This is a genomic window from Halalkalicoccus jeotgali B3 (assembly GCF_000196895.1).
Taxonomy (GTDB): Archaea; Halobacteriota; Halobacteria; order Halobacteriales; family Halalkalicoccaceae; genus Halalkalicoccus; species Halalkalicoccus jeotgali.
On the sequence record NC_014297.1, the window covers coordinates 166,817 to 277,112 of the forward strand.

Consider the following 110,296-nt stretch of genomic DNA (forward strand, 5'->3'; position numbering starts at 1 on the left):
CTCGACACCCGCGTGGCGCGCTAGCGCGGCGGCCGTTGCGAGTTGGGTCCCGCCCGCGAGCGTCACGCTGATCCCGGCGTCGGTCGCGCCGACGATCAGGCCCGCGACGGTAGCCAGCACGGGGTCGCCGACGGCCCGAACCGCTTCTATTGGCGTTCCTGCCGCACTGCCGGGTTCGAGCCCGCTCGACGCGAGCGCCTCCTCGACTACCCGTCGTTTGAGTCCAAGCGGATTGTCGGGGAGCGACGAGGAGACGGCCGGCCGCTCGCCGAGCGCCCGCAGGACCGCCATCGAAGTGGTCGTCCCGCCCGGGATCGTCTCGCCGATAGCCAGTTCGGAATCGGGCAGCGCCCGACCGAACGCTGCCCCGGCCTCGAACAGTTCGCTGGCGTTTCCGACCGGCTCCTCGTGTCGGATATCGCCGCCCGCGTTTCCCCCCAGCGAGACGGTCGGCGCGCCGCTTTTCCGCGTCAGCCCGGCGTCGATGCAGGTCACGTCGAAGCCCAGGAGCTCGCGGACCGCGCGGGTGTGGACCGCCGGCGTCGGACAGCCCGAGGGACTAACTGGAACGGTCGGTGCGTGGGTCACGTCGCCGTAGTCGAGGATTTCGAGATCCGCACCCGGCGTATCGTACAGCGCCTCCTTATCGGCCCCCGCGGCGCTGATCGGACCCGCGCCGGAGTCGATCGCCCCCGTCCGAGTGCTCCCGGCGACGACCACCAGCCTCGGCGTTCCGCGCTCGTCCGGCGTACGCTCCGGTTCGTCGACCATTCCTGCACCGTCTCGACCCCAACCGGACTTTAATCGGTCGGTGGCAGCGTCGGGATCGGGGCCCGCTTGCGCTGGCCGTCCTGGACGTCCGGTGGCGGCTCCGAGCCCGAACCGTGACCCGGCGCACCGCTGTCGCCGCGTTGGACAAGTTAATTTGTTCTACAAAAAGCAAGGTTGGGAACCTTTATGCCGATCCCGTCGGACAGACGAATACGGTCCGACCGACCGCCCTGAGCGGCGTACCTCGGTAGTGGCGACGCTGTCGGGCCATCCATCATGAGCCATACGACGACACGACCCGACGGAATCGAAGCGATACTCGAGCAGGCGTGGGACGACCGTGCCGAGGGCTCTCCCGACGACATCGCCCGTGCTGCCCGCCGTGACTGCTATGAGGGCGCGAGCCGCGAGGAAGTCTACGAGGCGATCATCGGCGCGCTCACCGCCCGGATCGACCGCGTACCGGAGTACCGGACCGTCGCCGCACGCGTCTTTCGACGGCGGTACTTCGAGGAGCGTGTAGGTGTGGCCCCGGACGACCACGAGGCTGCCTACCGCGACTCGTTCGTCGCCTCGATCGAGCGCGGCGTCGAGGCCGACCTGCTCGACGAGCGTATGGGCGAGTACGACCTGTCGAGGCTCGCCGAGGCGCTCGAACCGACTCGTGACGACCGACTCGATTACATGGCGATGGAGACTCTCTCCCAGCGCTACTTCCTGCGTGAGGGCGACGAGCCCATCGAACTGCCCCAGACGTTCTGGATGCGCGTGGCGATGGGGATCGCGCTCCGGGAAGCGCCCGAGGAGCGCGAGAAGTATGCAAAGGAGTTCTACGACCTGCTCTCGACGCTGCGATTCGTCCATTCGACGCCGACGCTGTTTCACGCCGGGACGACCCACCCGCAGCTCTCCTCGTGTTATCTCACCACCGTTCCCGATGACCTGGAGGGGATCTTCGACGCGTACAAGGAACACGCGAAGCTCTCGAAGTGGTCGGGCGGGCTCGGCAACGACTGGACCCCGCTTCGGGCCAGCGGCGCACGGATCTCCTCGACGGGCGTCGAGTCCACGGGGACGGTCCCGTTCCTGAAGATCGCAAACGACGTGACCGGCGCGATCAACAGGAGCGGGAAACGCCGCGGGGCGGCCTGTGCCTACCTCGAAGCATGGCACATGGACTTCCCCGCCTTCCTCGACCTGCGGCGAAACACCGGCGACGAGCGCCGGCGCACCCATGACATGAACACCGCGGCGTGGGTGCCCGACCTGTTCATGAAGCGCGTCCAGAACGACGAGAAGTGGATGCTCTTTTCACCCGAGGAGGTTCCCGACCTGCACGGGACCTATGGACGCGAGTTCGAGGAGCGCTACGAGGAGTATGAGCGGCGGGCCGAAGCGGGCGAACTCGACCAGTACGAGCGGTGCGAGGCCGCCGAGCTGTGGCGCAGGACCCTCACTCGGCTGTTCGAGACGGGCCACCCGTGGATCACGTTCAAGGACCCCTGTAACGTCCGCTCGCCGCAGGATCATGCGGGTGTCATCAACTCCTCGAACCTCTGTACGGAGATCACGCTCAACACGAGCGAGGAGGAGACCGCCGTCTGTAACCTCGGTTCGGTGAACCTCTCGCGCCACGTGATCGAGGACGGGCTCGACCGCGAGGCGCTCGCCGAGACGGTCAACACGGCGATGCGGATGCTCGACAACGTCGTCGACCTCAACTTCTACCCCACGGAGAAGGCCGAACGCTCGAACATGCGCCACCGGCCAGTTGGCTTAGGTACCATGGGCTTTCACGACGCCCTGCTGGAACAGGACATCCCGATGAACTCCGAGAAAGCCGTCGAGTTCGCCGACCGAACCCAGGAGCTCGTCTCCTATCACGCGATCCTCGGCTCCTCAGAGCTGGCCGCCGAGCGCGGGGCCTACGGGAGCTACGAGGGCTCGAAGTGGGACCGTGACCTGTTCCCCCAGGACACCGTTTCGATCCTCGAGGAGGAACGGGGGCGCGAGATCCCGATCGACGTCGAGGAGCGCCTCGACTGGGGACGGGTGCGAGAACACGTCTCCGAGCACGGGATGCGAAACTCCAACACGATGGCGGTCGCGCCGACGGCGACCATCTCGACGATCGCGGGGACGACCCCCTCGATCGAGCCGATCTACTCGAACCTCTACGTGAAGTCGAACATGTCGGGCGACTTCACGGTGATCAACGACCACCTCGTTTCCGATCTCAGGGAGCGGGGGCTGTGGACCGACGAGATCCGCGACCGGATCACGTACCACGACGGCTCGATCCAGGAGATCGACGCGATACCGGAGGACGTCACGGAGCTCCACCGGGGCGCCTTCGAGATCGACCCGCGCCACCAGCTTCGCCTCTCGGCGGAGCGTGCGACCTGGATCGACCAGGGCCAGTCGCACAACGTCTTCTTCCCCTCCACGGACGGCTCGCTGCTCGCGGGCGTCTACGAGACCGCCTGGGAGCTCGGCCTGAAGACGACCTACTACCTCCGGACGCTGGGCGCGAGCCAGGTCGAGAAGACCACGCTCGACATGCGCGAGTACGACGACACCCAGTTCCGCGACTCGGACGACGATGACGACGAGGACGAGGGGAACGGCCTGCCGAGCGTCGAGGACCCGACCTGCGAGGCCTGCCAGTAATGCCGCTGATCAACACCGAGAGCCACCACGACCCCAACAAGATCCTGCCGATCGACTACGACTGGGCCCGCGAGTACTACAAGGCCGGCGTCGCCAACAACTGGACGCCCGAGGAGGTGCCGATGGCCGACGACGTCCACCAGTGGGAGAACGACGAGCTGAGTAGCGAGGAACGCCAGCTCGTCGAGTGGAACCTCGGCTTCTTCTCGACTGCCGAATCGCTGACCGCGAACAACATCGTCCTCGCGGTCTACGACCACGTCACCGCCCCCGAGTGTCGCCAGTATCTCCTCAGACAGGCCTACGAGGAGGCGATCCATACCGATACGTTCATCTACTGCTGTGACTCGCTGGGGTTCGACCCCGAGTACCTCTACGGGATGTACGACCGCATCCCCGCTATCGAGGCCAAGGACGAGTTCGTCGTCGACCTCACGCAGGTGATCGACGATCCGGACTTCGAGATCAGTAGCGACGAGGACGTCCGGGAGTTCCTCCGGGACCTCGTCGGGTTCTACGTCATCATGGAGGGAATCTTCTTCTACGCGGGCTTTGCGATGATGCTCGGGCTCAAGCGCCAGGGGAAGATGGTCGGCGTCGGCGAGCAGTTCGAGTACATCATGCGCGACGAGTCACTCCATCTGAACTTCGGGGTCGATCTGATCAACACTGTCCGCGAGGAGAATTCAGGGATCTGGACCGACGTGTTCGAAGCCGAGATCGAGGGACTGCTCCGCGAGGCCGTTGAGCTCGAACGCACGTATGCCCGCGAGGCCTGCCCCGAAGAGGTGCTCGGCATGGGACCGGCGCAGTTCGCCGAGTACGTCGAGTACGTCGCCGACAGACGCCTCGATCAGTTGGGAATGGAGCCGGTCTACGACACCGACAACCCGTTCCCGTGGATGGCAGAACAGGTCGACCTGAACAAGGAGAAGAACTTCTTCGAGACCAACGTCGCGGAGTACCAGTCGGGCGGCTCGCTCGAGTGGTGAGGACAGGTGGTCGGAGCGAGCCGGATCGCGTCGCAGTCCGACGCCGCTCTAGCACAACCCAGATGGATCGAAATCCGCTATCTCCCGACTGAAGCACAAAACTACTTGTCCTCGCTGGCCGGAGGGGGACCAATGTCCGACACCGAGAGGGGATCGAGCGTGCTGCAAAGCAAGCGCGACGCCACGCGCTATCAGATCCTCGTCGAGATCGCCGAGCGCCAGCCCGCGGTCAGCCAACAGGAGGTCGCCGACGCCATCGGCGTCACCGCCCAGGCCGTCAGCGACTACCTTGGTGGGCTGGTCGAGGAGGGGTTCGTCGAGAAGGGTGGGCGCGGGCGCTACGAGGTGAGCAAGGAGGGCGTCGACTGGCTGATCGGCCGGACCGACGAACTCCGGGCGTTCACCGACCACGTCGCAGAAGACGTCATCGAACAGGTCGAGATCGAGACCGCGCTCGCGACCGACGCCATCGAGGAGGACCAGTCGGTGACGCTCTCGATGGCCGACGGGGTGCTCAGAGCGACCCCCGGCGAGGCCGGTGCGGCGACCGCGGTCGCGATCACGGGTTCCGAGGCCGGCGCGGACGTCGGGATCACCGACGTCGAGGGCGTCCTCGACTACGAACTGGGTCGGGTCACGGTCGTCTCGCTGCCCCGGGTCCACGAGGGCGGCAGCTCGGTCGCCGATCCCGACACCCTCGGCGAGTACGCCGCTTCCCACGATCTGGTGGCGACGGCGGGCACCGAGGCGGTCGCCGCGGCCTGCACGGCCGGCCTCGACCCCGAGATCCGGTTCGGGACGCCCGAAGCAGTTCGAGAGGCGGCGACGAAGGGTCTGGACGTGCTCCTGTTGGCGACCGACGACCGGCTGGCGGCCCACACCGAGACGCTGCGCGAGGGGACCGTCGGCTACGAGATGGTCGAAGCGGAAAAGCGGTAGCTACAGTCGTTCGGTGATCGTTCTCGCCGTTTTCTCCCCGATCCCCTCGACGCTTCGCAGGTCCTCGACGGACGCCGTGCGGATCCCCTCGACGCTCCCGAAGCGCCGCAACAGGCTCGTCCTCGTTTTGGGGCCGATCCCCGGCACGTCATCGAGGACGGTCGAAACGTCGTCCCGAAGCGTCTGGTGGTACTGCAGCGCAAAGCGGTGTGATTCGTCGCGCACCCGCTGGAGGAGATGCAGGTGTGTGGCGTCGGAGGACCAATCGAGGGGCCCGTCGGGCGTGATCACCAGCTCCTCGGCTTTGGCCAGTGCGATCGCCGGAACGTCCCAGCCCGTCTCCGAGAGCGCCTCGCGTGCGGCGTCGAGCTGGCCATCCCCGCCGTCGATGAGCAGGAGGTCGGGGTCGGGGCGGTCGTCGCGACCCTCGACCGCCCGCAGCGCACGCCAGCGCACGAGCGCGCGCATGTTCGCGTAGTCGTCGTTTCGCTCCTCGAGTTTCTTCCGGCGGTAGCCCGACGTCTCGGCCTCGCCACCCACGAAGAGAACGTTGCTTCCCACGGCGGCCTTGCCGTGGGCGTGGCTCACGTCGAAGCCCTCGATGCGCTCGGGCCGAGGGATCGAAAGCGCCTCCGCGAGCGCGCTCACGGGGTCGTCGCTGTAGTCGCCCCGGCGGGCGTTCTTGATCGCCAGGTCGACCAGCGTGGCCTCCCGGCCCGCCCCGGGCACCCGGAGGTCGATGCCCTCGCTTTCGAGCCAGCCCCGTAACTCGGCGTCGGCGGGGTCTTCCGGTACCAGCAAGCTGTCGGGAAGCTCACGCTCGGCGTAGTACTGGGCGATGAACGCGGCGAGGACGCCCGCATGACCGTCCCCGGCGTCGGGAATCGAGAGGTGGTGGCGCTCGCGGTCGACCAGCTGCCCGCCCTCGCTCTGGAGCCGGGCGACGATCGCGCGATCGCCCTCGGTCGACACGCCGAGTACGTCGACGTGGCGCGCGTCGGCGGCGTCGTGGACGGCCTCGCCGCGCCCCTCGTGAAAGCCCTCGACGGCCTCCAGCCGATCGCGCAGGCTCGCCGCCCGCTCGAAGGACTGCTCCTGGGCCGCCCGCTCCATGCGTCGCCTCAGGGGGTCGGCGAGGGCGCCCGTCTCGCCCGCGAAGAAGCGTTCCACCGACTCGACGTCCTCGACGTAGGCCTCCCGCCCGATCTCGCCCGTGCAGGGGGCGGTACAGAGCCCGATGTCGTGGTCGAGACAGGGGCGCGCTCTACCGGAGAACTTGTGGTCCGAACAGCCCCGCACGCCGTAGACCTCCCTGAGGGCCTTCACCACGACCTCGACGATCCCCTTGTTCGTGAACGGGCCGAAGGCGGTCGCGGCGGCATCGGGATCCCGCGTGATCTCGATGCGGGGGAACTCGTGGTCAGTTAGTTGCACCAGCGGGTAGGACTTGTCGTCCTTCAGCCGGACGTTGTAGCGGGGTTGGTGGCGCTTGATCAGGTTCGCTTCGAGCAACAACGCTTGCGTCTCGGTGTCCGTGACGGCGAAATCGATCGACTCCGCACCCTGCACCATTCGGCGAATCCGCGCGCTTCGGGGGTCGGCGTACGACCGGACCCGCCCCCGGAGATCGACCGCCTTTCCGACATAGAGGGTCGTCCCGTCCGCGAGGAACTGATAGACCCCCGGTTCGCGCGGCAGCGTCGCTGCGTGCTCCTTGAGTTCCGCCCCGTCCATTCATCCGTCCTAGTCGCCCGATTCGTTTGAACCTGCCGCCCGCGGACGGCGCTCAGGACCGTTCCGGGGCCGATTCGGGCCGTTCTCGTGCGCTCGATTCGTCCGGGATGTCGGACTCATCGAACGCACACGCGAGGCAGTAGTGATTGACGCCCTCCGTGCGGGTCGAGATCGGGATCCCAGCGAGCGCGTACTCCTCGCGGTAGCGCGTTGCCATCCCGCCCTCGACGTCGGCGCCACACTCGACACAGGACTCCCCACGGGTCTCCCCGGGCCGGACGACCCGTCGGTCGGTGCTTCGCACCCGTCCGAACCGGGTTATCGAATGTCGGCGGTCGAGCCGGCGGCGGAGGCGGGGGTTGACCAGCACGCCCGATACGACGAACACCAGCCCGAACACCACGAGAAGGGCTACTCCCATCGCGGAGCCGACGCCCCCGCCCGCGACGAGTCCGCTGACGGCGGCGACCAGCGCGAGCGCCCCGAGCCCGACCAGCAGCCAGCCGGCGATGGCGTAAAACAGCTCGGAGACGGCGTCCGCCAGCGCAACGATACCGCCCTCATCACCCATGGGGAACGGTCCCCGAGCGCCACTATACGTTTTCCGGCCGCCGGTCGCTTCCCGGCTCAGGGGTAAGCGCCGCATACAAACCCGGCGCGTGCGAACCCCGAGTATGAGCGATACCGTCCAGTGTTGGCTGGTCGAGCGCACGTACGACGACAAGGGCCTGATCCGGCTGGTCTACGCCCCGACCAACGGCTCGGGACAGTTCGTCACCGAGCGTGCGGCCGCGACCGGCGTCGACGCGACCGCCGCGATGGAGGTCGATCCCGAGAAACTCGACTCGATCGCCGAGGAGAACGCCGAGCGCTACGAGGGCGAGGCAGAACGGATGGCCGGACGCCACGACCCCGACGAGTCGGTCTGAGTCGACCTAAAGACCTATATCGGGGCTGGATCTAGCGCGGGCAATGACCGCGATCGAACTGCACGGCGTGAGCAAGCGCTACGGTGACGTCCTCGCGGTCGACGACCTCGCGCTCGATGTGCGAGAGGGGGAGGTCTTCGGCTTTCTCGGGCCCAACGGGGCGGGCAAATCGACGACGATCAACATGCTGTTGGATTTCGTCCAGCCCACCTCGGGGACCGTCGAGGTACTGGGACACGACGCCCACGAGGAGAGCGTCCGGGTCCGCGAGCGAACCGGCGTCCTTCCGGAGGGATTCGACGTCTACGACCGCCTCACCGGCCGGAAACACGTCGAACTCGCCGTCGACTCGAAAGGGGCGAGCGACGACCCCGACGCGCTATTGGAGCGCGTGGGGATCGAAGAGGCCGCCGACCGCAAGGCCGGCACGTACTCGAAGGGAATGTGCCAGCGGCTCGCGCTCGCGATGGCGCTTGCGGGCCGGCCTGACCTCCTGATCCTGGACGAGCCATCGACGGGACTGGATCCCAACGGCGCGCTCGAAATGCGCGAGATCGTCCGGGAGGAGGTCGAGCGCGGTGCAAGCGTCTTCTTTTCGAGTCACATCCTCGGACAGGTCGAGGCCGTCTGTGATCGGGTCGGCATCCTGCGCGAGGGCCGACTCGTCGCCGAGGACAGCGTCTCGGGGCTCCGCGAAACCGTCGGGGCCGACACGACGCTCAGAATCACGGTCGGTGAACTCCCCACGGGGGCGCTTGATCGCGTGCGCGCCCTCGATGGCGTGATGGGGGTCGAACGCGAGGGATCGACCCTGCTGGTCGCGGCCGAAGACGGCTCGAAAACGGCCGTGTTGAGTACCCTCGAATCGGAGGGCGCGGAGGTCCGTGACTTCGAGACCGAGGAGGCATCACTGGAGGACCTCTTTCGGGCCTACACGGAGGGGACGGCATGAGTTGGCGAGTCGTCGCGCGCAAGGACTTCGAGGACTCGATCCGCTCGCGGGGGCTGTGGGTCGCCTCGGCGCTCTTTTTCGTCCTGTTCGTCGTCCCCGCGTATCTCGTCGCCGACGGCGTCGGCGGGGCGGTCGTCTCCCAGACCGGCCAGCAGATCTCCTCGGACGCCTTCATCAGCCTGCTGGCGTCCTTTGTCGCCTTCCTCATCCCCTTCGTCGCCATCGTGCTCGCGTACGCTTCCGTGGCGGGTGAACGCGATTCGGGCACGCTGAAACTGCTGCTGGCGTTGCCCCACTCCCGACGGGACGTCGTGCTGGGGAAGATCGTCGGACGAAGCGCCGTGATCGTCCTGCCGATCCTGGTAGGCTTTCTCGCCGCTGCGGTCGTCTTCCTCGCGACGCCTGTCTCGCTCGCACTCGGCAACTACGTCGCCTTCGCGCTGCTGTCGGCGCTTCTGGGCGTGGTGTTCGTCTCGCTTTCGGTCGGGATCAGCGCGGCGGCCGCGAGCCGACGACAGGCCATGCTCGGGAACGTCGGCGTCTACGTGATCTTCTCGCTGTTCTGGGGGAGTTTCGCCGAAGGTGTGGTCAACCTGCTCAACGAGTACACCGACATGGCCTTCGAGACGCTCGTGCGGATCCAACTCGCCGTTCGACTCCTGAACCCGGTCGACGCCTACCAGTCGCTGGCGGCGATCCTCTGGACGCAGGACGCGCTCGGGGCACGCCTCTCGCTGTTCGGCGGCGGCATCGCCGGACAAGTCTACGGACAGGCGCTCGACCCGCTGCCGGCGTACTTCTCGAACCCCGTCGTCGCGCTCGTCTTCCTCGCGTGGCTGGTCGTCCCGCCCGTACTGGGATATCTCGCCTTCCGCGACGCGGATCTGTAGCTACTGGAACGTATCCTCTAGAGTGCGTTGGTTCGATGATTCCTGCTGCTCCTGTCGATCGGCTTCCTCGCTCTCGTCCACCAGCGCCTCGAACTCCTCGGGCGTGAGTTCGGGTACGCCCTCGTCGGCAGCGTCCTCGCGCTTTGAACTTCCGGGGTTCTCGCCGACGACGAGGTAATCGGTGTTGCCTGAGACGCTGCCCGTGACCGAGCCGCCCGCCCCCTCGATCAGTCCCTGGGCCTCGCTTCTCGTCCGGTCGGGAAGCGACCCCGTGAAGACGACGGTGAGCCCCGACAGGGTATCGCCCGACTCCCGGTCCTCGGCCCGTTCGGGTTCGACGCCAGCCTCGCGGAGCTCGCGAAGCACCCGCCGGTTGCCCTCACTGTCGAAAAAGTCACGTATCTCGCGGGCGACGACCTCGCCGATCTCGTCGACCTCTCGGAGTTCGTCCTCGCTCGCGTCCATGAGGCCGTCCAGATCGCCGAAGGCGCCGGCGAGTTCGCGGGCGGTCGCCCGCCCGACGTGGGGAATACCGATCGCGGCGAGAAAGGCAAAGAGCGGCGGCGACTTCGAGGCTTCGAGTTCGGCGAGCAGGTTCTCGGCGCTCTTTTGGCCCCACCCTTCGAGCTCGACGAGATCTGCTCGCTCCAGGCGATAGAGGTCGGCGACGCTCTCTTCGACGAGGCCAGCCTCAAGCAGCTGATCGACGCGCTCGCCACCCAGCCCCTCGATGTCCAGACCGGAGTCGCTCGCGTAGTACTCCACCGACCGGCGAAGCTGGGCCGGACAGGCCAGCCCGCCGGTACAGAACGCGATCGGCCCGTCGCGCTCGATCGCGCTGTCACAGACCGGGCAGGTTGCGGGGAACTCGAAGTACCCCGAAGAACGCTTCTCGACCACCTCGTCGACGTAGGGAATCACGTCGCCCGCGCGCTCGACACGCACGACGTCGCCGACGTTGACCTCCTTCTCTTCGATCTCCGCGGGGTTGTGCAGGCTTGCGCGCGAGACGGTGACCCCGCCGACGTCGACGGGATCGAGCAGCGCCACAGGGGTTAGCCGTCCGGTGCGCCCGACCTGCAGGGCGACGTCCTGGATCGCCGTCTCGCCGGCCCGTGCGGGGAACTTGTATGCGAAGGCCCACCGGTAGTGCCGCGAAGTCGTACCCAGTTCCTCGCAGGCGGCCTTCTCGTCGACCTTGATGACGACGCCGTCGATCTCGTAGTTCAGCCCCTCGCGGTCCTCGACCAGCCGATCGCGGTAGGCGATCGCTTCGTCGATGTCGGCGGCGAGTTCGGCACGGTCGTTGGTCTGCAGGCCGTACGATTCGAGCGCGTCGAGTTCCTCCCAGTGGGTGGCGATCCCCTCGCTCGCGTCCAGTATGTCGTAGAAGAAACAATCGAGCGGGCGTTCGGCGGTCACGGTAGGATCGAGCTGGCGGATCGTCCCCGCGGTGGCGTTTCGCGGGTTGGCGAACGGTTCGTCGCCGCGCTCGACGCGCTCGCGGTTGTACGCCTGAAACGCGTCCCGTGGCATGAAGATCTCGCCGCGAACGGCAAGGAAGTCGGGGTACTCCCCCCGGAGACGCTGGGGGATCGAGCGGATCGTCCGGACGTTCGCGCTCACGTCGTCGCCTTCCCGCCCGTTGCCGCGGGTCACCGCGCGCTCGAAGACACCCTCGTCGTAGACGACCTCGATGGAGACGCCGTCGAACTTCGGCTCGCAAGTGTACGTGACCTCGCCGATCTCGCGGTCCATCCGTTCCGCGAACTCCCGGACGTCCGCCGCGTCGCCGCTTTGCTGGATCGAGAGCATTGGCGCGACGTGCTCGACGGTTTCGAGCTCCTCTACGGGCTCGCCGCCCACACGCCGTGTCGGGCTATCGGGGATTTGGAGGCCGAAGGACTCCTCGATGTCGACCAGTCGTTGAAAGAGGGTGTCGTAGGTCCGATCCGCGATCTCGGGGTCGTTCTCGACGTAGTACCGTCGATCGTGATGTCGAATCGCCTCCCTCAGCCGGCGGGCCTCGCGTTCGGCCTCGTCGAGCTCGTCGATGGGGGTGAGATCCTCCGGTGGGTCCCGGAGATAGGGGTTCTGGTCGCTCTCGTTCATTGCCCGTGCTTTCGCCCCGGCGGGCAAAAACGCCCCCGTCTCGACCGACCGGTCAGTCCATGTACCCCTCGCCCATCCGCACTCCCTCCCGGACCAGCCGTCGGCCGGCCGCGAGTCGGCGTCCCTCCCACGTTTCGAGCGCTGACTCGACCTCGCTCCGGTCGCGTCCGTCGAGCGCCGCGCCGAGCTCGATCGCGTCGGCGGCCGCCTTCGCGGTGCCCGCGGCGGTGTGTGGGCGCGCGACGAACGCCGCGTCGCCCACCAGACAGACCCGACCGGCGGTCATCCTCGGGACCGTGAGGTCGTAGACCGTCTGGACGAACGGTTTTTCAGTTTTTCCGACCAGTCGGGAGAAGACGTCGGGGAGTTCCTCGGCGCTCGCCCGCAGTTCGCGCTCGACCCCCTCCCGGAGGCCGCCGGGTGCGACCGAGAAGTCGTGTTCGACCCCTCGTGAGTCCGTCAACAGCCCTTCCAACCGATCCCCGTCGCGCACGTTGTCGTACCAGACCCAGTTGAGTCGGCGTTCGCCCGCCCACGTGCCGCCGTCGGGACCGGGAATGAGGTAGCCCAGAACAAGCTGGCGCTCGCCCTCGAAGAAGAGGAAGGTGTCCTCGAAGCGCTCGACGAGTTCACGCGAAACGTCTCGCTCGTCGATCAACCCCCGCCAGGCGACGTAACCGGCGTATTCGGGGCCGACGTCCGGGAGTAGCTGTTCACGCGTTTCGGAACGGCCGCCCTCGGCGACGACCAGCAGGTCCGCCCGACGCTCGGCGCCGTTCTCGAACCGGACCGCTACGGCCTCGCCGTCGCGCTCGAACCCGACCACTCGGCCCGCGTGGTACCGGTCGTCCTCCACGGTTCCCCGAAGCCGCCGATAGAGGGTGTCCCACCCGGTGAACGTCATCGAATCGGCCCGCCCCTCGCGAACGCTCCCGTCGCGGTTCAGATACTCCCGGCGATTGGTCGAGAGGGTGAACTCGTCGGGACGCGCGATCCCCCGATTTTCGAGGTACTCGAGCATCCGGGGCTGGACGACGATGCCCGCCCCGCGCTCGGCCAGTTCGCCCGCCGCGCGCTCGAAGACCTCGACGTCGTGGCCGCCCTCCAAAAGCGCGAGCGCGGTGAACATCCCACCCATCGACCCGCCCGAGACGATCACGCGAAGTCCATCGGTCATTTCCCGTTTTTCGGACGCGACGCTCATAGGACTGAGGTCGGCGAAAAAAGCGTGCGAAACGAGAGGGTGGACGCGCTATTCGGTCGGGTCGTTGTACGCCCGCGGGTCCGGCGAGGGGAGGTTGGGCTTGCCGCCGCCGGGCTGGCGCCCGAAGGAGAACTCGCTCTTGCCGTCGACCGACTCGCCCGTCGTCCATGCCGTCTCGGGGTTGTCGGTCGGCTCCTTGGTGGTCGAGAAGAACTCGTAGTTGAACTCCTGGTTCTCCTCCTCCTGCGGGAAGCTGTCGGGCACGGGCAGGTGATCGAACGCGTCCTCGGGGTCGCCCAGATCCTGCAGCGCCGCGAGCCACTGGTTCTGGTGCATGGTGTCCCGGGCGATGAGGTACGACAGCATGTCCTTCATGCCCGGATCGTCCGTCATCTCCCAGAGCCGGGTCGCGAGCGTTCGTCCCGTCGCTTCGGCGGTCACGTTCGCGTAGAGGTCACCGGCGGGGTTGCCGCTCGCGTAGACGTGATCCGTGCTGAAGGGGTTGCCCTGGCTGTCCTCGGGCATCGCGCCGAAACCCGCAGAGAGGAACTGCCGGGGCAGGTAGCCCTGCATCGCGGCGTTGACCGCGCCGTCCTGGGCGAACTCCTCGCGCATCCCGACGGGCGCACCCTCGAGGTTCTTCGCGACTGCCGTCGCGAGCATCTCGACGTGGCCGAGTTCCTCCATGGCCGTCTCGTAGAGCAGCATACGCATCTGCTCGTTATCCGGCGGCTGGTTCATCCCTTGGAACAGGTACTGCATGAACACGCGGATCTCGCCCTCGACGCCCCCGATGGCCTGCTGGAGCATCCGCGCGAACGCCGGGTTCGGTTCCTCTACCTCGACCGGATACTGGAGTTCGTCGTCGTGGAAAAACATCACCTGTCGATAGGATAGCGCGTTGGTAAGTCGTGGTGCTTGCGTGGGCGTCGGTATCATGAACCCTCCGCTGGCGCCATTTGCGTCGATCCCCGGGGCTTATCCCCTCGCGCGCGAACCGCGAGATACGGACGGGTCGATGGCCCCCCGAGACGTTCGAGGCGCTCGATGAGGCGTGGGGACAGCATCGACTCCGCTAGGTGATTCACGTGACCGAGAAACGCGAATACAGAGACGACTACACGGACAAGACGCTGTACATCCCCGGCCCGACGGAGGTCCGCGAGGACGTCATCGAGGCGATGGCCCAGCCGATGTTCGGCCATCGGATGGACCGGATGACCGACCTCTACACCACGATCGTCGAGGACACGAAGGATTTTCTCGATACCGACAACGACGTCGTGATCCTCACCGCCTCCGGCACGGAGTTCTGGGAGGCCTCGACGCTCAACCTCGTCGACGAAAACATCCTCGTCGCGACCTGCGGGAGCTTCAGCGAACGCCACGCCAACGTGGCCGAGCGCCTGGGCAAGGACGTCGACCGACTCGAATACGAGTGGGGGCAGGCGGTCAAACCCGAGGACGTCCGCGAGGCGCTCGAAACGAGCGAGAAACAGTACGACGTCGTCGCCTGCGTGATGAACGAGTCCTCGACCGGGGTTCGCAACCCGATCGAGGAGATCGGCGACGTCATCGCCGAGTACCCTGACACCTACTTCGTCGTCGACGCCGTCTCCGCGCTCGGCGGGGATGCCGTCGACATCGACGAACACGGGATCGACGTGCTCTTTGCGTCCTCGCAGAAGGCCTTCGCCATGCCGCCGGGGCTGGCGATCTGTACCGTCAGCGAGGACGCCTACGAGCGCGAGGTAGGGAAGGAGTCGGCCTCCTGGTACGGCGGCTTCCAGCGCACTATCGACTACTATGACCGCAAGGGCCAGACCCACTCGACGCCCGCGATCCCGATCATGCTCGCATATCGAACGCAGATGAAACACATGCTCGATGAGGGTCACAAGAATAGGGATAAACGCCACCGCGAGATGGCCGAATACACCCGCGAGTGGGCCCGTGAGAACTTCGGCACCTTCCCCGAGGCGGGCTACGAGTCCCAGACGGTGAGCTGTATCGAGAATACACGAGGAATCGACGTCGCCGGGACGATCGACGCCGTCAGCGAAGAGTACGACATGGTCTTCTCGAACGGCTACGGCTCACAGCTCGGCGAGAAGACGTTCCGCATCGGGCACATGGGCGAACACGACGTCGAGAGCATTCGTGCGCTCACGGACGCCATCGAGGACGTCGCGGGGCTATAGAGCCAGCTTTTCGTATGTTCTAAAGATTGAGGGGTTCAGTCTTACAATACAGGAATACTACTCTTCAAGTATTCTGTAATATAGTGCTCTGTTCGAATCTATTGACACTTCTTTTTGCTCCCGAATCATAGCATAAACGCGTGTATCTAAATCTATGTACACCCCGACGGATACCTCGAATACGCCACTTGTCGCCATTTCATATTCAATATTTGGCGCAAGTTTATTATTAGTAGATACTTTTCGCAGCGTCAAATTATCGTCTTTAGGATAGATACGGACTGCATCACTACCTATGAACACCACAATATACCAAGAGCAATCATTTATATCTCTATTCGTTATTCTCTCAAATTCTACTCTATTGATGGATATCTCTCCGGTTACTTGTATGTGGTTTCCGGATGCTAAAATTCTATATTCCTCTGTTTCAAATAGATTAACTCCTCCCCCAACGCGACTAACATAATAGTATCCACTCGGAGAGTATACAAATGATCCGATTTCATAGGCATTTTCTGGATCGTATCCTCTTTCTCTGATATGTTCTTCCAGATACTCTATCATTTTTTCTCGCAATTCTACAAACCCACCCTCCTCAGCTACGGTAGACTCTAATTCAGTGTGTATGTCCGAGTATGTACTCACCAACTGCGCAGTTGGCCACTTTTCGACATTAGAGGTAGTTGGGGTAGTAAAACAAGGTTTGAGACGGCTGATTATTTCATCTAACGATGCCCCATACAAATTCTCAACTAGAAACGATATGACTTTTCTTGAATCACTTATATACCGATTCAGATCATCATAATGTTCGAACTCATATCTATGATCTTGGCTATGAGCCATCTCATTCCGAGTCTTTCTTACCTTCTTGAATTCTCCTTTCAAATCTTCATTGTCTATAATACTGCAATTCCCTAAAATACCTTCACGTTGGTATTGTGATTTTCTTTCTAGCTCATTTATTAGTACTTTTTCATTAGCTTGAGGAGATAGCGACTCGAATATACAATAAATAGATAGGTATTCTATAATAGATGAACCGTATAATGAATACCGAACTATCCGCTTATCTGATTCTCTCTCTTTCTCCTTCTCACTCTCATCAAATTCAGTATGACGATAGAATGGCAATGAATAATCTATCGTACAAATCCCCACCTCCGCATTAGAATACTCCTCGTTATAATTAACTAAAATTTTAGTTCAGCGACTCCGCTGCTATATTCATATAGGTTTTCAGTTTCCTCATTCAACCAACTGCGTGCAGCCTCAATCCTTTCTTTTGACATTATTACTGCTTTTTCATATATCGTGGTCTATCTTTACTCTTCCTCAGATTATCTAACTCGGTCATATATTTCTATCTTCAATCAATTTTCGCTGGTTTTCTATTGGGCCCGCATTTTATCCCGTGGCCGCTGTAGATGAGGGCATGTCTCTTCTCATCGATACGGACCCCGGCTGTGACGACGCACTCGCCCTGCTGCTCGCGCTCGAAAGCGACCTTGACGTGGTCGGCCTCACGACGGTCGCCGGGAATTCCACTATCACGAACACCACCCGGAACACCCTCGCGCTGCTCGACTTCTTCGACAGCGACCTCCCCGTCGCCCGTGGAGCCGGCCGACCCCTCGTCAAACGCCAGGACACCGCGGAGTTCATCCACGGTGAGGGCGGGCTGAAGGGCGACCTACCCGCTCCCACCCGCGAGCCCGTCGACATCTCAGGTGCCGAGTTCATCGTCGAAAAAGCATGCGAGGACGGCGATCTCACGATCGCCGCGATCGGCCCGCTGACCAACCTCGCGCTGGCTCTGGGGATCGAGCCCGACCTGCCCGAACTCCTCGACGACGTGCTCGTCATGGGCGGAGCGGTCTACGCGCCGGGCAACCGCACCCCCGCCGCGGAGGCGAACCTCCATGCCGATCCCGACGCCGCCAGCCGCGTGCTTCAGTCGCTCGACCCCACCTTCGTCGGGTTGGGCGTCACCATGCGCGCGACGCTCGATCCCGCCACCCTCGATCGCTCGGGCCGACGCGGCGCGATCGTCGAGGAGTGGCTCACCTACTACCCCGACGACGTGAGAGAGCGCTACGGGATCGACCGTTCGCCGATCCACGACGCGGCGGTGATCGCCCATCTCACCGACGGCGTCCTCACCCTCGAAGATCGCGCGCTCGAAATCGACACGCGCGAGGGGCCCTGCCGCGGGGCGCTCCTCAGTGACGAGTACGGCGTCACCGAGGAGCCCGAAAACGGCCGGGTCGCGACCGATATCGACGCCGAGCGCTTTCGCGAGACGATGGGCGAGGCGATCGAGTCGGTGCTGTGAGTCGCTGCTGATCCGCTATTCGTACTCCCGGCCGCCGAGTGCGCGCGATTCGATGTACTCCCAGTCGTACTCGACGCCGAGGCCGGGTCCGTCGGGAACGCCGACCGTTCCGTCCGGATCGACCGCATCGAGCTGATCGGAGTAGCCGCCGAGATAGACCGGCGGCTGGGTGTTGTCGCATTTCGGGTGGACCAACGCGAGCTCGTAGTAGTTCGCGTTCCTCGTCGCGGCGATACAGTGGCGCTGGGCCGGTCCGGGCGCGTGAAACTCCACGTCGAGGCCGAACCCTTCCGCGATCTTCGCGCGTTTCATCGCGCCGGTGATCCCGCCGTCGTACTCGGGGTCCGCGCGGACGAAATCCGTTGCCCCGCTCGCGATGAAGTCGGTAAAGGGTTCGAGCCCCCGGACGTGTTCGGTCTGCAAAATTGGGGTGTCTATGTGCTCGCCCAGTTTGCGGTGAGCGTGCTGGCTGCTCCCGCCGTCGCGATACGGGTCCTCGTACCAGTAGAAGTCCTGTTTGTCACACGCCTTCCCGACCTGAAGGGCGTCGGCGAACGTCTCGTACTCGCAGGCCGGATCGAGCATCAGGTCCATCCCGCTGCCGACGCGCTCGCCGACGGCATGAACCGTGGCGATCTCCCTGTCTATCTGTCGGGCGTCGTCGCCGCCACCCCAGCCGTGGATCTTGAAACCCGGAAACCCCCGTTCGCGACACTCCTCCGCGAAGTCGGCGTACGCCGCCGGGGAGTTGAGCCCGCCGCTGTCGTCGGCATGATACGTCGAGGCATACGTGGGCAGGCGCTCACGATACGTCCCCAATAGCTCGTGGATCGGGGCGTCGTGGTACTTGCCCGCAAAATCCCACAGCGCGATGTCGAGCGGCCCGATCCCCATGCGGTCGTACTTCCGCAAGGCGCGCTTGAGTTCGCTCCAGTGGCGCTCTCGGTGCAGGGGGTTCTTCCCGATCAGGTAGTCCGCCACCGTGTTGATCTGGGCGAACGCCGGCGAATTGCCGCCGATATACTCGCCGGTGATCCCCTCGGTGGTCTCGATCTGGAGGGCGAAGAGCTTCCGCTCGGTGACCGCCCCGGGTTCGTAGGTCAGGTTGAAGCCGTTCTCGTCGGTGCCGACGTCTTCGATCGGGTAGGAGAACTCCGTCGACTGGATCCGGGTGATCCGTGGTTCCATACCGGGCACTCTCCGTCTATAGGAAAAAGGTTGGGGCTATTCGTCGGGACCGTGCGACTCCCCGTCGTCGAGTCCGGCGTCGTCCTCGTCGAGCCCCTCCAGCCCGTCGCCGCCGAGGTCACCCAGCCCGTCCACGTCCTCCCCGTCCAGATCGTGGATATCGTCGCTCTCTTCGACTTCCTCCTCGTCGAGCACGTCGATTTCGACCTCGACGGGATCGCCACGCTGGTCTTCGACCAGTTGGAGGACGAGCCGCCCGCCTTCGCGGCCGATCGCGCCGCCGACCGCATAGCCCACCGTCTGTTCGGCGAACTGGCCGGGCGTGTAGCGCCCGACCGTCTGTTTGACGACGAGTCGGCCGGTCATCTGCCCGACCAGCTCGCCCATGCGCTCGAAGTCCATCGCCTCGGGATCGCCCTGTTCGAGCGCCTCTAGATCGACCGCCTCGACGAGTTGTGTGATCGAGTCGGCGGTAAAGGCCGCCTCCAATCCTCGATCGAATCCCCGCCCCAGCAGGTCCGGTAGGTTCGGTGCCATACCCGTTTCTGTCGCTCCAAGGGGACAAAAAGCCTCCCTGCACCTGCCGGTCCCTTCAGAGACGGAACCCGAGCAGGTTCCAGTAGCGAAGCACCGCGAGGAATACTACGCACGTCAGCGCCACCAACGTGTAGTGGAGCCGCGAGAGCACTCCCCAGTCGCCGTCGTGCCACGCGAGCACACAGCACGCGAGCGTTCCGAGCGTCGCCACCACCCCCAGCACCGGGAGCGCAAGCAACCCCAGCAACGCCGGTGGTGCCTCGAACAGTATCGCGTTGGGGTCGACGGCCACGAGGGTGCCGAGCCCGACGGCGAACCCGACGAACAGCGCGCTTGCGAGTCCCGCCGTCCACCGCGCGATCCGCGGCCGTTCGGGCCCCGGCGGGCGGTCCCTCATTCGGTGCCAGAGCCCGAGTGCGGACCAGCCCACGACCGCAGAGAGGAACACGAGAAGCGAGAGCCCGACCACCGCGAGCTGCGCCGTCGTCGCCTCGTACCACGCGAGACGCTCGAACGCCATCACCGGAACGCTCCCCAGAAAGAGGTGGGTGATCTCGCCGTCGTCCTCCTCGAAAACCAGGGTATCCCCGCCGTCCTCGCGGCGAAAGACCAACGGCTCGACCTCGATCCACCGCTCGACGCCGGCCCCGGGGAGCTCCGTCACGAGCGCGTCGTCATCGATCCGGACCTCCATCGCCCCGCCCAGCGCGCCGATCTTCTCGTAGGTGGTGTGTGGATAACGGATCGCTCGGTAGGACCCCGTGAGCGCCTCGCCGCGGGTCACCCCGTCGGCCACAGCCGGCGGGTCGGGCTCCCCGAGGTAGCGGTCGAGAAAGGCCCCGATGAACTCCTCGCGGGCCTGCGTCCCGCCGGGGCTGTTGTACGAGACGAACAGCCCGAGGTCCTGTTCGGGTGCGAGCAACAGCTGGCTGTGAAAGAGTTCCGTATCGCCGCCGTGGCCGATGGCCCGTTCCCCGCCGTGGCTCATCTCGTAGAAGCCATAACAGATCCCGTCGACCCGCTCGTCGTGGGCGAACCGCCGGCGGTGCATCGCCTCGACTGTCCCCGCTTCGAGGATCCGTGTTCCCTTCAGCTCTCCGCCCGCCAGGTGCGCGCGCATGAATCGCGCCATGTCCGTGGCGGTCGCGCTCATCGAGCCTGCGGGCGCGATTCCGACGTACTCGAACTCGCCCTCGACGAACTCCCCATCTTGATACCGGTAGCCCTTCGAGACCTCACCGACCCCCTCCGGCACCGGCTGGGCGAACGTGCTGTGATCCATCCCCAGCGGCTCGAAGACGTTCGCCTGCACGTAGCCCCCGAAGCTCGTTCCGGCTTGCTCGGCGACGATATGGCCCGCGAGCGCGGCCCCGTAGTTCGAGTAGGCGGCAAGCTCCCCCGGTGGGCGAACCCGTGTCGGCTGTTCGCCGGCCAACGTCTCACCGAGCGGGCGGAGGTCTTCGGGATCCTCGACGAACGTCCCCCGGTAGCGCTCCTCGAAGCCCGGCGTGTGGGTGCCGAGGTGGTCGAGCGTGACCGGTTCGCTGTAGGCCCCGGGGATCGTCACGTCCTCTAAATACTCGTTGACGTCCGTATCGAGGTCGAACTCGCCCCGCTCGACCCCCTGCATCACGCCCGTCCAGCCGAACAGCTTCGAGACCGAGCCGATCCGAAAGAGGGTCTCCTCGGCGTCGACGGGTTCGTCGTTCTCGACGTCGGCCCGCCCGTAGCCCTTCGCGAGCAGCGTCTCACCCCCGCCGACGACCGCGACCGTCGCGCCCGCGACGTCGTGTTCGGCGAGCCCTTCGGCCATCAGCCCGTCGACGAACGTCTCCAGGCCATCGGGGTCGGGCGAGTCGGGGTCGGACTGGGCGCCGGCCGGCCGCCCGGCCACCGCCCCGGCGGCGGCCGCTCCTGCGCCCTTGAGGACGGTTCGACGGGAGATGTCGGTGGAGGGACTCATTCCGCGTTGCTCGCATCCACTCGCGGATCGTATATATATCTTCAGCGGACGGTGGGTGGCCCGAACCGGGCGTCGGAGGCGGGAGTCGCTCTCACTCCGGGCGAAACGTTCCCTCGACGGGGATCTCGATCCGCAAGAACAGCGGCAGACAGACAGCGGCGATCAGGACCTCGAGGCCACCGACGACGAGGAAGGCCGCGAGATACCCATACGCATCGGCGACGGTGCCACCGACGAGAAAGCCCGCGAGAAAGCCCATGCTGCCGGCGATGTTGAACCCGGCCATCGACGCGCCGCGCTCGCTCTCGTTCGCCAGATCGGTCACGAGCGCCATCGTCGCCGGCGAGACGAGCGCGCCCAGCACCCCCACTAGCACCATGCCGGCCTGCGCGAGCGAAAGCGTCGGAGCCAGCCCGACGAGGACGATCGCGCCGCCGAAACACGCCGAGCCGACCACGATGGGGAGCGTCCGACCGATCCGATCGGAGAGCACGCCCATCGGATACTGCAACAGCGCGAAGGGGACGAAGAACATCCCGAGGACGATCCCGGTTTCTGCGGGCCCGATCCCGAAGGTCTCCTGGAAGTAAAAGGTGCCCACGAGCGCGAAGAACCCAGCGGTCATCCGGTCGATGAAGCCGAAGGCGAAGGGCAACCCGAGCGCCGGGGTTTCCGTGAGTCCCCCGAGGATCTCCCGCAGCGATCCCCGCCCCTCCCCGGGGGCCCGATCGCCGAGAAGCCCGACCAGCGGGACGACCGCGAGCAACAACACCCCGGCGACCCAGAGGGGTGCGAGCGGGTCCAGCGTGGCGAGTTGGCCGCCAAGCGGCGCGCCGGTCGCGGTACCCCCGCCGATGGCGATGCCCGCCGCACCCATGTTCTTGCCGTGCCCGCCCGGCAGGTCCATCAACATCGTCATCGACAGCGAGAAGGCCGCGATGGTCATCGCGCCCTGCAGGACGCGGATCAATAGCACGTGGGCGAAGGCGAGATCCACGACTGCGGGGAGGGCCGCCAGCCCGAGATAACCCGCCGCACCGCCGGTCGCCCCGAGGGCGATGAAGGGTACTCGTCGCCCCGCTCGGTCGCTGGCGGCCCCCCAGAGGCTCGCACAGACGACGAACGCCGAGAACTCCGCGACGAGAAACCACATGCTCGCGTCCAGGTCGGTACTCGCGCCCAGCGCCGCCACGAGGTCGGCGATCCCCGGATAGAGGAGTACTTGCGCCAGCAACACGACGAAGACCACCGCCGCGAGCACGACCCGGTCGCGCCTCGGAGAGCTCACGCTCGCCCCTACGGGGGCGATCACCTAACCTCCTATGGATCGACGGGCGCCACGACGACGACTGCCGGACTCGCGGGGATCGCCGCCTCGATCCATCCACTCGCTTTTCCTCCGAGACGATGGACGGTTCCGACGGCCGTCGTCGAGAGGCTGCGAATCTTGCCGTTATTGCTGGTTATAAAACTCTAGGAGGATATGCATCACGTACATGAATCGATGGGGACCCGCGACGCGGAGCGTCCACGCCGGCACGCGTGCGGACCCGGCGACGGGCGCTCGCGCGCCGCCGATCTATCAGACGACCTCCTACGAGTTCGAGAGCGCCGACCACGCCGCCGACCTCTACGCGCTCTCGGCGGAGGGCGACGTCTACTCGCGGATCAGCAACCCGACGACGCGGGCGCTCGAGGAGCGTCTGGCCGCCCTCGAAGGCGGTGCCGGGGCGGTCGCCACCGCCTCGGGAATGGCCGCCCTCGACGCCGCGACCTTCCTGCTTGCTGCCCCCGGCGACTCGATCGTTTCTTCCTCCGCTATCTACGGCGGCACTACCGCCTACTTCGAGCACGTCGCCGGTCGCCGGGGGATCGAAACCCGGTTCGTCGACACGCTCGATTACGAGGCCTACGAGAACGCGATCGACGAGGGGACGGCGTACGTCCACTGCGAGACCATCGGCAATCCGTCGCTCGTCACGCCCGACATCGAACGCCTCGGGGAGATCGCACACGATCACGACGTGCCGCTCGTGGTCGACAACACGTTCGCCACTCCCTACCTCTGTCGGCCCGTAGAGCGTGGCGCGGATCTCGTCTGGGAGTCGACCACGAAGTGGCTCCACGGTTCGGGCTCGACGGTCGGCGGCGTGCTCGTCGACGGCGGGGAGTTCGACTGGTCGGGCTACGAGGAACTGGCGGGCGAGAACCCCGCCTACGAGGGCATCGATTTCAGTCGCGACTTTTCGGATGCTCCCTTCGCGGCCGCCACCCGGTTTCGGTCGCTGCGGGCATTGGGCGCCCAGCAGGCGCCCTTCGACGCCTGGGCCACCCTCCAGGGGCTCGAATCGTTCCCCCTCCGGATGGAACGCCACTGCGAGAACGCGCGGATCGTCGCGGAGTTCCTCGCGGATCACGAGGCCGTCGCGTGGGTCACGTATCCCGGCCTCGAGTCGCACCCGACCCACGACAACGCCCGCGAGTACCTCGAAGGGGGCTTCGGCGGGATGATCGCCTTCGGGCTCGAAAACGGCTTCGAGGGTGGGAAACGCGTCTGTGAGGCCGTCGACCTGGTGAGCTTCGTCGCCAACATCGGCGACGCGAAATCGCTGATCATCCACCCCGCCTCGACGACCCACGGCCAGCTCACGCCCGAGCAGCGCGCGAAAAGCGGCGTCACCGAGGATCTGGTCCGACTGTCGGTGGGCATCGAGGACCCCGAGGACATCCTGGCCGATCTCGACCGGGCGATCGAGCGCGCGACGGGCGGGGAGCCATGAGCGACAACCGAGAACTCGCCTCGCTCGGGGAGTTTCGCTTCGAGTGTGGCGAGTCCATTCCCGACCTCCAGATCGCCTACGAGACCTACGGCGAGTTCACCGGCGAGAACTGCGTGCTGGTCTGTCACGCCCTGACCGGCAGCGCCCACGTCGCGGGCTCGTTTCGCGACACGACGACGGATCAGGCCTCGGCGTGGTGGGAGGACATCGTCGGGCCGGGCAAAGCCGTCGACACCGCCGAGTACTACGTCGTCTGTGCGAATATCCCCGGATCGTGTTACGGCTCTTCGGGGCCCGCCAGCGAGAACCCCGAAACGGGTGAGCCCTACGGCACCGACTTTCCGCCCGTCACGGTCGGGGACTGGACGCGTTCACAGCGGAAACTGCTGGACCATCTGGGCGTGGGACGCCTGCACGCCGTCGTCGGGGGCTCGGTCGGCGGGATGAACGCGCTCGATTGGGCAGTCAGGTACCCCGACGACGTTCGGCGGGTCGCGCCGGTCGCCACCGCCGCCCGCCTCGACGCCCAGTGTCTGGGCATGGACGCCATCGCCCGGCGGGCGATCACGACCGATCCCAACTGGCGGGGTGGCGAGTATTACGGGGGGCCAGCGCCCGACGACGGGCTGGCGCTCGCTCGGCAGTTGGGGCATATGATGTACCTCTCGAAGGCCTCGATGGAGCGCAAGTTCGACCGCCGTTCGGCGGGTCGGGACGCCCACCGCGAGGCGTTTCCCGCCGACCCCGCCGCCGACTTCTTCCCGTATCGGGACGTCGAGTCGTACCTCGACTACCAGTCGACGAAGTTCGTCGAGCGCTTCGACGCCAACAGCTATCTCTATCTCACGCGGGCGATGGACGACTACGACCTGTCCTCGGGATACGAGTCCGACGCCGACGCGCTCGCGGCCTTTACTGGCGAGGCGCTTCTGATGAGTTTTACCGGCGACTGGCACTTCACCGTCGCCCAGTCCGAGCGCGTCGCTGAGGCGTTTCGCGCGACCGACGGGGACGTCGCTCACCACGTCATCGAGTCCGACCACGGCCACGACGCGTTTCTCGTCGAACCCGGGAAGGTGGGGCCACCGCTCGCGGACTTCATCGACGACGGCCTCGCGGGCAAGGCGATAACCGACACGAAGACGGACCAGAGTAGCGACTTCGCGCCGGTCCACGCGAGCCTCTTCTCGCGGTGAGGTCAGTTCTCGGCGGTTTCCCCGAGTAGGCTCGCGACCTTCCCGCGGAGCGCCGCGTACGCACCCAGCCCGGTGCCGGCGGCAAACGAGAGGATACCTGTCAACACGAGCAGCGTCAGGTCGGGGTGTTCGGCCCCGGTGTGCAGCAGTGTCGGATCCATACCCTCACGGATTCACGCGGCTGACATCAATGTGGCGGTCTTCCCAAACGTTACGTCAGAGAACGCCTCGATTTTCGAACAACCGGCGAAGCTGCGACATCTCCGAAATCACTTCCTCACAGTGGGGCTCGACGGCGGGTTTCGGGTCGAACCCGACCGCGAGTCCGGCGACTCGCAACATCGGCAGGTCGTTGGCGCCGTCCCCGACGGCGACCGTCGCCCCGGGATCGACGCCCTGTGCGCTCGCCAGTCTGCGCAGGGCGTTGTCCTTGGTCCCCTCGATCAGGGGGCCCTCGACCTCGCCCGTCAATTCCCCGTCTTCCATGGGCAGGCGGTTGGCGACGATCGAGTCCACCGTGATGCCCTCGCGGGAGAGTGCGCGCTCGACCCCGCGCTCGAACCCCCCCGTCAGGATGGCGGTGTGGACGCCCGCCGCGTTGAGCGCCTCGATCAGTGCCGCCGCGTCCGGCCTGAGACGAACTTCGCCGTAGGCCGCCTCCGCCTCCTCGCGCGACAGTCCGTCCAACAGCGCGGCGCGCTGGCGCAGGCTGTCGGCGTAGCTCATCTCGTCGTTCATCGCGCGCTCGGTGATCTCGGCCATCTCGTCGGCGACGCCACAGCGCTCGCCGAGCAGGACGGTCATCTCCGAGTCCGAGAGGGTGCCGTCGAAGTCGAAGGCCACCAGTGTCATTGTCCGGCGTTCGTCCGCACGGGGTTTCAACCCTCCCATCCCCGTCGAGCCGTTCGACGCCGGTTTGCTATAGATCAACCGTGTTCTGGGGCCCAATAGACGAACGGCAGGTACTTCCCGGAAACCGGCCCATCTCCACCGGGTGAGCCGTCAGAGGCACCCACCACTGACCCGCGACCACGCCGCCCGCTGGCGATCGCGCCCTTCCACTTCCGTCGCCGTTATCGACCCAGTACGACGCCGTAGGCCGCCGACTCGGTTTCGAGGAGGCGCTCGACCGTCCACGGCGTCCCGGCGATGACCCCGGCAAGCGCGTCGGGAGTGGCCATCAGCAGATCGATCCACGGCCCCGCCAGCTCGTCGTACTCGACGCGAAACCGACGGTACGCGAGGCCGTCTCCGACCGCGTGGCGATCGAGGTACTCCGATTCGGCCCACGCCTCGGGACCCGTCGGATCGCTCAGATCGGCGACGAGCCGTTCGCCCGGCTTTGTGACCCGGGCGAGCTCCGAAAGCGTCCCGTCGAGCGCCGCTCGCGAGCGCCCGAGTCCGAGCTGCTGGCCGACGACGAGCACCGTATCGAACGCGCGGTCTACCGGTAGGTGGGTCAGATCGCCCACTAGCGCGCGTTTGAGCCCTCGTTTGCGGGCGACCCGGATCGCGCCGGGGCTCCGGTCGACTCCGAAAACGGCGTGACCGCGTTCCCGTGCCCACAGCGCCGTCCGGCCGACCCCACAACCGGCATCGAGGATCGATCCCGAAGCGTGCTCGACCATCCGTTTTCGAAGTCGCTCCACTCCCCGTAGTCGGCGAAATACCCCGCGAGATGCGCCTCGCTGACGTGTCCGTCGTCGCGCCGGTAGACGGGCTGCTCGACCAGCCGTCCATGGTGGAAGTCCGCGACCATGCGTCCGAACGCGTCGCTCATACCTCGACCTCGCGAGCCACCCAGATAGTGTTAGTCCGACACACGGTATCGCTTCCCCTGGAAGGCCAGCGCTGCCGATGACACAAGGGTTAACCCCGACGCGGGGGAGTTCTCTCGCATGAGGATTCTCGTTACGGACCCCATCGACGACGCGGGGTTGGAAACGTTGCGCGAAGCCGGCCACGAGGTCGAAATCGACTACGATCTCGACGGCGGGCCCGCCCTCGTAGAGGCCCTCGCCGGCGTCCACGGGCTGATCGTCCGTTCTGGCACCGAGGTAACTCGCGAGGTGCTCGACGGCGCCGCCGACCTGATGATCGTCGGCCGCGCGGGCATCGGCGTCGACAACATCGATATCGACGCGGCGACCGAACACGGCGTGATCGTCGCCAACGCACCCGAGGGTAACGTCCGGGCGGCCGCAGAACACACCGTCGCGATGACCTTCGCCGCCGCCCGCTCGATCCCGCAGGCTCATACCAGATTGAAGGCCGGCGACTGGGCCAAAAGCGACTTCTTGGGGACCGAGGTCAACAACAAGACGCTCGGAATCGTCGGGCTCGGACGCGTCGGCCAGGAGGTCGCGAAACGGCTGAATAACCTTGGGATGGACCTCGTCGCGTACGATCCGTACATCTCCGAGGACCGCGCCGAGCAGATCGGCGCCGACCTCGTCGAGTTCGAGGCCTGTATCGAACGGGCGGACTTCCTGACCGTCCACACCCCGCTGACCCCCGAGACGGAGGACCTGATCAGTCACGACGAACTCGAACTGCTCGGCGAGGGCTACCTGATCAACTGTGCCCGTGGCGGCGTCGTCGACGAGGCGGCGCTCGCGGAAGCCGTCGAGACCGGCCCGCTGAAGGGGGCGGCGCTCGACGTCTTCGCCGAGGAACCGATCTCGCCCGAGAACCCCCTTCTCGATGTCGAGGACGTTATCGTCACGCCCCATCTCGGCGCTTCGACGGAAGCCGCCCAGGAGAACGTCGCGACCAGCACGGCCGAACAGGTGCTCGCCGCTTTCAACGACGAACCCGTCCTCAACGCGCTGAACGCCCCCTCGATCGACAAGAGCGCGTTCCCCCGCGTGCGCCCGTACATCGAACTCGCCGAGACGGCGGGCCGGATCGCCGCCCAACTGCTCGATAAGCGCGTCGAGAGCGTCGACATCCGCTATGCCGGCGAAATCGCAGAGGAGGAGGTCGATCTGGTGACCGCAAGCGCGCTGAAAGGCGTGTTCTCTCCCTTGGAGTGGCAGGTCAACGCCGTCAACGCCCCGCAGGTCGCGGAGGACCGCGGCGTCGACGTCACCGAGACCAAGAGTCATCAGGCCGAGAACTTCCGTAGCGTGGTCACCGTAACGGTCGGCAACGGCGACGGCGAGACCGAACTCGGCGTTTCAGGCACCCTCTTTGCCGACGACGATCCCCGGATCGTCCGGATCGACGACTACCGGGTCGACGCCATTCCCCACGGCCATATGCTCGTCGCGCGTAACTACGACGAGCCCGGCACCATCGGCTTTATCGGCACCGTTCTGGGGGAGAACGGCATCAACATCGCGGGGATGTTCAACGCCCGCGAGGCCATCGGCGGCGAGGCGATCACCGTCTACGACTTAGACGAGGAGGTGGGCGAGGAGCTGCTCGCCCAGCTGGAGGACGACGAGCGGATCATCGAGGCGCGCTACATCACGCTGGACGGCGCGGATACGGTGCGGACCTCGTTGTAGTCGACCGTTGTCTTTTATTAAACATCGAGGAATATCCACATCTAATTTATGCCATACGATAAAATATACATAAGGAATATTGATAAAATATCTTGATATCACATCTTGATTCCATTATAAATATAAAATCTGATATTTAATTAAAATAGTTAACTATATAAAATAAAATATTAGAAATATTATGTGGAATAAAAACTACAACCGGCGCTCAGTATTCACGACTATCAGCAGTTCTGTAGCTTTCTTTGGTGCTACTGGAATCGTCGGTGCAGCAAGTGGAAAGGGTGACACACATGCTTCTGATGAGTCTGTGGCGTCGGAAGGCCACTCCCTTGAATTATTTGAATCAAACGCGATTCGCTCTCCGTTTTACTTCGACACAGAATTTCTCCCCGGTCTTACGTGGAGAACGCGCGTTGTCGGAAACCCGTAGGCGTTTCCCGGTGATGCTGGAGAACAACGACGACAGAATACAAAAATTGAAAAATCAAGTGATACGTAATGGTTACTCGTAGACAACTTCTCGGCGCTGGATTGGCTACCATTGGTAGCAGCTCCACGGCTTATGTGCTCCTGAACAGACCATCTGAAGCGACCGGTGGTTCGACAGAGGGGACGATATGCAGAGCACCAATACAGCGCTCTCCCGGTGAGACGTTGAGCATTCTGACCGTCTTGGTCGACGAAATGTCTGTGACCGTCAAGTTCGACGTCGAAACTGACCAGTCCGCCGATTCGATAGCGATCATTATTGACGGCGAGCAGGTGATGAGTCAACCGTGGACCGGCGAGCAGGGGTCACTTACGTTTGACTACGATGGCCCGGTGGTATTCGAACTCCATGCACGTTCGGAGGATGGGGCCGTTATCGACAGTGCGAAATTTCTCGCCGAATGCGGTCCCGCTGAGGAACTGTCCGCGAACACGGCGTGATCTCCCTGCGCTCGCTGCCTGACGATTCCAATGGTATGATCGATCGGAACCGCCTCTAACTTCTGAGATGCTCCAGCACGCCCGCCGTCTCACCCGGCACCGACTCGGGTTCCACGCCGGCTTCGGCCGCCGCGTCGGGGTCTTTTAGTAGATGACCGGTCGTCAGACAGACCACGCGCTCCTCGCTCCCCACGACGCCCTCCTCCCGAAGCTTCCGCAGGCCCGCGACGCTCGCCGCCGAGGCGGGCTCGACGCCGACGCCCTCGCCCGCCAAGGCCCGCTGGGCGTTCGTGATCTCCTCGTCCGAGACCGCGACGGCCGTCCCGCCTGTCGCCCGGATGCCCGGCAGCGCTTTGGGCGCGTTCACCGGGTTGCCGATCCGAATCGCGGTTGCGCGCGTCTCGACTTCCTCCCAGCGCTCGACTTCTTCTCTCCCTTCCTCGACGGCCTCGACCATCGGTGCCGCGCCCTCGGCCTGCACGCCGGTGAGCTTGGGGACCTCCTCTTCGTCGAGCGCGCCGCTCGCGACGAGCTCCCTGAAGGCCTTATACAGCGCCGCGGTGTTGCCCGCGTTGCCGACGGGGAGGACGATCCGATCGGGGAACTCGCCGTACTCCTCGCGGTGGCGTTCGAGGATCTCGAAGCCGATCGTCTTCTGGCCTTCGAGCCTGAAGGGGTTCAGCGAGTTGAGCAGGTAGGCCTCGCCTTGGTTCGCCAACTCCTGGACGATGTCGAGACAGGTGTCGAAGTTACCATCGACTTCGAGGATACGTGCGCCGTGCAGGCTCGCCTGGGCGATCTTGCCCGCGGCGACCTTGCCCGCCGGGAGCAAGACCACGGTTTCCATGCCCGCACGCCCGCCGTACGCGGCGAGCGCGGCGCTCGTGTTTCCAGTGGAAGCACAGGCCAGCCGGTCGACGCCGAGCCGTTGGGCGACGCCGACGCCGACGGTCATGCCCCGGTCCTTGAAGCTCCCCGTCGGGTTCATTCCCTCGTGTTTGATCCGGAGTGATTCGACGCCGACCTCGTCTTCCAGCCGGGGCACTTCGTACAGCGGGGTCGCGCCCTCCTCGATGGTGACCTCCCGCTCCACTGGAAGCGCGTCGGCGTAGCGCCAGACGCCGGTTCCCGAAAAGGTGTCGAACGTCGGGTGTTCGGCGTAGCGCACTTCGAGCAGCGCGCCCGCGTCGCTGCGATACCTGACTCCCTCGAAGGGGGCGTACTGCTCGCCGGTTTCGATGCATTCGAGCCAGACACCGTCGTCGGCGACGTCGGGGACGGCTTCGGTCCCGATCGTGAGGTTCGGACTCATTATCGGATGGTGGGGTCGGGAGGTGAAAAGCGCCTAGTTACTCGCCGTTCCGAACCCGTCGATCCGCTCGTGAACCCGCTCGTTCCACTCTTCGAGCGCCTCGTGCATCCGTTCTTTCGCCTCGGGCAACGCTACCGCGGTGTACTGATAGACGTAGCCACCCGAATCGAGCAGGCCGATCAACTCCTCGGTGGTCAGCTCACCCGCACTCACGCGGAGCGGTGCGGCCATTCGTTCGCAGAGAGACGCCCGCGCGCAATCAGCGTTCGCCCTCCCCTATATGAACGTCACCCGTTCGTGCGTCGCCGGAACTATACCGAACAATCGTTACTATCTCCGCGACCCTCTCCGAACTCGTGAGCACTGAAACACCGATTGAAACGGGATCGTCGACCGAAACGTGCTTCGAGCCGTGGCAGGCCGGGTTGATCGGCGGGATCGCCGGCGGGCTGGTCTTCGGCGCGATGATGAGCCTGCTGATGCCGTCCATCATCGAGGTGGGAATCCCCGCCCTGTACGGGATCGAGGGGTCTGCCGGCCTCGCCGGCTGGCTCATCCACATGGTAAACAGCGCGGTGCTGGGCGTCGTCTTCGGGGTGATCGTCGGCGCGGCCGGGCTGACCGGGACCGGCCGTACCGTAGGCATGGGACTCGTCTATGGAATCGTCCTCTGGATCGCGCTCGCGGTGCTCGTCATGCCGGTCTGGCTCGGCGCGGTCGGTTTCCCGATGACCCCGCCACTGCCGAACGTCGACCCGATGAGCATGATGGGCCACGCAGTCTACGGCGTGGTGCTGGGCGCGGTCTACGCCGCGATCCGGTAAACGTGCGCCCCCGACCGAGCCTCTCACTCCTCGAGCAGCCACGACAACAGTCCCTTCTGGGCGTGGAGCCTGTTTTCGGCCTGCTCGAAGACCAGCGAGCGCTCGCCTTCGACGACCTCGTCGGTGATCTCCTCGCCACGGTGGGCCGGCAGGCAGTGCATCACGCGGGCGTCGGTGTCCGCGAGCAAGTCCTCGTTAACCTGAAACCCCTCGAACGCCGCCAAGCGGTAATCGCGCTGGTCCTCCTGGCCCATACTGATCCAGACGTCGGTGTAGACGACGTCAGCGCCCGCAACCGCCTCGGCAGGGTCGTCGGTGACGGTCGGTACCGCCCCGAACGAGTCGGCCCGTTCGACGTGATCGGCGTCGAGGGCGTACTCCGGGGGCGTCGCGACGGTCAGATCGACGCCCGCGATCGCACAGCCTAGCGCGAACGAGCGTGCGACGTTATTCGCGTCACCGACCCACGCCACCGACGTCCCTTCGAGTTCGCCGACCGCCTCCCGAATCGTCAGCAGGTCCGCGAGCGTTTGGCAGGGGTGGGCGTCGTCGGTCAGGCCGTTGATTACGGGGACGGTCGCGTAGCGCGCCAGCTCCTCGATGTTTGCGTGCTCGAAGACACGGGCCATGATCGCATCGACGTAGCCCGACAGCGCCCGCGCGGTGTCCTTCAGTGGCTCGCCGTGACCCAGTTGGATGTCGCGCTCGCCGAGGAAGACGGCGTGCCCGCCCAGCTGGGTCATTCCCGTCTCGAAGGACACCCGGGTGCGGGTGCTCGGCTTTTGAAAGAGCATTCCCAACGTCTGGCGTTCGAGGTCAGGGTGCGAGACCCCTTCGTGCTGTTTTTCCTTGTACGCTACCGCACGATCGAGCACCTCCTCTAGCTCCTCGGCGCTCAGGTCGTCGATATCGATGAAGTGTCGTGTCATAGGCGGTCTGCTACCTCCGTCAGTACCGCGATCGAGCGGTCGTACTCGGACAGATCGAGGCGTTCGTCGGGTGCGTGATCCAGATCCGAGTCGCCGGGGCCGTAGGTCACCATCGGGCAGTCCCAGGCCGAGGCGTAGATGTTCATGTCGCTGGTGCCGGTCTTGCGCAGCAGGCGTGGATCCCCGTCCTCGCCCCGGATGGCGACCCGAAAGGCACGCGCGAGTTCGGTTCGGGGGCTCTCCATCACCGGCGGGATGGGCTTGCTCCAGTTGACGGTGCCCGCGGCGTCCGTGTCCGTCCGGAGTTCGCCCTCGGCGATCTCGCGGACCTCCCCGGTCGTCATCGACGGGGGAACCCGGAACTGACCGTCGAGCGTCGCCGAAACCGAGAGCCCGTCCTCGTCGGTGCCGCCCTCGATCGAGACCGGCTTGGTCGTCACGCGCTCGAAGACGGGGCCCCACTCTTCGTCCTCGCTCGGCGAGAAACGCTCCTCGATACGGCCCCACCAGCCGATTGCGTGCTGGATCGCGTTTGGCTCGGGCCGGGAGGTATGACCCGACTCGCTGGTCGCGACGTAGGTGCCCGCGAGCATCCCTCGATAGCCAAGCGTGATGCCGTCCCACCCGCTCGGCTCGCCGTTGATCAGCGCGTCCGGTGGCTCCCTGTCCTGTAACAGGTACCACGCGCCCCGCGAGTCGGTCTCCTCGCCGACGACGCCGGCGAAGCTGGTTCCAGAGTCGACGGCGGCGACCGCCATCGCACACAGCGGGCCGGTCGCGTCGACGCTGCCCCGCCCCCAGAGCACTTCAGCGGTTTCACCGCTTCCGTCTCGTTGCCCCTCCGGCGCAACGCCCTCCTCCGTCCGGACGGGGATGTCGCCCGGGACCGTATCGATGTGGGAGGTGAGCAGCACGCGGTCGTCCGCGGGGGCGCGAACGTTGCCGACCGCGTCGATCCGCGCCTCGCGGTCGTGAGCCTCGAAGAAGTCAACTAACCGCTCGGCGGCCGCCCGCTCCTCGCCCGAGGGCGAGGGTGTCGAAACCATCCCGATCAGCAGGTCGCGCGCCGAGTCGCTCGAAACGCTCATCTCACGACTCCGTACTCGCGCTCATCGTTTCGGCGAGCGCCCCGACGACGCTCTCGACGTGCTCCTCGTCGATGACGAGCGGCGGGAGGAGTCTGAGAACCGACCGACCGGCCGGCAGCGCGAGCACCTGGTGGTTCAACGCGAGATCCCGCAGGAGGCGATTGGAGCCCCGCTTGACCTCGATACCGGTCATCAGCCCGCGCCCGCGGACGTCGCGGATCGGCAGGTCGGCGGCCTCGATTTCCTCGTGAAGGTACTCGCCCATCTCGGCGGCATGAGTGGGGACGTCCTCCTCGACGAGGACGTCGAGGGTCGCCGCGGCGGCCGCACAGACCACGGGGTTCCCGCTGAACGTCGAGCCGTGCGGGCCGGCGTCCTCGGCGATCCAGTCCTTACAGAGGGTCGCGCCCAGTGGCAGGCCACTCGCGAGGCCCTTCGCGCTCGTCAGGATGTCGGGGGTAACGCCCTCGCCCTCGCACGCCCAGAACTCGCCGGTGCGCCCGAGCCCGGTCTGGATCTCGTCGAAGACCAACGCCGCGCCCGTCTCGTCGCAGGTCTCGCGGGCGGCCTGTAGATACCCCTCGGGTGCGGCGTTGATCCCGCCCTCACCCTGGATGGGTTCGACGATCACCGCGGCGGTCTCCTCGTCGACGGCCTCCGCGAGCGCTTCGCCGTCGCCGTAGGGCACCGTCTCGAAGCCCGCCGCCAGCGGCTCGAACGGTTTTTTGTACTTCTGTTTCCAGGTCGCCGCGAGCGAGCCCATCGTCCGGCCGTGAAACGCGCGCTGGGTGGCGACGATCTTCTTCCGTCCCGTGGCGCTGCGGGCGAATTTCAACGCCGCCTCGTTGGCCTCGGTGCCCGAGTTACAGAGCCAGACGTTCTCGATGTCGCCGGGCGCCACGCTCGCCAGCTTCGAGTAGCAGGCGTCGCGTGCGTCGTTGGGATACGACGCCTGAACGAACATCAGCTCCTCCAGTTGGTCCTTTGCGGCCGAAACCACCTCGGGATGGCAGTGGCCGACCGGCGTGACCGCGTAGCTCGCGCCGAAATCGAGGTATTCGGTCCCCGAGTCGTCGTAGAGGTACGTTCCCTCGCCGCGTTCGATTCTGATCGGCTTCTCGGAGAAGACGAACCCGCTCATTCGTCCGCACCTCCGAGCGCGCCGGGAGTAAAGCGTGTTCCATGTCCGTCGAGCGCGGCCAGAATGGGGTCGTTGAAGTTCGCATCCGAGACGATCACCTCGCTGGCGCCGCCGTCGAGCGCTTCGGTCGCGGCCATCACCTTCTTGGTCATGAATCCTTCGGCGGCCGCCTCGACGCGCTCCATCTGTGCGGGCGTCTCGGCGCTCTCGATCAGCGTCTCGGGGTCCTCGGGGTCCTCGTAGACGCCCGCGACGTCCGTCAGCACGACGAGCGACGCGCCGAGCGCGCCGGCCACGGCCGCAGCCGCCCGGTCCGCATCGGCGTTTACGGGGGTCCCGTCCTCGGCGAGCATCGGAACGCTCACGACGGGCGTATAGCCCGATTCGAGCAGCTCTTTGAGGAGCTCGCTGTTGACCGACTCGATCCTCCCCGAGTGATCGCCGCGCTTGATCTTCTTCCTGCCGTCCTCGATCACTCTGACCGCGGACTTGCGCGCCCCGGTCAGCAGGCCGCCATCGACACCCGAGAGCCCGAGCGCGTTGACGCCCTCGTTTCTCAGCGCCGCCGTCAGGTCGGTGTTGACCTGCCCGGCCATCGCCATCGTAAACGCCTCCATCGTCTCCGCGTCGGTAAAGCGGCCCGTGACGCCGCCCGGCGTGGTGACGTATTCGGGCTCGGTCCCGAGATCGGCAAGCAGCTCGTCGACCGCGGTCGAGCCGCCGTGGACCACGACGACCCGCTCGCCGTTGGCCGTCAGGTGTGCGATGTCCGCCAGCGCGCCTTCGGGCTCGACGGCGCGGGCGCCGCCGATCTTGACGACGATAACCATTAGGGAGCCCCCACGGGATGCAGGCCCTGGAACTCCAACCCGGCCGTCTCCTCCAGTCCGAGCGCGACGTTCGCGGCGTGGACCGCCTGGCCCGCCGACCCTTTCATCATGTTGTCGATCGCCGAGAAGACGACGATTCGCTTGTTGGCCGGATCGAGCTCGAAGCCCACGTCGCCGTAGTTCGTGCCGGCGACGGCCTTGGGTTCGGGGTAGCGATAGACGCCACCGCCGCCGGAGGCGATCCGCATGAACGGCTCCTCGGCGTAGCTGTCGCGATACGCGCCCCAGAGATCCTTTTTCGAGACCGGCCCGTTCGGAAAGACGTGACAGGTCGCGCTGGCACCGCGGATCATATCGACCGCGTGAACGGTGAACGACACCGAGATCCCGAACTCCTGTTCGATCTCCGCCTCGTGGCGGTGGCTCGTCGGCGCGTAGGGCCGGACGATCCCCGAGCGCTCGGGGTGCGAGGAGGCCGCGCCGCCGCCGGCACCCCCCTCCGAGGAGCCGACTTTCACGTCGACGACGATCTGCTCGTCGCCCGAAAGCAGCTCCGAATCGAACAGCGGGCCCAGTCCGAGGATCGTCGCGGTGGCGTTACAGCCCCCCGAGGCGATCAGGTCAGCGCCGGGTAGTTCCTCACGATAGCGTTCTGGCAGCGCATACACCGACTTCTCGAGGTACTCGGACGCACTGTGCCCGTCGTACCACTGCTCGTACTGTTCTTTGGTGTTCAACCGGAAATCAGCCGAGAGGTCGACGACCGTATCGGCGGCGTCCTCGAAGGCGTCGATGCGCTCCATCGACACGCCGTGGGGTGTCGCCGCGAACAGCACGTCCACCGACTCCAGATCGGTGGGATCGGAAAACCGCAGGGTCCGGCCCCGGAGGTTCGGGTGGACCGAGCCGATGGTCTTGTTCTCCGCCGAGCGGCTCGTCGCCTGTGCGATCTCGAAGTTCGGGTGGCCGTCCAGAAGCCTGAGCAACTCGCCGCCGGTAAAGCCGCTTCCCCCGACGACGCTCGCGCTGAGCGGTTCGGTCGAGCCGTTCTCCCCCCCGACCGCCATCAAGCGGTCACCTCGGTTTCGGCGGGCACCTGCGCTTCGAGCCAGTCGACGACTCTCGCCGGGACGTCGACGTCGACGACCTCGTTGAGCGCCTTGAACTCGACCGTGTGGTTGACCTCGTGGACGGTGTAGCCCTCCTCGGTTTCCATCAGGTCGATCCCGAGCAGACCACCGCCGACGGCGTCGCTCGCGCGCTCGACGAGATCGAGCGCTTCGGCGTCGGGCTCGAAGACCTCGGTCGTCGCACCCTTCGCGGCGTTGGTCAGCCAGTGCTCCGAGGCGCGCGCCATCGCGGCGATGGGCTCGCCGTCGACGGCCACCACTCGGATGTCGCGGTCGGGTTTGGCGACGAACTCCTGGATGTAGAACACCTTGTGCTCGTAGTGGCCCAAGGTCTCCTTGTGTTCGAGGATCGCCTCGGCGGCCGAGCGCGATTCGAGCTTCGCCATCAGGCGACCCCACGAACCCATGACGGGTTTGAGGACACAGGGATAGCCGAAGTTCTCGATGCTTTCGAGGGCGGCCTCGGTCGTGAAGGCCACGTCCGTATCGGGTGTCGGCACGCCCGCGCTCGCGAGCGCGAGGCTGTTTTTCACCTTGTCCGCACAGGTCTCTGCGGTGTCGGGCCCGTTGACCACGGGGATCCCGTAGGCCTCACAGAAGCGCGTGACGTAGAGGCTCCGGCTCGTCGAGAGACACCGGTCGAGCACGACGTCGACGCCCTCGAAGATTTCGGGGGGATTGTGGACGTTGAACTGGTGTTTTCGCACGTCGATCTTGGTGATCTCGTGGTCGCGCTCGCGAAGCTCGTTCAGAAGGAGCTTCTCGTCTCTGCGGATCCGGGAGTAAAGGATGCCTACGTTCATTCTATCGGGTCCACCTCGTCTGCCGGGTGGAAAAACTAACCGCTGTCTCGGTGTTCATTGCTGGTCGATCTCGTTCGCCTTCTCGCCGATCGCCATCACTCGCCCCAGTCTTCCTCGAGCTCGGGCGCTTCCTCGAGCTCGACGGGATCCGTCGAGACGACCTCGAGCTCCGCGCCGCTGACGGGGCTGTCGATGATCTCGCCGACTTCGACGTCGGCCGGTACCTCGATCTCGTCGCCGGTCAGGGGGTCCTCCGCCGTGATGGTGCTGTCGTCTGCCATTGTACTTCCCCGTATCGCACGGCTCACCTTAAACCCGTCGAATCTATCGCTTAATTAACATGACTGCAGTATCCGCTACGCGTGCACAAAAGCCCTCTGAGCGCGAATCGCGCTTCGAATATCAGCGACGAAGTGTGTGTGTGTGCCCCGGACGGGGCGGTCGCTCACTCATACGAACGCACCTCCTCGTCTAGTGCCGTGGCGGCGGCCCCGAGCGCCTCGGCGAGGTCGTCGACTGCTCGCTCGTCGGCGCCGATCCCGTCCCAGGCCGCCGCCAGCGTCTCCTCGACCGCCTCGGGTGCGGGCCCGCCTTGCGAGTCCCGGCTCGCGACGCTCGCTTCGGGGTCGAGCGCCGCCTCGACCGCCTCGCGGGGGACGTACTCGGCGAGGGGATCGCCGAGGACTGCCTCGCTCGCCGCATCGAGCGCCGCGTAGTCGCTGGCGTCCTCCGAAGCGAGCGCTACCAGTTCGTGAGCAGTCCGGAAGGGCAACCCGGCCATCGCGAGCGCGTCCGCGACGCCCGTCGCGGTCGAGAACCCCTCGCCTGCGGCCGCCTCCAACTGGTGTTCGTTCCACTCGGCGGTCGCGACCGCGCCGGCCGCGACGTCTGTCGCCTCGCGCACGGCGTCGACCGTCTCCCAGGCGTGGGGCGTCGCGCGCTGGAGGTCACGGTTGTACGCTCTCGGCAGTCCTTTGAGCGTCGTCAGGAGGCCGTTCAGCCCCGAAGAGGCGTCGCCCGCCGTGGCGCGAACCAGCTCCAGGGTATCGGGGTTCTTCTTCTGGGGCATGATCGAGGACGTCGAGGAGTACTCGTCCGAGAGTTCGACATAGCCCTTGTTCGAAAAGAGGATCAGGTCTTCGGCCATTCCGGAGAGCGTCGTCGACAGCGTCGCGAGCGCGCTCACCGTTTCGAGCAGGAAGTCCCGCGTCGAGGAGGCGTCCATCGAGTTTTCGAGCACGGACTCGAAGCCCAGCAGCTCCGCGGTTCGCTCGCGGTCGATATCGAAGGGCGTGCCCGCGAAGGCCGCCGCCCCCAGCGGGCAGCGGTTCGTTCTGCTATAAGCGTCGAGCAGGCGTTCGGTGTCGCGCGCCACCGCTCCCTCGTACGAGAGCAGCCAGTGAGCCACGGTGGTCGGCTGGGCCGGCTGGAGGTGGGTGTAGCCGGGCAACAGCGTTTCAGTCTGCCCCTCGGCGGCCCCGACGAGTGCCTCGCGGAAGGCAACCGTCGCTTCCAGGACCTCCAGGAGGTCCTCGCGCAGTCGGTGGCGGATGCAGGTCGCGACCTCGTCGTTGCGCGAGCGGGCGGTGTGCATCTTCCCGCCGACCGGTCCGATGGAGTCGATCACCGCCGTCTCGATGGCGGCGTGGACGTCCTCGCCGTCGGGCAGCGCGTCGTGGCCCGTGGCCTCCACCTCCGAAAGCGTCGCGAGGATCTCGCCGGCCTCCTCCTCGGGAACGATCCCCTGTTCTGCGAGCATCACGACGTGTGCGCGATCCACCGCGAGGTCGGCTTCGAAGATCCGTTCGTCGGCCGCCATCGAGGAGAGGAATCCGCGAGCGGGCCCACCACTGAACCGCTCGCGGCGCACCACGTCCCCGGACTCCCCGCTCATCTACTGCTCACCCTCGCTCGCGTCCCCGCCGTCGGTCACTGCGGGCGTGCGCTCGCCGACGTCGGCCTCGACGGCGTTCGCGAGGCGCTCTTGCAGGCCGTGATACTTCGCGACGCCGGTGGCGTCCTCCTGGGCGATCCCGTCGACGGTCTCGGTGTTGAACGACGCCGCGCTCGCCGAGTAGACCGCGAACTCGCTGTCCCTGCCTACGGGACGGGCTTTTCCGCCCTCGAGCTTGATCGTCACCGTGCCCGTCACCTTTGTCTGGGTCTCGTCGATGAAGCCGTTCAGCGCCTCCACGAGTGGTGCGAACAGCAGCCCCTCGTAGGCCTTCTCGGACCACTCGTGGTCGACGCCGACCTTGAACGACCGCTCGCCCTTCGTCAGGACGAGGTCCTCGAGCGCCCGGTGGGCGTTGAGCAACACGCTCGCCGCGGGGTGCTCGTAGTTCTCGCGGACTTTGAGCCCGAGCATGCGGTCCTCCATCAGGTCGGTCCGGCCGACGCCGTGGGCGCCCGCGAGTTCGTTCAGGTGCTCGATCAACTCGACGCCGTCCATCGCCTCGCCGTCGACCGCGACGGGAACCCCTTCGTCGAACTCGATCTCGATCTGCTCGGTTTCATCGGTTGGCTCGGCGGTCCAGTCGTAGATCTCTTCGGGGGGTACGTAGCTCGGCTCTTCCAACTGACCGCCCTCGACCGAGCGACTCCAGAGGTTCGTGTCGATCGACCAGACGCCGTCATTCCCTGCCTCGACGGGGAGGTCCTTCTCGTCGGCGTACTCGATCTCCCATTCCCGAGTGAGCCCGAGTTCGCGCACGGGCGCGATGACCTCCATGTCCGAGCCGCGCCAGACCGCCTCGAAGCGCAATTGGTCGTTGCCCTTGCCCGTACAGCCGTGGGCCAGCGCCGAGCAGTCCTGCTCCTCTGCGACTTCCAGAATCGCTTGTGCGATCACCGGGCGGGCAAGCGCGGTCCCGAGGGGATAGCCCTGATAGGTCGCGTTCGCTTTCACGCCGTCGAAGCAGGTCTCCGCGAACTCGGATTTGGCGTCGACGATGTGGTTCTCGAGCCCCAGTGCCTCGGCGGTCTCTTCGGCCTCCTCGAACTCCTCTTCGGGTTGGCCGACGTCGACGGTCACCCCGATCACTTCGTCGTAGCCGTACTCCTCTTCCAGTAGCGGTACACAGACGGTCGTATCCAGTCCACCCGAAAACGCGAGTGCCACACGTTCCATCGTTGCTCGAACGAACCTCCTATGGGGACATAAATTCTTCCTTTTTGATTATGAAAAATAAGGATAGAGGCTACGCTAACCGGGGAAATAGACGAATCGACGATTAGTCGAAATTTCGGAAGGTCGGGGATGAAGATAGTAGTGGGCCTAGCGGAGGCCCGGTCGCGGTCGTCGGGGACGCGGGGCTCCGGCCCGCGTGCGTGGCGCTACGGGCCACGAGCGTGGGGCCACGGCCTGTGGACGCGATACGACGGCGTCGCTCGTGGAAACGGGCGCATCCGCGAGCGGGTGCCGACTCATTGAGGAATGAAAATAGGCTCTGACTATTAAACGCTTCCGGCCCGGCAGTCCTTGACGAGAAGTTCGATCCGTACCATGGCCCCCGTGTGACCCGTCGATCACCGCGCTTATCCGGTCGTACGCCGTCGAAACGCGGGTGGCGATCAGTCTGAACGTTCCCGTACCGGGGCAGGTAAAGCGACTCGCCGGCGATCTCGAACCCGACCTCTATCGCTTCGAGCGCGTCCGGCGAACCCACACCCTCGGGGTCAAGCGCTTCGGCGAGCGCACACCGACGGAGTACGCCCGTCTCGCCCCGCAGGTCCGCCAAACCATCGCTGGAACACCGCCGTTCGAGGCCCGTATTACGGGGATCGAGTCCTTCGACGCCCCAACCAAAGGCGACTCCCCGGTCGTCTACCTCGCGGTCGAAAGCCCCCTGCTGGGCGAGCTCAACGCACGCCTCTCGGAGACGTTCGGCGCGATCGAGGGGATCGACGCCGAGGACTACGTCCCGCATATCACCCTCGCGCGCGGTGGGACCGAAACAATACGCGAACGCCTCCGCGAGCGGGCGATAGACCCGATCACGTGGACGGTCAACGAACTCGTGTTGTGGGACGCGACTCACGAGGAGGTCGCCACCCGGTTTTCCCTACCCGTCTAACCGCGGTTCGGGTGCCTCCTCGTAGGCATCGTGATCGCCGTAGAAGTTCAGCATCGAGAACTGGAGTTTCTCCGGGGAGATGTCGATCAGCTCGGCGCGCTCTTCGGGCGGGAACGCCCCTCGAACGCTGTATTTGCCCATCTCGCGCTCTGCGGTCTGCGTATAGCGCTTGTCGATGAGCGCGCGCACCCCGACCTCCTCTGGCGAGCGAAGCACCCGTCCGAGGGCCTGTCGAGTCTTCCTGATGGTCGGGATCTCGACGGCGTACTCCCAGCCTGCGTCGGGGTTCGCGTCGCCGTAGATCGATTGGTAGGCGTCTTGGACCGCGTCCATGCGCTCGTCGAGATGAGGATAGGGAACCCCGACCACGAGGACGGTGTGGGCGTCGTCGCCGTCGAAGCTCACCCCTTCCGTTAGCGTGCCCCACAGCGAGGTAAAGAGGACCGCATCGTCGCTTTCGGTGAACTCCTGTCTGAGTTCTTCGGCACCCACGCCGGGCCGGTCGAGATACGGCCCCGCGCTCGTCTCGACGAGCCCGTAGTAGCGCTCGGCCTCGTAGTAGCTCGGGAAGAATATCAGGGAGTTGCCCGGCGTCATCCGGATCGCGTCCTCGATCACGCGCGCGATCGTCCGCTGGGTATCCGGGTTCTCGCGCTCGCTCGCGAAGAGCGCGGGCGTCTCGACCGCGAACGTTCGCCGGTTTTCCTCGGGGAATTCAAGGCCGTAGGCTATCTCGATGGGCTCTTCGAGGCCCAGTACGTCCTCCAGGACGTCGAAGGGACGCAGCGTCGCGCTCATCAGCACGCTCGCGTGGACGCTCGAAAAGAGGCTCTCTGCGACCTCGCGGGGGATACACGTATAGAGCTCCGCCCGGCCGTACACCTCCTCGGTGCCCTCGTCCCGGCGCACCCCAAGGACGGGGTATTGACCCAGTGCGGCCCCGTCGTCGAGCCAGCCCTCGATGAACGCGGCGGCCTGGAGGGTCTGACACTCCGCTCGCGTCTGAGCCTGCCCGTTGCGATAGGCCTCCTCGTACTGCTCGTCGAGTTCCTCGCCGAACTCCAGTGCGCTCTTGAGGTCCCGATCGATCCCTTGGCCCGTGTACTCCTCCAGAAAGGCGAGCGTGAGCTCGTCGCGACCCGACTCGTTGGCGATGGCGACGTCCTCCCAGTTCTCGTCGACCTTTCCCCGGTCGCCGAAGCCAAACGAGTCCTCGTAGGTCGAAACGAGCGCCCGGCGAAAGGCCGCGAACACGGCGAACGCGTCCTCGCTTCGCGGGTCGTCTGCGTCCTCACACTCGTCGAGGGCGCTGTCGACGGTGTTCTCCGTCAGCGTCCGGGTCGCGTGGTCCCGGGCAGCGTCCTCGATGTTGTGGGCCTCGTCGAAGACGCAGATCACGTCCTCGGGGTCGCGATCCAGCCACCGGAAGAACTGCTCTCTGATCATCGGATCGAGCAGGTGGTGGTAGTTACAGACCACGAGGTCGACGCCCTCCATTCCGTCTTTGAGCAGTTCGTAGCCACACAAGCCCTCGCGTTCGGCGTACTCGTAGACCTCCTCGGGGGTGCGCACGTCGCTGAAGAGCCACTGGTAGAACGCGTCGGTGTTCTCGACGAGATTGTTGTAGTAGTGCTCGCAGGTGGGCTCTTCTTCGAGGTCCGAGACCTCCTCGTCGACGGATTCGAGCTCGTCCATCACCGCGCTGCGGGCTTCGGCGGCCCCCTGATCGCCCGCCTGACTCTCCTCTAAGAGTTCCTCCTGTTTGCGTTCGAGCTGGGCCTTATCGATCTCGGAGTCGGCCAGGTCGCGGGTCGTATCGCGAAGCACCTGACACTCCTCGTAGCTCACGTCGATATGGCACATCGAGGCCTTCCCCTTGAAGACGACCGCGCGGATCGCCTCCTCTCGCGTGATCGCGCGGGCCTCCTCGACGAACTGGCGCATCTGCTGGTGGACGTTCGTCGTGATCACCACCGTCTTGTCGGTCTCGCGGGCGTGTGAGAGCGCGGGTACGAGCGCCGAGAGGGTCTTTCCCGTGCCACAGGCACCCTCGAAGAGCACGTCCTGGCCGCGAGCGAGACCGTTTTCGATCCGCTCGATCGCCTCGCGCTGGTTCTCGTAGGGGGCGTCGTACGGGAAAAACCGCTCGGAGTCGGTCGTCGCCACACGAGACGTGGGTCCCGATCGGATAAAAACGCTCGGATCAGGCCGTCTGGGGTTCGATGTAGACGCTTTTGACGCTCTCGTCGGCCTCCCGCAGCGCCCGTTCGATCCCGCCGATGCGTTCGTCGATCTCCTCGCCGTCGAGGGCCGGGTCGAACCCGACGTCGGCGGCCACGAGCAGGTAGTCCGGACCGAAATGGACGCTACGGAACCCGGTGATCTCGGTGACGCCGTTCCAACCGGCGACGATCTCCCGTAGCCCCCGCTCGTCGGTCTTCGGGAGGCTCTCGCCGATCAGCAGGCGCTTGTTCTCCCAGGCCAGCGCGAGGGCAAAGCCCATCAGCATCAGCCCGATCAACAGCGCCGCCGTCCCGTCGTAGACGGGGTTGCCGGTGACGCGGGTGAGGTAGATGCCCGCGAGCGCGATCCCGAGCCCGGCGAGCGCGACCGTGTCCTCGGTCAACGCGGTCAACACGGTGGTCCGGCTGGTCTTTTTGAACGCCTCGCGGTAGCCGCTCCAACCCCGCTCGTCGATCTCCGCGCGCATCGCCGCGCGGGCCTTGATGAGTGCGTAGGTCTCGAAGACGATCGCGCCGAGCAACACAGCGTAGTTGACGTAGATCCCCGGAACGGTCGTCCCCAGCAGGGTGACCGAGCCTTCGGTCAGGTGTGCCTCGCCGTGGACGAGTGCCTCGTAGCCACCCTTCGCGCTCTCCCAGCCCGCGATCCCGAACAGCAGGACGCTTACGAGGAAGCTGTAGAAGAACTCCGCCTTGCCGTAGCCGAAGGGATGCGAGCGATCGCGCTCCTGTCGGCCGTAGTAGATCCCAACCAGCAGGAAGACCTGATTGCCCGTATCCGAGACGGAGTGGTACGTCTCGGCGAGCATCGCCGGGCTCCCGGTCAGCAGGAACCCGCCGAATTTCAGTACCGCGATCGCCCCGTTGGCCACCAACGCAGCCAGCACCACGCCGACGCTTTCACCTGCCATCGGATCCGCTACTCACCCGGGGATAATGCCCTTTGGGATCGAGTCCCGCCTGGAGAGTCGGGGGAGCGAAACCGACACTATCGTCCCCGATCACGTCCACGTATGCTCGCGGTCGTCTCCGACACCCACAGTACCGAGGCCCACGCCCTGACCGGCCGGACGCTCGCGGCGGTCCGGGACGCAGAGCGCGTGATCCACGCCGGTGACTTCACGTCCGTCTCCGCGCTCGACGCGTTTCACGCGGAGGCTCCCCGCCTCGACGCGGTCCATGGCAACGCCGACGAGTCGGCGGTCCGGGACCGACTGCCGGCGGCCCGAACCCTCGAATGGGAGGGGCTGCGGATCGCGCTTACTCACCGCCGGGACGGCGGCCCCACGGGGCTGGCGATGTTCGGGCGCGAGCGCGGCGCGGACCTCGTGGTCTCCGGACACACCCACGCCCCGGGCGTTACGCGGACCGACGATCTCGTCCTGTTGAACCCGGGGAGCCATGCCGACCCTCGTGGTAATCGGCCGGCTCATGCGGAACTCGAAGCGATTGACAACGAGGTTCGCGGGCGGCTCCGTCGGCCCGACGGAACCGTCCTCGAGGAGTTCTCGATTCGGGCCTGATCGGGGGTGTGAGCACCGACCCGGTTTTGCCCTGTAGGCCATTGCAGCCCGTCCGGCTGGCCGAAACGCTCTTTTGCCCACCCCGAGTGGTGGACGTATGTTCCTCCAGCTCGATCCCGTCTATCTCGTCTTCGTCGGGATACTGGTCTTCTTCGTCGGCGGGGCGTACCTGTTCGTCCGGAAGGTGCTTTTCGGCTTCCGAGACGGCTTGGAGAGCGGCCGGCGCTAGAGCGCCCGATCGACGGCCGAAATCGCCTCCTCGACGTCCCCGTCGTCGACGTCCCAGTGCGTACAGAACCGGACGACGTACTCGCCGAAGGCCACTCCGAGGACGCCCGTCGACTCGACCGCCGCGAGGAACTCCTCGGCGGTGTGGCCGGTCCCCTCGCAGTCGACCAGGACGATGTTCGTCTCGGGCTCGAGGACGGAGAGCCCCTCGATCCCGTCGAGCCCGGCCGCGAGCCGGTGGGCGTTCTCGTGATCGTCGGTGAGCCGATGGCGGTTTTCGAGCGCGAGCGCTCCCGGCGCGGCGATGATTCCGGCTTGCCGCATCCCGCCACCCAGCAGCTTGCGGTTCCGGCGGGCACGATCGACGAACTCCTGACTGCCGGCAAGCATCGATCCGACGGGCGCGCCCAACCCCTTCGAGAGACAGAACATCACCGAATCGACCGGCGCGACGATCTCGCGTGCCTCGACGCCGAGCGCCGCCGCGGCGTTGAACACACGCGCGCCGTCCAGGTGGACCGGGACGTCGAGACCGTGGGCCGTCTCTGCGGTCTCGCGGATCTTCTCTACCTCGATGGCCGCCCCGCCCTTGCTGTTGTGGGTGTTCTCGAGGGTCAACAGGCCCGTCCCCGGTCGATGTAGGTCCTCGGCGACGTAGCTTTCTCGTACCCGTTCGGGCGAGACGACCCCGCGGTCGTCCCCCTCGACGGTGCGCACCTGCAGGCCCGAGAGCTGAGCCATCCCGCCCAACTCCCATTTGACGACGTGGCTCTCGCGCTCACAGAGCACCTCCTGACCGCGCTCGGTGTGGGTCCGCACCGCGATTTGGTTGCCCATCGTCCCCGTGGGGACGTACAGCGCCGCCTCCGTGCCGACGATCTCGGCCGCCCGCTCTTCTAGCTCGTTTACGGTCGGGTCCTCGCGATACACGTCGTCGCCGACCTCGGCGTTCGCACTCGCTTCGCGCATCCGGTCGTCCGGTCGCGTCACCGTATCGCTTCGCAGATCGATCATGGGCGGGCTTTGTGTTTGGCGGGCAAAACCCTGCCCGTCCCTACGGGCCCGGCGGCACCTGCCAGTATCGACCCCCTTTTGGTTCCGATCCGGGAACTGCCAGTAGATGACACTCGTCGCCCGTCTCGACGCGCTTCGCTCACCGCTGCCCGCGTTCGCGCTCGCAGCGGCCATCGGAGCGATCGCGCTCGTCGCCGCGCCGCTGGCGGCCGACGCCGCGACGATGCTCGCGATCACGCTGTTCTGTATCGTCCTCTGGGTCCTCACGCCCGTCCCGCCGGCCTACACGGGCGTGATCTGTATCGGCCTCGTCGGGGCCGCCTTCTCGACGGAGCTGGCGCTCGTGGGCTTTCGTTCGCCCGCGACCTGGCTGATCGGGTTCGGGCTGTTGATCGGGCTTGCGACCCGCGAGAGCGGCCTCGCGGACTGGGCCGGCCGGTGGCTCGTCGCCCGCGCCGTCCCGGCCCTCTGGCGCGAGGATCCCCGCCGGTCTTACGGCGCGCTGCTCGTGGCGCTCTGTCTGGGCACGCTCGCCTTCGCGCTGTTGGTCCCCTCGACGCTCGTACGCGTGCTCGTGCTCGCGCCGGTGCTCTACGAGACCGGACGCTTCTTCGAGGACCGCGATGCTCGGATCGGGCTCTTTTTGGGACCGCTGTTCGCGACCTTCTACGGTGCCTCGGGGATCTACACCGCCGCGCTCCCGAACGTCATCATCTCCGGGATCGCGGAATCGGTCGGCGACCTCGCGATCGGGTGGACCGAGTGGGCGACGGTGCTCTTTCCGGTGATGGGACTTGCCCGGACGGTCCTCGTCGCGGGCGTCGTCTTCGCGCTGTATCGGCCCGCTGCCGACTCGGGCGTCGAGGTTCCCGAAGACGGGCCCGGGTCCGCGGGCGGGCGCGAGCGGCGGATGGCGCTGTTCTTGCTGGCGGGCGCGCTCTTTTGGATGACCGACTTCCTCCACGGCCTGCATCCGGTCTTCGGCGCGATCCTCGTCGTCGTGCTTGCCTTCCTTCCGACCGTGGGCGTCGTCGAGTTCTCGCGAGCCGGCGACCCCGACTACTCGATCCTCTTCTTTTTGGGCGGGGTCTTCGCCGTCGGCGAGGGCCTCTCGCAGACGGGGTTTGCGGACCTCGCGGCGGGGGCGCTGTTCGAGACCATCCCCGCCGACGGGTCGCTCGCACTCGTCCTCGCGTTCGTTTTCGGGGCGACCATTCTCCTCAACCTCCTGATGGAGGGGCTCGCGGTCGCGAGTGTCCTGACCCCGGTGTTGGTCTCCTACGCCTCGGGTACGGGCCTGCCGCTCACCCCGGTCGTGATGACCGAGGCCCTCGCCCTGGGGACCTACTTCTTCCCGTACCAGTCGGCCGTCCTCGTCGCGATCCTCGCACAGGACGGCGTCGAGGCGGGCGATCTGATCCGCGTAACGGTCGCCTGCTCGCTGGCGACGATCCTCCTCTTGCTCCCGATCCAGTTCGGGCTCTTCTCGATCCTGTACTGAACCCAAACGAGTTTGGTCGGGCGCGCGCCAGAACCGGGTATGGATCCGCGAATCCGCGAACACGCAGAGACCATCGTCGACCATTCCACCGATATCGCCGAGGGCGACGACGTGATCGTCAGCGCACCCCCCGTCGCGAGCGACCTCGTGGTCGCGCTCTTCGAGGTGCTCGGGGATCGCGGTGCGAACCCGGTCTCGCTCAACGCCGACGAGCGCGCAAAACGCGCCTTCCTGCGTGCTTCCGAGGGGTTCGAGACGCCGAGCCACGAGCAGGCGCTGATGGACGAAACCGACGCGTTCATCCACCTGCGTGCGACCGAGAACGCCACCGAGACCGGCGACGTCGACCCCGAGACGACCGCCGCCTACTCGGTGGCCCAACAGCCGATTCGGGAGGAACGCCTCTCGAAGCGCTGGTGTCTCACGCAGTTCCCCGCGCCCGCGAACGCCCAACTCGCGGGCATGAGCACCGAAGCCTACGAGAACTTCGTCTGGGACGCGATCAACAAGGACTGGGGGGCCCAGCGGGAGTTCCAGGACCAGATGGTCGAGATCCTCGACCCTGCAGAGGAGGTCCGGATCGTCTCGGGCGAGGGCACCGACGTGACGATGAGCGTCGCGGGCAACACCACGCTCAACGACTACGGCGAGAAGAACCTCCCTGGGGGTGAGGTCTTCACAGCCCCTGTGCCCGACAGCGTCGAGGGAAGCGTCTTCTTCGACAAGCCCCTGTACCACCAGGGCCGCGAGATCACCGATGTCGCCCTCGAGTTCGCGGGCGGCGAGGTCGTTTCCCACTCGGCCGGGCAGAACGAGGACCTGCTGACGGAGGTGCTTTCCACCGACGAGGGTGCTCGCCGACTCGGGGAACTGGGTATCGGGATGAACCGCGACATCGACCGGTTTACCTACAACATGCTGTTCGACGAGAAGATGGGCGACACCGTCCACATGGCTGTCGGGATGGCCTACGACGACTGCGTCGGCGAGGGGGGCGAGGTCAACGAGAGCGCGGTCCACGTCGACATGATCGTCGACATGGGCGCCGAGTCGCGAATCGAGGTCGACGGCGAGGTCGTCCAGCGAAACGGTACCTTCCGATTCGAAGACGGGTTCGAGGCCTGAATTTCGCCTTTTGGTCCAGATTTTGCGAGTGAACGGCGACGTCGCGAACGAGACAAAACCAGTCCCGCGGGCGTCGAGGCCGTACTCTCGGACCTGGGGTTCGACGTCGAGCGCATCGAGGACCGGGGCGGGGAGTACCTGATCAGCGCTTGATCGCCCTGATCAGGCGACCTCGATCTCCCGCAGGAGGTCCGCCAGCACGTGCGCGTAGACGACGACCGCGCTGAACGTCGCCAGCAGGCGACTCGCCGGTCGGAACGCGAGGACGAGGGCGCCGCCGATGAGGACGTGGCTCGTCAGGCGTTCGAGTTTCATACGCACGTCGGGGAACACCGACTCCTGCTCGGTGAACGCCCAAATCGGGTGACGAACCGCCCGTGTGAGATAGGACCAACTGCCGGTCTTCAGCCGCGCGATGACGAAGTGATCGAGGTCGATGAACACGCTCAAAAGCAGGCCGTAGGTCCAGAGGGCGAGTTTCGTCGGGAGCGAGCGACCGCGCGCGAGGAGGGCCGCGGCCAGCGCACTACAGAGCGCGCCGATCGCCGCGTGTTCGTGCGAGCGCATGGCGGGCGTTCTCACGACGGGGGCTTTAGTTCGCCGGTTGTCGGTCGGTCCCCCGAATGCGACTCATACGGCCTCGGCCGCGATCACCACGGCTCGTGTTTGAACCCGAAGAGGTAGGCGAGCACGTTCGTGACGACGTGGAGGACCGGCGTCACGACGAACACGACCACCAACAGCGGGAGCGTAAAGACCGCGAGGACCCACTCGAAGGCGACCAGCGCGGTCAGGACGAGCGCCACCACGGCGAAATCGAGCTGATCGACGCCGGGAAGGGGTGCGCCCCGGTTGCGCCCGGTACGACGCTTGATAAACGAGGCGGCCATGTCCCCGAGCATCGCTCCCAGCGGGAGGGTGATCATCACCGCGAGGGGAAAGGTGGGAACCGACACGCCGAACGCCGAAACGGCGGTCGGTTGGAAGACGTTGAGCAGGTAGGCGACGCCGATCCCGATCAGCGTGCCGACGATCGTCCCGCGCCAGGTCTTGCCGTCCCCCAACAGCCGGCGGCCCTTCCAGGTCCGGCCGCCGTCGATCGGCGCGCCCCCGCCCGCGAGGACGGCGGCGTTGTTCGGCACGTACGCGGGCAACATCACCCAGAAGGCGACGACGAGGAGTTCGAGCGGGCCCATACCGACCCCGAACCGCCGAACGATTTAATGCTCAACGGTTCGCCCGCGCACGTCCATCATTAAAGTCCGGCGGGCCGAAGGCGACGTATGCTCCCACCGATCGCCCGCCGGTTCGTCGCCGGGGAGACCCCCGCGACCGCCCTCGAACACGCCCGCGAGTGCAATGATCGCGACATCGGCGCGATCCTCAACCTGCTCGGCGAACACTACGAGGACCCCACGGCCGCCGACGACGACGCCCGGGCCTACGCCGCGTTGCTCGCCGATCTCGGCGGAACGGACCTCGATGCCTGCATCTCGGTCAAACCCACCCAGATCGGGCTGGATGTCAGCGAGGCACGCTTCCGGGACAACCTCCGAGGGATCGTCGACGCCGCCGACGAATACGACCGGTTCGTCTGGATCGACATGGAGGATCACACCACCACCGACGCCACGCTCGACGCCTTCGAGGAGTTCGTCGAGGCGCGAGGCGGGGGCCTTGGCGTCTGCCTGCAGGCGAACCTCAAACGCACCCGCGGGGACCTCGAACGGTTCAGGGACGTCCCCGGCAAGATCCGCTTGGTAAAGGGTGCCTACGACGAACCGCCCGCGATCGCCTACAAGAGTCGTGAGCGGATCAACGAGGTGTACCAGGAGCACCTCGAGTATCTGTTCGAACACTACGAGGGCGGGATCGCGCTCGGCAGCCACGACCCCGTGATGATCGATCGGGCCCGGGAGCTTCACGCCGAACACGACACCGACTTCGAGATCCAGATGCTGATGGGGGTGCGAGAGGACGCCCAAGAGGACCTCGCCCGCGAGTACGAGGTCTACCAGTACGCCCCCTACGGCGGGAAATGGCTCTCGTATTTCTACCGCCGGATGATGGAACGAAAGGAGAACGCTGGGTTCGCGCTACGGGCGATTCTGGGCCGATGAACAACTCTTTTAGCCCGGCCCAGTAAGAGGGGAGCGATGTCGACATGGAAGCGGGACATGGCCAGCGGGCTGGTCGTCCTCGTCCCGATCATCGTCACGGTCTGGGTGGTCTACTGGCTCTTTCGGTTCATCGCGAACCTCCCGCTGACCCAGTCGATCGACGACGCCGCCCTCCGTGTGCTCATCACGCTCGCCGTGTTCGTCCTGCTCGTCTTTGCCGTCGGCTATCTGATGCGCACCGCGATCGGCTCGCTGGTCGAGGCCGGAATCGACAGCGTGATGAACAGCGTGCCCGGCCTCCGGGTGGTCTACAACGCCTCGAAGATGGCCGTCGAGACCGCCCTGACCGGGACCGAGGACCTTCAGGCGCCGGTGAAGGTAAACACCTGGGAGAACATCCGCATGACCGCGTTCAAGACCGGACGGGAGGCTCCCGACGGTCGGAAACTCCTCTTCTTGCCGACCGCGCCCAACATCACCAGCGGGTTCGTCATCGAGGTCGAGGAGGAGGACGTCATCGAGACCGACGACACGGTCGAGGAAGCGCTCACGAGGATCCTGAGCGCCGGCTTCGGCGAGCGCGACGAGACCCCCGCAGGCATCCCCATCGACGTCGTCGAGGAACGCCCCGGGCCCGAGGCCAAGACCGACGCGGACGACCGCCCGACGACCGACTGACGCTACTCGACCGTGGGGTACTGCGTATCGAGCAGGTCCGTTTCCGTCTCCGTGGCCGGGTCGGCCCCCTCGGGACTGACGCTGCCGGTCCGATAGCCGTGTAAGTCGAGCGTGACGTGCTCGAAGCCGAGGTCGTTCATGTGTGCGCGGGTCGCCCGGACGAACTCGATGTCCAGTGCCTCCTCCAGTTCCTCGGGCGCGATCTCGATGCGGGCCAGTCCGTCGTGATCCCGCACGCGAAACTGCGAGAAGCCCCAGCCCCGTAGCAGGGCTTCGGCCTTATCGACGCGAGTGAGTCGCTCCTCGGTGACCTCGATCCCGGTCGGGATCCTCGACGAGAGACAGGCCATCGCGGGTTTCTCGGCGACCGAGAGGTCATACGTAGCGGCGATCTCCCGTACGTCGTCCTTGGTGATGTCGTGGTCCAAAAGCGGCGAGCGCGCGTCTAGTTCCGCGACCGCCTGCAGGCCCGGCCGATGTCCCTCGCCGGGGTCCGAGGCGTTGGTGCCGTCACACACCACCGGAATCCCGAGTTCCGCGGCCCGTTCGAACATCTTACCGAGTCGCATCGACCGGCAGTGATAACAGCGGTCGCCGTCGTTTTTGACGAACTCGGGGTCGTCAAGCTCGGAGAACTCGACGATCTCGTGGCGGATGCCGATCTCCCCGGCGACCCGTCTCGCGTCCTCCAGTTCGGCATCGGGCAGCGTCTCGCTTTTCGCGGTGCAGGCCACGGCATCCTCCCCGAGGGCGTCGTAGGCGATGGCGGCGACGGCGCTCGAATCCACTCCCCCGGAGAAGGCGACGAGTACCCCCTCTTCGGTGGCGAGGTCCGCGCGGGCGGCGGCCAGTTTCTCCTCCGTGGACATGCCCCGCCCTTGCTCGCCCGCGGACAAAAGCCGTGCGCTCTCGCGGGGTGCGGCCGGGACGTTTTTGCGTTCGCGCCGGTAGTGAGCCTATTGATGGAGTTCGAGTCGATCCCCGGGGTGGGCGCGAAGACCGCGAGCGCGCTCGCCGAACTCGAGGACGCCAAACGCGCACTCCGGGAGGGTGACGTCGCCGCCCTCGCGGGCGCGCCGGGGATCAGCGAGGGCCGGGCCGCCCGGATCGCCCGCGGTGCGATCCGTCGGGAACACGACGACTCCTCGCGGCTGTTGCGGACCGACCGCGCCCGCGAGATCCACCGCGAGCTGCTCGCCCTGCTGCAGGAACGGGCGGTCACCTCGTACGCAAAACGCCGCCTCGAGACGTTCTACCCTTCGTCCTCGTCCTCCCGGATCGAGGAGGTCCAGTCGTTCGCCCAGCGGGCGACCGACCGCGATCCCGACCCCGACGTTCGGGGGGCGCTGGCGGGGGTCACACCCCTCGAAGCGCCGCGCCAGGTCCGGGTACGCGATCGCTGTCTGGTCACGAGCGACGCCGAGACGCTGGCCGCCGCACGCGAGGCCGTGCCCGAACTCCCGGTCGAGGTCTGCGAGGACGCCCGCGGGCTGGCGGACCTCGCACGGGGCTACTCGACGGTGATCGCACTCGACGAGGCCTTCACCGGTGTGGAGGTAGCGGGTGACGTGCGGGTCCGGCCCGACGCCCTCGACGATCCCGCCGAGACCGTTCCTGAACGAACCCTCTCGTTTTTCGCGGGCAACCGGGAGTCGATCCGTGCGGCGATCGCCGTTCACCGCACGGCCGACCTCGACCCGACCTGTGATCTCGCCGCCCTCGACGACGCGCTCTCGCGGCTGGGCCCCGACGGCGAGGTGAAAGACGACGCCGAACTCGAACGCCTTTCGCGGGCGGTTTCGGACCTCGACGCGAGCGTCCACACCGCAGAAAGCGTCGCCAACGACTCCCTCAGGGGGGCGATCGAGAAACGCGACGTGACCATCGAGGGGACGGACCTGCTCTCGCTTGCCGAGCGGGGGGCGGGCATCGACTCGCTGCTCTCCCGGGAGCTCGCAGACGAGTACGACGCCGCCGTGGAGGCGGCCCGCGAGCACCTGATCGACGCGCTCGCGCTCGATTCGGGCGAGAGCGAGATCGCCCGCAACGCCTTCCCCGAGGAGCCGACCTTTCCGGTCGAGCACGACGAGAGCGTCGTCGGGCGGCTTCGCGAGGAACTGGTCGCCCGGAAAGAGCGCCGCGCGACGCGGGGCAAGCGTGACCTCGCCGCGGACCTCGCGGCGTTTCGGGAGCCGTCCGCGTCGCTGGTCCGGGCCGCGCTCGAACTGGACGTCGAACTGGCCGTCGCCCGTTTCGCCCGCGAGTTCGACTGTGCGATGCCGGCGTTCGGTGGGGCGGGCATCGAGATCGAGGGCGGACGCTCGCCGCTGCTTTCCGAACCCCTCGAAGCGATCGAACCCGTCGATTACACGGTGGCGGGCGTCACCCTGCTGTCGGGGGTCAACAGCGGCGGGAAGACCTCGACGCTGGATCTGGTCTGTGCCGTTGTAATCCTCGCCCAGATGGGCCTGCCGGTGCCCGCCGACTGCGTCCGACTGGAGCGCTTTTCGGAACTGCACTACCACGCCAAGACCCAGGGCACGCTCGATGCGGGGGCCTTCGAGGGCACGGTCAAGGAGTTCGCCGACCTCGCCTCGGGGGGCGAGGGCCGACTGGTGTTGGTCGACGAACTCGAGAGCATCACCGAACCGGGCGCGAGCGCGAAGATCATCGCCGGCCTCCTCGAAGCGCTCAACGAAACCGATACCACGGCGGTCTTCGTCTCCCATCTCGCCCGCGAGATCCGCGCGGCCGCCGACTGCGAGCTCGCGGTCGACGGGATCGAGGCCGTCGGGCTGGCCGAGGGCGAACTCGTGGTGAATCGCTCGCCCGTGAAGGGCCGTCTCGCGCGCTCGACGCCCGAGCTGATCGTCGAGAAGCTCGCCCGCGAGGAGGGGACGGCGATCTACGACCGCCTGCTCGGGAAGTTCGAGTCATGAACCGGGATGGCACCCTCTACGAGATCGTCCACTTCGGCGCGGTGGTTAGTCTCGCCTACGCCGCGCTGTACGCCGCCAGCCTCGCCGGCGTCACCGAGTTTTGGGCCGAGTTGCTGATCGCGGGCGTCGTCGGTGTTGGCTACGTCCTCGTCGCGTTCTATCTCGATCTCGCGCCGCCCTCCTGGCGCGGGGAGTGAGCTGTGGCGAACGATTAAATAGGCCGGCGAGCGTGGTGAAAGTGATGGTCGAGGACCCCGAGGAGGGGATGCTCTCGTGGGACGAGTCGGTCTTTCGCGACGAGCGCGTCTTCGAGATCGACTACCTCCCCGAGACGTTCGAACACCGAGAGAGCCAGCTTCGGGGCCTCCAGTACGCGCTGCGGCCCGCCGTTCGGGGCTCACGGCCGCTGAACGCCCTAGTGCAGGGCCCGCCCGGGACCGGCAAGACGACCGCCGTCCAGAAACTGTTCGGCGAGCTCTCGGGCCATTCGGGGGTGCGGACCGTCCACGCCAACTGCCAAGTCGACTCGACGCGCTATGCCGTGTTCTCGCGGCTGTTCGAGGGGATCTTCGAGTACGAGCCGCCCTCCAGTGGCGTCTCCTTTAAGAAGCTGTTCGGGCAGGTCACCGACCGGCTGGTCGAGGCCGACGAGGTGCTCGTTGTCGCGCTCGACGACGTGAACTACCTCTTTTACGAGAACGAGGCCAGCGATACGCTCTACTCGCTGTTGCGCGCCCACGAGACCCACCCCGGTGCGCGGATCGGCGTGGTCGTCGTCTCCTCCGACCTCGCGCTCGGTACGATCGAGGAGCTCGATTCGCGGGTTCAGAGCGTCTTTCGACCCGAGGAGGTCTACTTTCCGGTCTACGACACCGGCGAGATCGTCGACATCCTCGGCGAGCGCGTCGACCGGGGGTTCCGGGAGGGGATCGTCTCGACGACGGTCCTCGACCGGGTCGCGGAGTTCACCGCCGACAGCGGCGATCTCCGGGTCGGGATCGACCTCCTGCGCCGGGCGGGCCTGAACGCCGAGATGCGCGCGAGTCGAACCGTCGAGATAGAGGACGTCGAGGAGGCCTACGAGAAATCGAAGTACGTCCACCTCTCGCGGAGCCTGCGGGGGCTCGCCGACAGCGAGGCGACGCTCGTGGGCGTACTGGTCGATCACGACGGCGAGCAGGCCGGCGAGGTCTACGAGGCCTTCGCCGAGAAGACCGGCCTGGGCTATACGCGCTACTCGGAGATCGTCAACAAGCTCGACAATCTGGGGCTCATCGAGACCTCCTACGCCGGAATGGAGGGGCGGGGTCGTTCGCGCCAGCTCTCGCTGGCGTACGACCCCGAGGCGATCACCAACCGGCTGGAGTGACACGTTCCGGTTGACATTCCGTTTTGGGACCCGCTTTCGGCTCCTCGCCGGCCCTCACCACGAAAAACGAGAGCGAGCGGGAGCGGTGACCGGTGACTCGCCTCAGGCGGCCATCCCGCGGCAGGTCTCGGCACACTCGCGCAGGACTGCCGCACAGACCTGACAGTGCTCGTGATCGTGGCTCTCGCACTCCTCTGCACATTCCTCGCAGGCGTCGGCACAGACCGCCGCGAGGTCCGCGTGGTAGCCCGAGTCGCGCGCCATGAAACGGGCGTGAAGCGTCGCGATGTCCGCGACGTCCCGACACAGTCGGATACACTCGGCCATGCCCTCGCCTTCCTCGGCACAGGCGTCAGCACACCACTCGCAGGCCTGTGTGGCCTCCAGGCAGTTGTCCATGCACTCGGCCATCTCGTCGTCCAGGTGATCGATCTCTGTTAGCGCCATCGCACTTCCCGATACGGGTGCAGGCATTTCCTCGATTTCGGTTGCGATAGCCGGTTCTCTCGCCCGGATTCGCTTCGAAATCCGATGGCGATCGGGTCGCCGGCGACCGACCCGTTCGGTGTTTGCGCCGGCCGGCTCTCATACGAGCGTCCCCAACCCCGTTCTCGACCGCGAGCGGGGCGTTCCGGTCGGTCCCCGACGACTTTCGATTCCGAACCGGCGCTCGCACGGACGGGTTCCGACCCGATTGAAACGCTTTTTTCCCCGGGGAGCGACCGGCCGCGCATGAAGACCACCGGTGGGAGTGAGGTCGAAAAACGGAACGCGGGCGAACGCGCGGCCGAACTCGTCGCGGACGGGGCGGTCGTCGGGCTCGGCACCGGCTCGACGACGGCCCACGCGATCCGTGCGCTCGGCCGTCGAGTCGAGGACGGGTTCGAGGTGCAGGGAATCCCGACCTCCTACCAATCGGCTGATCTGGCCCGCGAGGTCGGAATCCCCCTCACGACGCTCGATGACGCCGCTCCCGCCATCGCGATCGACGGTGCTGACCGGATCGCGGGCTTCGAGTTGATAAAGGGCGGCGGGGCGGCCCATACCCGAGAGAAACTGGTCGCAAGCGCCGCCGCCCGGCTGGTGATCGTCGCCGACCCCTCGAAGGAATGCGAGACCCTCGACCGACCGGTTCCGCTCGAAGTCCTGCCCGCCGCGCGCCGGCCCGTTTCCGAGGTGGTCGAGGGACTGGGCAGTACGCCGGACCTACGGCTGGCCGAGCGAAAGGACGGCCCGGTCGTCACCGATAACGGCAACCTCGTGCTCGATTGTGATTTCGGCCGAATCGAGGAGCCTGCCGACCTCGCCCAAAAGCTCGCTTCGATTCCGGGCGTGCTCGAACACGGGCTGTTCGTCGGGCTGGCCGACACCGTATTGATCGGCACCGAAACCGGCGTCGAGGAACGCGAGCGCCGCCGCTGATCGACGGAAAAATATACGAGAAGGGCTCGGAAGCCAGCTTACAGGTCGCGGGGCTGGACCGTCTTCCGGTCGTTGTCCTCGGCGCGTCGCGCCGCGTCGTTGAGGAGCTCCTCGACCTCCTCGTCGAGCGCGTCGTAGAAGTCGGAGGAGACGTTGTGGTCGGACAGTGCTTCCTTTACGGCGGCTTTGACGATCAGGTCTGCCATACGAACGGGCCTTTTCCGGCCGCCTTTATAAGTTTTCGTAAATCGGCGTGATTCGAAGGCGACGAATAGGAATAGCTGGGGGTCTACCCCCCGAATATGGGACTTCGCGACATTCTTGACGACGTGCATTCGGGCGAATTAACCCCGGAGGAGGCGCAAGCGCGCCTCGCAGGCTACGCGAGGACGGAGGCCGGGCGCTTCGATGCCGCCCGCGAATCGCGACGCGGCATCCCCGAAGCGATCTTCGCGCCCGGCAAGACCACGGAGGAGATCGCCGCTCTCGCCGAAACTGCCCTCGAAACGACGGGACGGGCGGTCATCACGCGGGTCGACGGCGAGGCGGTCACCGCCCTCGAAACCGTCCTCGACGGCGAGGTGACTCACCACGAACGCGCGCGCTGTCTGGTCGTCCACGCGCAGGGGTTCGAACCGCCCGAACTCGACGCTTCCGTGGGGGTCGTCACCGGCGGAACGGCGGACCGTCGGTCGGCCGGTGAGGCCGCGGTGATCGCCGGCGAGATCGGCGCGCGCGTCGAACGGATCGAGGACGTCGGCGTGGCGAACCTCTCGCGGGTGATCGACCAGCTCCCCCGATTGCGCGAGATGGACGTGCTCGTGGTCGCCGCCGGGCGCGAAGGAGCCCTCCCGACCGTGGTCGCCGGGCTCGTTTCGACCCCCGTGATCGGCCTGCCCGTCTCCAGCGGCTACGGGTTCGGCGCCGGCGGCGAAGCCGCCCTGCTCGGGATGCTCCAGTCCTGTAGCGTCCTCTCGGTCGTCAACGTCGATGCGGGCTACGTCGCGGGCACGCAGGCCGGACTGATCGCCAGCGCGATCGCCGATGCGCGTCCGTAGTTCGGAATGTGAAAACGATAGTAGGGACTCACCGACTTCCGGATCCCCGATCGGCGCATTCGATTCCCCTTTCGCGAACATATCTTTCCCGAAGGCAAATATTGGAGTGATTTTGGAAAGAGTATATATTCGGTCCTCCCATACTCCTACCTACCGGCACGGCGGTCCTGCCGGAACGAACGCGATGCCACACTGTGACCACTGCGAAGCGCACGTCTCCGAGCGGTTCGAGCGCGTGTTCGCCGACGAACACGGGCGCATCTTCGCCTGCCCGAGCTGTTCGGCAAACGCGGGCATAGCGGAGGCCGCGAGATTGCGTGCGCGAAAGGCATAGGGCCCTCCGGGGCTATCCGAACCGTAACCCAACCACCACGCGAAGCCCTTTCGGATCCGATGACTCACTACGTCTACGTCCTCGAATGTGCCGACGGAAGCCTCTATACCGGCTATACCACCGACGTCGAGCGGCGGGTCGCCGAACACGACGCCGGCGAGGGCGCCAAATACACCCGTGGTCGGACGCCCGTCTCGCTCGTCTACACCGAATCCTTCGAGACGCGTTCCGATGCGATGAGTAGGGAGTACGCGATCAAGCGGCTCTCGCGGGCCGAGAAAGAGGCACTGGTCGACTACTGAGCCGTGGTCGTGTGTTCGGTGATCGGCTCGGGGTCGATGAAGGCGTACTCGACGGCCTGTCGGCCGAGCTTTCGGACGCGCTCGTCGAGCGCCGAATCGAGGAACGCCCCCTCCGAATCGAACCGGTCGCTCGCGTTGCGGATCCCCACCTCGTGGGGCAGGGTCCAGCCGTGGACCGCCCGGACGCTCGCGCGGAGGTGTTCGAGGGTGGGTCCGTAGGTGCCCCCGCCCGCGACCGCGAGCAGGCCGACCGTGGTGTCCTCGAACTCGTCGAACCCACAGTAATCGAGCGCGTTCTTCAGCGCCGCCGAGAAGGTGCCGTGATAGACGGGCGTTCCCAGCAACACGGCGTCGGCCTCGCGGATCTCGGTCATCAGTTCCTCGGCGTCGCGGGTGTCCTCGGTGTCGGGGTCGTAGACGGGCAGGTCGTACTCCCGAAGGTCCAATAGCGCCGTTGAGGCGCCGGCTTCACGGGCGGCTTCGAGGGCGTGACCGAGCGCGAGACGGGTGTAACTGCTATTGCGGAGGCTGCCACAGACGGCGACGACGCGCGGTGGGTTCATGCCCGAACGAAGGTGGCGAGGAAGGAAAACGACTCCGAAGACCCGCCGGTTTTTCCTCCCCGGGCCCGATGGCCGCGTATGGACGCGATCAGCTTCGGGACCGACGGCTGGCGGGCGACGCTCGATACCTTCACGGCCCCCCGCGTGCGGATGGTCGGACAGGCCGTCGCCAGGCACCTCACTGAGGAGGACCTCGACGGCCCCGTCGGGGTCTGTTATGACGCACGCGAGAGCTCCAGAGGGTTCGCCGAGGAGATCGCCCGGGTGCTCTGTGTCAACGGTTTCGACGTCGTGATGCCCGAGCGCGACCGTCCCACGCCGTTGCTGTCGTGGAACATCGTCGACCGCGACCTCGCCGGCGGGCTGATGATCACCGCCTCGCACAACCCGCCCGAGTACAACGGCGTGAAGTTCATTCCATCCGACGGCGCGCCCGCCCTGCCCGAGATCACCGAGGCCATCGAGGCGAACCTCGCGGAACCCGATCCCCTCCCCGAGGCCGAGTGGGGCGCAGTCCGGGAGGTCGATTTCGTCTCGGGCCACGCCGAGCACGCCCTGGAGCTGGTCGGTGCCGATCCGGACCTCTCGGTCGCCTACGACGCGATCCACGGTAGCGGTCGCGGGGTCACCGACGCGTTGCTCGAACGGACCGGTGCCGAGGTCGAGCGGCTTCGCTGCGAGGAGGACCCGACCTTTGGGGGGGGTTCGCCCGAGCCCACCCGGGAGAACCTCGCGGAGCTGATCGAGCGCGTCACCGACGGCGACGCCGAGTTGGGGGTAGCCAACGACGGCGACGCCGACCGGATCGCGGTGGTCACGCCCGAACGCGGCCTGCTGAACGCGAACCTGCTGTACGCGGTGCTGTACGACTACCTGCTCGAACGCGACTCGGGGCCGGCCGTCAGGACCGTCTCGACGACGTTCCTCGTCGACCGGATCGCCGAGGCCCACGGCCAGGAGGCGATCGAGGTGCCGGTCGGGTTCAAGTGGGTCGCCGACGCGATGGTCGCGGCGGACGCCCTGATTGGCGGCGAGGAGTCGGGCGGGTTCTCGATGCGCGGGCACGTTCCCGAGAAGGACGGCGTGCTGACGGCGCTTTTAGCCGCCGCGGCCCACGACGCCGAGTCCCTCGACGACCGCGTCGACCGCCTACTCTCCGAACACGGCGAGATCCACCAGTCCCGGGTGAGCGTCGACTGCCCCGACGAGGAGAAGGTCCACACGCTTGATGCCCTCGCCGAGGCGATTCCCGATTCGGTCGCCGGCGAGCCCGTTGAGGACGTCAACACCGCCGACGGGTTCAAGCTCCTGCTCGAGAGTGGCGCGTGGCTGCTCGTTCGCCCCAGCGGCACGGAGCCCAAACTCCGGGTCTACGCCGAAGCCGAGAGCGAGGGCCGCGTCGAGGCGTTGCTCGACAGCGGGCGCGAGCTCGTACGCGAGGCCCGGTGATATCAGTCGATACTACCAGCTAGTTATATAGCCGACGGGGGCAAAGCCCGCTCATGGCGTTCAGCGACGACCTGCTTGAACTCGGCGAACCGATCTGGGCCGCCCAGCGCGAGCATCCCTTCGTCACGGAGCTGGCAGCAGGCACCCTCGCGGAGGAGGCCTTCCTCCACTGGGTGAAACAGGACTACCGGTACCTGCTCGACTACGCCCGGACGTTCTCGGTGGCGGGCGCGCGTGCCCGCGACGAGGAAACGATGACTCACCTGATGGGCATCGCCCACACCACGCTCGACTACGAGATGGACCTCCACCGGGAGTTCGCCGCCGACTACGGGATCGACCCCGCCGACCTCGAAACGGTCGAGAAGGCGCCCACCTGCGTTGCCTACACGAACTTCCTCGTGCGGACGGCCCACGAGGGGTCGCTCGCGGAGATCGCCGCCGCGATCTATCCCTGCGGGCAGGGGTATCTCGACGTCGCGGCCCACATGGCCGAGCTGAGCGAAGGCACGCACCGCTATACCCCCTTCATCGAGAAGTACACCGACGAGGAGTTCCTCGAGGTCGTCGAGTGGATGCGCGAACTTGTCGACCGCTGTGGCGAGCGGTATCCCGGCGAGCGCGAGGCGATGGAGGCGGCGTTTCTGACTAGCGCCCGGCTCGAACACGCCTTCTGGGAGATGGCCTACACGCGTGAGGGCTGGGAGCTGTGAACGACGCCTTCGACGGCCAGGGCCGCTTCAGCGAATGGCTCCGCGAGCGCTCGGAACCTGCGTGGACGGAGGCGACGCGCCACCGGTTCGTCGAAGAACTCGGGAGTGACGCCCTCGAGGACGCGGTCTTCGAGCGCTACCTCGTTCAGGACTACGCCTTTCTCGAACTCGGCGCGCGCACGACCGCGCTCGCGGTCGCTCAGGCCCCCTCGATGGACGAGATGGCACGGTTGAGCCAACAGCTCTCGGTGCTCACCGGCAGCGAGAACGACTACTTCGAGCGGGCGTTCGCGGAGCTGGGGGTGAGCAACGAGGAGTGGCGCGAGCCCGATCCCGAACCGATAACCCGGACCTTCACCGACTTCATGCTCCGGGCGGCCCACGAGGGCGGCTACGAGGAAACCCTCGCGACGACGCTCGCCGCCGAGTGGGTCTACCTCGAATGGGCGCGCCACGTCGCCGACCGCGGGCCAGAGCGCTGGTATCTCGAGGAGTGGATCGAGATTCATATCGTAGAAGGGTTCGAGGCCTACGTCGCGTGGTTGCGCGGGCAGCTCGACGCCCACGGCCCGGCCCTCTCGGCGCGCAGACAGCGGCGGGTCGCCGAACTGTTCGCCCGCACCGTCGATCTGGAGGTCGCCTTCTTCGATATGGCCTACGAGTCCTGACCCCCGAGTCGGCCTCGATACCGTCTCTCGGTCCCATCGCTTCTCGTCTCTTCGCACTCGATCTCGAAGCCGAGCGACTCGTAGAACGGTCGGACGGCGGGACGAAAGTCCGCGATCAGCACGCCGCGCTCGCCAGCCCGTTCGATAAGCGCCGAGCCGAGCCCCTTCGCCCGGTGGCGCCGGGCGACCGCGACCGCCGCGACGCGGTTCCCGTCGAGTACGAGCGCGCCGCGAACGTGGCCCGCCTCGCGTGCGACCAGCACGTCGCCCCGGTCGATCGCCCCGCGGACGGCGTCGGGGTCGCTCTCCAGAAGCGCCCCTTCGAGCACCCGCATGACGGCCTCCGATTCGCCCTCGCGGGCCTCGCGGATCATCCGGCCCGAATCACCCGCCTTTGATCAGCCGGAGCACTCGCACTCGCTCGGCCTCGACGGGCTGGTCCTCGGGGACGGGCTGGCCCTCGACCATCACGCTGACTTCGTGGGGGCTCAGATCGAGTTCCGAGAGCAGATCCGCGTAGGTCGGATCGGGGAGCGTGAGGTCGTGGGTCCCCTCGCCGACGACCTCGACGGAGACGTTCATGGCCCTCGTACCCGCGGACGGGATTTCAGGCTGTCGGCCCGTCTCGGGGGGTTTATCACGACAGCGACGCGTGAATCGGGTATGAGCGAGACCGAGGAAAGCGAGCCGGCGGGGCCGGGTCGCGAGGAGATCTGGGTCGAGAAGTATCGCCCAGGGACGCTGGGCGAGGTGATCGGCCAGGAGGAGATCACCGACCGCCTGGAGCGCTACGTCGAGCGCGATGACCTCCCCAATCTCTTGTTTTCGGGATCGGCGGGGATCGGCAAGACGACGTGTGCGACCGCCATCGCCCGCGAGGTCTACGGCGAGGACTGGCGCGATAACTTCCTCGAACTCAACGCCTCCGACGACCGCGGGATCGACGTCGTCAGAGGGCGAATCAAGGAGTTCGCACGCGCGAGTTTCGGTGGATACTCCTACAGGATCATCTTCCTCGACGAGGCCGACTCGTTGACCAGCGACGCCCAGTCCGCACTCAGGAGAACGATGGAGCAGTTCTCCTCGAATACACGATTCATCCTCTCGTGTAACTACTCCTCGAAGATCATCGACCCGATCCAGTCGCGCTGTGCGGTCTTTCGCTTCTCGCCGATCTCCGACGCGGCGGTCGGCGAGCGAATACGGGAAATCGCCCACATCGAGGGGATCGAGATCACCGACGGGGGCGTCGAGGCGCTCGTCTATGCCGCAGACGGCGACATGCGCCGGGCAGTGAACTCCCTGCAGGCCGCGGCCGTCATGGGCGAGACCGTCGACGAGGAGGTGGTCTACACCATCACCGCCACCGCCCGCCCCGAGGAGATCGAGGCGATGGTCACGAGCGCGCTGGAGGGTGATTTCACGACCGCACGTGCGACGCTCGACGACCTCCTCTCGAACAAGGGTCTCTCCGGGGGCGACATCATCGATCAACTGCACCGTTCGGTGTGGGACCTCGGGCTCTCGGATCGGGAAGCGGTGCGCACCCTCGATCGGATCGGCGAGACCGATTATCGTATCACCGAGGGTGCAAACGAGCGGATCCAACTGGAGGCGTTTCTCGCCTCGCTTACCCTCGCCGACGAGGCGTAGTTACCGTTTCTCGAAGTCCTCCAGATCGCCCTGTGGGTCGCCCTCTTCGACCTCGACGTCCTCGACCTCGGCCTTGATCGGTCCCGTCCGACACCACTCGAGCATCGCCTCGACGTCCTCCTCGCTGCCCTCGAACACGCCTTCGACGCGACCATCGTCGAGGTTGCGGATCCAGCCGGTCAGGTCGTGGGCCCGGGCGGTCTCGTGGGCGTTGTCGCGGAAATGGACGTCCTGGACGTTCCCCTCGACGAAGACGTGAGCGCGGGATTCGGGCGTGTTCGTCATACCGGCTCTTTCGGCGTCCGGTGCAAAGCCCTTGACCCGTCACTCGCAACGGTCTGGCCGACCAACTCGGTCTGGACGAGGCCGCCACCTGCTCGAGCAGAACCTGCGCGAGAAGCAGGAGACGCTCGCCGAGCTCGCCGAACTCGGCGAGGAGTTCGACTCCGGTCGCATCGAGGCGTAGTCGCTCGACTCACCGGTCTGATCTCTCGTTTTTCGCAACCACGCCGAGACGTCCATGAGAAGCGTTGCTGCCACTGGTACCGCGTGGATGCTGGTTACGACCGATACAGCAGGGCGAGCATGACGACGCCACCGATCGCACCGGTGATCGTGAACCCGATCACGTCGAACGACGAGCGGACCGTGACGAGGAACACTGCACCGACGGCGAACCACAGGGCGAAGACGGTCACCAAGATCCGTTCCGTCGGCCCGGACTGACCGGATGAGGTTCGATCCTCTTCCAACCGGGCACCGAGCTTGATTCCGACGTACAGTATTAGGAGTAACAGACCGAGCACTATGTCCACGATCCACTCCCCGACCGATGCACCCTGCACGAACGCCTGCAAACCCGGGTACGCGATTAGTGCAGTTGCGACCGTAACCATGACTGGCCAGACGAGTCGCATCTTTTTTTTCGGAATAGCGGAGTTTTCAGTCATGTGTATGAATATTGTCTACAGTCATCATCTGTCTATCCTCGGTCAGTCACCGGCGTACGCTAGCACAATTAAGTGGCTCATTGTCGGCTGATACTCGGGGTCGCTCTGCTGGGGATCAAGACTGTCGTTGGATCGTAAGTTACCTCCCAGACGACGCCACAGCCCCTGTTCACGACCACCATTGTTCCCCACGTAATAAGGATCGCTCCAGCGACAAAAGCTGCGGCGGGACTGCTGAGAGCCCCCGCAGCGATGACCCCTCTCTGAACGAGTCTTTGGTATATTGTCCCACTTCCAGCACCGATCGCGATAAGTCTGTCAAGGTTGCTGATTGTAGCGTCACTGAGGTAGAGTCTCACCGTTCGCCTCGCCCCTCACCACGAACTCTCTATTTCGTAATCGTCTCTATTGCACATTACTGATCCTCCTTACTTGTCTCGGCAGAATCACCGTGGACCTCAATCGTCGTCTCATTAGCCGATATTTCGGATGTCTTCGCGCTCTCTTCCGGATCCTCATTTTTGTTCGTGATACTCAAGCGGCCTGCCTCAATCGCCCTGTTGAAGTCCTCAATGACCTCGCGCCACTGCCTGTATTCGGCTTCTTCTAACTCACTGGGGTCAACATTGATTTCAAATCGGCCATTTCTGACCTTGAGACCTTTTCCGTCTCCGTGAGCGTTGTTGTGGCCTTTTCTGTTTCCACGACCGTTGGATGGGTCAGCGGTGGCGACACTGCTGCCTCCAACCAGCACTCCGAGGGATAATCCAGTATTTACCAGCACTTTTCTCCTTGAGCTGTTTTTGTTAGACACATAATCTAAATATAACTAATAATATATATTACCTACTATAAAATACAAATTTATATTATATTTTTATAATATTTTATAAGATTATTAATCTATATTAGTTTATTTCAGATGTGTATCTATCCTACTGATAACTTACAGACGGAGTCACCACAAGAAGATGCAGCCGTAATCCCAACCTCCGTCAGATATCTGATCGTCTGCGATCCCGTCTGAGCCGATTACTGCTTGGAACTGGAGGTTACTGTTTCATGGTATTACGTTGGGATTGAGGCGTACGTTGCTGGCGTTAACGTGGCTCAAGGTGGAATAGGCAGAGATGATCGATTCTGGTCCGTCTCGTTCATTTACAAAGGTGTCAAGTTCACGGTCGGAGTCAACGCGGTATGGGATGGCGGCTATGACGTTCGACTTGATGCAACAGGAGAGGCCTGCGTACTCGGTCAATGCGTCTCCGGAACACGGACTATCTCTCCATAATTTTCTCCCGGACCACCTTACTGGATCCGGGGCCACGGCTCCAACTCACCCGTTCTGATGGTGGGTGCGCAACAGTTTTACCGCCCGATTGGCCACTAGCGGTATCATGAGTGCGCTCGAAGCCGAATACCGCCTCGAGTATTTCGAGGAGAACGACTTCATCAGGCGGGAGTGTCCGGAGTGTGGGGCCCACTTCTGGACGCGGGACCACGACCAGGAGTTGTGTGGGGAGCCCCCGTGTGTCGAGTACTCCTTCATTGACAACCCGGGGTTCGAGGGGGAGTACTCGCTGGAGGAGATGCGCGAGAAATTCCTCTCCTTCTTCGAGGAGCACGGCCACGAGCGGGTCGAGCCCTACCCGGTCGCCGCGAACCGCTGGCGCGACGACGTGCTTCTGACGCAGGCCTCGATCTACGACTTCCAGCCGCTGGTCACGAGCGGGAAGACCCCGCCACCGGCGAATCCGCTGACCATCAGCCAGCCCTGCATCCGGATGCAGGACATCGACAACGTCGGAAAGACCGGCCGACACACGATGGCCTTCGAGATGATGGCCCATCACGCGTTCAACACCCGCGATGACGTTCCCGAGGACGAGTACGCTTATTACGGGGAGGTCTACTGGAAGGACCGAACGGTCGAGTACTGCGACGACTTCTTCACTTCCTTGGGTGCGGACCCCGAGGAGATCACCTACATCGAGGACCCGTGGGTCGGCGGAGGGAATGCAGGACCCGCGATCGAGGTCATCTACCGAGGGGTCGAGCTCGCCACCCTCGTCTTCATGTGCATGGAGCAGGACCCCGAGGGCGACTACGAGCTCAAGGACGGCAACCGCTACTCCTATATGGACACCTACATCGTCGACACGGGCTACGGGCTCGAACGCTGGACGTGGGTGTCCCAGGGCACCCCGACCGTCTACGAGGCGATCTACCCCGAGATGATCGACTTCCTGACTGACAACGCCGGGATCACCCACACCGACGAGGAGGCCGCGCTGCTGCATTCGGCCTCGAAGCTTGCGGGCCACATGGACATCGACGAGGCCGAGGACATGGAGAGCGCCCGCGGCGAGATCGCGGCGGGCGTCGGGGTCGACGTGGGCGAGCTCGAAGCGCTGATGGAGCCCATGGAGGCCGTGTACGCCATTGCGGATCACTGCCGAACCTTGGCCTATATGCTCGGGGACGGGATCGTCCCCTCGAACGTCGCGACCGGCTATCTGGCCAGAATGGTCCTGCGGCGCACGAAACGCCTCTGTGACACCGTCGGCGTCGACGCCCCGCTCGACGAGCTCGTCGACATGCAGGCCGAACGACTGGGCTACGAGAACCGTGACACGATCCGCGACATCGTGCGCACGGAAGTCGAGAAGTACAGAGAAACCCTCGAACGCGGTGGCCGACGGGTCGAGCAACTGGCCGAGGAGTACGCACAGCGCGACGAGCCGATCCCGGTCGAGGAGCTGCTCGAACTCTACGACTCACATGGGATCCAGCCCGACATGGTCGAGGAGATCGCGACGGAGGCTGGGGCGACGGTCGAGGTGCCCGATGACTTCTACAGTCTGGTCGCGGGACGCCACGACGCCGGTGAGGCGATGCGTGAGACCGAAGAGCGCGACGAGCGGGTCGTCGACCTGCCGGATACGGAGAAGCTCTACTACGACGACGCGGAACGCACCGAGTTCGAAGCGGTGATCCTCGACGTGATCGAGCGTGCTGAGGGCTACGACGTCGTCCTCGACCAGACGATGTTCTACCCCGAGGGCGGGGGCCAGCCCGCCGACCACGGAATGATCTCGACCGACGACGGCAGCTACACCGTCAGCGACGTCCAGGAACGAGAAGGCGTCGTCCTCCACCGAGTGAGCGAGGAGCCCGAAAAGGGCGCGCTCGTGCGCGGCCGGGTCGACCCCGAGCGCCGCCGTCGACTCATGGTTCATCACACCGCCACCCACATCGTCGGCCACGCGACCCGCGAGGTCCTCGGCGAGCACATCCGGCAGGCCGGTGCACAGAAAGGGACCGACAGCGCCCGCCTCGACGTGCGCCACTACGACCGGATCGGTCGGGAGCAAGTAAAGGAGATCGAGCGGATCGCGAACGAACTGGTGAGGGACAACGTCACCGTCAGCGAGGAGTGGCCCCACAGAAACGAGGCCGAGGCAGAACACGGCTTCGACCTCTATCAGGGGGGAATCCCACCGGGTGAGCGGATCCGCCTGATCCATATCGCCGAGGACGTCCAGGCCTGCGGGGGCACGCACGTCTCTCGAACCGGCGACATCGGCGCGATCAAGGTCGTCTCGACCGAGCGCATCCAGGACGGCGTCGAGCGCCTGACGTTCGCGGCGGGCGACGCCGCGATCGAGGCGACCCAGGAGACCGAGGACGCCCTCTACGAGGCCGCAGCGATCCTCGACGTCTCGCCGCCGGAGGTGCCCGCAACCGCCGAGCGCTTCTTCGAGGAGTGGAAGGCCCGCGGCAAGGAGATCGAGTCGCTCACCGAGGAGCTCGCGGAGCTCCGGGCGGGCGAGGGCGAGGCGGTCGAGGTCGGCGGGACGACCGCCGTGATCCAGCGTGTCGATGCCGACAGCGACGAGCTCCGCGCGACCGCGAACGCGCTCGTCGAGCAGGGGAAGGTCGCCGTGCTCGGAAGCGCGAGCAACGGCGCGCAGTTCGTCGTTGCGGTGCCCGAGGGCGTGGGGATCAACGCCGGCGAGGTCGTCGGCACGCTCGCAAGTCGCGTCGGCGGCGGCGGTGGCGGCCCCGCGGACTTCGCACAGGGCGGCGGTCCCGATACGGACGAACTCGACGAGGCGCTCGCGGACGCTCCGGGGATTCTCAAGGAAGTCCTGAACGCCTGAAACGGCCCTTCGATTCCCGGCTCCCGTCCTCCATCACCCGCCAACCGGATTCCTTACCCACAGTCGGCCGGTAGCCTTCGACAATGGTGAGCGTAGACCGGAAGGGTGTGGCGCTGTACTACGAGGTCGAGGGAGACGGCGAGACGGTCGCATTTCTCGGCGACCTCGGGCTGGGCGCGTGGCAGTGGGGCTGGCAACACGCCGCGCTCGCGGGGCCCTACGAGGTGGTGGTCTCCGACATGCGCGGAACGGGCCGCTCCGATACACCGCCGGGGCCGTACTCCGTCGAGTCGCTCGCCGCCGACCTCGAAGCCGTTCTCGCGGACCACGGCACCGCCCGGGCTCACCTCGTCGGCGCCGGCTTGGGTGGGATGGTCGCCCTGGAGTACGGGCGCGCGCGGAGTCTCACCCTGATCGGGTCGAGCCCCGGGGGACCACACGCGCCCCTCCCTCGCGACCCCCGCGAGGCGCTGTTCGCGTCGCCCGACGATCCTAAAGCGCGTCGGGAGTCGCTGCCGGCGCTGTTTTCCGAGACGTTTCTCACAGAGCAATCGGAGGCGTGCGAGGGGATCGCCGAGTGGCGGGCGGGCGACGCCGCTCGCGAGGGGTGGGACGCGCAGAACGCGGCGTTCGAGGCGTTCGACGCGAGCGACTGGCTCTACGAGGTGACGATCCCGGCGCTCGTCGTCCACGGGGAACGCGACGAGCTCGTCCCCGTCGAGAACGCCGCTCTGCCCGCCGAGGGATTGCCGAGGGCGACCCGCGAGATCTACGACGGCGCGGGCCACGGCGTCTGGATCGAACGTTCTCGGCCCGTGAACGACCGGCTGCTCGACTTTCTCAACTCACTCGACTAACACAGCGCCGCCCGCACCGCGTCCGCGATGGCGTTGGTTCGTAAGGAGTGTTCGAACTCGTCGCGGATCCCGTTCGTGACGTAGGCAACGGCGAGGTCCGCTTCGGGGTCGGCCCAGCCGACGATGCTGCCGAGCCCGCCGTGGCCGAAGACCCGTTCCGGGGATACCGTCCCGAATTTGTCCCATGCGCCGCCCCCGAGCACCACGCCCATCCCGTAGCGCCGGGGCACCCCGAGGGTGCCGTCGTGCTCGACTGCGGTCTGCTCGCTCGCCATTACCGCGACGGTGTCCGTCTCCAGGATCCGAACCCCGTCGATCTCGCCGCCGTTCGCGAGACAGCTATAGAATCGTGCCATGTCCCGCGCGCTGCCGGTCGCGGAGGCCGCGGGAACCACCGCACGGTGGAGCCACTCCTCGCCGAACAGCGCCGCCGCCTCGGCGTTCGAGAAGGTATCGAGGCCCGCCCCGTGCTCGCGGGCGCGCTCGCCGGGTTCGAACCCCGCGAGACTCGCGGTGGTGTCGGGCTCGTCCGCCGGGACCCCAAGGTCGGTGTCATCCATTCCCAACGGGCCGAACACCCGCTCGTCGAGATACGCGTCTACGGGTGTCCCGCTCGCCCGTCGGACGAGCTCACCGACGAGAAACCCGTAGGAGAGGGCGTGATACGCCGCCGTTTCGCCCGGGGAGAACGTCGTTTCGGCGGCCTCCATCGCCTCGACCGCGGCGTCCCAGTCGGGCCACTGTTCGAACTCGGCGTCGAAGGCCGTCTGGTGGAGGCCGGCTTGGTGGGAGAGTACCTGTCGGACGGTGATTTCGCTTTTCTCCCCGCCGGAGGCGAACTCCGGCCAGTGGTCGACGACCGGGTCGTCGTAGTCCAGCAGCCCGTCTTCGACACACTGATGAAGCGCGACGCCCGCATATGGTTTCGTACACGAGAAGAGGACGTGTTTCCGGTCAACGGTGGTGGCCTCGCCGTCAGGGCCCGTCGTGCCGCCCGCAACGTCGAGGACGGGTTCGCCCTCGTGGTAGACCGCGAGCTGTGCGCCGTGGTGCAGGCCGGCTTCGACGTGGGTTTCGAAGACGGCTTCGATCCGGTCGATCGCGTCCATAGCCGAACGACAGGTGCCAGCTCCAAAGGCACACGGTCTATCAGGTCATAACTGTCCATTCCACAACTGTTTTTACGATTGGCCTCGTGAACACGGTAGTGAGTGTCCCCCGCATTGCGATTCTCGACGCCTCCCACGGAGATCGAAACACGAAACGGAACTTCCGACGCGAACTCGACGCCTCGCTGACCGAGTTCGACGTCACCGACGGTCAGCTCCCCGATACGTTCGCGTTCGACGCGGCCGTCGTCACCGGTTCGCGCTCGTCGGTCTACTGGGACGAACCCTGGATCGACCCGACGAAAGCGTGGATCGGCGAGGCTATCGAGCGTGAGCTGCCGTTCCTCGGGATCTGTTACGGCCACCAGCTCCTCGCAGACGTACTCGGCGGCACGGTTGAGGGGATGGGCGAGTACGAGATCGGCTACAACGCGATCAGCCTCACCGGTGACTCGCGGCTGTTCGACGGGGTCGACGAGGAGTTCCTCGCCTTCACCACCCACTCCGATGCCGTCGTCGAGCTCCCGCCCGGCGCCGAGCCCCTCGCGGAAAACGAGTACTCGAACCACGGCTTCCGGAAGGGCCACGTCTTCGGCGTCCAGTTCCACCCCGAGTACGACATGGACACCGCGGCCCAGCTCACCCGACGCAAGGACCTCTCGGCGGAGCGCCGGTCCGCGGTCCTCGACGGGATCACCGAGGAGAACTACGCCGCCGCCTGCGAGGCGAAGCTCGTCTTCGAGAACTTCCTGGGATACGTCGAAGGGGTCACCGAGACACCGGTCGCCGCCGACTGACGGGTCGATAGGAGCGTTTTTGAGGCATGGCTCCCGAGATTCGTCCATGCTCGATTATGTGGAACTCGAAGCGGAACTGGACGACGAAGAGCGGTCGTATCGCGACAGCGCCCGCGAGTTCGTCGACGAGCACGTCCGCCCGGAGATCGCAGCACACTACGAAGCGGGTACGTTTCCCGAGGAGATTATCCCCGAGATGGGCGAGCGCGGTTTCTTCGCGACGAGCCTCGCGGGGTACGGTCTCCCCGATGCCAGCGAGACGGCCTACGGGCTGGTGATGCAGGAGCTCGAAGCGTGCGATTCGGGGCTGCGCTCGATGGCCAGCGTTCAGGGCGCACTCGCGATGTACCCTATCCACGCCTTCGGGAGCGAGGAGCAGAAAGACGAGTGGCTCCCCCCGATGGGGACGGGACAGGCGATCGGTGGCTTTGCGCTCACCGAGCCCGACCACGGGTCGGATCCATCGAGGATGGAAACCCGGGCCGAGCGCGACGGCGACGAGTACGTCCTCGACGGCGAGAAGCGCTGGTGTACGAACTCGCCCATCGCGGACGTGCTGGTCGTCTGGGCACGCGATACGTCGAGCGAGGGCGAGCCGGTGCGGGGCTTTTTGGTCGAGACGGATCGTGACGGTCTCGATATCGATTCCATCGACGGGAAACTCTCGCTTCGGGCCTCCAGTTCGGGGGAGTTCACGATGGACGGCGTTCGAATCCCCGAGGGGAACGTTCTGCCCGACGTCGAGGGGATGAAGGGGCCGCTGTCGTGTCTCACACAGGCGCGCTACGGCATCGCATGGGGTGCGGTCGGGGCGGCTCGGGACTGCTTCGAGGAGGCCCGCGCGTACGCGACCGACCGCGAGCAGTTCGGCAAGCCCATTGGCGGATTCCAGCTCCAACAGGACAAACTCGCCGAAATGGCGACACGGATCACGACGAGTCAGCTGCTCGCCCACCGGCTCGCCGAACTCAAAGAACGCGGCGAGATGCGCCCACAGCACGTCTCGATGGCCAAACGGAACAACGTCGAGATGGCGCGCGATCAGGCGCGAGTCGCCCGCGAGATGCTCGGGGGTAACGGCATCACCGACGAGTACTCGCCCATCCGGCATATGGCAAACATGGAGACGGTCTACACCTACGAGGGGACCCACGACATCCATACGCTGATTCTGGGACAGGACCTGACGGGGATCGCCGCGTTCGAGTGAAAACGATAACTACCAGTGTAACTACCGTGCGGAATCGAAGCTTTCGATCTATAAGCCAACTGGATGCCCGGTGTGACGAACTAACACTCAGATATACATTTAACGTCACAGTCACCGTATCCGTGATATGGAGATCGTTCGCAGCAGCATCATCGGGGGGATCGCTGCCACAGCCGTTCTGACGGCACTTTTACTCGTCTCGGACTCGCTTATCGGCGGGACGAGCCCCTTCGTCTTCGCGACGTTCATGAGCCTGTGTGCTATCGGCGGGCCTCCGTACTGTGAGCCGAGCAGTCTCATGGCGACCGCGATGACGTTCCTCTCGTTTCTCGCGCTGTTCGCGCTGGCATGGCCGCTCCTCTTCGGCGCGTTCACGTGGGGGCTCCCGGGCGAGTCCGGCCTTACTCACGGGGCGGTCTTCGGCCTCGTTCTCTACGCGGGATACGTCGGGACGGTTCTCTACGGGATCGGAATCGGTGGGGAGACGGTCGCGGAGAACCTCCCGCTGTTGGCCGTCATGGTGTTCGCGTATCTCGCCTACGGGCTCGTTCTCGGTGGCGTCTACGACCGCCTCGCCGCCCATCGGACGTTTTTGAGCCCAAACCCCGACTGATTATCGGCGGACGAACCGACCCCAGAGAACCCGGCGATCGGCCGCCGCCCGGTAGGCCGGTTCCCTGATCCGCTCGTAGCCCGGAAGCATCCTGAAGAGTTTGACCAGCGTGCGCTCGGGCGGGCCGAGGCGCGCGCCGATCTCCTCGACGGCCCGCCCGCAGGAGTGAACTGCGTCGTCGGTCAGCAGATGCACACACGACTCGTAGTCCTCCGGGAGGCGGGCACGTTGATCGGGCGAGAGCTCCGAGAAGCCGACGAGTTCGAATACGCCCCGCGAGTCGGCGTACTGGGCACACCACGTACAGAACCCACAGTCGTCGTCGTAGACGAGTCTGGGCGGCGCGCGGACCGCGACTACCACGATCCCACCCCGGATCCGATCGGTACGGACGAAAGCGCCATATCCCCTCTGAGAGGCCATCGGGCATAGACCTGCGGAATCGCGTCGCGGCCTTTATACGGACCTCGTGTCTCCATCCGCCATGGCGATCGATCCGCAGTTCGACAGTAACCGCGAGACGGAAGGGACCCACCGGGGCCACGACGTGTGGGGCCCGGTCGAGGAGCCAGAACAGCTGGGAATTCACGGCACGCACGTCGCGGTCGACTTCGACGTCTGCCTGGCGGACGGGGCGTGTCTGGAGGACTGTCCCGTGGACGTCTTCGAGTGGGTGGACACGCCGGGCCATCCCGAAAGCGAGATCAAGGCCGATCCGGCAAACGAGGCCCAGTGTATCGACTGTATGCTGTGTGTCGACGTCTGCCCGGTCGACGCCATCGACGTCGACGCGAGCCGGATCTAACCCTCCCGGTCGACGTCGAGGCGTTGCTGGAGCTCGCGGAGCTCCTCGCTCTCGGCGAGTTCCTCGAGTCGCTCTTGGAAGTGTTCCTCACAGAGGCCGACCCGGACCCCGTCCGACTCCGCGCTGACGGCCGCTTCGCGGTCGCAGTAGTGACAGCGCATACCTTTTGTAGGGTTCGCACACGGTTGAAGGCTCCGTTTACGGCAGCCGAGCGTCGATCTCCCGATAGGCGACTTCGTCGAGCCCCGCCCGCCCCAGCCGGTCGTCGTGGGCATCGCTCCCTCCCGTCGCGAACAGCCCGTTTCGCTCGATGACCCGATCCAGGAGGTCGGTGTCGACGGGCCGCCCGTAGGGGTACCACCGCTCGACGCAGTCGAGCTCGCGCGTGAGCGAGAGGGCAGCCTCGGGGTCGGGATATCTGAAGGGATGGGCGAGGCCGACGAGCGCACACGACTCGCGTAGGGCCGAGAGCCCCCGCTCGAAGTCGGGGATCTTTCGCGGGACGTAACACGGACAGTTCGCCCCGATCAGCTCCGCAAACGCCCCCTCGTAATCGAACCCTGACTCGGGGTGGGCCGCGATGGCGCGGGCGACGTGTGGCCGACCCAGCCCGGGGGCGGGTTCGAGGTCGAGTCCGATCCCGAGTCGGTCCTCGACCCGGCGGATGATCTCGCCGCCGCGCTCGATTCGGCTGGTCTGGATCCACTCGACGAGCCCGTCGAGGGCGGGGGTTTCGCGCACGCCATAGCCGAGCAGATCGACCGCCCCCTTCGGCGAGTCCACCCGGAGTTCGATCCCCCGGATGAGGGTTACGTCCTCGCGTTCGGAGACGGGTGCCTCCAGGTCGGGGTGGGTCCGGTCGTGGTCGGTGATCGCGACGACCGCCACGCCCGCCTTCCGGGCCGCCGCCGGAACCGACGCGAGCGCCATCGCCCCGTCGGAGGCGGTCGTGTGGACGTGGAGGTCGGCATACACCATACTCTCGCTACGGCTCCTCATTCGAAGTCCTTGTGCATTATACGCCTAGAAGTATCAAAGGCCGTTTATGGACAATCATTATAATCTTCGTTCATCCAGATAGGGGTACGATGTGTTACACCAGCACCGACGCGCTGTTCGACGACCACAGCTACCCCGCGACGACCCGTGAACTGATCGACCGATACGGCGAGCAGACCCTCGAACTGGCCGGCGGCTCACAGACGGTCGGCGAGGTCCTGGGCGTGGCCGGTGAGGAAACGTTCGAGAGCGCCGAGGAGGCCCGGTACGCCGTTTATGCCGGGATGGGAAGCGAGGCCATCGGTCGTGTCGGCTACACCGACCGGGACCCCGAACCGCCCGGCACCAACGGCCACGTCCCGGTCTCGTTTTAGACCCACTCGACGTCGTCGAGTTCGATCGGCACCGACCCCTTCGCGTAGGCCTCGGTCCACCCCGACGGCCGGACCCGAAAGACCACCGCCGGGCGATGGCCGACCGAGGGCTTCTCGCCACGGACCTGGGCCCACTCGTCGTCACGAAACGACGAACAGTCGACGAAGAGCGTGATCCCCCCGCCGTGTTCTGCCAGTTGGCCCGAGGTCTTCGTCTCGGCGGTCTCCCTGACGGCGGCGACCGCGGTGCTTGCCGCCCGGTGGGTCGGCGGTAGGGGCCGGGTCACCTCGACGAGGGTCCCCGTCTCGCCTTTCTCGGCCCGGAAGTCGATCGAGTGGCCCGTCGTCACCTCGATCTCGGGAACGATCCCGTAGCCGGCCCGCGCCAGGAGGTGTGCAACGGTGAACTCGCTCATCGTCGCGCTCATGCGGACGGGATCGAGGCGCTGGCTGGTCCCCAGTTTGCTCGCCATCGTGTAGCGATACTCGTCGAGGACGCCCGGGTGGAGGACCGATTCGTAGAACGCACAGGCGTCCTCCCGACTGGTGTCGGGAAAGCCGGCGGCGTGATCGCGAAAGAACGCCCGGGTGGTCTCGCGGCCGTCCTTCGAGCAAAAGACGGGCAGAAAGAACCACGAGAGGTGTGGGTAGGCGGCGAGCCACGGTTCGCCCTCGTGGAGTTCGGCGAGCAGTTCGCGCTGGGCCCACCGCGCGACGGGGTAGGGCACCTCGTCGAAGGTGTACTTCTCGGTTCGCCAGAGCGCACTGGGCGTTTCGGTGTTGCCCAGCCAGTAGGCCTCCCCGTCGTCCCAGACGAACAGCGCCGTATCGCCGTTGTCCATGTCGAAGCGGCGGGCGTCGTACCCCGCGGGCGACCGGTACCACGGTGTCGAGCAGCGCGCGCCCATGGCGTCGTCGAGCGAGCGAAACAGGTCGCGATGGAGGCGGTCTACGGACCACGACTGGGGGGAGTGTCGAAAGCGAAGCGGGCGGGCCACGATATATCTCAGGGAGTCGGAGCGGTTTAGCGTTCCGACCCGCGACAGTGTGATCGTCCGTTACATTAATACACCGGGATTTCCAAGATTGAGTGTGGTTCGCAATGTCAATGGGTGCCTACGACGACGACGAACACGAGCGCCGAGAGAAGAAGAACGCAACCGTCGATACGGACTTCGACGACGACCGCTCTGAATACCACGGAAAACTCGAGTTCGATTCGGGAGAGTCCGCGGAGGCGCTTTTGGACCAGTTCCGGCGGATCAAATCGAGCTAACGCCGGCTTCTGGCGATCAGATACGACGATCCCGAGAACGTCGTCACCGCGAGGATGTGTCCACCCAGCGCGACGACCAGCGACGGGTGATCGAGGACGAACGGGACGAGGATCACCTGTAGCAGGCCGAAGCCGACGTTGAGGAGGTCCACCTGGCCGAGCGTCGCCCCTGTCTCGCTATCAACTGGATAGCGAAGCGTGCGCCACAGCGAGACGACGCCGATCCACCAGCTCGCGCCGATCCGATAACAGAGGTCCCAGCACACCAACAGCGCGAAGTAGACCAGAACCATCGGTGGCTCGGGCCCGAACAGCTCGTTCAAAAGCGGCGTCGCGGACTGTCGGGGATCGACCACGAGTAGGTAGGTCACGAGCGCGATAAACGCGAGCACGCTGAGGACGACCTCGACGTTCGAGCCAAACAGCAGCTTCCGGTAGGACCCGGAGACCGAAACCGAGCGGACGAGCGCGCCCATCCGGAGCATGACGACGCTGCCGCCCGCGGCGACGATCACGGCGGCGGTCCCCACGAGGGCGGCCGACCACGCGTCGTAGACCGCCGCGAGGGCGAACACGCCGACCTGAAAGAGCGCGAGCTGGAAGGCAACGGCCACCCGGTCCGAGAGATCGATCCCCGGCAGGGCGCTGACGATGCTCTCGTAGGTCCACGTCTCGCCGAACTCCGGTTCCGGCGTCGAACTCCTGGCCATCACTCCTCCCCGAGGGCCCGCGAGACCGCCGTCTCGAAGGGTGTCAGCTCGACGGGAAGGGACTCGCGGATCCGGTCGTCGGTAACGACGACGGGGTTTTTGAGCCCGGCCGCAAGCGCGTGGGCGACGTCCCGGTCGACGTCGGTGACGAGGCTGACCCAGTAGGCCGACAGCGTGGGCGTCAACACGGGCACCGGAAGGATGTAGAGGCGTTTGCCGAGCTTCTCGGCGGTGACCCGCAGCATCGACTCGTAGGTCATCACGTCCGGCCCGCCGATCTCGAAGGTCTCACCGGCCGTCTCGGGCGCCTCGAGCACGCCCACGAGATACGCGATCACGTCGTCGATGGCGATGGGCTGGCAGTCGTTTCGGACCCACCGGGGGGTGATCATCACCGGCAGTCTGCTCGCCAGCTGTTCGATCATCTCGAAACTCGCGCTCTCCCCGCCGATGATCACCGCCGCCCGAAGCGCCGTCAGGTCGTACTCGCCCTCCTCGAGGACGTACTCGACCTCGCGGCGCGAACGCAGGTGTCCCGAGAGTTCGTCCGCCTCCTTGCCCAGCCCCCCGAGGTAGATCACCCGCTCGACACCGGCCTCGCTGGCCGCGTCGCGGACGTTTGCGGCGAGTTTGCGGTCCATCTCCTCGAACTCTCCGCCGGATTTCATCGAGTGGACCAGATAGTAGACGGCGTCGATCCCCTCCAGGGCGGGCGGGATCGTCTCGGGTTCGAGGAGATCGCCCTCGTAGACGTCGACCTCGCGGGGCCCCCGGTAGTCCGCCGCGTCGCGGACGAACACCCGGACCTCGTGGCCCGCCGAAAGCAACGGCTCTACCAGTCGCTCGCCGACGAACCCGGTCGCCCCCGTCACCAGCACGTGCATACCCGAACGTGGGACGGACGCTCCTTATACTGTGGCCCGGCCGGGCCGAGCGCTCACTCCCCCCAGCCCGGCGTCCCCGGCGCGCCCCGTCGTTCCTCTACCCCTCGGGCGAACTCCGGGTTCGGATCCTCGCCCGCCCGGCGCTTCCACTCGGCGGTGGACTCGCCGACCCACGAGGTCGTTTCGAGTACCCGCGTCCGCTCGCGTTCGTAGACCGCCCGGTTGTGGGTCACCGTTCCCGGAGCGCTCGCGCGCGCCCACGCGACGAACTCCGCGCGATCCGCGTCGGTCGCCTCGCCCGTCCGTATGCGCCCGATCATCCCTTCGATTCGATCCGGCTCGGGGTGGACGAACAGCTTCTGGCCCAGCGCCTGGGGACCGAGCATGAGTCCCGAAAGGTCGTCGGGGACCGTCCCGTCGAGCAGGCGCTCGTCGCCGAAGGCGTCCTCGACGCGCTCACACTCGGTTTCTGCCTCCAACGCGAGGTTGTGGCCCGGGTACTCCGCACACTCCTCGGGGTAGGTTTCCGTACTGTGGATCCGACACTGGAGGGTCGTCGGATCGAGAAAGGCACAGGTCGGTAGCCACGTCGGGGGTCGGTCGAACGGCCCGACCGGTTTGGGTGGCTTCCTGAGCCCGACGAAGAAGACGGGTTTGTCGTCGATCGCCGCCAGCGTCGTTCCGTCGATCTCGACGCCCGCCTCGGCCGTCCAGAGGCGCGGGGTCATGGCGTCGCCCAGTCCCGCCTCGAGGAACCCCCGGACGTCATCGCGGGTCAGCGGGACGAGGTTGTAGGCGTCGTCGAGGGGTTTGCGGGGCCCGCGGCGCTCGTGTTCGATCTCGGCCCCGGAGAGCGCGCGCCAGTCGATACAACAGCCCGCACAGCCCGCACAGTCCACCTCCATACTCGACGGACGTGACAGAGAGACAAAAAGACGACCCCATTGAATACCCACCGCGTCCTACGCCCGTTATGAGCGCTCTCCCGTTTGCCGACCGAACCGACGCCGGCGAGCGCCTCGCCGACCTGCTCGAAGACCGTGGCGTGAGTGCCGACCGCGTGCTCGCGATCCCCCGTGGCGGCCTCCCGGTCGGGCGGGCCGTCGCCGACGCACTGTCGATCCCCCTCGACGTGATCGTCGCGCGCAAAGTCGGCGCGCCCGACAACCCCGAGCTCGCGATCGGCGCGGTCGGCGCCGACGGCTCGCTCTGGCGAAACGACGCGCTGATCCACCAGTTGAACGTCCCCGAGGCTTACGTCGAGTCACGGGCCGCCCGCGAGGCCCAGGCCGCCCGCGAGAAGCGCGACCGGTATCGAGGATCGCGCGGCCCGCTCGATCTCGCCGGCGAGGCCGCGTTGATCGTCGACGACGGGATCGCGACCGGCGCGACCGCCGTCGCCTGTATCCGACAGGCCCGCGCGGGCGGCGCGCGACGGGTAGCGCTCGCGGCGCCCGTCGCCCCACCCGAGGTCGTCGCCGATCTCGAGACCGAAGCCGACGACGTCCTCGCGCTCGTGACGCCGGCGGACTTCGGGGCGGTCGGGCGCTTCTATCGCTCGTTCGACCCGGTGGCAGACGAGGTGGCGATGGGCTACCTCGACGGTTAAGCTCCTCTGTCCCCTACTGGAGGTATGCCAGATACGAAACGTGGCCGCGAGCGGAGCGGACGGGGAAAGCGCTACCAGACCCGGATCCGCGACATCGAGCAGGAACTCGCGGCCCTCCGGGAGGGCGAACCGACCCTCTCGGAGACGCCGCTTGTCGCGACCTACACGAGCGAGGACGGGCAGGACCTCGATCGCGTCGAGTGCTACGGGTTCGAGGAGCTGGTCTACGGTGTCGCGCTCTACGACGCGGCGGGCGAGCAGGTCGCCTACGTCCCTCACGACGCCATCGTCGCGATCGAACCCGCCGACTGAGACCACGACCGTTATAGGGCGTTCTAGGACACGCCTACCCATGAAGGAGTACTTTTTTCAGCCGATCGTCCGCTACAGACCGATAGGAACGATGAACGCTCACAAGATAAGAGTAAAATTGGACGATCCGTCCACGATAGACCGATGAGCGAGCCCATCCCGACGACCTGTATGCGGTGTGCGGTCGGCTGTGGACACCTCCAACACGGTGCGGACCGGGGCTACGGGCTGGCGGGAATCAGCGGCGATCCGGCTCACCCGACCAACGGGGGGCTGGCCTGTGGACGCGGCCTGCGAGAGACCGCCGAACCCGACGGTGAGTGGCTCACCCGGCCGCTCGTCAGGAAGGAGGGCGAACTGGTCCCCACGAGCTGGGATACGGCCCTCGGAATCGCCACGGACCGACTCGCCGCGGCCCGGGCGCGCGACCCCGACCGAGTCGCGGTGCTGGGAAGCGGCCAGCAGACCAACGAGGCGGCCTACCTGTTGGGAAAACTCGCCCGCGGGGCGCTCGGCACCCGCAACTACGACGCCAACACCACCCTGTGTATGGCCAGCGCCGTCACCGCCTACTACGACGCCTTCGGCAGCGACGCCCCGCCGCCGACGTACGACGACATCCCCGAGGCCGACGTCCACCTGCTCTGGGGGGCCAACCCTGCCGTGGCCCACCCCGTGCTCTTTCGGTGGCTCAGAAACACTGAGAGCGAACTGATCGTCGTCGACCCCGTCGAAAGCGAGAGCGCGGATCACGCCGACGTCCACGTCGCGCCCGAACCGGGCACCGACCTCGCGCTCGCGCGTGCCGTGTTGGCCCGTCTGATCGAGACCGACCGGATCGACCGGGCGTTCGTCGCCGAGCACACCGAGGGATTCGAGGATCTCGCCGCCGGACTGGCGACGACCCGCGAGGCCGCCGCGAACGCCGGCGTCTCGCTCGATTCGATCGAGACGCTCGCGGCGGCATTCGAGAAGCGAACCCTCGTCTACTGGGGGATGGGCGTCAACCAGAGCACCCAGGGGACCGCGACGACAGGCGCGCTGATCGACTGCTGTCTCGCCTCGGGCAACCTGGGCGAGGGTTCGGGGCCGTTCTCGCTGACGGGGCAGGCCAACTCGATGGGGACGCGGGTCTGCTCCGCGAAGGGGACCTGGCCCGGCCACCGCGACTTTTCCGATCCCGACCATCGCGGGGCCGTCGCCGAGGCGTGGACCGTCCCCGTCGAGCGCCTGCCCGCCGATCCGGGGCCGGGACCCGTCGGGATCGGGCAGGCGATGGCCGACGGGGACGTAGAGGTGTGTTATACGGTCGCGACGAACCCGGTCGCCGGGCTTCCCGACGCGGCGCGTGCCCGCGAGGCCTTCGAGGACACCTTCCTCGTCGCTCAGGACGCCTTCGAGACCGAGACCACCCGGCTGGCCGACGTGGTTCTCCCGGCGGCGACGTGGGGCGAATCGGAGGGGACGACGACCAACATGGAGCGGACGGTCTCGCGGGTGCGTGCCGCGACCGACCTCCCGAGCGGGGTCAGATCCGACCTGGACGTCATCGGCGCGATCGGACGTGAACTCGCCCCCCGGAGCTTCGAGCGCCCGCCGCTCGACCCCGAACGGGTCTTCGAGGAACTCGCCGCGCTCACCCGCGGGACGCCCGCCGACCTCTCGGGGATCAGCTACGCGCGGCTCGAGGCGGAACTCGCGGTCCGCTGGCCCGCGCCCGACGCGACGAGCGACGGCGGCTACCGGTACCGTACCGACGAAGGCTGGCGTTTCGAGACGATCTCGGGCAAGGCTCGCTTCTCGACGGGCACTCGTGGAAAAGTTCCCGAACCCACCGACGAAGAGTACCCGCTGACGCTGACCACGGCCCGAAAGGCCGACGAGTACAACACCGGGGTGCGGACGCGGAACGGGTCGCCCGAACCGCCGGTCGCCCGCCTCCACCCCGACACCCTGCGGGACGCCGCCGAGCGCGTTCGCGACGGGCTCCTCGACGTCCGCTCGCGACGCGGGACGGTCACCGCACGCGTCGAGGCCGACGACCGCATCCCGCTAGGGATGGTCTGGCTGCCGATCCACCACCCGGCGGTCAACGAACTCACACTCCCCGAGACCGATCCACGCTCGGACGAACCGAACTACAAGCAGTGTGCGGTCGGGTTGCTCGCACCCACGGAGTCACCAGAACGCCCGGCCGTCGCCCGCGGCGACTAAAACCCGAGGCCACGGGCGCACGCGCGCATCCGGTCGCTCGACACTCCCGCCGCCCGGGCCGCCTGTTCTAACGTGAGGGTTCCACATCCGTACAGGGTTGCCGCCGATACTTGCGATTTCGTCGCCATACACTCCGTATACTATCCGTGTATGTAAAGTTATCGTGGTACTAAGTCACGGTATCTCCGACGATCCATAGCCGAGAGAAACGACCGTCCAGATCTCACGCCACAGATTCGAATTCGCCCAAAACGGTCTCCGATCGCGTTCTGTCGATCGCCGCGGCGCGCTCACGGGGCCAGCCACGACGGGCATCGTCATCCGCCTTTCAGTCGTCGCCGCTGACGGTCGAAGTGGCGCCTGTATCCGGCTTTTCGACGAACCAGCCACCCGTGGTCGCCCGCTCGGCGACGTGGGGTTGGAACACCCACGCACACAGCGCCAGAATGGGAAGCATCGTCGCGGCGACGACGACGTATCCCAGGTGGAGGTTCGGCAGAAACGCCGCCGAGAACACGAGCGGGTAGATCGAGCCGCCCGAGGAGCCGATCCCGCCGACGATTCCGGTGACGGTGCCCGAACTGTTGGGGAACATCGCGGGGACCTGTGCGAAGATCGCCCCCTCGGCGAAGGCACAGCCCAGTCCGACGAGGAAGCCGGCCGCCACGGCGGCGTAGATGTTGCCCGTCAGGCCGGCCCCGGTCATCCCGACCATCGCCACCGTGACGAACACCAGCGTCGAGAAGGTCCACTGCTCGCGGTAGCGCCCCGCGAACCACGGCAGGAGTTCGATCTCCCTGCGCGCGACGACGTCGCTGACGTAGCCGCCGATCGGCCGCAACAGTCCCGCCGCGACCGAGAACGTCGCCGCGAACGTCGCCGCGATCACGATGTCGCTCTGACCGAACGCCTCGCGGTAGTAGGTGCCCAGCCAGCCGTTCATCGCGAGTTCGAGCCCGAAGGTCATGACGTAGGCGGCCGCGAGGACCACCGCCCCGTAGCGCGTCGCGATGTAGAGCCACTGGTCTACGCTGGTGCCCTCCCTGGTCGCCTGTCGCTTGGCCTCGCTTTTGGCCGCGTCGCCGACGAGGTAGTAGACGATCCCGACGCCGATCGCCAACACCCCGGTGTAGAAGAACGCGGCCCGCCAGTTCGTCGAGAACAGCGGTCCGGCGTAGTTCTCGCCGAAGACCCGCGGGAGCGTGAAGTACGCGCCAAGCCCCGCCCCGGCGTTGCCGATCCCGGCAAAGATTCCCTCTGCGGTGCCGAGGTTCTCCTCCTCGAACCACTCGGCGACGTGCTGGATGCCGATGACGAAGGTGATCCCCGCCAGCGATGCGACGATCCGCGAGGCGGTAAACACCTCGTAGGTCTGGGCGAACGCGCTGACGATCGAGAACGTCCCAACGAGCACCATCGTACAGCCGGCCGTCACGGGCGCGCCGAATCGGTCGGTGAGCGGCCCGATGACGATCCGTCCCAGCGGCACAGCGATGACCGCCGCACTCGAAACGATCCCGAGTTGGGCCACCGAGAGGCCGAACTCCGCCGCGATCCCGCCGGTAAAGGGGGCAAAGGAGAACCAGATCACGAACCCGAGGTTGAACATGACCGTCGCGAGGAGCAGATTCTTCCACTTCCCGTCGATCACTCCGGGTCACCCCCCGAACCGCCGATAGCAGTCGAATTTTGTTTACGATCATCCATACATTCGCGTATTTCCACTGTACACATGGTAAATCTCGACCGAATCTGCCCGAGTCTCCGTAATAACCTCTTCGGTGATAGTGTTAATAAACGGGGGATCACACGAGACGGAACCCGGTGATGGGGGATGTCTCGTAGGACGTATAAGGTCGGACGTGGCGGAATACGACAGCGCTTTCCGATATATCTCACTAATGCATCGAGAAATAGAAATTACTGGTATTATCGAGCTGAAAGTCTTTGATTCAGAGAATCTTTCCGGATAGTACCTTATACGTGCTAATCCACGTACGTGGGATGGGGGACCTCATAGAGGTCTAGCGAAGTGACTGGATTGTCTAGTGGATAGCGTTATTAGTCCGATCCAAACAGTATTCGACGTGAGAGTCCTTCAAGGTGGTCTACATGGTCAAACTATCGGACATTCATCCAACTGAGGTGGGCGGTCGTGGCGCCTGAGATCGAACAGTGGAAAGACGACTGTTACGGCGAGGAGCTGCGCGGGAAGATCCTCGAGTTCGCGGCGGGCGGCTGGGAGACGATCCCCGAGGGGGAACGCAAGAAGTGGTTCTCGCTGTTCAAACACTGGGGGGTCTTCCACCAGCGCGACGGCCAGGAGAGCTACTTCATGCTGCGCCTGCAGAACGCCGGCGGCGTGTTGCGCCCCGGCCAGTTGCGCGCGATCGGCGAGGTCGCCCGCGACTACGCGACCGGCCCCGCCGAGAACCCCGAGTTCGGCAACGGCTTTCTCGACCTGACGACCCGCCAGTCGGTCCAGCTGCACTGGATCAAGCTCGAGGACGTCCCCGCGATCTGGGAGAAACTCGAATCGGTTGGCGTCTCCTCCCGATCGTCGGGGGGCGACTCGATGCGCAACATGGCCGGCTGCCCGGTCGCCGGGCTCGACGCCGAGGAATTCATCGACTCGCGGGACCTGCTCGAACGGCTGAATACCGACCTGCGCGAGGACGATACTCTCGCAAACCTCCCTCGGAAGTTCAACGTCTCGGTGACGGGCTGTCGGGAGGGCTGTGCCCAGGACTCGATCAACGACATCGGGCTCGAACCCGCCGAGAAAGGCAGAACGAAAGGCTACAACGTCCGGGTCGGCGGCGGTCTCGGAGGGAGACAGCCCCGGGAAGCCCGCTCGCTCGACGTGTTCGTCACGCCCGAGGAGGCCTACGACGTGGTGCGAGGTTTCGTCGAACTGTATCAGGAACGCGGCCAGCGCGAGAACCGCCAGAAGTCCCGCTCGCGCTTTTTCGTCGACGACTGGGGCGTCGAGGAGATCCGTGCGACCCTCCAAGCGGAGTACGTCGAGTTCGCGCTCCGGACCGCGGGCGCGGACCTCCGCGAGGAGTACACCTATAACGCCGGGACCTGTCGCGGCGGCGACCACGTCGGCGTCCACGAGCAGAAAAACGGCGAGTACTACGTGGGTCTGAGCGTCCCGGTCGGTCGCCTGCGCGCGAAGGAGGCCATCGCGATCGCGAACTGCGCGAGCGAGTACGGAAGCGGGGAGGTACGCCTGAGCCGCCGGCAGAATCCCCTGATCATGGACGTTCCCGAGGCCGATCTCGACCCGTTGCTCTCCGAACCGGTACTGGAGACCCACACGCCCGAGCCCCACCCGTTCCAGCGCGGGTCGATCGCCTGTACGGGCACCGAGTTCTGCCCGCTGGCGCTGACCGAGACGAAAGCCCGTTTGGCGCGAACGATCCGCTGGCTGCGCGAGAACTGCGACCTCCCTGACGACGTCGAGGACATTCATATTCACTACTCGGGCTGTACGGCCGACTGTGGGCAGGCGCTCACCGCCGACATCGGTCTGCAGGGCATGCGCGCACGCAAGAACGGCGAGATGGTCGAGGCGCTGGATATCGGCGTCGGCGGCGGAATCGGGGAAAACCCCTCGTTCATCGAGTGGATCCACCAGCGCGTCCCCGCCGACGAGGCACCGATGGTGATCAAGAAACTCGTCGAGGCCTACGGCGCCCACCGCTCTCCGGGCCAGTCCTTTCGCGAGTGGGTCGAAAACACAGGCGTCGAGAGCCTCGTCGAACTCGCCGAACCCGAGGAGAGTTCCTACGAGGACCCGTGGATGGACGACGCGAAGGGGTCGTGGTACCCCTTTGCGGAAGGCGAGAGCCCCGCCCCGACGGCCGCCGACGGCACCCCGATCTCCGCTGACGACTGACCGCCTGCCGGATCGACACCGGCAAGGTCCTCCCCGCCCAACGCGCCCCATGAGCGACGCATCGTCGACCACCCCTTTTTCGCCCGAGCGCTGATCGAGCGTGCCACAGCCACGCCACCGCTCCGGGGACGACAGACTGGGTTTCGAGGAGACGACCAACTACCTCACGAGCGCGCTCTCGAAGTTCGTCCCGAACTGGCTGGCCAGGCGCGCGGTGAGCGTCTCCGTCGAGACCCCGAGAGACCGGTATCGACGGGGCGAACCCGTCGAGATCGTCGTCGAGTTCCGCAATCGCCTCCCGCTGCCGATCACGGTTCCCACCGTCGAGCGGCGGCTCTGGGAGTGGCGCGTCGACGGCGTACTGGAGGCGACCGAGGAACCCCGGTACGTGGATCGCTCGCCCAACACCTTCGCGTTTCGCGGCGGCGAGAGAAAGCGGGTCGTCCAGCACTGGAACGGCCACTTCCGGCGTGCGGAGGGAATCGACGGCCTGCACGCCTCCAAACCCGCCACGCCGGGCGAACACACCATCAGCGTCTCGCTGACGACGACCGACGGCGACGGCCCCGGGGACGCGACGACGATTACCGTCGAGTAGCGATCGTCCCGACTCTCGCGAGAGTCGAGACGACTCAGTCGTCCGAGACGGCTGCCTCGGACTCCGATCCGGGCTCGACCCCGGACGCGTTCGCTCCCGGTTCGACGGGCTCGCCGGTCTCCGGATCTAACCGGACGCCGTCCTCGCGGTGGCGGTGGCAGGCCGCGTAGTGAGTGCCGGTGCCGTACTCCGGGCTGATCTCGTAGGCGGGGACCTCCCGCGCGCAGACGCTCTTCTCGGCGAATTCCGCGACCAGCAACTGCGCGGCCCCGTCCCACTCCTCGCGTTCTATGTGGTCGAGTGCCGTCTCGATTATCTCGCCCGGTTCGCCGGCGGGTACTCCCTCGAAGAAACGCCGGCGGAGCTTTTCGGGGTCGTCCGTCTCCGTCGTGCGGCGGTCGACCGCGCGCATGAACGCCCGGGTTTCTTCCCACTCCCGGTCCGCGAGGTCGTACTCGTCGGGCGCGATGAGTTCGGGACAGCGCGTGCGAAAGCGACAGCCCGAGGGCGGGTCGATCGGGCTCGGCACGTCGCCCTCGAGCACGCCGCGTTCGCCCCTCGCACGCGGATCCGGCACCGGGATCGATTCGAGCAGCGCCCGCGTGTAGGGGTGTTGGGGGTTCTCGTAGAGTTCCTCCTTGTCCGAGAGTTCGACCAGCTGCCCGAGATACATCACCGCGACGCGATCGGATATGTGACGAATTACAGAAAGGTCGTGGGCGATAAAGAGGTAGGTCAGATCGAACTCCTCCTGGAGTTCGCGCATCGTGTTCAAGACCTGCGCCTGGATGGAGACGTCGAGCGCGCTCACCGGCTCGTCACAGACGATGAAATCCGGGTTGACCGACAACGCACGCGCGAGGTTGACCCGCTGGCGCTGGCCCCCCGAAAAGGCGTGGGGATAGCGGTTGTAGTGTTGAGGGTCGAGCCCGACCTTTGCCAGTAGTTCCTTCGCGCGGGCCTCGCGACCCTCGTCGTCGAGCATGTCGTGGGCTTCCATTGGCTCTTCGACGACCTGGCCGACCTTCATCCGCGGATCGAGCGAGGACTGGGGGTCCTGGAAGATGAGTTGCATCTCGCGGCGTTTCTTCCGGAGCGTCTCGCCGCCCATCGCGGTCAGCTCCTCGCCCTTGAAGTAGACGGTGCCGTCCGTGGGTTTGATGAGCTGGAGGATGTTGCGCGCGAGGGTGGACTTCCCACAGCCCGACTCACCGACCAGCCCTAGCGTCTCGCCTTTCTTGATGTCGAAGGAGACGTTCTCGACGGCTCGGACCCGTTCGGGCTCGTGGATCACCGGCGGGAAGGCACCCTCGGGATTACGCTTGAACCCGCCGAACAGCCCCTCGTCGTTCGAGAAGTGTTTCGTCAGCCCTTCGACGCGCACCAGCGGCTCCTCGGCGTCGTTCATCGGCTCCCCTCCCCCGTGAGACCGACTTCGAACCCGCCGGTCGCCTCGTTTTCGAGCGGTTCGCTCCCTTCGTAGCCCACGTCGAAGGCGTCGTGTTTCACGCAGGCCGCGCGGTGGACGCGCCCGCGCTCGCCGTCCTCGCCGACGGTCCGGAGGTCGGGATGGACACGCCGGCAGACCTCGCGGGCCTCCGGACATCGCGGGTGGAACCGACAGCCCGACGGCGGATTGATCGCCTCGGGCATCACCCCACGGATGGGGTTTAACTCCCCGGTCGTCTCGTCGGGTCGGGGCATCGAGGCCAGAAGTGCCTCGGTGTAGGGATGGGCGGTGTCGTAAAACAGCTCGTCGACGTCGGCCTGCTCGATGATCTCGCCCAGGTACATCACGTTGACCCGGTCACAGATCTCGGCGACGACGCCCATGTCGTGGGTCACCCAGACGAAGGCGGTGTCGTATTTTGCCTGGAGTTCCTCGACCAGATCGAGGATCTGGCCCTCGACGGTGACGTCGAGCGCGGTCGTCGGCTCGTCGGCGATGATTAGGCTGGGTTCACAGGCCAGCGCCATCGCGATCAGCACGCGCTGGCGCATCCCGCCCGAGAACTGGTGGGGGTACTGCTCGTAGCGCTTCTCGGGTTCGGGGATACCGACCTCCCGGAGCATCTCGACCGCTTCGGCTTTGGCCGCCTCGTCCGAGAGCTCGCGGTTGAGCTCGATGAACTCCCGGATCTGCGAGCCGACGGTGAAGACCGGGTTGAGACTCTCCATGGGGTCCTGGAAGATGATTGCGATCTCGCGACCGCGAACCTGCGTTCGCATCTCCTCCTCGGAGAGCATCCCCTCGCGGGGAACGAGTTCGGGGGGCTCGCCGGACTCGCTGTCGTCGGTTTCCTCGTAGCCGATGAGGGTCTCGCCCTTGAACGTCACCTCGCCGTCGACGATGACGCCGGGGCTGTCGACCAGCCGCATGATGCTCATGGCGGCGACGCTCTTTCCGGCACCCGATTCTCCGACCAGTCCGACGAGCTCGCCCTCGTACACCTCGAAGGAGATGCCGTCGACGGCCCGGACGGTTCCGTCCTCGGTGAAGAACTGGGTCTTCAGGTTCTCTACTTTCAGTAGTGGTTCCTCGCTCATTGTCAGTTGTTGATCCGCGGGTCGAGTGCGTCTTGCAGCCCGTCACCGAGGAGGTTGAACGCGACCACGGTGACGAGGATGGCGATGCCCGGCCAGATGCTGAAGGTCGGCGCCGGCAACATGTAGTTTCGCGAGGCCGCCAGCATCTGACCCCACGACGGGGTCGGTGGCTGTGCGCCGAAACCCAGGAACGACAGCCCGGCGACGATGAGGATGCTCACCCCGACCTGCAGGGTGGCCTGGACCAACACCGGCGCGAAGCTATTGGGGATAATGTGGCGAATGATGATGTTCCTGTCTTTTACCCCGGCGGCCTTGGCCGCCTCGATGTATTCTTCCTCGCGGATCGAAACGACCCGCGAGCGGATCAGCCGGTTGAACACCGGGATCGAGGCGATCCCGACCCCGATCATCGCGTACGTGATGTCTCGGCCGAACGCCGACATGAACGCGATGACCAATACGAGAAACGGGATGGCGTAGATGGTGTCGGTGATCCGCTGGAGGACGTCGTCGACCCAGCCCCCGTAGTAGCCCGAGACCGCACCGACGAGGGTGCCTCCGACCAGCCCGATCGCCGTCGCCATGAACCCGACGGTCATCGCGATCCGGGTCCCGTAGATCAGCCGCGTGAAGATGTCACGACCGCGGTGGTCGGTTCCAAGCGGGTACTCCCAGGTGCCAGCGCCGAGCCCGTTTTCCATCCCGACCGGCGGCAACAGCGTGTTGATCACCTCGGGATCACGCTCGGGGTGATGGAAGAACGGGACCGACTTCGCGATCGCGTAATCGAGCAGGTAGTAATCGACGCTGACGACGGCCGCGACGGCCGTGATGAACGCGATGATGTAAAAGCCCATCCGGGCCGTCGAGTCGCGTTTGACCTGTTTGAGCGTATACGACAGGCCGACGCGGGCTTCGACCTCGTCGACGCCGCCCTCGGAGGGTTCCTCTGTGAACTCCTCTTCGCTCTGCGTTTCGTGTACTGCCATTATTTCTCACCGTAGGTGACCCGCGGGTCGATGTACGCATACGAGATGTCCGTGATGATGACGCCGACGAGATACAGCGCCCCGAGCATGAACGTCGTGCCCATCACCAGCGGGTAGTCCTGGTTGTTGATCGCCTGGATGACCAGCCGGCCCATCCCGTTGATCTCGAAGACGGTCTCGATCAGCACCGCCCCGCCAAGGGCCGTGCTCAGTCCGAGCCCGACGATAGTGATCACCGGGAGCTGTGCGGGCTTGAACGCGTGTTTCCAGACCACGCCGCGCTCGTCGACGCCGTAGGCGCGCGCGAGTTTGACGTACTCGTTTTGCAGCGAGTCGACCATCGAGGAGCGCTCGATGCGGGTGATCGAGGCCATCTGCAGCGTTCCGAGCGCGACCATCGGCATTACAAGTCGCTTGAGCGACTCGACGACGACATCGAGCTGAGTCACCGCCCCCCGGACGTTCGCGGGGTCGGCCCACGGGAGGAACAGCCCCGTCGCGGGCAACAGTCCCAGCTGGAACGAAAACAGGATGATCAACAGCAGCCCGATCCAAAAGGAGGGCGTCGAGACGCCGATCAGCGCGACGATCCGCGAGACGTGATCGACCGGCTCGTTGCGCCGCTTTGCGGAGATCACGCCCAGCGGGATCGCCGTCAGCAGCGCGAACCCGAACGCCGAGAAGACCAGATACGCCGTCACCGGCAGGCGCTCGATGATCTTCGTCAACACGGGCACGTCGTAGTAGATGCTGTGGCCCAGATCGCCCTGTGCGACGCCCGCTAAGTAGCTGAAGTACCGTTCGTGGAGCGGTTGATTCAGTCCGTAACGGGCCTGTACCTGTTCGACCATCTCCGCGCTCGGGGTCGGCCCGAGCATGATGCTCACCGGATCGCCCGGGATCGCATTGGTGAGAAAGAAGGTGATCGTCACGATTCCGATGAGCACGGGGATCGCCTGCAGGCACCGCCACGCCGTGTATCGAAGGAGTCCCATGAAGTTGTTCTGTTGATATTTTTATGATCGTTCGCTCGCTATGAGTTCGATTCAACCCAGCCACGGTTATAACCGCGTCGATCCGAAAACGAATGTCTCCGAATTGTGACCGTTCGTCTACTCGACTGACGTCGTCGCGAACGACTCCGCAAGCGGTAGCGTCCCCGAATCGGGGTGGGTCTGGTAGCCCGAGACGTAATCCTTGAACGCATACCCGTTGATCAGGTTGTACGCGGGCAGGTGGACCCGGTCTTCCAGGAGCGTCGTCGTCGACTCGATGTAGAGCTGTCGTCGCTCCTCCCGGTCGGTCGACTGGCGTGCGTCTACGATCTGCTGGTCGACCTCGTCGTTGCGGTAGAAGGTCCCCTGGGTGACGCCCTCGTTCTCCTGGGCGAACATGTAGTAGGTAAACGCCTCGGGGTCGGGTGAACCCGACCAGCCCAGCGCGTACAGGTTGTAGTCGTCCTCGGCCCCCGAGAGGTACGCGTCAGTGAAGGCCCCCCAGTCGAGACGTTGGACCTCGACGTTCTCGAAGCCGGCCTCCTGCAGGCCGTTGCCGACGCCGACGCCGATCTGCTCGCGCATGTCGTCCGGCGGGACGATGATCCGCCAGTTGTAGTCCATCGAGACACCGGCTTCCTCGAAGAGCTGCTGGGCCTGCTCGATGTCCCGGTCGTGGGGGATCTCGGACCACTGGTCGGTCGGGAAGTCCCACCCCTCGGAGATGGACTCGGGGAAGGGGCTGTACTGGCGTACGCCTGCGGGTTCGACGTAGTTGCCGACCTCCTGGTCGAGCGAGACGCAGTAATCGACCGCCTCGCGCACCAGCGGGTCCGAGGTCGGTCCCTCCCCGCAGTTAAAGGCGAGATAGAAGTAGCCGATTCCGGGTGTCTCGTCGATGGTCACGCTGTCCATCCCCTCGACCTGGTCGTACAGCTGCGGCGGGATGGTCTCGATGACGTCGTTCTCGCCGGTTTCGAGGGTCGTCACGCGGGTGGACTGTTCCTCGACGCCGCTGAACTCGACGAGATCCAGCTCGGCACCGTTCTCGCCCCAGTAGTCGTCGTAACTCTCGATGCGGACGTACTCGCCTTCTTGCCACTCGGAGAACTGGAAGGGGCCCGAGCCGATCGGGTTCTCGTGGTTGAACGCGTCGGGGTCCTCCTCACGGACGGCCTGCGGGACGACCTCCCGGATCAGCGTGTAGTCGAACGCGCCGTAAGGGTAAGACAGATCGAACTGGACGGTCTGCTCGTCGATGGCTTCGGCGGAGTCGATCATGTCGACCTCGCCGGCGTTTTCGGTCTCCTCCTCGAGGGGTGCGACGTAGGAGTAGACGGCGTCCTCGGCGGTCACGGGGTCGCCGTTGTGGAACGTCGCGTCCCCGTTGAGTTCGACGATGTATCGCTGGCCGTCGTTCTCGATTTCGGGCTCACCGGCCGCGAGTGCGGGCTCGATCCCGGTCGCGTCCTCGTTGTACGTGTACAGTCCTTCGAAGATCTGGCCGACGACCTGCTGGGAGGGGACGTCGTTGAGGACGATCGGGTCGAAATCGAGCGCGCCCTTTACCTGCGCGAAGTAGAGCTCGCCCGAGGTGCCGCCGCCACCGCCCGAATCGCCGTTGTTGCCGCCGCCTGCACAACCGGCCAGGCCGACGGCGCCGGCTGCGCCGACGTACTTCAGAAGGCTCCGACGATCGAGAGTGTCGTTGGGTCGAATAGTGTCTTTCATGAGTCGTGTTCTACCGCGATACTCCCAATTTCAGATAGTTGAATAAAAACTTGTCGAAAGGATGGTCACCTCTTCCCGATAAAAACGATAGATATTGCAAAATACTTCGGAAAAATTTTCTGAAATAGTTTATTTTCCTCTATAGTGGGAGAACCATATTTATAGCTATTAATAAGGTTGAAATCCGAGCAGTCCGATCTCGTCCTTCCGGGGTCCGATTCCCGGCACGCGCAAGTGCTATCCGTCTTCGAATCCGGCCACGATCGTGCAACATCGGTGATACGTCTGCGAAAACGTCTATTAACGGACTGTTCTTCTCATGACAGCAGATCGACGCCGGGGACCCCATTGACACCCGGGCGAACGAGGTGTTTAGGCGACGCGGCCCGAACCGCATCCGTGACACCCTGTGACTGCTGTGGCGAGGACGTCCACGTCGCGGGCGGCATCGCCGATATCTGGTCCTTTTCCCAGGAGCCGACCGGCGGGATGATCCTCGAGTTCGAGGACGGCACCGAACACTTCCTCTGTTATGGTTGTATCGAGCGCCTGCCCGACGATCCCGAGGCGGCGGACGTCGCCGCGCTCTCGGAAAGCCGCTAGCTTTAGGGCCGTCCCGCCCCCGTCTTCGAGGGTGCAGCCCGCCCGCATCGAGAGCGAGTTCCCCGCACCCTCCCACCGGGGCAACCAGCGCGAGGCCCTCCGCGAGATCCGCGGGGCCTTCGAGGCCGGCAACGACGTCGTGTTGGTTCGTGCGCCCACCGGCAGCGGCAAGTCCCTGCTGGCCCGCGCGATCTGTGGGGCCGCGAGGACCCCCGAGGAGGCCGAACCGAGCCAGGCTACTGGCGCGTACTACACCACTCCGCAAGTCTCGCAACTCGACGACGTGGCCACCGAACCGTTGCTGTCGGACCTCCAGGTCATCCGCGGGAAGGGAAACTACACCTGCATCCTGCCGGGCGAGGAGACCACGCCGGTCGACCGCGCGCCCTGCGCGCGCGAGCGGGGCTACGACTGTGCGGTGAGACATCGCTGTCCGTACTTCTCCGATAGGGCGATCGCCTCCAATCGGACGATCGCGGCGATGACGCTCGCCTATTTCATGCAGACCGCCGGCTCGGAGGTCTTTCGCACGCGGGACGTCTGTGTGATCGACGAGGCTCACGGTCTCGCCGACTGGGCCGAGATGTACGCGACCATCGACCTCGGGCCCCGAACCGTGCCCATGTGGACGGACCTCTCGGTCCCCGAGGTGGAGTCGGTCTCGCGTGCGGCGCGCTACGCCGACTCGCTCGCCCAAACGTGCACCCGCCGCAAGGACGAGTTGCTCGTCCCGGAACAACTCACGCCCGAGGAGGCCGCAGAACGCGACCGCCTGCAGGAGTTGATCGCGGACCTCGAGTGGTTCGTCAGGGACCATCGGGACCCCGAGAGCCCGACGACGTGGGCGGTCGATCAGGCCGAGGATCGCTTGCTGTCGATCAAGCCGATGAACCCCGAGCGCTACCTCTCGCATACGGTCTGGGAGCGGGCGAACCGCTTTGCCCTGCTCTCGGCGACCATTCTGGACAAGGCGGCGTTCTGTCGGGGCGTCGGTCTCGACCCCGACCGGGTCGCGCTGGTCGACGTCGGCCACACCTTTCCCGTCGAGAACCGACCCCTGTTCGACGTCACGCAGGGGCGGATGACCTACGACGAACGCGAGGAGACGATCCCCGAGATCGCCCGGGTACTCGTTCGGATCATGGCAAAACACCGTGACGAGAAGGGCCTCGTCCACGCCCACTCCTATGCGATTCAGGAGCGCCTCGCCTCGCTGCTCGCCGACTTCGGCGTTGGCGACCGGGTGCGAACCCACGATCGGGAGGACCGCGACGCCGCCCTCGAGGCGTGGAAGGAAAGCGAGGGCGCGGACGTGTTTCTGGCGGTGAAGATGGAGGAGGCACTCGATCTGGTGGGTGATCTGGCGCGCTGGCAGGTGCTCTCTAAGGCTCCCTACCTGAACACACGCGACTCGCGGGTAGCCCACCGCCTCGAACGGGGCCAGTGGGCGTGGTACCACCGGGCGGCGCTTCGGACCGTGATTCAGGCCTGTGGGCGGGTCGTTCGCTCGCCCGAGGACTACGGGGCGACGTATCTGGCGGATTCGAGCCTGCTCGACCTCTTCGAGCGCACGCGGGGGGAGATGCCGCCGTGGTTCGCGGAGCAGGTCGAGCGAACGAGTTCGCCCGATCTACCACCCTTCGAGGCGAGTACGGGTTCGGGGACCGGATCGCCCGCCCCGGGGACCGACCGGGGGACGACTCGAACCCCGAGCGGGTCGACGTCGTCCGCGGAGCGCTCGAACCACCCGCTGAGCGACGTGTGGGGCGACGGCTAGATCAGCGCGAGGCTCCCGACCATCGAGCCGACCAGCAGGACTACGAGAACGAGCGCGACCACCTGTTGTCTGTCCATATCCCCACCCAACCGTTCGACGCAATTAATCGCTCCGGCCGACCCGCGCGTCCACCACGACGTGTGCGACACCCGCGCTGTGGCTCTTTACTCGACGTCTGTCGAGAATTTCGACCGTCCGTCCGGCGCTCGTGGCCGCGTTTCGGAGCCGCGAGACGGGTCGTTCTGGCAGTTCGGCCTCGGGCGTCGCCTCGTGCATGTGGAGGACGCCGTCATCGCGCAGCGCGTCGAGCGCGCGATCCAGATAGTCGTGGGCCTCGTAGTAGCCCATCACCACGCGATCGACCCCCGTAACTTCGACGTCCCGGCAGTCCGCCCGGTAGGCGTCGATTCGCTCCTCGACGCCATTCAGCACGGCGTTCTCGAGCAGGTACCGAAAGGCGACCGGGTTTCGCTCGATGGCGCTCACGTGCGCGCCGGCCCGCGCCATCGGCAGCGTGAAGTAGCCGATTCCGGCGAACATGTCCAGCACGCGCTCGCCCTCCTCGACGACTTCGCCCATCCGCGTGCGCTCTCGCTTGTTGCCCGGCGAGAACATCACCTTCGAGAGGTCGAGCGCGTACTCCGTCCCGTGTTCGGTGTGGACCGTTTCGGTGTCGCCCGCGCCCGCGACCACCCGAACCGCGGGCTCGCGGTGCGCGCCGGTGATTCCCTCCCGGGCGAGGACGGTATCGGCGCCGCCGTGCAGTTCCAGTAGCGCCTCGCCGACTTCCCCTTCGCGGGGACAGCCCTCGAAACGTGTGAGGATCACGCTCCCGATGACGGTCCACGAGTTGGGGGCGCGTTCGATCTCCGCGTCACTCCAGTCGCGCGCGGCCAGCAGGTCCGCTAGTCCGGGCGCGCGCGCGTCTGGGTCGGGCTGGCGGATCACCGCACGCACCTCGGTGTCCGTCGGACGACGGGTCACCGGCAGCGCAAGCGCCCCCTTGCCCGCCTCGCGGACCCTTCGAGTGTCGTCGTAGACTCCCTCCGCGCGCAGTGCCGCGATCGTCCGCTCGCCGTCGGGTTTCGGGACGATCGCCGCAAGCGGGTCGTCGCTCATTCCGGTCCGTCCTCGGGGACGGCGTACAGGCCGGCGCGGCTCTTCAGGACGGGGACGGTCCCCGATTCGACGTCGAGGAAGTCGGGTCGCGGGATGGTTTTGGACTCGTAGGTCTCGGGGTCGAGCACCTGGACCGCCCGTTCGTCCTCGACGCTCACGAGCGTGGTCTGCTGGGCGTTCTCGATCCGCCCGAGTCGGCGGGCGTCGGGCGAATCTCCCTCCTCGAAACTCGACTCGTAGCGCTCGCCGGTCGCGAGCCGGCGACCCTTGACGGTGCCCCGGGCGCTGCGGACGAGTACCGGTCCCTCCCCGTCCTCGGGGTCGATGATATCCCCCCTGGTAAACGGTGGCAGGCGGACCGCGTAGGTCACCCGGTAGACCTCGTTGCCGTCCTCGTCCTCGGTGACGAGCGTCTCCGAATCGCTAAAGCCTCCGCCGAAGCGGTTCACGAGGCGCTGGGAGATCTTCTTGCCGATGTTGGTCGTCGAGACCTTCACGTCGACGCCGTCCGCGGTGTCGTCGATCTCGGTGACGAAGGCGTTTCGGTCCCCGGTGGCCTCCATCTCCTCGACCACGGCGTGGGAGATCTCCTTTGTGGCTTCGCGCTCCTCGCTCGTGGGCGTCCGGTCGGTCGCACGCAACTGGACGACACTCGCGTAGTAGCTACCCGCGATCCGCCCACAGCGTGTGCAGGTCTCCCGCGAGATCGTTACCGGGACCACGACCTCCTCCTCGATCGCCTCGCCACGGACCACACCGGTGAACAGACAGTGCATTCGGATCGTGTTCTGATCGACCTGTTCGGGTTCGACCTGCCAGGCTACGCTCTCGGCGTCGAGGTGTACACCTAGGGAGTCGCTCACGGCGTCGATCGCCACGTCGGTGTAGTCCTCGGCGCCGACGTCGACCCAGCGGTTTCCGCGATGGACGGCTCCACACTGCGCACAGACCCGCACGGTCAGTCTCTCCGGTGCGGAAACGAGTTCGAAGTCCTCGAAGTAACAGGCATCACAGAGTCCCGTCTCGGCGGCGGCGGGCGCGCCGGGCAAGTCCGGACGCTCGCCGCCCTCGACGGGGTCGCCACAGCGAGGACAGAAGGCCGATCGGCTCATACCCGATCTACCCGATCCGGTCGGTTAAGCGTCGCGCTACTCGATCGATTCAGACGAACTCGCCCTCGCTTTCGGATCTCGTCGGGTCCTCGTCGAACTTCTCGGCGACGGTCTCTAGGGTCGTGAACTCCACGCCGTCGTGGCCCTTCATGTATTCGATGAACCCCTCCAAAAGCGGGATCATCTGTGGGCGACCGTGGACGTCGGGGTGGATGGTGAGCGTGTAGACGCCAGCGCCGCGGCGCTCGTAGAGGTAGTCGAAGTGGGCCTCGTAGAGCTCCTCGTAGATCATCTTCGGGCTTGTATAGCCGTTGTTGTAGTTGGGCTGTTTCATAAAGAGCATCGGCGGGACGTCGTCGCGATACCACGAGATGGGGATCTCGACGACGTCGGTTTGCTGGCCGTACTCGTAGGGGTGCATCCACGTCTCGGCGGGTTTGTCGTAGTCGATCGACTCCCAGCTGTCGCCGATACGCATGTACAGCGGCTCGAAGTCGCTCTCCATCAGGCTGCTGTCGTAGCGAAAGCCGTACTCCTCGACGAGTTCGGGCGTGTTCTCGCTGTACTCCCACCAGCTCGCGCGGTGGCCGACCGGCTTCTCGCCGGTGAGGTCCTCGACGAGACCGATCGACTTCGCGAGGATGGTCTCTTCCTGCTCGCGCGTGAGGTCGGTCGGGTTCTCGTGGGTGTAGCCGTGGACGCCGATCTCGTGACCGGCGTCCGCCACCGCACCGATCTCCTCCTCGAAGGTCTCGATGGTGTGGCCCGGGACGTACCACGAGGTGTCGATCCCGGCGTTCTCGAAGACCTGCAACATGCGCGGGATGCCCTCATTCCCGGCGAGCAACCCCGGGTGAGGTCAGAGGGCGAGTCGTGGGCGCTGTAGGTGCCCAGCCATCCCGCGACGCAATCCACGTCGATCCCGATCGCGACGTCTATGTCTCCCATTGTGATCCTCCGTTCGGGGCGTCGACGCACAGTCACATAGTAGTACCCGCACGATCTCGCCCCGAGGCAATCTCAACACTTTAACTGTCCGAGACCGTACGAATAGGTACATGGAGTGGAAAACGGACTGGGGGCTTCGCGGGCGCATGGCTTTTACCATGTTCCTGCTCTTTGCCCTCTACTTGGTGTTCGCTGCGGTCGTCGCCGCCTACCTCGGCGGCGGAGCGATCACGATGCTGGTGTTCATGGGTGGCTTCTCGCTGGTACAGTACTTCTTTAGCGACAAGCTCACCCTCTGGAGCATGGGGGCCCACGAGGTCAGCGAGGACGAATACCCCCAGCTACACGATGCGGTAACTCGCCTCTCGCGGCAGGCCGACCTGCCCAAACCGACCGTCGCGGTCACGGACTCGCGGGTTCCGAACGCGTTTGCGACCGGGCGCAACCAGAAGAACGCCGTCGTCTGCGTGACGACCGGAATCATGGACACGCTCGACGGGGAGGAACTCGAAGGCGTCCTTGCTCACGAACTCGCCCACATCAAGAACCGCGATATGATGGTGATGACGGTCGCTTCCTTCCTCTCGACGCTCGCCTTCATTGTCGTCCGGTGGGGCTGGCTGTTCAGCGGCGGGGGCGACAGTAGGAACCAGGCGCCCGTCTGGGTGGCGATCGTCGTCTCGCTTCTGGTGTGGGTAATCAGCTTCCTGCTGATCCGCGCGCTCTCGCGCTATCGCGAGTACACCGCCGACCGCGGGGCGGCCATGATCACGGGCAAGCCCTCGGCGCTGGCCTCGGCGCTGATGAAAATCTCTGGGCGCATGGACCGGGTGCCGAAGGAGGACCTGCGCGAGGAGGCCGAGATGAACGCGTTTTTCATCATCCCGATCAACAAGGGTTTCGTCGGCCGGATCGCGAGCACGCACCCGCCGACCGAAAAGCGCATCGAGCGACTGCGCGATCTCGAACGCGAACTCGCGACCGCCTGATCGACCACGGACCTCAACGCCTTTACTTTTGGTATCCCATCGTTCGATATGGGTATCATGGACACCATCCGCGCCGTCTTCGGCAACAGCGCGGAACACGACGCCACCCGCGAGGCCGACCCCGAGGACCTCTTCGGGATGAGCACGGCCTACATCACCATGGAGGCCGATCTCGACTACCCGAACGAGGGTACCGCGGCGCTCTGTTTCTCCAGTGTCGACAGCACGGACTTCGAGGACACCCTCATGGAGGTGCGGGACATCCTCGAGGCCGGCGAGGCCGAGACCGGGACGACGGCCTCGATCCGCATGGACCAGCAGGGCTATCACTGGGTCGTCCTCGCGGACTCGGACCCCGAGGATCTCGTTACGAGTATCCACTTCGCCGCGGATACGTTCATCGAGCGGGGCTACGGCTCGCGGCTGCTTGCGGCGCTGTTCACTTTCGAAAACGGCTCGCGATACGTCTACTGGGTCTACTCCTTCCGACGGGGTGCGTACTATCCCTTCGCGCCCATCCGCGGGCGCGAGCGCGACCAGTCCGTCGAGTTCAAACTCCAGAGCGTTCTGGACGGGGAACTCGGCGTCGAGGACGATACGGACTACTGGTACCCGCTGTGGCCCGACTCTCCCGAGAAGCATCCCTGGGACTAATCCTCGTTTTTGAACGTTCGTCTCCGAGTGTGCCGTATCCGATTCCCCTCCCGCGCTTTCACTTCCACCCTCCTGTTAACGAGCGTTTATACGGGTATAGGCACAAGGTGGGAGTATGGCAGCAGACTCAGACCTCGAAGACCTCCCCGGCGTCGGTCCCGCGACCGCCGAGAAACTCCTCGATAACGGCTACGACACCTATACGAGCCTCGCGGTCGCCAGCCCCGCCGAGCTATCGAACACGGCCGACGTCGGCGAGTCGAGCGCCGGCGACATCATTCGGGCCGCCCGGAATGCCGCCGACGTCGGCGGGTTCGAGACCGGGTCGACGGTGCTCGAACGGCGCGAACGGATCGGCAAGCTCTCCTGGCAGATCCCCGAGGTCGACGAGATGCTCGGCGGCGGCGTCGAGACCCAGTCGATCACCGAGGTCTACGGCGAGTTCGGTGCCGGCAAGTCCCAGGTCACTCATCAGCTCGCGGTCAACGTCCAGCTCCCTCGCGAACAGGGCGGCCTCGAAGGCAGCGCGATCTTCATCGACTCGGAAGACACCTTCCGCCCCGAGCGGATCGACGACATGGTCCGCGGGCTCGAGGATGACGTCATCGCCGCGACCCTCGAGCACCGCGAGATCGAGGGCGGGCCCAACGACGAGGCCGCACTCGACGTGCTCGTCGAGGACGTCCTCGATAAGATCCACGTCGCGAAGGCGTTCAACTCGAACCACCAGATGCTGCTGGCCGAGAAGGCGAAGGAACTCGCCGGCGAGAGCGAGGACACCGAGTGGCCAGTTCGACTGGTCTGTGTCGACTCGCTGACCGCGCACTTCCGCGCGGAGTACGTGGGCCGTGGCCAGCTCGCAGAACGCCAGCAGAAGCTCAACAAACACCTCCACGACCTCTCGCGGATCGCCGACCTCTACAACACCGCGATCCTCGTGACCAACCAGGTCGCCTCGAACCCCGATTCGTTCTTCGGCGACCCGACCCAGCCCATTGGTGGCAATATCCTCGGTCACAAGTCCACCTTCCGGATGTACCTCCGCAAGTCGAAGGGCAACAAGCGGATCGTCCGCCTCGTGGACGCGCCGAACCTCGCCGACGGCGAGTCGGTTATGCGCGTCGAGGGTGCGGGTCTGAAGCCCGAGTAATCCGAGCGCCCGACGGGTTTGTCCGTCACCGGCGCCTTCGGCTCGTATGGGTCACGAGATAACCTTAGAATGGCCGGGCGATCGGGTCGAGACGTTTTCCGTCGAGCGAAACGAGACGATCCTCGAAGCCGCGGCTCGCGTCGGGATCCGTCTGCCGTACGACTGTCGCAGCGGCACCTGTGCGGAGTGTGTCGGACAAGTCCTCGAAGGGAGTATCGAACACCGCAGGATGCCCCGGGCGCTCGAAGAGTCGGACAGAAGAGAGGGATACGCGCTCCTGTGTATCGCGGTGCCGCGCGAGGACTGTCGCATTCGAACGGGATCGCGACTCAAGGCCGAACTCGGGTCGAGCCCGTGGGGTTAATCCTCGGTCGTCGTTTTATCGAGGTCCTTTTGTCCTTGGTGAATCTCCGCGCCGTCCTGTACCACTTTCTCGGCGAGGACGGCACACTTGATGCGCATCGGGCTGATCTCGATTCCGAGCATCTCGGTGATGTCGTCGCGATCCATCTCGGCCAGTTCCTCTAGATTCATCCCCGGTAGCTTCTGGGTCAGCAGGCTCGCGCTGGCCTGACTGATCGCACAGCCGTCGCCAGAGAAGGCGACGTACTCGATGGTTTCGCCGTCGTCTTCGAGGTTGACGTCGACCCTGATCTCGTCGCCACACATCGGGTTCTCGCCGACGTGTGAGAAGGTGGGGTCCTCGAGCTCGCCGTAGTTCCGGGGGTTCTTGTAGTGATCGAGGATCTGCTCGCGATACATATCCGATCCCATGCTCATAGTGCGATCGAGTACGGGAGTGGCCGGCAAAAGGGTTCCGCAGGGCTATCTGAGCGCGTAGACGCTCCCGTCGGTGCTGCCGACGTACAGCGCCCCGTCGACCACCGCCGGCGAGGAGAACGTCACCGGGCCGATCGACAGGCTCCACTGGTTGGTCCCCTCGGCGGCGTCGAGCGCGTAGACGCTGCCCTCGCGGTTGGCGACGTAGACCCGCTCGCCCGCGACCGTCGGCGAGGACCAGACCTCCCCGCCGGTCTGGAATCGCCACAGCTGTTCGCCCGATTCGGCATCGAACGCGTAGACGTTGCCGTCGCGGTTGGCGGCGTAGACGGTTCCGCCGACGACCGCCGGCCCCGAACCGGTCCAATCACCCGTTTCGACTCGCCATCGCTGTTCGCCCGAGGCGGCGTCCAGCGCGTAGAACCCGCCACCCCTGTCGCCGACGAAGACGGTCCCCTCGGAGACGGCGGACGGTCCCTCGAACTCCCCCGCCCCCTCGACGGTCCATAGCTCCTCGCCGGTCGCGGCGTCGAGCGCGTAGAAGACGCCGTCGAAACTCCCGACGAAGACCGACCCACCGTCTACTGCGGGACTCGCGACGACCTCCGCGCCGGTCCCGGCCCGCCACTCGTCGCCGCCGAGCGCGTAGACGTTGCCGTCGTCACAGCCGATGTATAGCGTGCCGTCGACGATCGCCGGCGACGAGCCCACGTCGTCGTCCGTCTCGAAGCGCTCGGCCTCCGTGCCGTCCTCAAGTGCGAGTGCGTGAACCCCGTCCTCGAACCCGCCGACGTAGGCGAACTCGTCCTCGATCCCGACCGACGAGAAGACGTTCCCGCCCGCGTCGAACGTCCAGACCTCCTCGCCGGAGTCCGTTCCGAGTGCGTACAGCGTGTCGTCGTAGCTGCCGACGTAGACCACGCCCTCGAAGACGGTCGGCGAGGCGTAGATCGCTCCGCCAGTCTCGACCGTCCAGGCGACCGCGGGATCGTCGGGACCGCTCGCGTCGGACAGCGCGCCCGTGTTCGCGACGTCGGCGCGGTAGGTCGGCCACCCCGTCGGGGACGAAGCGTTTCCGTCGTCGTCCCCGCCCCCGTCGAGCGTGTCCTCGCCACTCGACGACCCGTTCGATCCGTTCGACCCGTTCGGGTCCGACCCGCCCGTATCGGTACAGCCGGCGATCCCGTAGAGCGCGCCGGCCCCGAGCGCCGAGAGCACTCGCCGCCGCCCCGGGTTCGTCCCGTCCATGGGCACCCCATCACGGCGGGCGGACCTGAGCGTTTCGATCAGCCGGCAGAACGACAAAAAGTGTACACTACTTCCGTCGACCGGGACGTATCCTTACTTCACAGCGGCGATGATCGGTGCACGATGGCGATACATCATGGACAACACCTCGTGCTTCCGCCCGTTCTTTCGGCCTCGTCGGGTACGCTGACCCACTTTCTCGATTTCGACCGACACTATCGATCTTCCATCTCCCGTCCCCATTGGGGCCTCACTCCCCGTAGCCACTATCTCCGTCGCTCGCCGAATCAGTCATCGGTTCGTCAATACTGTCTTTCATCCATAATCAATATATACATATTTTGAAATATATATCTTTAGTCATATCAGATAGATTTATCTCTCATCCGACAGTCGTTCCAATCGCTCCGGGGGGAGCAACAGATGACAGACGAGAGTGACTCACACGACGGCCAGCGAACGCGACGAACCGTGCTGAAAGCAACCGGACTGGCGGCGACCGGTCTGGTCGGGTTCTCCGGCGTCGGTGCGGCCCACGGGGGCCACGACGACGATGACAAGGAGCGGAAAGACCCGTACTTCCGGGGTTTCCGACACGGCTATCACGGCGAGAAAAAGCGAAAACGCCACGGTAAAGGCTACCACGACGGATACGACTTCGGGACGAAGAAACGCCGCCGACACAAACACTACGACCTGAACCTCGAAGCGTACTACGACGGGTTCCGAGCCGGGTACTTCGACAAGAAAAAACACACCAAGAACACGGGCTACCGGGAGGGATACGAACACGGCAAGAGGAAAGCCAAGAAGCACCGGAAGAACGGTGGGAAAAAGCGCCGTGGCGGTCGGAACGATCACGACGGGAAACGGAAGGGTCGTGACAAGGACGACCATGATCACGATCACGACCGGAAGCGAAAGGATCGGGACAAGGACGATCACCACCACGACCACGACGATGACGACCGCAAACGCCGTCGCAGGGACGACGACGATGACGACGACGGAAAGCGAAAACGTCGCCGTCGAAAGGACCGCGACCGTGACCACGATCACGACGATGACGACGACAGGAAGCGAAAACGCCGCGACCGGGAACGGGACGGGAAAAAGGACGACTAACTCGATCGTCCCGACGGTTACCGCCTGAGCGCCCGCCACCGATGGCGGGTTCCCCGTCGAGAACCGAACTCGGGAGACCCCTTCTGGCGACGGTATCCCGGTCGATCAGGCGAACAACTGCCGCGCGTCGTCGACCGCCTCGACCAGTCGATCGATCTCCTCGCGGGTGTTGTAGATGTAGAAGGAGGCCCGTGCGGAGGCCGCAGTACCGAGAACGTCGTGCAGCGGCTGGGTGCAGTGATCGCCCGCCCGGATCGCCACCGCGTGATCGTTCATGATCGAGGCCAGATCGTGGGCGTGAACGCCGTTGAGGTTGAAGCCGACGAGTCCGCCGCGGTTTTCGGCCTTTTGGGGCCCGTAGATCTCGATGTCGTCGAATTCCGTGAGGCGCTCTAAGGCGTACTCCGTCACCCATTCCTCGTGGGCCTGAACCCGCTCCATGCCGATCCCCTCCAAGTACTCGACCGCGCGTTCGAGTGCGATCCCCTGGGCGATCAGGGGGGTGCCCGCCTCGTACTTCCAAGGCAGGTCGTTCCACTTCGCGCCCTCGAAGGTGACTTTCTTGATCATGTCGCCGCCATAGAGGAACGGCTCCATCTCCTCTAAGATCGCCTTCTTGCCGTAGAGACAGCCGATACCCGTGGGACCGGCCATCTTGTGACCCGAAAAGGCGTAGAAATCCGCGTCGATCGCCTCGACGTCGACGGGGCGGTTCGGAACGGCTTGCGCGCCGTCGACGAAGATGAGCGCGTCCTGTTCGTGGGCGAGGTCGGCGAGTTCCTCGACGGGGTTGATCGTCCCGAGGGCGTTCGAGACGTGGACGACCGAGACCATCCGGGTGTCCGGGCCGATCAGATCGCGGGCGTGGTCCATGTCGAGTTCGCCCTCCTCGGTGATCCCGATGTAGCGCACCGTCGCGCCGGTCCTCTTTGCGATCTGCTGCCAGGTGACGAGCGAGGCGTGGTGTTCCATCTCCGTGAGGACGACCTCGTCGCCCTCGCCCAACTCGTTCAGCCCCCACGCGTAAGCGACGAGGTTCTCGGCTTCGGTGGTGTTTTTCGTAAATACCATCTCCTCGCGCCCGCCCGAGGCGCCGACGAAGTTCGCGAGCGTGTCGTGGGCCTCCTCGTAAGCGATCGAAGCCTCCTGGCTCAAGTGGTGGATCCCGCGGTGGACGTTCGCGTTCGTTTCCCGGTAGTAGTCGCCGATCGCGTCGATCACTTGGTTCGGCGTCTGTGTGGTGGCGGCGTTGTCGAGGTAGACCAACTGGTTGCTGTCGAACTCCCGTTCGAGGATCGGGAAGTCCTCCCGGACGCGCTCGACGTCGAGCGGCGCGGATTCCTGAATGCCCATTGATAGCCGAAAGGGGTTCGAGAAAGAACATTCCTTCGGTCCACACGGGGTGACGTAACCGGATCCGGTTCACGCATCCGTCAACGACGATCTCCCCTCTATGAGATAAGTTTCCATACCATTACTATCCTTCCGGTGTAGGAGGGTACATGGCTTCGTTCGCGAACCGGCCACTCGGCTCCGCACCAACCGGGAACTCCCCGGATCCGCTCGACATCCCTTGGATCGACATCCACCAGCACACCCAGTCGCTGACGTGGAACGACAGGGAGAAATTCGACCTCAGCGGCGCTCGCGCGGCCGTGATGATCGCCGCGGGCTACTACTGGGCACCCTATCGCCCCGTCTCCGCCGACGACGTCCGCTTTCTCTGGGACGACGCCCTCCGGCGGGCGGCGTGTTTCGACCATCGCCATTTCTACGACCAGTACGTCGCCGTCGGCGTCCACACCTGGGCCGGCGTCGACGGAGCGGCGGAACTGCTCGCGGCCCTCCCCGAGTACTGCGAAGACGAACGGGTCGTCGCTATCGGCGAGACGGGCATCGAATCGACCCACCACACCGCCGCCTGGGGGCTCGACGACCAGCGCGACGTCGTGCGCGAGCAGATGCATATCGCCCGCGAGACGGGCCTCCCGATTCTCGTTCACACCCCCGGATCGAGCAAGGGCGGCTTACCCGCCCAGTACAGCCACAGCTACGAGGAGGCCAACGACAGTTTCACCGAACCGCTGCTCGATCCCGAGAACGCGAAACGAGAAGCAGTAGAAATCGACCTCGAACTCGCGGCGGAGGCGGGCCTTCCCGACGAACAGGTGGTGATCGATCACGCGAGCCCGGCGGTCGTCCCGCTCGTCATGGAAACCACCGACTGCTATCTGAGCTTCAGTATCAGTGCGCCGTGGCTGCGTGGCTTTGATCCGGCCGACGTCGCCAGCGCAATCGAGGAGTACGGTGCCGACAGGATCGTCCTCGATACGGACCTCATCGGCGCGATGGAACACGACGTCTTCGCGATGAAACGGACGATCATGGACCTCTGTCGCCTCGGCGTCGATCGCGAAGTGATCCGGACGGTCGTCTACGAGAATCCCGCGAGGCTCCTGTCGCTCGACACCGAGTGATCACATCCGCAGGAACTGCGCGTGGGGCGTGCCGTCGATCTCTAGTACGTTTGCCTCCTCGACGTGACCCTCCTCGATCGCGAGCGAGACCGCCCGCTCGCCGACGAGGTTCGCCACGCTCGCACGCGCGAGCGTCGTCGCGACCTCCGCCGTCTCGGCTTCCTCGCCACCGTAGAACTCCTCGCTGACGGTGATCGAGACCTCGCCGTTCTCGAACGTCTCCCCAAGGACATCGCGATCACAGACGGACACCAGCAGGCCCTTGGGGGTCTCGCGCTCGGTGAGGATCATCGCTATCGCTCCATCAGCTGTTCTTCGGTTTCGGCGCGCAGTTCCTCGGCCTCCTCCGCGAGGTCCTCTGCGCGTTCGTCCTCGCCCAGTTCTTCGTGGGCGCGGGCCTTCTCCGCGAGTAAGTCCGCGTTCCTGAGTCCCAGCCGCATCGCGTTGTCGAAGCAGTCGACCGCCTCCTCGGCCAACCCGCGTTCGAGCAGGAAGAAGCCGCGGTTGTACCACGCCTGCGGGAAGCGGTTGTCGATCTCGACGGCGCGTTCGGCGTGTTCGAGCGCCTGCTCGGTTTTACCGGTCTCCCAGAGCGCGTACGCGAGGTTGGTCTCGGCGACCGCGGCGTGTTCCGAGCGTTCTGCGATCGCCAGCGCCTCCCGGTAGGCGCCGATCGCCTCGTCGTACTCCCCGAGTTCGGCGTGGGCGACGCCCTTGTTCGCCCAGGCCTCCTGGGACTGAAGCGACCCGTCCTCAGCGAAGCGGGCGGCGCGCTCGAAGGTTTCGGTCGCCTGCTCGTGGCGGTTGATCTCCATATACGAGAGGCCGACCTCGATCAGCGACTCGACGTCGATGTCTTCGCGCGAAACGTTGTGTTCGTCGAGCAAGTCCGTCAGTACACGCGAGTCGACGGGGTCGACCTTCTCGGGATCGACCCGGAGTTCGGGCGGGTCGAGGTCGAACTCGTCGTAGGCCTCGCCGAACCCCTGGCCCTCCGAAAAGCGGTGGTCGCGGTCCTCTGAATCGGTCATGGTCGCGGTAGGCGAGGGTGCGGGGTAAGGCTTACGTCGAAAGCCCTCGGCGCGTACTGGCGTACGCGCCTCGCCCTTTTCATTTCCACCAGGACGCATCACAGCCGCCCGACCGGGCGGCTGCTCTCGGGGACGCCAGCCCTCCCCCGCCCTTCTCGTGCGGGCGGCACTCCTGCCGCTCGCACTCGTACCGGCCGCCACACTGCGACAACACCGCCCGCACCCACACCGATTAGCCGATCCGGACCGAACCCTCGCTATGCGCCTGTTCGTCAGCATCGACCTTCCCGGGAGGTTCGCCGAGCGAATCGCGGCCCTTCAAGAGGAACTCTCGACGGCGGAGGGGATCCGCCCCACCGACCCCACTCAGACCCACGTCACGATGAAGTTCCTCGGCGAGGTCGACGAGGACCGCATCCCCGAACTCGGGGCGGCCCTCGAAAAGGCTATCGCCGAGGCCGACGTCTCGCCCTTCGAGGCCGAATACGGCGGGCTCGGAGTCTTTCCCTCCCTCGAGTACATCAGCGTCGTCTGGCTCGGGGTCCGCGAGGGGAGCGAGGAAATGGGCCGGCTCCACGAGGCCGTCGAACGCGAGACGACGGCGCTGGGGTTCGATCCGGCGGAGCACGACTTCACCCCCCACGCGACCCTCGCGCGAATGGATCACGCGGGCGGGAAGGAACTGGTTCAGCGACTCGTCCGCGAGCGCGACCCGACAGTTGGCCGAACGACGGTTCGAGCGCTTCGACTGACCGAGA

The 110,296-nt window shown here is 65.7% G+C and carries 115 protein-coding genes and 2 pseudogenes (2 of these 117 cut by a window edge); 55 read left to right on the plus strand and 62 right to left on the minus strand.

Annotation, left to right across the window (positions count from 1 at the left end; translation table 11 throughout):
- On the minus strand, positions 1–771 hold the 5' portion of the coding sequence (locus tag HACJB3_RS00820; RefSeq protein WP_008418948.1) for a nicotinate-nucleotide--dimethylbenzimidazole phosphoribosyltransferase. 273 nt of this gene lie to the left of the window's left edge; only the first 771 of its 1,044 coding nucleotides appear in the window; it begins with the start codon at positions 769–771; the stop codon falls past the left edge of the window.
- A 276-nt stretch (positions 772–1,047) separates the two neighbouring features.
- Here HACJB3_RS00820 and HACJB3_RS00825 point away from each other — a divergent pair, with 276 nt between their 5' ends.
- From HACJB3_RS00825 to HACJB3_RS00835, 3 genes are all read left to right on the plus strand, one after another.
- Positions 1,048–3,441, plus strand: a complete 2,394-nt coding sequence (locus HACJB3_RS00825; protein WP_008418946.1) for a ribonucleoside-diphosphate reductase subunit alpha — start codon at positions 1,048–1,050, stop codon at positions 3,439–3,441.
- On the plus strand, positions 3,441–4,433 hold the full coding sequence (locus HACJB3_RS00830; protein ID WP_008418944.1) for a ribonucleotide-diphosphate reductase subunit beta: 993 nt from the start codon (positions 3,441–3,443) through the stop codon (positions 4,431–4,433). The genes HACJB3_RS00825 and HACJB3_RS00830 overlap by 1 nt, the downstream gene beginning before the upstream one ends.
- Before the next feature lie 132 nt (positions 4,434–4,565).
- Complete coding sequence (locus HACJB3_RS00835; RefSeq protein WP_013199319.1) at positions 4,566–5,372, plus strand: DUF7839 domain-containing protein; 807 nt, start codon at positions 4,566–4,568, stop codon at positions 5,370–5,372.
- On the opposite strand, the gene HACJB3_RS00840 is transcribed toward HACJB3_RS00835, so the two are convergent.
- Together HACJB3_RS00840 and HACJB3_RS00845 are read right to left on the minus strand one after the other, a co-directional pair.
- Positions 5,373–7,106: an excinuclease ABC subunit C gene (locus HACJB3_RS00840; protein ID WP_013199320.1), complete on the minus strand. Its 1,734-nt coding sequence runs from the start codon at positions 7,104–7,106 to the stop codon at positions 5,373–5,375.
- A gap of 52 nt (positions 7,107–7,158) precedes the next feature.
- The gene (locus HACJB3_RS00845; RefSeq protein WP_008418929.1) at positions 7,159–7,677 is read right to left on the minus strand and encodes a hypothetical protein; all 519 of its coding nucleotides are present in this window, start codon (positions 7,675–7,677) and stop codon (positions 7,159–7,161) included.
- A 103-nt stretch (positions 7,678–7,780) separates the two neighbouring features.
- Between HACJB3_RS00845 and HACJB3_RS00850 the strand changes: the two genes are divergently transcribed.
- Genes HACJB3_RS00850 through HACJB3_RS00860 form a run of 3 tightly spaced genes read left to right on the plus strand, consistent with a single transcriptional unit; the run spans position 7,781 to position 9,877 of the window.
- Entirely contained in the window at positions 7,781–8,035 is a 255-nt protein-coding gene (locus HACJB3_RS00850; protein ID WP_008418928.1) for a hypothetical protein, read from the plus strand.
- Positions 8,036–8,078: 43 nt separating this feature from the next.
- A complete protein-coding gene (locus HACJB3_RS00855) occupies positions 8,079–8,987 on the plus strand; it encodes an ABC transporter ATP-binding protein (RefSeq protein ID WP_008418926.1) in 909 nt (302 codons plus the stop codon).
- Positions 8,984–9,877 carry an ABC transporter permease gene (locus HACJB3_RS00860; protein ID WP_008418923.1) on the plus strand — a complete coding sequence of 298 codons (894 nt, stop codon included), beginning with the start codon at positions 8,984–8,986 and terminating at the stop codon, positions 9,875–9,877. The genes HACJB3_RS00855 and HACJB3_RS00860 overlap by 4 nt, the downstream gene beginning before the upstream one ends.
- On the opposite strand, the gene ligA is transcribed toward HACJB3_RS00860, so the two are convergent.
- From ligA to HACJB3_RS00875, 3 genes are all read right to left on the minus strand, one after another.
- Positions 9,878–11,989 carry an NAD-dependent DNA ligase LigA gene (gene ligA, locus HACJB3_RS00865; protein WP_008418921.1) on the minus strand — a complete coding sequence of 704 codons (2,112 nt, stop codon included), beginning with the start codon at positions 11,987–11,989 and terminating at the stop codon, positions 9,878–9,880.
- Between the two features lie 52 nt (positions 11,990–12,041).
- On the minus strand, positions 12,042–13,166 hold the full coding sequence (locus tag HACJB3_RS00870; RefSeq protein WP_238532778.1) for an FAD binding domain-containing protein: 1,125 nt from the start codon (positions 13,164–13,166) through the stop codon (positions 12,042–12,044).
- Between the two features lie 75 nt (positions 13,167–13,241).
- Entirely contained in the window at positions 13,242–14,072 is an 831-nt protein-coding gene (locus tag HACJB3_RS00875; RefSeq protein ID WP_008418917.1) for a manganese catalase family protein, read from the minus strand.
- A gap of 209 nt (positions 14,073–14,281) precedes the next feature.
- On the opposite strand from HACJB3_RS00875, the gene HACJB3_RS00880 reads away from it, so the two are divergent.
- A complete protein-coding gene (locus tag HACJB3_RS00880; RefSeq protein ID WP_008418915.1) occupies positions 14,282–15,394 on the plus strand; it encodes a pyridoxal-phosphate-dependent aminotransferase family protein in 1,113 nt (370 codons plus the stop codon).
- A gap of 57 nt (positions 15,395–15,451) precedes the next feature.
- Here HACJB3_RS00880 and HACJB3_RS20000 read toward each other — a convergent pair whose 3' ends face one another.
- The gene (locus HACJB3_RS20000; protein ID WP_162147996.1) at positions 15,452–16,558 is read right to left on the minus strand and encodes a hypothetical protein; all 1,107 of its coding nucleotides are present in this window, start codon (positions 16,556–16,558) and stop codon (positions 15,452–15,454) included.
- 274 nt (positions 16,559–16,832) lie between these two features.
- Here HACJB3_RS20000 and HACJB3_RS00885 point away from each other — a divergent pair, with 274 nt between their 5' ends.
- On the plus strand, positions 16,833–17,732 hold the full coding sequence (locus HACJB3_RS00885) for a nucleoside hydrolase (protein WP_008418912.1): 900 nt from the start codon (positions 16,833–16,835) through the stop codon (positions 17,730–17,732).
- Between the two features lie 15 nt (positions 17,733–17,747).
- Here HACJB3_RS00885 and HACJB3_RS00890 read toward each other — a convergent pair whose 3' ends face one another.
- The 4 genes from HACJB3_RS00890 to HACJB3_RS00905 all read right to left on the minus strand — a co-directional run bounded on the left by HACJB3_RS00890 (position 17,748) and on the right by HACJB3_RS00905 (position 22,732).
- Complete coding sequence (locus HACJB3_RS00890; RefSeq protein ID WP_008418909.1) at positions 17,748–18,920, minus strand: enolase C-terminal domain-like protein; 1,173 nt, start codon at positions 18,918–18,920, stop codon at positions 17,748–17,750.
- A 36-nt stretch (positions 18,921–18,956) separates the two neighbouring features.
- On the minus strand, positions 18,957–19,457 hold the full coding sequence (locus tag HACJB3_RS00895) for a hypothetical protein (RefSeq protein WP_008418907.1): 501 nt from the start codon (positions 19,455–19,457) through the stop codon (positions 18,957–18,959).
- A gap of 55 nt (positions 19,458–19,512) precedes the next feature.
- Positions 19,513–21,420, minus strand: coding sequence for a serine hydrolase domain-containing protein (locus HACJB3_RS00900; RefSeq protein ID WP_008418905.1), 1,908 nt, complete (start codon positions 21,418–21,420; stop codon positions 19,513–19,515).
- Positions 21,421–21,511: 91 nt separating this feature from the next.
- On the minus strand, positions 21,512–22,732 hold the full coding sequence (locus HACJB3_RS00905) for an MFS transporter (RefSeq protein ID WP_013199323.1): 1,221 nt from the start codon (positions 22,730–22,732) through the stop codon (positions 21,512–21,514).
- Positions 22,733–22,916: 184 nt separating this feature from the next.
- On the opposite strand from HACJB3_RS00905, the gene HACJB3_RS00910 reads away from it, so the two are divergent.
- Complete coding sequence (locus HACJB3_RS00910; protein WP_008418901.1) at positions 22,917–24,200, plus strand: O-acetylhomoserine aminocarboxypropyltransferase/cysteine synthase family protein; 1,284 nt, start codon at positions 22,917–22,919, stop codon at positions 24,198–24,200.
- Complete coding sequence (gene metX / locus HACJB3_RS00915; protein WP_008418899.1) at positions 24,197–25,396, plus strand: homoserine O-acetyltransferase MetX; 1,200 nt, start codon at positions 24,197–24,199, stop codon at positions 25,394–25,396. Before HACJB3_RS00910 ends, metX begins: the two co-directional genes overlap by 4 nt.
- A gap of 2 nt (positions 25,397–25,398) precedes the next feature.
- Here metX and HACJB3_RS20045 read toward each other — a convergent pair whose 3' ends face one another.
- From HACJB3_RS20045 to HACJB3_RS21295, 4 genes are all read right to left on the minus strand, one after another.
- Positions 25,399–25,557 (minus strand): hypothetical protein, encoded by a 159-nt coding sequence (locus tag HACJB3_RS20045; RefSeq protein WP_008418898.1) that lies wholly within the window; start codon positions 25,555–25,557, stop codon positions 25,399–25,401.
- Between the two features lie 55 nt (positions 25,558–25,612).
- Positions 25,613–26,248, minus strand: coding sequence for a phosphoserine phosphatase SerB (serB, locus tag HACJB3_RS00920; protein WP_008418896.1), 636 nt, complete (start codon positions 26,246–26,248; stop codon positions 25,613–25,615).
- Between the two features lie 221 nt (positions 26,249–26,469).
- On the minus strand, positions 26,470–26,964 hold the full coding sequence (locus HACJB3_RS00925) for a class I SAM-dependent methyltransferase (RefSeq protein ID WP_394295081.1): 495 nt from the start codon (positions 26,962–26,964) through the stop codon (positions 26,470–26,472).
- Entirely contained in the window at positions 26,868–27,176 is a 309-nt protein-coding gene (locus HACJB3_RS21295) for a hypothetical protein (RefSeq protein ID WP_013199325.1), read from the minus strand. The genes HACJB3_RS00925 and HACJB3_RS21295 overlap by 97 nt, the downstream gene beginning before the upstream one ends.
- Before the next feature lie 118 nt (positions 27,177–27,294).
- Between HACJB3_RS21295 and serA the strand changes: the two genes are divergently transcribed.
- Complete coding sequence (gene serA, locus HACJB3_RS00930) at positions 27,295–28,908, plus strand: phosphoglycerate dehydrogenase (protein ID WP_013199326.1); 1,614 nt, start codon at positions 27,295–27,297, stop codon at positions 28,906–28,908.
- Positions 28,909–29,595: 687 nt separating this feature from the next.
- Positions 29,596–29,841, plus strand: a complete 246-nt coding sequence (locus HACJB3_RS00935) for a hypothetical protein (protein ID WP_008418879.1) — start codon at positions 29,596–29,598, stop codon at positions 29,839–29,841.
- A 55-nt stretch (positions 29,842–29,896) separates the two neighbouring features.
- On the opposite strand, the gene thrC is transcribed toward HACJB3_RS00935, so the two are convergent.
- Together thrC and HACJB3_RS00945 are read right to left on the minus strand one after the other, a co-directional pair.
- Entirely contained in the window at positions 29,897–31,153 is a 1,257-nt protein-coding gene (gene thrC / locus HACJB3_RS00940) for a threonine synthase (RefSeq protein ID WP_008418877.1), read from the minus strand.
- 33 nt (positions 31,154–31,186) lie between these two features.
- Positions 31,187–31,345: pseudogene (locus HACJB3_RS00945) on the minus strand (DNA-binding protein); the annotation flags it as partial.
- A 164-nt stretch (positions 31,346–31,509) separates the two neighbouring features.
- Here HACJB3_RS00945 and HACJB3_RS00950 point away from each other — a divergent pair.
- Positions 31,510–31,977 carry a hypothetical protein gene (locus tag HACJB3_RS00950; protein WP_008418874.1) on the plus strand — a complete coding sequence of 156 codons (468 nt, stop codon included), beginning with the start codon at positions 31,510–31,512 and terminating at the stop codon, positions 31,975–31,977.
- Between the two features lie 23 nt (positions 31,978–32,000).
- Here HACJB3_RS00950 and argF read toward each other — a convergent pair whose 3' ends face one another.
- From argF to HACJB3_RS00995, 9 genes are all read right to left on the minus strand, one after another.
- A complete protein-coding gene (gene argF, locus HACJB3_RS00955) occupies positions 32,001–32,906 on the minus strand; it encodes an ornithine carbamoyltransferase (protein ID WP_008418871.1) in 906 nt (301 codons plus the stop codon).
- Positions 32,903–33,994 carry a [LysW]-lysine hydrolase gene (locus tag HACJB3_RS00960; RefSeq protein WP_008418870.1) on the minus strand — a complete coding sequence of 364 codons (1,092 nt, stop codon included), beginning with the start codon at positions 33,992–33,994 and terminating at the stop codon, positions 32,903–32,905. Before HACJB3_RS00960 ends, argF begins: the two co-directional genes overlap by 4 nt.
- A gap of 1 nt (position 33,995) precedes the next feature.
- Entirely contained in the window at positions 33,996–35,135 is a 1,140-nt protein-coding gene (locus HACJB3_RS00965; RefSeq protein ID WP_008418868.1) for an aspartate aminotransferase family protein, read from the minus strand.
- Entirely contained in the window at positions 35,132–35,965 is an 834-nt protein-coding gene (locus HACJB3_RS00970; protein ID WP_008418866.1) for an acetylglutamate/acetylaminoadipate kinase, read from the minus strand. The genes HACJB3_RS00965 and HACJB3_RS00970 overlap by 4 nt, the downstream gene beginning before the upstream one ends.
- Positions 35,965–37,032 carry an N-acetyl-gamma-glutamyl-phosphate reductase gene (gene argC / locus HACJB3_RS00975; protein WP_008418864.1) on the minus strand — a complete coding sequence of 356 codons (1,068 nt, stop codon included), beginning with the start codon at positions 37,030–37,032 and terminating at the stop codon, positions 35,965–35,967. The genes HACJB3_RS00970 and argC overlap by 1 nt, the downstream gene beginning before the upstream one ends.
- Positions 37,032–37,898 (minus strand): lysine biosynthesis protein LysX, encoded by an 867-nt coding sequence (lysX, locus tag HACJB3_RS00980; RefSeq protein ID WP_008418862.1) that lies wholly within the window; start codon positions 37,896–37,898, stop codon positions 37,032–37,034. Before lysX ends, argC begins: the two co-directional genes overlap by 1 nt.
- Positions 37,899–37,993: 95 nt before the next feature.
- Positions 37,994–38,179, minus strand: a complete 186-nt coding sequence (gene lysW / locus HACJB3_RS00985) for a lysine biosynthesis protein LysW (RefSeq protein WP_008418861.1) — start codon at positions 38,177–38,179, stop codon at positions 37,994–37,996.
- A 164-nt stretch (positions 38,180–38,343) separates the two neighbouring features.
- The gene (gene argH, locus HACJB3_RS00990) at positions 38,344–39,792 is read right to left on the minus strand and encodes an argininosuccinate lyase (protein WP_013199327.1); all 1,449 of its coding nucleotides are present in this window, start codon (positions 39,790–39,792) and stop codon (positions 38,344–38,346) included.
- The gene (locus HACJB3_RS00995; protein ID WP_008418855.1) at positions 39,793–41,028 is read right to left on the minus strand and encodes an argininosuccinate synthase; all 1,236 of its coding nucleotides are present in this window, start codon (positions 41,026–41,028) and stop codon (positions 39,793–39,795) included.
- A 141-nt stretch (positions 41,029–41,169) separates the two neighbouring features.
- Between HACJB3_RS00995 and HACJB3_RS19905 the strand changes: the two genes are divergently transcribed.
- Positions 41,170–41,331 carry a hypothetical protein gene (locus HACJB3_RS19905; protein WP_155828816.1) on the plus strand — a complete coding sequence of 54 codons (162 nt, stop codon included), beginning with the start codon at positions 41,170–41,172 and terminating at the stop codon, positions 41,329–41,331.
- A 133-nt stretch (positions 41,332–41,464) separates the two neighbouring features.
- The gene (locus tag HACJB3_RS01000) at positions 41,465–41,974 is read left to right on the plus strand and encodes a 2'-5' RNA ligase family protein (protein WP_008418853.1); all 510 of its coding nucleotides are present in this window, start codon (positions 41,465–41,467) and stop codon (positions 41,972–41,974) included.
- Here the strand turns inward: HACJB3_RS01000 and HACJB3_RS01005 are convergent.
- Positions 41,963–44,140, minus strand: a complete 2,178-nt coding sequence (locus tag HACJB3_RS01005; protein WP_008418851.1) for an ATP-dependent DNA helicase — start codon at positions 44,138–44,140, stop codon at positions 41,963–41,965. The genes HACJB3_RS01000 and HACJB3_RS01005 overlap by 12 nt on opposite strands.
- A 37-nt stretch (positions 44,141–44,177) precedes the next feature.
- On the minus strand, positions 44,178–45,128 hold the full coding sequence (locus tag HACJB3_RS01010; protein WP_008418849.1) for a cation diffusion facilitator family transporter: 951 nt from the start codon (positions 45,126–45,128) through the stop codon (positions 44,178–44,180).
- A gap of 102 nt (positions 45,129–45,230) precedes the next feature.
- On the opposite strand from HACJB3_RS01010, the gene HACJB3_RS01015 reads away from it, so the two are divergent.
- Together HACJB3_RS01015 and HACJB3_RS20960 are read left to right on the plus strand one after the other, a co-directional pair.
- Positions 45,231–45,740 carry a metallophosphoesterase gene (locus HACJB3_RS01015; RefSeq protein ID WP_008418847.1) on the plus strand — a complete coding sequence of 170 codons (510 nt, stop codon included), beginning with the start codon at positions 45,231–45,233 and terminating at the stop codon, positions 45,738–45,740.
- Between the two features lie 97 nt (positions 45,741–45,837).
- On the plus strand, positions 45,838–45,969 hold the full coding sequence (locus HACJB3_RS20960) for a DUF7859 family protein (protein ID WP_008418844.1): 132 nt from the start codon (positions 45,838–45,840) through the stop codon (positions 45,967–45,969).
- Here the strand turns inward: HACJB3_RS20960 and HACJB3_RS01020 are convergent.
- Positions 45,966–46,982, minus strand: coding sequence for a threonine aldolase family protein (locus HACJB3_RS01020; RefSeq protein ID WP_008418842.1), 1,017 nt, complete (start codon positions 46,980–46,982; stop codon positions 45,966–45,968). The two genes, HACJB3_RS20960 and HACJB3_RS01020, sit on opposite strands and share 4 nt — an antisense overlap.
- Before the next feature lie 106 nt (positions 46,983–47,088).
- On the opposite strand from HACJB3_RS01020, the gene HACJB3_RS01025 reads away from it, so the two are divergent.
- Positions 47,089–48,483, plus strand: coding sequence for an SLC13 family permease (locus tag HACJB3_RS01025; protein ID WP_008418840.1), 1,395 nt, complete (start codon positions 47,089–47,091; stop codon positions 48,481–48,483).
- A gap of 39 nt (positions 48,484–48,522) precedes the next feature.
- Positions 48,523–49,608 carry an aminopeptidase gene (locus tag HACJB3_RS01030; protein ID WP_008418838.1) on the plus strand — a complete coding sequence of 362 codons (1,086 nt, stop codon included), beginning with the start codon at positions 48,523–48,525 and terminating at the stop codon, positions 49,606–49,608.
- Positions 49,609–49,770: 162 nt separating this feature from the next.
- On the opposite strand, the gene HACJB3_RS01035 is transcribed toward HACJB3_RS01030, so the two are convergent.
- Entirely contained in the window at positions 49,771–50,175 is a 405-nt protein-coding gene (locus tag HACJB3_RS01035) for a hypothetical protein (protein ID WP_008418837.1), read from the minus strand.
- Between the two features lie 83 nt (positions 50,176–50,258).
- A complete protein-coding gene (locus HACJB3_RS01040) occupies positions 50,259–50,804 on the minus strand; it encodes a CDP-2,3-bis-(O-geranylgeranyl)-sn-glycerol synthase (protein WP_008418835.1) in 546 nt (181 codons plus the stop codon).
- An 87-nt stretch (positions 50,805–50,891) separates the two neighbouring features.
- Here HACJB3_RS01040 and HACJB3_RS01045 point away from each other — a divergent pair, with 87 nt between their 5' ends.
- On the plus strand, positions 50,892–51,728 hold the full coding sequence (locus tag HACJB3_RS01045; protein ID WP_008418833.1) for a proline dehydrogenase family protein: 837 nt from the start codon (positions 50,892–50,894) through the stop codon (positions 51,726–51,728).
- Between the two features lie 36 nt (positions 51,729–51,764).
- Positions 51,765–52,406, plus strand: coding sequence for a DUF502 domain-containing protein (locus tag HACJB3_RS01050; protein ID WP_049934198.1), 642 nt, complete (start codon positions 51,765–51,767; stop codon positions 52,404–52,406).
- A 2-nt stretch (positions 52,407–52,408) separates the two neighbouring features.
- Here the strand turns inward: HACJB3_RS01050 and larE are convergent, their stop codons facing one another.
- Complete coding sequence (gene larE / locus HACJB3_RS01055) at positions 52,409–53,275, minus strand: ATP-dependent sacrificial sulfur transferase LarE (protein WP_008418829.1); 867 nt, start codon at positions 53,273–53,275, stop codon at positions 52,409–52,411.
- A gap of 93 nt (positions 53,276–53,368) precedes the next feature.
- Between larE and HACJB3_RS01060 the strand changes: the two genes are divergently transcribed.
- From HACJB3_RS01060 to HACJB3_RS01070, 3 genes are read left to right on the plus strand one after another with little or no spacing between them, the layout of a single operon-like run.
- Positions 53,369–55,345, plus strand: coding sequence for a helix-hairpin-helix domain-containing protein (locus HACJB3_RS01060; protein WP_008418827.1), 1,977 nt, complete (start codon positions 53,369–53,371; stop codon positions 55,343–55,345).
- Entirely contained in the window at positions 55,342–55,542 is a 201-nt protein-coding gene (locus HACJB3_RS01065) for a hypothetical protein (RefSeq protein WP_008418824.1), read from the plus strand. The genes HACJB3_RS01060 and HACJB3_RS01065 overlap by 4 nt, the downstream gene beginning before the upstream one ends.
- Before the next feature lie 44 nt (positions 55,543–55,586).
- Positions 55,587–56,714 carry an ORC1-type DNA replication protein gene (locus HACJB3_RS01070; RefSeq protein WP_008418822.1) on the plus strand — a complete coding sequence of 376 codons (1,128 nt, stop codon included), beginning with the start codon at positions 55,587–55,589 and terminating at the stop codon, positions 56,712–56,714.
- Positions 56,715–56,816: 102 nt separating this feature from the next.
- On the opposite strand, the gene HACJB3_RS01075 is transcribed toward HACJB3_RS01070, so the two are convergent.
- Entirely contained in the window at positions 56,817–57,161 is a 345-nt protein-coding gene (locus HACJB3_RS01075) for a four-helix bundle copper-binding protein (RefSeq protein ID WP_008418820.1), read from the minus strand.
- Positions 57,162–57,446: 285 nt separating this feature from the next.
- On the opposite strand from HACJB3_RS01075, the gene rpiA reads away from it, so the two are divergent.
- On the plus strand, positions 57,447–58,136 hold the full coding sequence (gene rpiA / locus HACJB3_RS01080) for a ribose-5-phosphate isomerase RpiA (RefSeq protein ID WP_008418818.1): 690 nt from the start codon (positions 57,447–57,449) through the stop codon (positions 58,134–58,136).
- 38 nt (positions 58,137–58,174) lie between these two features.
- On the opposite strand, the gene HACJB3_RS01085 is transcribed toward rpiA, so the two are convergent.
- Positions 58,175–58,342: a DNA-binding protein gene (locus HACJB3_RS01085; protein WP_008418816.1), complete on the minus strand. Its 168-nt coding sequence runs from the start codon at positions 58,340–58,342 to the stop codon at positions 58,175–58,177.
- Positions 58,343–58,438: 96 nt separating this feature from the next.
- On the opposite strand from HACJB3_RS01085, the gene larB reads away from it, so the two are divergent.
- The 3 genes from larB to HACJB3_RS01095 all read left to right on the plus strand — a co-directional run bounded on the left by larB (position 58,439) and on the right by HACJB3_RS01095 (position 59,830).
- Positions 58,439–59,194 carry a nickel pincer cofactor biosynthesis protein LarB gene (gene larB, locus HACJB3_RS01090; RefSeq protein WP_008418814.1) on the plus strand — a complete coding sequence of 252 codons (756 nt, stop codon included), beginning with the start codon at positions 58,439–58,441 and terminating at the stop codon, positions 59,192–59,194.
- A gap of 184 nt (positions 59,195–59,378) precedes the next feature.
- Positions 59,379–59,528, plus strand: coding sequence for a DUF7563 family protein (locus HACJB3_RS20050; RefSeq protein ID WP_008418812.1), 150 nt, complete (start codon positions 59,379–59,381; stop codon positions 59,526–59,528).
- A 59-nt stretch (positions 59,529–59,587) separates the two neighbouring features.
- Positions 59,588–59,830: a GIY-YIG nuclease family protein gene (locus HACJB3_RS01095; protein WP_008418810.1), complete on the plus strand. Its 243-nt coding sequence runs from the start codon at positions 59,588–59,590 to the stop codon at positions 59,828–59,830.
- Here HACJB3_RS01095 and HACJB3_RS01100 read toward each other — a convergent pair.
- The gene (locus HACJB3_RS01100) at positions 59,824–60,393 is read right to left on the minus strand and encodes an NADPH-dependent FMN reductase (protein WP_008418808.1); all 570 of its coding nucleotides are present in this window, start codon (positions 60,391–60,393) and stop codon (positions 59,824–59,826) included. The genes HACJB3_RS01095 and HACJB3_RS01100 overlap by 7 nt on opposite strands.
- A gap of 78 nt (positions 60,394–60,471) precedes the next feature.
- Between HACJB3_RS01100 and HACJB3_RS01105 the strand changes: the two genes are divergently transcribed.
- From HACJB3_RS01105 to HACJB3_RS01115, 3 genes are read left to right on the plus strand one after another with little or no spacing between them, the layout of a single operon-like run.
- Positions 60,472–61,842 (plus strand): phosphoglucomutase/phosphomannomutase family protein, encoded by a 1,371-nt coding sequence (locus HACJB3_RS01105; RefSeq protein WP_008418806.1) that lies wholly within the window; start codon positions 60,472–60,474, stop codon positions 61,840–61,842.
- A gap of 53 nt (positions 61,843–61,895) precedes the next feature.
- A complete protein-coding gene (gene tenA, locus HACJB3_RS01110; RefSeq protein ID WP_008418803.1) occupies positions 61,896–62,555 on the plus strand; it encodes a thiaminase II in 660 nt (219 codons plus the stop codon).
- Positions 62,552–63,223: a TenA family protein gene (locus HACJB3_RS01115; protein ID WP_008418801.1), complete on the plus strand. Its 672-nt coding sequence runs from the start codon at positions 62,552–62,554 to the stop codon at positions 63,221–63,223. Before tenA ends, HACJB3_RS01115 begins: the two co-directional genes overlap by 4 nt.
- On the opposite strand, the gene HACJB3_RS01120 is transcribed toward HACJB3_RS01115, so the two are convergent.
- On the minus strand, positions 63,211–63,597 hold the full coding sequence (locus HACJB3_RS01120; protein ID WP_008418799.1) for a GNAT family N-acetyltransferase: 387 nt from the start codon (positions 63,595–63,597) through the stop codon (positions 63,211–63,213). The two genes, HACJB3_RS01115 and HACJB3_RS01120, sit on opposite strands and share 13 nt — an antisense overlap.
- A 10-nt stretch (positions 63,598–63,607) precedes the next feature.
- On the minus strand, positions 63,608–63,805 hold the full coding sequence (gene samp2, locus HACJB3_RS01125) for a ubiquitin-like small modifier protein SAMP2 (RefSeq protein ID WP_008418798.1): 198 nt from the start codon (positions 63,803–63,805) through the stop codon (positions 63,608–63,610).
- Between the two features lie 81 nt (positions 63,806–63,886).
- On the opposite strand from samp2, the gene HACJB3_RS01130 reads away from it, so the two are divergent.
- Positions 63,887–64,876, plus strand: coding sequence for a replication factor C small subunit (locus tag HACJB3_RS01130; protein ID WP_008418796.1), 990 nt, complete (start codon positions 63,887–63,889; stop codon positions 64,874–64,876).
- Here the strand turns inward: HACJB3_RS01130 and HACJB3_RS01135 are convergent, their stop codons facing one another.
- Complete coding sequence (locus tag HACJB3_RS01135; RefSeq protein ID WP_008418794.1) at positions 64,877–65,161, minus strand: acylphosphatase; 285 nt, start codon at positions 65,159–65,161, stop codon at positions 64,877–64,879.
- Between the two features lie 31 nt (positions 65,162–65,192).
- Between HACJB3_RS01135 and HACJB3_RS20055 the strand changes: the two genes are divergently transcribed.
- Positions 65,193–65,342 carry a hypothetical protein gene (locus HACJB3_RS20055; protein ID WP_008418793.1) on the plus strand — a complete coding sequence of 50 codons (150 nt, stop codon included), beginning with the start codon at positions 65,193–65,195 and terminating at the stop codon, positions 65,340–65,342.
- Between the two features lie 94 nt (positions 65,343–65,436).
- On the opposite strand, the gene HACJB3_RS01140 is transcribed toward HACJB3_RS20055, so the two are convergent.
- Positions 65,437–65,721: a hypothetical protein gene (locus tag HACJB3_RS01140; protein WP_238532781.1), complete on the minus strand. Its 285-nt coding sequence runs from the start codon at positions 65,719–65,721 to the stop codon at positions 65,437–65,439.
- Positions 65,722–66,241: 520 nt separating this feature from the next.
- A complete protein-coding gene (locus HACJB3_RS01145; protein ID WP_238532782.1) occupies positions 66,242–66,640 on the minus strand; it encodes a hypothetical protein in 399 nt (132 codons plus the stop codon).
- A 583-nt stretch (positions 66,641–67,223) separates the two neighbouring features.
- Here HACJB3_RS01145 and alaS point away from each other — a divergent pair.
- The gene (alaS, locus tag HACJB3_RS01150) at positions 67,224–69,989 is read left to right on the plus strand and encodes an alanine--tRNA ligase (RefSeq protein WP_008418786.1); all 2,766 of its coding nucleotides are present in this window, start codon (positions 67,224–67,226) and stop codon (positions 69,987–69,989) included.
- An 83-nt stretch (positions 69,990–70,072) separates the two neighbouring features.
- Complete coding sequence (locus HACJB3_RS01155) at positions 70,073–70,846, plus strand: alpha/beta fold hydrolase (protein WP_008418784.1); 774 nt, start codon at positions 70,073–70,075, stop codon at positions 70,844–70,846.
- On the opposite strand, the gene HACJB3_RS01160 is transcribed toward HACJB3_RS01155, so the two are convergent.
- Positions 70,843–71,955, minus strand: a complete 1,113-nt coding sequence (locus tag HACJB3_RS01160; protein ID WP_008418782.1) for an EstA family serine hydrolase — start codon at positions 71,953–71,955, stop codon at positions 70,843–70,845. The two genes, HACJB3_RS01155 and HACJB3_RS01160, sit on opposite strands and share 4 nt — an antisense overlap.
- Positions 71,956–72,053: 98 nt before the next feature.
- Between HACJB3_RS01160 and HACJB3_RS01165 the strand changes: the two genes are divergently transcribed.
- The 3 genes from HACJB3_RS01165 (at position 72,054) to HACJB3_RS01175 (ending at position 74,575) form a co-directional block, all read left to right on the plus strand.
- Complete coding sequence (locus HACJB3_RS01165; RefSeq protein ID WP_008418780.1) at positions 72,054–72,752, plus strand: type 1 glutamine amidotransferase; 699 nt, start codon at positions 72,054–72,056, stop codon at positions 72,750–72,752.
- 46 nt (positions 72,753–72,798) lie between these two features.
- Entirely contained in the window at positions 72,799–73,962 is a 1,164-nt protein-coding gene (locus HACJB3_RS01170) for an acyl-CoA dehydrogenase family protein (protein ID WP_008418778.1), read from the plus strand.
- Positions 73,963–74,089: 127 nt separating this feature from the next.
- The gene (locus HACJB3_RS01175) at positions 74,090–74,575 is read left to right on the plus strand and encodes a DUF6789 family protein (RefSeq protein WP_008418777.1); all 486 of its coding nucleotides are present in this window, start codon (positions 74,090–74,092) and stop codon (positions 74,573–74,575) included.
- Here the strand turns inward: HACJB3_RS01175 and HACJB3_RS01180 are convergent, their stop codons facing one another.
- Positions 74,576–74,938: a thiol-disulfide oxidoreductase DCC family protein gene (locus HACJB3_RS01180; protein WP_008418775.1), complete on the minus strand. Its 363-nt coding sequence runs from the start codon at positions 74,936–74,938 to the stop codon at positions 74,576–74,578.
- Between the two features lie 121 nt (positions 74,939–75,059).
- On the opposite strand from HACJB3_RS01180, the gene HACJB3_RS01185 reads away from it, so the two are divergent.
- A complete protein-coding gene (locus HACJB3_RS01185; RefSeq protein WP_008418774.1) occupies positions 75,060–75,380 on the plus strand; it encodes a 4Fe-4S dicluster domain-containing protein in 321 nt (106 codons plus the stop codon).
- Here the strand turns inward: HACJB3_RS01185 and HACJB3_RS20060 are convergent.
- Entirely contained in the window at positions 75,377–75,541 is a 165-nt protein-coding gene (locus tag HACJB3_RS20060) for a DUF6757 family protein (protein ID WP_008418772.1), read from the minus strand. The two genes, HACJB3_RS01185 and HACJB3_RS20060, sit on opposite strands and share 4 nt — an antisense overlap.
- A gap of 37 nt (positions 75,542–75,578) precedes the next feature.
- A complete protein-coding gene (locus HACJB3_RS01190; RefSeq protein ID WP_008418770.1) occupies positions 75,579–76,358 on the minus strand; it encodes a PHP domain-containing protein in 780 nt (259 codons plus the stop codon).
- 110 nt (positions 76,359–76,468) lie between these two features.
- Here HACJB3_RS01190 and HACJB3_RS01195 point away from each other — a divergent pair, with 110 nt between their 5' ends.
- Complete coding sequence (locus HACJB3_RS01195) at positions 76,469–76,753, plus strand: DUF5789 family protein (RefSeq protein ID WP_008418768.1); 285 nt, start codon at positions 76,469–76,471, stop codon at positions 76,751–76,753.
- Here HACJB3_RS01195 and HACJB3_RS01200 read toward each other — a convergent pair.
- On the minus strand, positions 76,750–77,751 hold the full coding sequence (locus HACJB3_RS01200) for a DUF5784 family protein (protein WP_008418766.1): 1,002 nt from the start codon (positions 77,749–77,751) through the stop codon (positions 76,750–76,752). The genes HACJB3_RS01195 and HACJB3_RS01200 overlap by 4 nt on opposite strands.
- 104 nt (positions 77,752–77,855) lie before the next feature.
- Here HACJB3_RS01200 and HACJB3_RS20065 point away from each other — a divergent pair, with 104 nt between their 5' ends.
- Positions 77,856–78,029 (plus strand): DUF5786 family protein, encoded by a 174-nt coding sequence (locus HACJB3_RS20065; protein WP_008418764.1) that lies wholly within the window; start codon positions 77,856–77,858, stop codon positions 78,027–78,029.
- Here the strand turns inward: HACJB3_RS20065 and HACJB3_RS01205 are convergent.
- The 3 genes from HACJB3_RS01205 to HACJB3_RS01215 are packed head-to-tail and all read right to left on the minus strand — an operon-like array spanning position 78,026 to position 80,528.
- A complete protein-coding gene (locus HACJB3_RS01205; RefSeq protein WP_008418762.1) occupies positions 78,026–78,739 on the minus strand; it encodes a DUF7530 family protein in 714 nt (237 codons plus the stop codon). The two genes, HACJB3_RS20065 and HACJB3_RS01205, sit on opposite strands and share 4 nt — an antisense overlap.
- Positions 78,739–79,623 carry an NAD(P)H-binding protein gene (locus HACJB3_RS01210; protein WP_008418760.1) on the minus strand — a complete coding sequence of 295 codons (885 nt, stop codon included), beginning with the start codon at positions 79,621–79,623 and terminating at the stop codon, positions 78,739–78,741. The genes HACJB3_RS01205 and HACJB3_RS01210 overlap by 1 nt, the downstream gene beginning before the upstream one ends.
- Before the next feature lie 53 nt (positions 79,624–79,676).
- On the minus strand, positions 79,677–80,528 hold the full coding sequence (locus HACJB3_RS01215) for a YkgJ family cysteine cluster protein (RefSeq protein WP_008418758.1): 852 nt from the start codon (positions 80,526–80,528) through the stop codon (positions 79,677–79,679).
- 68 nt (positions 80,529–80,596) lie between these two features.
- Between HACJB3_RS01215 and HACJB3_RS01220 the strand changes: the two genes are divergently transcribed.
- The 3 genes from HACJB3_RS01220 to nasA all read left to right on the plus strand — a co-directional run bounded on the left by HACJB3_RS01220 (position 80,597) and on the right by nasA (position 83,758).
- Entirely contained in the window at positions 80,597–81,232 is a 636-nt protein-coding gene (locus tag HACJB3_RS01220) for a phosphoribosyltransferase (protein ID WP_008418756.1), read from the plus strand.
- A 24-nt stretch (positions 81,233–81,256) separates the two neighbouring features.
- The gene (locus HACJB3_RS01225) at positions 81,257–81,544 is read left to right on the plus strand and encodes a hypothetical protein (RefSeq protein ID WP_008418754.1); all 288 of its coding nucleotides are present in this window, start codon (positions 81,257–81,259) and stop codon (positions 81,542–81,544) included.
- A gap of 144 nt (positions 81,545–81,688) precedes the next feature.
- Positions 81,689–83,758, plus strand: a complete 2,070-nt coding sequence (gene nasA, locus HACJB3_RS01230) for an assimilatory nitrate reductase NasA (protein ID WP_008418752.1) — start codon at positions 81,689–81,691, stop codon at positions 83,756–83,758.
- Positions 83,759–84,086: 328 nt separating this feature from the next.
- On the opposite strand, the gene HACJB3_RS01235 is transcribed toward nasA, so the two are convergent.
- Positions 84,087–85,409, minus strand: coding sequence for an MFS transporter (locus HACJB3_RS01235; RefSeq protein ID WP_008418750.1), 1,323 nt, complete (start codon positions 85,407–85,409; stop codon positions 84,087–84,089).
- 504 nt (positions 85,410–85,913) lie between these two features.
- Between HACJB3_RS01235 and HACJB3_RS01240 the strand changes: the two genes are divergently transcribed.
- Together HACJB3_RS01240 and HACJB3_RS01245 are read left to right on the plus strand one after the other, a co-directional pair.
- Positions 85,914–87,662, plus strand: coding sequence for a nitrite/sulfite reductase (locus tag HACJB3_RS01240; protein WP_008418748.1), 1,749 nt, complete (start codon positions 85,914–85,916; stop codon positions 87,660–87,662).
- 100 nt (positions 87,663–87,762) lie between these two features.
- Entirely contained in the window at positions 87,763–88,260 is a 498-nt protein-coding gene (locus HACJB3_RS01245; protein ID WP_008418747.1) for a hypothetical protein, read from the plus strand.
- A gap of 34 nt (positions 88,261–88,294) precedes the next feature.
- On the opposite strand, the gene HACJB3_RS20965 is transcribed toward HACJB3_RS01245, so the two are convergent.
- The 5 genes from HACJB3_RS20965 to HACJB3_RS01270 all read right to left on the minus strand — a co-directional run bounded on the left by HACJB3_RS20965 (position 88,295) and on the right by HACJB3_RS01270 (position 94,525).
- Positions 88,295–89,668, minus strand: a complete 1,374-nt coding sequence (locus tag HACJB3_RS20965; protein WP_013199329.1) for an ABC transporter ATP-binding protein — start codon at positions 89,666–89,668, stop codon at positions 88,295–88,297.
- Complete coding sequence (locus HACJB3_RS01255) at positions 89,665–90,807, minus strand: ABC transporter ATP-binding protein (RefSeq protein ID WP_008418732.1); 1,143 nt, start codon at positions 90,805–90,807, stop codon at positions 89,665–89,667. Before HACJB3_RS01255 ends, HACJB3_RS20965 begins: the two co-directional genes overlap by 4 nt.
- Positions 90,808–90,809: 2 nt before the next feature.
- Positions 90,810–91,799, minus strand: coding sequence for an ABC transporter permease (locus HACJB3_RS01260; RefSeq protein WP_008418730.1), 990 nt, complete (start codon positions 91,797–91,799; stop codon positions 90,810–90,812).
- Positions 91,799–92,794 (minus strand): ABC transporter permease, encoded by a 996-nt coding sequence (locus HACJB3_RS01265; RefSeq protein ID WP_008418728.1) that lies wholly within the window; start codon positions 92,792–92,794, stop codon positions 91,799–91,801. The genes HACJB3_RS01260 and HACJB3_RS01265 overlap by 1 nt, the downstream gene beginning before the upstream one ends.
- A 117-nt stretch (positions 92,795–92,911) precedes the next feature.
- Complete coding sequence (locus HACJB3_RS01270; protein WP_008418726.1) at positions 92,912–94,525, minus strand: ABC transporter substrate-binding protein; 1,614 nt, start codon at positions 94,523–94,525, stop codon at positions 92,912–92,914.
- A 399-nt stretch (positions 94,526–94,924) separates the two neighbouring features.
- On the opposite strand from HACJB3_RS01270, the gene HACJB3_RS01275 reads away from it, so the two are divergent.
- Entirely contained in the window at positions 94,925–95,128 is a 204-nt protein-coding gene (locus HACJB3_RS01275) for a DUF7561 family protein (RefSeq protein WP_008418724.1), read from the plus strand.
- Between the two features lie 31 nt (positions 95,129–95,159).
- A complete protein-coding gene (locus HACJB3_RS01280; protein WP_008418723.1) occupies positions 95,160–96,905 on the plus strand; it encodes a helicase C-terminal domain-containing protein in 1,746 nt (581 codons plus the stop codon).
- 102 nt (positions 96,906–97,007) lie between these two features.
- On the opposite strand, the gene HACJB3_RS01285 is transcribed toward HACJB3_RS01280, so the two are convergent.
- The 3 genes and pseudogenes from HACJB3_RS01285 to HACJB3_RS01295 all read right to left on the minus strand — a co-directional run bounded on the left by HACJB3_RS01285 (position 97,008) and on the right by HACJB3_RS01295 (position 100,084).
- Positions 97,008–98,024: a class I SAM-dependent methyltransferase gene (locus HACJB3_RS01285; RefSeq protein ID WP_013199330.1), complete on the minus strand. Its 1,017-nt coding sequence runs from the start codon at positions 98,022–98,024 to the stop codon at positions 97,008–97,010.
- A complete protein-coding gene (locus HACJB3_RS01290) occupies positions 98,021–99,136 on the minus strand; it encodes a 60S ribosomal export protein NMD3 (RefSeq protein WP_008418719.1) in 1,116 nt (371 codons plus the stop codon). Before HACJB3_RS01290 ends, HACJB3_RS01285 begins: the two co-directional genes overlap by 4 nt.
- Before the next feature lie 49 nt (positions 99,137–99,185).
- Positions 99,186–100,084 (minus strand): annotated as a pseudogene (locus tag HACJB3_RS01295) (polysaccharide deacetylase family protein).
- Positions 100,085–100,194: 110 nt separating this feature from the next.
- Between HACJB3_RS01295 and htpX the strand changes: the two are divergent.
- The 4 genes from htpX to HACJB3_RS01315 all read left to right on the plus strand — a co-directional run bounded on the left by htpX (position 100,195) and on the right by HACJB3_RS01315 (position 103,241).
- Positions 100,195–101,073 (plus strand): zinc metalloprotease HtpX, encoded by an 879-nt coding sequence (gene htpX, locus HACJB3_RS01300; protein WP_008418717.1) that lies wholly within the window; start codon positions 100,195–100,197, stop codon positions 101,071–101,073.
- A gap of 48 nt (positions 101,074–101,121) precedes the next feature.
- Entirely contained in the window at positions 101,122–101,727 is a 606-nt protein-coding gene (pspAB, locus tag HACJB3_RS01305) for a PspA-associated protein PspAB (protein ID WP_008418716.1), read from the plus strand.
- 115 nt (positions 101,728–101,842) lie between these two features.
- Positions 101,843–102,877 (plus strand): DNA repair and recombination protein RadA, encoded by a 1,035-nt coding sequence (gene radA / locus HACJB3_RS01310; RefSeq protein WP_008418715.1) that lies wholly within the window; start codon positions 101,843–101,845, stop codon positions 102,875–102,877.
- A 46-nt stretch (positions 102,878–102,923) separates the two neighbouring features.
- Positions 102,924–103,241 (plus strand): 2Fe-2S iron-sulfur cluster-binding protein, encoded by a 318-nt coding sequence (locus HACJB3_RS01315; protein WP_008418714.1) that lies wholly within the window; start codon positions 102,924–102,926, stop codon positions 103,239–103,241.
- On the opposite strand, the gene HACJB3_RS01320 is transcribed toward HACJB3_RS01315, so the two are convergent.
- Both HACJB3_RS01320 and HACJB3_RS01325 read right to left on the minus strand, forming a co-directional pair.
- Positions 103,238–103,657, minus strand: a complete 420-nt coding sequence (locus HACJB3_RS01320; protein WP_008418713.1) for an iron-sulfur cluster assembly scaffold protein — start codon at positions 103,655–103,657, stop codon at positions 103,238–103,240. The two genes, HACJB3_RS01315 and HACJB3_RS01320, sit on opposite strands and share 4 nt — an antisense overlap.
- Before the next feature lie 45 nt (positions 103,658–103,702).
- A complete protein-coding gene (locus HACJB3_RS01325) occupies positions 103,703–104,905 on the minus strand; it encodes an outer membrane protein assembly factor BamB family protein (protein ID WP_008418712.1) in 1,203 nt (400 codons plus the stop codon).
- A gap of 423 nt (positions 104,906–105,328) precedes the next feature.
- Here HACJB3_RS01325 and HACJB3_RS01330 point away from each other — a divergent pair, with 423 nt between their 5' ends.
- Complete coding sequence (locus HACJB3_RS01330; RefSeq protein WP_008418711.1) at positions 105,329–106,030, plus strand: hypothetical protein; 702 nt, start codon at positions 105,329–105,331, stop codon at positions 106,028–106,030.
- Positions 106,031–106,135: 105 nt separating this feature from the next.
- On the opposite strand, the gene HACJB3_RS01335 is transcribed toward HACJB3_RS01330, so the two are convergent.
- Complete coding sequence (locus HACJB3_RS01335) at positions 106,136–107,377, minus strand: aminotransferase class V-fold PLP-dependent enzyme (protein WP_238532858.1); 1,242 nt, start codon at positions 107,375–107,377, stop codon at positions 106,136–106,138.
- A gap of 155 nt (positions 107,378–107,532) precedes the next feature.
- Here HACJB3_RS01335 and HACJB3_RS01340 point away from each other — a divergent pair, with 155 nt between their 5' ends.
- Positions 107,533–108,507 carry a TatD family hydrolase gene (locus tag HACJB3_RS01340; protein ID WP_008418707.1) on the plus strand — a complete coding sequence of 325 codons (975 nt, stop codon included), beginning with the start codon at positions 107,533–107,535 and terminating at the stop codon, positions 108,505–108,507.
- On the opposite strand, the gene HACJB3_RS01345 is transcribed toward HACJB3_RS01340, so the two are convergent.
- Both HACJB3_RS01345 and HACJB3_RS01350 read right to left on the minus strand, forming a co-directional pair.
- A complete protein-coding gene (locus HACJB3_RS01345; RefSeq protein WP_008418705.1) occupies positions 108,508–108,798 on the minus strand; it encodes a DUF424 domain-containing protein in 291 nt (96 codons plus the stop codon). It abuts the gene before it with no gap.
- Positions 108,799–108,800: 2 nt separating this feature from the next.
- Entirely contained in the window at positions 108,801–109,538 is a 738-nt protein-coding gene (locus HACJB3_RS01350; RefSeq protein WP_008418703.1) for a tetratricopeptide repeat protein, read from the minus strand.
- 259 nt (positions 109,539–109,797) lie between these two features.
- Here HACJB3_RS01350 and thpR point away from each other — a divergent pair, with 259 nt between their 5' ends.
- Positions 109,798–110,296 carry the 5' portion of an RNA 2',3'-cyclic phosphodiesterase gene (gene thpR, locus HACJB3_RS01355; RefSeq protein ID WP_008418700.1) on the plus strand. It continues 65 nt past the right edge of the window, so only the first 499 of its 564 coding nucleotides appear in the window; it begins with the start codon at positions 109,798–109,800; the stop codon falls past the right edge of the window.

Coding starts and splice junctions, on each gene's coding strand:
- larE (WP_008418829.1), bottom strand. CDS start 53,275: ATGTCCACGGAGGAGAAACTGGCCGCCGCCCGCGCGGACCTCGCCACC.
- HACJB3_RS00835 (WP_013199319.1), top strand. CDS start 4,566: ATGTCCGACACCGAGAGGGGATCGAGCGTGCTGCAAAGCAAGCGCGAC.
- HACJB3_RS20965 (WP_013199329.1), bottom strand. CDS start 89,668: ATGAACGACGCCGAGGAGCCGCTGGTGCGCGTCGAAGGGCTGACGAAA.
- HACJB3_RS01260 (WP_008418730.1), bottom strand. CDS start 91,799: ATGGCAGTACACGAAACGCAGAGCGAAGAGGAGTTCACAGAGGAACCC.
- HACJB3_RS20065 (WP_008418764.1), top strand. CDS start 77,856: ATGTCAATGGGTGCCTACGACGACGACGAACACGAGCGCCGAGAGAAG.
- lysW (WP_008418861.1), bottom strand. CDS start 38,179: ATGGCAGACGACAGCACCATCACGGCGGAGGACCCCCTGACCGGCGAC.
- samp2 (WP_008418798.1), bottom strand. CDS start 63,805: ATGAACGTCTCCGTCGAGGTCGTCGGCGAGGGGACCCACGACCTCACG.
- HACJB3_RS00845 (WP_008418929.1), bottom strand. CDS start 7,677: ATGGGTGATGAGGGCGGTATCGTTGCGCTGGCGGACGCCGTCTCCGAG.
- HACJB3_RS01160 (WP_008418782.1), bottom strand. CDS start 71,955: ATGGACGCGATCGACCGGATCGAAGCCGTCTTCGAAACCCACGTCGAA.
- HACJB3_RS01320 (WP_008418713.1), bottom strand. CDS start 103,657: ATGAGCATGGGATCGGATATGTATCGCGAGCAGATCCTCGATCACTAC.
- HACJB3_RS01340 (WP_008418707.1), top strand. CDS start 107,533: ATGGCTTCGTTCGCGAACCGGCCACTCGGCTCCGCACCAACCGGGAAC.
- HACJB3_RS01075 (WP_008418820.1), bottom strand. CDS start 57,161: ATGGCGCTAACAGAGATCGATCACCTGGACGACGAGATGGCCGAGTGC.
- HACJB3_RS01035 (WP_008418837.1), bottom strand. CDS start 50,175: ATGCGCTCGCACGAACACGCGGCGATCGGCGCGCTCTGTAGTGCGCTG.
- HACJB3_RS00855 (WP_008418926.1), top strand. CDS start 8,079: ATGACCGCGATCGAACTGCACGGCGTGAGCAAGCGCTACGGTGACGTC.
- HACJB3_RS01345 (WP_008418705.1), bottom strand. CDS start 108,798: ATGATCCTCACCGAGCGCGAGACCCCCAAGGGCCTGCTGGTGTCCGTC.
- HACJB3_RS00875 (WP_008418917.1), bottom strand. CDS start 14,072: ATGTTTTTCCACGACGACGAACTCCAGTATCCGGTCGAGGTAGAGGAA.
- HACJB3_RS01175 (WP_008418777.1), top strand. CDS start 74,090: ATGGAGATCGTTCGCAGCAGCATCATCGGGGGGATCGCTGCCACAGCC.
- HACJB3_RS01170 (WP_008418778.1), top strand. CDS start 72,799: ATGCTCGATTATGTGGAACTCGAAGCGGAACTGGACGACGAAGAGCGG.
- HACJB3_RS00900 (WP_008418905.1), bottom strand. CDS start 21,420: ATGAGTCCCTCCACCGACATCTCCCGTCGAACCGTCCTCAAGGGCGCA.
- HACJB3_RS01265 (WP_008418728.1), bottom strand. CDS start 92,794: ATGGGACTCCTTCGATACACGGCGTGGCGGTGCCTGCAGGCGATCCCC.
- HACJB3_RS01155 (WP_008418784.1), top strand. CDS start 70,073: ATGGTGAGCGTAGACCGGAAGGGTGTGGCGCTGTACTACGAGGTCGAG.
- HACJB3_RS01255 (WP_008418732.1), bottom strand. CDS start 90,807: ATGAGCGAGGAACCACTACTGAAAGTAGAGAACCTGAAGACCCAGTTC.
- HACJB3_RS01030 (WP_008418838.1), top strand. CDS start 48,523: ATGGATCCGCGAATCCGCGAACACGCAGAGACCATCGTCGACCATTCC.
- HACJB3_RS01315 (WP_008418714.1), top strand. CDS start 102,924: ATGGGTCACGAGATAACCTTAGAATGGCCGGGCGATCGGGTCGAGACG.
- HACJB3_RS01190 (WP_008418770.1), bottom strand. CDS start 76,358: ATGGTGTATGCCGACCTCCACGTCCACACGACCGCCTCCGACGGGGCG.
- rpiA (WP_008418818.1), top strand. CDS start 57,447: ATGAAGACCACCGGTGGGAGTGAGGTCGAAAAACGGAACGCGGGCGAA.
- tenA (WP_008418803.1), top strand. CDS start 61,896: ATGGCGTTCAGCGACGACCTGCTTGAACTCGGCGAACCGATCTGGGCC.
- HACJB3_RS20045 (WP_008418898.1), bottom strand. CDS start 25,557: ATGGATCCGACACTGCTGCACACCGGGGCCGAACACCCCGACCTGACG.
- HACJB3_RS01095 (WP_008418810.1), top strand. CDS start 59,588: ATGACTCACTACGTCTACGTCCTCGAATGTGCCGACGGAAGCCTCTAT.
- htpX (WP_008418717.1), top strand. CDS start 100,195: ATGGAGTGGAAAACGGACTGGGGGCTTCGCGGGCGCATGGCTTTTACC.
- HACJB3_RS01270 (WP_008418726.1), bottom strand. CDS start 94,525: ATGAAAGACACTATTCGACCCAACGACACTCTCGATCGTCGGAGCCTT.
- radA (WP_008418715.1), top strand. CDS start 101,843: ATGGCAGCAGACTCAGACCTCGAAGACCTCCCCGGCGTCGGTCCCGCG.
- HACJB3_RS01045 (WP_008418833.1), top strand. CDS start 50,892: ATGCTCCCACCGATCGCCCGCCGGTTCGTCGCCGGGGAGACCCCCGCG.
- HACJB3_RS01195 (WP_008418768.1), top strand. CDS start 76,469: ATGTGTTACACCAGCACCGACGCGCTGTTCGACGACCACAGCTACCCC.
- HACJB3_RS01040 (WP_008418835.1), bottom strand. CDS start 50,804: ATGGGCCCGCTCGAACTCCTCGTCGTCGCCTTCTGGGTGATGTTGCCC.
- HACJB3_RS00895 (WP_008418907.1), bottom strand. CDS start 19,457: ATGGCACCGAACCTACCGGACCTGCTGGGGCGGGGATTCGATCGAGGA.
- HACJB3_RS01050 (WP_049934198.1), top strand. CDS start 51,765: ATGTCGACATGGAAGCGGGACATGGCCAGCGGGCTGGTCGTCCTCGTC.
- HACJB3_RS00965 (WP_008418868.1), bottom strand. CDS start 35,135: ATGAGCGGGTTCGTCTTCTCCGAGAAGCCGATCAGAATCGAACGCGGC.
- pspAB (WP_008418716.1), top strand. CDS start 101,122: ATGGGTATCATGGACACCATCCGCGCCGTCTTCGGCAACAGCGCGGAA.
- HACJB3_RS00970 (WP_008418866.1), bottom strand. CDS start 35,965: ATGGTTATCGTCGTCAAGATCGGCGGCGCCCGCGCCGTCGAGCCCGAA.
- HACJB3_RS00825 (WP_008418946.1), top strand. CDS start 1,048: ATGAGCCATACGACGACACGACCCGACGGAATCGAAGCGATACTCGAG.
- HACJB3_RS01135 (WP_008418794.1), bottom strand. CDS start 65,161: ATGACGAACACGCCCGAATCCCGCGCTCACGTCTTCGTCGAGGGGAAC.
- HACJB3_RS00840 (WP_013199320.1), bottom strand. CDS start 7,106: ATGGACGGGGCGGAACTCAAGGAGCACGCAGCGACGCTGCCGCGCGAA.
- HACJB3_RS00995 (WP_008418855.1), bottom strand. CDS start 41,028: ATGGAACGTGTGGCACTCGCGTTTTCGGGTGGACTGGATACGACCGTC.
- HACJB3_RS01325 (WP_008418712.1), bottom strand. CDS start 104,905: ATGGACGGGACGAACCCGGGGCGGCGGCGAGTGCTCTCGGCGCTCGGG.
- HACJB3_RS00935 (WP_008418879.1), top strand. CDS start 29,596: ATGTCTGTGACCGTCAAGTTCGACGTCGAAACTGACCAGTCCGCCGAT.
- alaS (WP_008418786.1), top strand. CDS start 67,224: ATGAGTGCGCTCGAAGCCGAATACCGCCTCGAGTATTTCGAGGAGAAC.
- HACJB3_RS01350 (WP_008418703.1), bottom strand. CDS start 109,538: ATGACCGATTCAGAGGACCGCGACCACCGCTTTTCGGAGGGCCAGGGG.
- argC (WP_008418864.1), bottom strand. CDS start 37,032: ATGGCGGTCGGGGGGGAGAACGGCTCGACCGAACCGCTCAGCGCGAGC.
- nasA (WP_008418752.1), top strand. CDS start 81,689: ATGAGCGAGCCCATCCCGACGACCTGTATGCGGTGTGCGGTCGGCTGT.
- HACJB3_RS01060 (WP_008418827.1), top strand. CDS start 53,369: ATGGAGTTCGAGTCGATCCCCGGGGTGGGCGCGAAGACCGCGAGCGCG.
- argH (WP_013199327.1), bottom strand. CDS start 39,792: ATGAGCGGGGAGTCCGGGGACGTGGTGCGCCGCGAGCGGTTCAGTGGT.
- HACJB3_RS01100 (WP_008418808.1), bottom strand. CDS start 60,393: ATGAACCCACCGCGCGTCGTCGCCGTCTGTGGCAGCCTCCGCAATAGC.
- HACJB3_RS00860 (WP_008418923.1), top strand. CDS start 8,984: ATGAGTTGGCGAGTCGTCGCGCGCAAGGACTTCGAGGACTCGATCCGC.
- HACJB3_RS01205 (WP_008418762.1), bottom strand. CDS start 78,739: ATGGCCAGGAGTTCGACGCCGGAACCGGAGTTCGGCGAGACGTGGACC.
- HACJB3_RS20060 (WP_008418772.1), bottom strand. CDS start 75,541: ATGCGCTGTCACTACTGCGACCGCGAAGCGGCCGTCAGCGCGGAGTCG.
- HACJB3_RS01330 (WP_008418711.1), top strand. CDS start 105,329: ATGACAGACGAGAGTGACTCACACGACGGCCAGCGAACGCGACGAACC.
- thrC (WP_008418877.1), bottom strand. CDS start 31,153: ATGAGTCCGAACCTCACGATCGGGACCGAAGCCGTCCCCGACGTCGCC.
- HACJB3_RS20050 (WP_008418812.1), top strand. CDS start 59,379: ATGCCACACTGTGACCACTGCGAAGCGCACGTCTCCGAGCGGTTCGAG.
- serB (WP_008418896.1), bottom strand. CDS start 26,248: ATGACACTGGTGGCCTTCGACTTCGACGGCACCCTCTCGGACTCGGAG.
- lysX (WP_008418862.1), bottom strand. CDS start 37,898: ATGAACGTAGGCATCCTTTACTCCCGGATCCGCAGAGACGAGAAGCTC.
- HACJB3_RS00910 (WP_008418901.1), top strand. CDS start 22,917: ATGAATCGATGGGGACCCGCGACGCGGAGCGTCCACGCCGGCACGCGT.
- HACJB3_RS01070 (WP_008418822.1), top strand. CDS start 55,587: ATGGTCGAGGACCCCGAGGAGGGGATGCTCTCGTGGGACGAGTCGGTC.
- HACJB3_RS01010 (WP_008418849.1), bottom strand. CDS start 45,128: ATGGCAGGTGAAAGCGTCGGCGTGGTGCTGGCTGCGTTGGTGGCCAAC.
- HACJB3_RS01015 (WP_008418847.1), top strand. CDS start 45,231: ATGCTCGCGGTCGTCTCCGACACCCACAGTACCGAGGCCCACGCCCTG.
- larB (WP_008418814.1), top strand. CDS start 58,439: ATGGGACTTCGCGACATTCTTGACGACGTGCATTCGGGCGAATTAACC.
- HACJB3_RS01285 (WP_013199330.1), bottom strand. CDS start 98,024: ATGAGCGACGACCCGCTTGCGGCGATCGTCCCGAAACCCGACGGCGAG.
- HACJB3_RS01065 (WP_008418824.1), top strand. CDS start 55,342: ATGAACCGGGATGGCACCCTCTACGAGATCGTCCACTTCGGCGCGGTG.
- HACJB3_RS00850 (WP_008418928.1), top strand. CDS start 7,781: ATGAGCGATACCGTCCAGTGTTGGCTGGTCGAGCGCACGTACGACGAC.
- HACJB3_RS01025 (WP_008418840.1), top strand. CDS start 47,089: ATGACACTCGTCGCCCGTCTCGACGCGCTTCGCTCACCGCTGCCCGCG.
- HACJB3_RS01290 (WP_008418719.1), bottom strand. CDS start 99,136: ATGAGCCGATCGGCCTTCTGTCCTCGCTGTGGCGACCCCGTCGAGGGC.
- serA (WP_013199326.1), top strand. CDS start 27,295: ATGAGGATTCTCGTTACGGACCCCATCGACGACGCGGGGTTGGAAACG.
- HACJB3_RS01085 (WP_008418816.1), bottom strand. CDS start 58,342: ATGGCAGACCTGATCGTCAAAGCCGCCGTAAAGGAAGCACTGTCCGAC.
- HACJB3_RS01105 (WP_008418806.1), top strand. CDS start 60,472: ATGGACGCGATCAGCTTCGGGACCGACGGCTGGCGGGCGACGCTCGAT.
- HACJB3_RS01225 (WP_008418754.1), top strand. CDS start 81,257: ATGCCAGATACGAAACGTGGCCGCGAGCGGAGCGGACGGGGAAAGCGC.
- ligA (WP_008418921.1), bottom strand. CDS start 11,989: ATGAACGAGAGCGACCAGAACCCCTATCTCCGGGACCCACCGGAGGAT.
- HACJB3_RS01185 (WP_008418774.1), top strand. CDS start 75,060: ATGGCGATCGATCCGCAGTTCGACAGTAACCGCGAGACGGAAGGGACC.
- HACJB3_RS01020 (WP_008418842.1), bottom strand. CDS start 46,982: ATGATCGATCTGCGAAGCGATACGGTGACGCGACCGGACGACCGGATG.
- HACJB3_RS01215 (WP_008418758.1), bottom strand. CDS start 80,528: ATGGAGGTGGACTGTGCGGGCTGTGCGGGCTGTTGTATCGACTGGCGC.
- HACJB3_RS20960 (WP_008418844.1), top strand. CDS start 45,838: ATGTTCCTCCAGCTCGATCCCGTCTATCTCGTCTTCGTCGGGATACTG.
- HACJB3_RS01220 (WP_008418756.1), top strand. CDS start 80,597: ATGAGCGCTCTCCCGTTTGCCGACCGAACCGACGCCGGCGAGCGCCTC.
- HACJB3_RS00830 (WP_008418944.1), top strand. CDS start 3,441: ATGCCGCTGATCAACACCGAGAGCCACCACGACCCCAACAAGATCCTG.
- HACJB3_RS21295 (WP_013199325.1), bottom strand. CDS start 27,176: ATGAGCGACGCGTTCGGACGCATGGTCGCGGACTTCCACCATGGACGG.
- HACJB3_RS01120 (WP_008418799.1), bottom strand. CDS start 63,597: ATGATCCGCGAGGCCCGCGAGGGCGAATCGGAGGCCGTCATGCGGGTG.
- HACJB3_RS00960 (WP_008418870.1), bottom strand. CDS start 33,994: ATGAGCGTTTCGAGCGACTCGGCGCGCGACCTGCTGATCGGGATGGTT.
- HACJB3_RS00890 (WP_008418909.1), bottom strand. CDS start 18,920: ATGGAACCACGGATCACCCGGATCCAGTCGACGGAGTTCTCCTACCCG.
- HACJB3_RS01210 (WP_008418760.1), bottom strand. CDS start 79,623: ATGCACGTGCTGGTGACGGGGGCGACCGGGTTCGTCGGCGAGCGACTG.
- HACJB3_RS00870 (WP_238532778.1), bottom strand. CDS start 13,166: ATGACCGATGGACTTCGCGTGATCGTCTCGGGCGGGTCGATGGGTGGG.
- HACJB3_RS01130 (WP_008418796.1), top strand. CDS start 63,887: ATGAGCGAGACCGAGGAAAGCGAGCCGGCGGGGCCGGGTCGCGAGGAG.
- HACJB3_RS00885 (WP_008418912.1), top strand. CDS start 16,833: ATGTCTCTTCTCATCGATACGGACCCCGGCTGTGACGACGCACTCGCC.
- argF (WP_008418871.1), bottom strand. CDS start 32,906: ATGACACGACACTTCATCGATATCGACGACCTGAGCGCCGAGGAGCTA.
- metX (WP_008418899.1), top strand. CDS start 24,197: ATGAGCGACAACCGAGAACTCGCCTCGCTCGGGGAGTTTCGCTTCGAG.